The sequence below is a fragment of the Streptomyces sp. NPDC101490 genome (assembly GCF_044767145.1).
Classification (GTDB): domain Bacteria; phylum Actinomycetota; class Actinomycetes; order Streptomycetales; family Streptomycetaceae; genus Streptomyces.
Window position 1 is genome coordinate 145,867 of sequence record NZ_JBIWNI010000001.1, and the last position, 114,202, is coordinate 260,068.

A 114,202-nucleotide genomic window follows, 5' to 3' on the forward strand; every position below is an offset into this window, starting at 1 on the left:
CCGCGCCCCCCCCCGCCGCCCGCCGCCCCCCCCCCCCCCCCCCCCCGCCGCGGGGGCCCCCCCCCCCCGGGCGGCGCGGCGGCGGGGGCGGGCGCCGCCCCCCCCCCCCCCCGGGGGAGGAGCGGGTCAGCGCACCTGGCCGAGGAGATCGTGCAGAGTGTTCCCGGCCGACTCCACGAGCCCGGCCACGTCCTCGGGGGCGGGCGCACCGGCCGTTCCCGATCGCTCCGGAACGGCCCCGGCGGACCTGGCCGAGTGCCCGGCGGACTTCTTCTCGGACTCCCGCGTGGACTTCTTCTCGGACTTCTCCGCCGCCGGGACGGCCACCGGTTGCGGTTCCGGTTCCGGCAGCGCCGGGCAGACCGCGTCCACCTCGCCGTCGTCCTCGGCGCGCGGGACCCTCCCGTCGGCGAGGTAGGCCGCCAGATGCCCGTCCAGGCACGTGTTCCCGCCGAGCGTCACCCCGTGGTTCTCACCGCCCTCCTCGACGACCAGGCTGGAGCCGCGCAGCAGCCGGTGCAGCGCGACCCCGCCCTCGTACGGCGTCGCCGCGTCCTCCGTGGCCTGGAGGACGAGGACCGGCGGGATCCGGTCGTTGCCGACGTCCGGCGGGGTCAGCGACGGCACCGGCCAGAACGCGCACGGCGCGTTGTACCAGGCGTTGTTCCAGGTGGAGAAGGGGGCCTTGGCGTACGCGTCCCAGGTGTCCTTGCGCCAGACGTTCCAGTCCCGGGGCCAGCCCGCGTCCCGGCACTGCACGGCCGTGTACACCGAGTAGCCGTTGTCGGAGGCCGCGTCGGCCTCCCCGAACCGCTCGTACGCCTCCTTCAGCGGCACCGCGTCCCCGTCGTTGACGTACGCGGCGAACGCCCGCGCGAGGCGGGGCCAGTAGCCGTTGTTGTACCCGCCCGGCAGGAAGGTGTCCTCCAGCTCGCCCGGTCCGACCTTCCCGCCCGCCGGGGCGTCGCGCAGGGCGTCGCGCATCCGGTACCAGGCCGCCTCGACCGCCGCCGGGTCGGTGCCGAGCCGGTACGTGGAGTCGTACCGGGCGATCCACGCCATGAACGCCTTGTGGCGCGCGTCGAAGGCGAAGTCCTGCGCGAGGTTGTCCTCGTACCAGACGCCGTGCGGGTTCACGACGGAGTCCAGCGCCATGCGCCGCACCCGGTCCGGGTGGAGCCGGGCGTACACGGCGCCCAGATAGGTACCGTACGAGTACCCGAGGTAGTTGATCCTCGGCGCGCCCAGCGCCCGGCGGATGACGTCCATGTCCTTCGCCGCGCTCACCGTGTCGATGTACGGCAGCACGTCCGCGTACTTCTCGCCGCAGGCCTTCGCGAAGGAGCGGGCCCGCTCGACCTGGACCCGCTCCTCCTCGGCGCCGCGGGGCACGGAGGCCGGGCGGACCGGTGCGAAGTGACCGGGCTCGCAGTCGAGCGCGGGCTCGCTCCTGCCGACCCCGCGCGGGTCGAAGCCGATCACGTCGTACTCCGCCGCCACCTTCGGCGGCAGCGCCGCCGCCACATGACCGGCCAGGGCCCGCCCGCTGCCGCCGGGTCCGCCGGGGTTCACGAGCAGCGGCCCCTGGAAGGTCTTCGCGGTGTGCGGCACCCGGGTGAGGGCGAGCGTGATCGTCCGGCCCGCCGGGTCGTCGTGGTCGAGGGGCGCCCTGAGGGTGGCGCACTGGAGCTTCGGGTACGCCTTGGTGGCGCAGTCCGTCCAGGTGAGCGGGGGGACCGGCCGGGGAGACGGCTCGGCGGCGCCCGCCGGGACGGCCGGCAGCACGGTGACCGTCCCGGCGACCAGCGCTCCCGCGGCGATCAGCATTCCTGCGCGTGGGGTCATAGGGCGTCCGTGCCCCGAACGGACCGGGACAGGACCCGCCGGAGCCAGAGTTGACCCGAACGGAGGGTGATCCGACGGCGTGTCAGAGAGGGGGGCAGCGCCGGGCGGGAGGGGCCCGGCGCTCCGGCGCCGGGCTCGACGGCCGGTGCGGGGGTGCGGGGGTGCCGGGGCCGGTGGGCCGATGGGCAGACAGGTCGGTCAGAGGAGTGTGAGCTGCTCGGGCGCCGCCGCCGACTCCGGCTCCTCCGGTACGGGGATCCGGCGGGCCGTGCCCCGGTGCGCGGGCCCGATCCCGAACTCGGCCGCCAGTTCGTGCACCTGACGGGTGATCCGGCGCTGGTACCACGTCGGCGCGTAGGCCCCGTCCCCGTACATCCGCTCGTACTGTCCCACCAGACCGGGGTGGTGCTCCCGCAGCCAGTGGACGAACCACTCGCGGGCGCCGGGGCGCAGGTGCAGCACCAGCGGGGTGACCGAGCTGGCTCCGGCCTCGGCGACGGCACGGACGGTGGCGCGCAGCTGCTCGGGCCGGTCGCCGAGGAAGGGGATGACGGGCGCCATCAGGACCCCGCAGTCGATGCCGTGCGCGCTGAGCGTGCGGACGACGTCGAGCCGGGCCTGGGGTGAGGGGGTACCGGGTTCGACCGTGCGCCACAGCTCGCGGTCGGTGAAGCCGACGGAGACGGAGATGCCGACCTCGGTGACCCGGGCCGCCTCGGTGAGCAGTTCCAGGTCGCGGAGGATCAGCGTGCCCTTGGTGAGCACGGAGAACGGATTGGCGCGGTCGCGCAGCGCCGTGAGGATGCCGGGCATCAGCCGGTACCGGCCTTCGGCGCGCTGGTAGCAGTCCACGTTGGTGCCCATCGCGATGTGCGCCCCGTGCCAGCGGGCGGAGGCGAGCTGGCGGGCGAGCACCTCGGGCGCGTTGACCTTGACGACGATCTGGGTGTCGAAGCCGATCCCGGTGTCGAGGTCCAGGTAGCCGTGGCTCTTGCGGGCGAAGCAGTACACGCACGCGTGTGTGCAGCCCCGGTACGGGTTGACCGTCCATTCGAACGGCATCCGGGAGGCGCCGGGGACCCGGTTGAGGATCGAGCGGGCCCGTACCTCGTGGAAGGTGATGCCCCGGAACTCCGGCGTGTCGAAGGTTCTGGTGGTGACCGCGTCCGTGCCGAACAGGGCGGTGTCGGTGGGAGCGGCGGGGTCGTCGCCCAGATTGTCCCAGCGCATGGACGCCTCCTCGGTGGTTCTTCCTCGGCTCCGCCATGGGTGCGGCTCGACCGTTCGGCCAGAATAGAACATCTGTTCCCATGATCACCGCAACCCGGATTTCGCGCCCCGGAGCGGGCGTGGTTCGCTAGGGCCTGTCCGACCATTCCCGTCGTCGCCCGCAGGGCGTCACGCGGCAGGCGGGAATCGTCGGACGGGCCCTGGGCCCGCACCCCCGAGGAACCACAAGCTGGAGGAAGTCAATGGCGCAGGTCGAGGCCACCACCGAACGGATCGTCGCGGCGGACGCGGAGACGGTGTTCGACGCGCTGGCCGACTACAGCGGCACGCGCGCGAAGCTGCTCCCCGAGCACTTCAGCGAGTACGAGGTCCGCGAGGGCGGTGACGGCGAGGGCACCCTCGTCCACTGGAAGCTCCAGGCCACCAGCAAGCGCGTCCGCGACTGCCTCCTGGAGGTCACCGAGCCCACCGAGGGGCAGCTGGCCGAGAAGGACCGCAACTCCTCCATGGTCACCACCTGGACGGTCACCCCCGCCGGTGAGGGCAGGTCGCGTGTGGTCGTCAGCACCGTCTGGAACGGCGCGGGCGGCGTCGGAGGCTTCTTCGAGCGCACCTTCGCGCCCAAGGGCCTGGGCCGGATCTACGACGCGGTCCTCGCGAAGCTGGCCGCCGAAGTCGAGAAGTGACGTGCCGGAGCGGAGAAGTAACGCCCCGGGCGTTCACTGATTCGAGTGCATCGTCCGCGTCCCCCGTACCGGCGCCCCGTGCGCCGGGGGGCGCGGACCCTCTCGTAAACGCGCTGATGAGCGCCCCAAGTACGCCGTAGGCCACGGTCGTTCGGGGCCCGGAGGGCCACCGGACCCCCACCCCCGTCGACTTGCTCCCCCTTCGCGGCCGATGCGAAGAATGGCGCGGCGCGCACGCCGTCCTGACGCGGCGCGGCCGCCGTCCCATGGCGGCGCGGACGCCGTCACGAGGGGAGCAGTACGTGGGTGCGATCACCATGGCCGAGGACGTCCGGGGCGGCGGGCCGCCCGTGACCGGCGGACCGCCCACCGACTCCGTCCCACCGCCCGGCCCGGTACCGCTCGACCCCCGCCGGGTCCGGCTCGTCTTCTGCGGCCTCATGCTCGCGCTGCTCCTCGCCGCGCTCGAACAGATGATCGTCGCCACCGCCCTGCCGAAGATCGTCGGCGAACTCCAGGGCCTGGACCGGATGTCCTGGGCGATCACCGTCTACCTCCTGACGTCGACCATCGGTCTGCCCGTCTACGGCAAGCTCGGCGACCTCCTCGGCCGCAAGGGCGTCTTCCTCTTCGCCATCGTCGTCTTCGTCATCGGCTCGGGTCTCGCGGGCTGGTCCCGCAGCATGGATCAGCTCATCGCCTTCCGGGCCGTCCAGGGCATCGGCGCGGGCGGCCTCATGATCGGCGTCCAGGCGATCATCGCCGACATCGTGCCCGCCAGGGAGCGCGGCCGGTACATGGGTCTCATCGGCGCCGCCTTCGGCGTCGCCTCCGTCGCCGGGCCGCTGCTCGGCGGCTTCTTCACCGACCACGTCTCCTGGCGCTGGTGCTTCTACTTCAACGTCCCCTTCGGGCTCGTCACCCTCGCCGTCGTCGCCGTCGTCCTCAAACTTCCCAAGCCCGCCGCGCGGGCCCGACTCGACGTGCTCGGCGCCCTGCTCCTGGCCGTCGCCTCCACCTGTCTGGTCCTGCTCACCAGCTGGGGCGGCACCGAGTACGCCTGGGGCTCCCGGGTCGTCATCGGTCTCGCCTGCGGGGCCGCGGGAGCCGCCCTGCTCTTCCTGGTGGTCGAGCACTTCGCACCGGAACCGCTGATCCCGCTCCGGCTGTTCCGCGACTCCGTCTTCACCGTCACCGCGCTCGTCGGGGCCGTCATCGGCATCGCGCTCTTCGGCGCCGCCAGCTACCTGCCGAGCTTCCTCCAGATGGTCGAGGGTGCCAGCGCGACCGAGTCGGGCCTGCTGATGCTGCCCCTCATGGGCGGCATCGTCGTCTCCTCCGTCGTCTCCGGCCGGCTCGTCAGCCGTACCGGCCGCTACCGCGTCTACCCGGTGGCCGGCGGAGCCGTCTCCGTCCTCGGCATGTGGCTGCTGTCCCGCATGGACGTCGGAACCCCGCGCCTGGAGTACAGCCTGTCCCAGGCCGTCCTCGGACTCGGCATCGGCCTCGTCATGCCGGTACTCGTCCTCGCCGTGCAGAACTCGGTGCGGCCCACCGACCTCGGCACCGCCACCAGCGCCCACACGTACTTCCGGCAGATCGGCGGCAGCGTCGGCGCCGCCGTCTTCGGCACCCTCTTCGCCTCCCGGCTCGACGACGCCCTCGGCGACCGCCTCGCCGGACTCGGCTCCGGCGGCGCCACCCTGCCGCCCGCCGAGGCGATCACCCCACAGACGGTGCACACCCTGCCGCCCGCCCTCCGGGACGCCTACGTCCAGGCGTACGCCGACGCGATGCCGCGCATCTTCCTCTACCTCGTGCCGGTCCTCGTGGTCGGCCTCGTCCTCGCCTTCCTTCTCAAGGAGAAACCGCTGGTGTCCCACCACAGCCCCACCACCGAGGCCACCGGAGCCGACGCCCCCGGCACCACCCGGGCCGTCCCGCATGCCCGGTACGCCCCCGCCGCCGCCCCGCTGACCTCGGGCTTTCCCGTCTGCGGCACCGTCCAGCACCACGACGGAAGCCGGGTCCCCCGGGCCGCCCTCACCCTCATCGACGTGCAGGGCCGTCAGGTCGGCCGCGGTGCCAGCGGCGAGGACGGGCGGTACGCGCTGAGCGCCCCCGGCAGCGGCGCGTACGTCCTCATCGCGGCGGCGGGCGGACACCAGCCGCAGGCCGTCTCGGTCACCGTCGGCGAACGCCCGGTCGAACTCGACGTCGTCCTCGGCGGCGCCGGACGCCTCGCGGGCAGCGTCGTCACCGCCGACGGAACGCCCGTCCGGGACGCCGCCGTCACCCTCACCGACGTACGCGGCGAGGTCGTCGCCTCCACCCGCAGCGGACACGAGGGCGGCTACGTCATCACCGAACTGGTCGCGGGCGAGTACACCCTCGCCGCCAGCGCCCCCGCCTTCCGGCCCGCCGCGCTCCCGGTGAGCGTCCAGGCCTCCCGCGAGACCCGCCAGGACATCGAGCTCGCGGGCGGCGCCGTGCTGCGCGGCACCGTCCGGGCAGGAGGCGGACGCCCGGTCGAGGACGCCCGGGTCACCCTGCTCGACGCGGCGGGCAACGTCGTCGACACCCTCACCACCGGCGCCGACGGAACCTTCCGGTTCGTGGACCTGTCCTCCGGCGAGTACACCGTCATCGCCGCCGGGTACCCGCCCGTCGCCACCGTCCTCCAGATGGCCGGCGGCGGACGCACCGAACGCGACCTCCAGCTCGGCCACCAGGACTGACCCGCTCGTTCCCGCCCGCGCGGGGCCGTGGACGGGCCGAGCCCCGGCCCGTCCACCATGAGGCGGACGGGCCGGGGCTCGGACGAGCGGGCGGTCACGGGATCAGCCGAGGGCCCGCATGCCCCTCCAGTCGACGGAGAGCACCGTCTTGGCGGGCGCGTTGGTGTTGGTGGTGGACGGGTAGTACAGCTTCATGTGGCCGGTGTCGCCGAAGCGCGCCCAGATGTCGGGGACGCCGTCCTTGTTGACATCGGGGATGCCGATCGCGGACAGGACGTTGGCCTCGGTCCACGTCGTGCCGAACGGGACGTCACCGTTGAGCGAGTTGACCGCCTGCTTGATCGAATCCAGGTTGACGCTGCCGGTGCCGCCCGTACCGGGCTTGCCGTGGCGGACGTACATGTTGCCGTTGTCCAGGTTGCGCCACAGCAGGTCGGGCGTGCTGTCCTTGTTCATGTCCGCGATGTTGACGATGTCACGGCGGGCCCACGCGGTGCCCTCCATCAGCGTCGCGGTCTGGAAGGTGGCGCCGGTGTAGCCGGACAGTACCCAGAACGCCGGCCCGGCCCGCAGGGCCAGATCGGGCAGCTTGTCGCCGGTGAGGTCGCCGACCGCCTTCAGCTGCGTCCAGGTCGACGGAGCGGGGGCGTTGGACGGCAGACGGATCTCCAGCCGGTGGTCCACGTTGAAGCTGCCGTAGCCGTCGCCCGGGTACAGCCAGAACTTCTTGTCCGGGGTGACCGCGAACATGTCCGTCGAACCGTCGCCCGGGTACGTGTCGTCGTAGTGCGCGATCAGCGCCGCGGTGCCCTCGGCGTTGATCCAGTGGTTCGGCGGGTCGACCTTCTTGCCCTTGGTCACGTACGAGGCGGCGAGGCAGCTGTACAGCTCACCACCGGTGCCGGGGACCTTCGGATCGGCGGGGGCGCCCACACAGTTCTTCAGTTTGCCGTCCGGGTAGAGGACGAGCAGGTCGGCGATGTCGTCGCCACCGGTGTCCATCGGACCGTCGGCCTGGTCGCGCGGCGGCAGGTAGAAGCCGTAGCTGCCGCGCAGACTCTCATTGCCGTGGACGTCGTAGGCGTACACGTTCAGGACGTTCGGCCCCGCGTGCCTGGGCAGCAGGCTCGGGAGGGTGACCTTGCCGCCCGACGGGGGCGGTGACTGGACGAGGGTCTCGCCCTCGAAGGCGTACATGAACTTGGTGGCGCCGCTGGCGGTGAAGGTGAAGTCACCGGGGGTGCCGAACTTGACCTTGGCCCAGGTCTTGCCGTCGGGTGTGGCCTCCAGGAACACGGTGCTGCTGATGTCCGGCTGCGGCGGGGCGGTCGGGTCCACGGTGATCCGGCAGGGCTCGGTGCCGTTCGGGAAGAACGTGGACTGGTCGAAGGGGTCCTCGGACCGCACGTCCCACGAGAACAGCGTGTTGGCCGTGATGTTCTTCAGGAGCGGGTCGTCCGCCTGGATGATCATCTGGCCGTAGCCGTTGCCGTCCGCGGTGGCCACGTGTTCGGACTTGGTGGTCGCGCCGGACTTCCAGAAACGGAACCGCAGCTTCGGGACGGTGCCGTCCGGGTCGGTGGCCTTGGCCTTCAGGGTGATGGCCGTCCGGCCGATGGCGACGCTGTTCGTCGGCCCCGGCACGCATGCGCCGCCCGGGGAGGAGGTGCCGACAGTGGGCTGGTTCGGCGGCCGGTTGTACTGGCCCTCCAGCACCGCGGAGCTCGCGAGGAACTTGCGCCAGGTCTGCGTGTCGGTCTCCGTGCTGGCGCGCATGCCGAGGGTGACGCTGCTGTACTCGGCGGTCACGGCGTGCTGGACTCCCGACAGCACGTTGAACGCCGCGTAGTCGTCGGGGCAACTGCTCGACCAGCCGTGGGCGAAGGGCTTGGTGTCCACCTTCTTCGTCCAACCGGGCTGGGCCTTCCAGGTCGTACCGGTGGAGATGGAGCCGGTCAGCCAGAGCTCGAAGTTCCGGTCGGTGCAGGACCAGGAGTGATTGTTCTTGACCTTGAAGGTGGCCCAGTCGAACTTCGCGTCCTTGTACTTCGTCGAGGAGAACCCCATCTTCCAGAAAGAGCGACCGAGTCCACCCGTCTCGCTCTCATAGCCGACACGGGCGTCCGAGGTGCCGGAGGAGAAGTTGGTGCCGTTCCAGAAGCTGGAGGTCGGGTACTTCCGGTACGCGGTCGTCCAGCCGCCCTTGGGGCTTTCGAGCGGCGGGTCGATGAAGACCGGGTATGCGGTGTCAGGGTGGCCGAGGAGCCCGGTCCGGCTCATGCCCAGGTTCAGGACGGCCGTACCGGTGCCGGCCCCGTCGAGTGCGACCGGGAGCGGCGCGGAGCGGGCGCCCGGCTCGATGCCCGAGAGGCCCGACAGCTTCAGCACGTCGGCGGGTTCCGCGACCGAGGTGCGCAGAGGGGTGCCCGGCGGCAGCTCCGGGTCCTGGCCGCTGGAGTCCCAGGCGAAGGGGGTCGGGATGCTGCCGACCTCCCTGCCGGCCTTGTCCAGAACCTGGATCCGGCTGGCCTTCGCGTCCTGCTCGAAGACCGCGGTCTTCGAGCGCAGGCCGTACGAGACGGTCGCGAGGTCCTTGTTCCGTGCGGCCTCGGGGGTCTTGACGATCAGGAGCTGGCCGAAGCCGCCCTCCTCACGCGCGACCAGCAGCAGGTCCACACCGGGAAGGACCTCGGAGTAGAGGGCGCGAGGGCCGTTGAGCACCGGCTCCGGAAGGGGGCCGGGCCAGGTGTAGGCGATGGTGTGGCCGTCGAGGTCGGCCTCGGCGAGGACGGTCGCGTCGCCCGGACCTTCCGCGAGCGGCATGCGGACGTACGAACGGTCGGCGCGGTCCGCACCGGAGGTGCCCCCGGAGAAGCGGACCGGGATGGCCGCGTTGACCGGACGGACCGACAGGGCGCCGGACTTGTCGTCGCGGCGCAGGGTGTTGTCGATGGGCGCCCAGTCGCCCCGCGCGTTCTTCGCGCGCTGGGGCAGCGCGTGGATCTGGGTGCGCATCTTGCCATTGGGCAGCGCCCATATCTGCTCGGTGGCGGTGGTCGCCGCGTCGACGAGCACCTCCTTGCCGGTCCGCTTGGCCTCGGCCGCCGCGGCGGCCTCGTCCCTCGGCCCGGTCGAGGTCTTCTGGGCCTTCGCGGGCGAGGACTTGGCGGTCGGAGGAGGCTCGCTCGGCTGCCACCAGGGCAGCAGAGCAGCGGTGAGTGCGGCCAGGACGAGGCCGAGAGTGAGGGTCAGCCGTGTGCGGGTGCGCACGAACGGACTGAGAAGACGAGGCGGCGCGGGCACGGCGGCTACTCCCGTGGGACCAGAGGGATGTACGGACAGCACAGAAAGCCCCGACGGACGGATCCGCAGGGCATAAGGCGCGCACACGATCACACGTTCAGCACCGGGCGTCCATATCTGAAGAATTTATGAAGACGTTACGTGCGTGGGTGCTATGCCTCGGAACAGGACTAGTTTGCCTAGAGTTGACCTAATCCAGGGCTTTCTTTGATCGTAAATAGCCGCAGTGCCTGGTATGTCCGCAAAGATCATTGCTGTAGGTATCTGTTTGCAACTGCACCGTGGTGAATCTCACTGGCGGGTCGCCCGGACCATCTCGACGATCTTGAAAACAGTGCGCACATGTCAGAGAGTGCGCACGCACGCGCCTGATCACAGGTGCGTGCTTCTTGGTGTTTCCGCACCTTCTCTGTTGTCTTGTTCGTCTGGGTGGGAGTCGACGCGTGATGCGTGCTTCAGAACCACTGTCCTGGGTGGGGCGCAACCGCCTCTCCATGACAGAGCCACAAAGACGGCGCCGTCGGCGAAGCCGCACGGCGACCGTCCTCCTGATGTCATCGATATTGACGGTGACCAGCCTGGGGTCCCAGGCGCTCGCGGTCCCCGGCGACGGCATGAGCCGTGAGCGGACGGCCTCCGAGGTCGATCTGCCGGACATCCCGGAGAGCACCGCGCTCGCCGACGACACCAGCGGTGACAAGGCGCTGACCCTCGGGGACGAGCAGCCGATCGAGCCCTATGTCCCCACGTCCGTCGCCCCGTGGAAGGAGGACGCGGGCAAGGCGTTGCTCACCGCGGCCACCGCGCCCGGCACCACCGTCCCCGTGGTCAACGAGACCACGGCGGCAGGGCTTCCTGTCGCGATCGGCGTACCGGCCGACGGGAATGCGGAGGCCATCGACGGTGACTGGCGGGTCGCGGTCAAGTCGACCACGACGTCGGAGGAGACCGGCGTCCCCGGCATGATCCTGGAGGTCGTCCCCCCGGCGGATGCCGATCGGGCCGCGAAGGTCACCATCGACGTCGACACCAGCGGCTTCGCCGACCGCTACGGCCCCCAGGCCACCGAGCGCTTCGGCCTGGTCCTGCTGCCGAGCTGTGTCATCGACTCCCCCGACACCGGTGACTGCGCCCCGGACGCGGGCGTGGAGACGATGTCCGGCAGGAGCGACGTCTCCGAGGGCATCGAGCGACTGCGCTCCACGGTCACCGAGGTCCCGGCCGCCGAGGCCCCCACCAAGGTCAAGCTGGCGAAGAGCGCGCCCACTCGCACGATCCTGTCCGGCTCGGTGCCGGTCGGGAACCTGCTCCCGGACGCCGCCGCCTCGAAGGTCTCCGGAGCCTCGGCCCGGCAGACCGCACTCCAGGCCGCCGACACCTCCGGCCGCCAGGTCATCGGCGCGATGGACACCGGCGCCTCGTCGAGCGGTGACTTCACCGCCTCGCCGCTGCTGTCCGCCGGCTCCTGGGCCGCGGGCTCGTCCAACGGCGCCTTCACCTACAGCTACCAGGTGCAGGTCCCGGAGGCCGCCGGCGGCCTGACGCCGAAGGTCGGCTTGGGCTACTCCTCGCAGACCGTCGACGGCCGCACCTCGGCGACGAACAACCAGGCCTCCTGGATCGGTGACGGCTGGGACTACAACCCCGGCTCCATCAGCCGTACGTACGTCAACTGCCGCCAGGACTCGAAGAAGCCCGGGTCCAACAACAAGGACCACAAGACGGCCGACCTGTGCTGGGGTTCGGAGAACGCCACCCTGTCCCTGGGCGGCATGACCACCGAGCTTGTCTGGGACGACACCAAGGGGCCGAAGGGCTCCGACGGGAAGCCCGAGGGAGCCTGGTTCACCGCCAACGGTGACGGCTCGAAGATCGAGCGGCTCAAGGACACGTCCAAGGACCCGCGCTCGGACATGAAGGACGCGGACGGCGAGTACTGGGTCGTCACCACTAAGGACGGCACGAAGTACCATTTCGGCCTGAACAAGCTCCCGGGCTGGTCGGACAACGGCGCCGCCGCCGACGACCCGTACACCGACTCCGTCCTCGCGGTCCCGGTCTACGGCAACCACGTGGGGGAGCCCTGCTACAAGGGCTCGACGACCACCGAATGGAAGAACTCCTCCTGCAACCAGGCATGGCAGTGGAACCTCGACTACGTCGAGGACGTCCACGGCAACGCCATGTCGTTCTGGTGGGAGCGCGAAGAGAACTACTACGCGAAGAACTTCTACTTCAAGGGCCCGGTCAAGTACCACCGCGGCGGCAGCCTCTCGCACATCGATTACGGCCAGACCAAGGGCACCGTCTTCAGCGCCACCGCCCCCGGCCGTGTCGACTTCAAGACCGCGGAGCGCTGCTACGCCAAGGGCACGCTGATCTGCAGCCCGGAGAACTTCACGTCGACCGACCCGGGCAAGTACCGCATCTGGTACGACACCCCCGCCGACCTGAGGTGCCAGGCGGTCACCTCGACCCACAAGAGGAAGTGCTGGAACGCTGGTCCGACCTTCTGGACCACCAAGCGTCTCGACAAGATCATCACCGAGACCCAGCGCCGCACCGACACCACCGGGCGCCAGGTCGTCGACGAGTACCAGCTCAAGCAGAGCTTCCCCATCCTCAAGACCGGTGTGAACACGGCCCTGTGGCTGGAGTCCATCCAGCGCACCGGCTTCGCCCGCGACGGCTCGACGACCGCCTCGGCCAAGCTCAACCCGGTCCGGTTCGAGTCCAACGAGGAGGCGATGCCGAACCGCGTCCTGCGGCGTCAGACGACCGGGGAGAAGAAGGGGGATCCGGCCAAGGAGGAGACGCGCCCCGGCTTCTCCAGGCTCCGCATCGCCCGTGTCGTCAACGAGTACGGCGGCGAGACCGTCGTCACGTACAAGGTGCCGACCTGGGGCAACGCGGCGGACGGCTGCGCCAGCAAGCTGGGCCTGCCCACCAAGACGGACAAGGCCGAGCTCAAGGCCAACACCCGGCTGTGCTACCCGACGTACTGGCACCCGGACCCCGAGGTCGAGGACATCGACTGGTTCCACAAGTACCCGGTCGACTCGATCGAGGAGCTGCCGAACGTCGAGGGCTCGTACTCCACGCTGACCTCGTACGACTACAAGAACGCCGGCTGGAAGCTCGCCGAGGCGGAGTTCAGCAAGAAGGCCACGCGCACGTACTCGCAGTTCGCGGGCTTCGAGCAGACGACCGTCGTCACCGGTGAGCGGAAGGCCGCCGCCGACAACGGCGAGGGCTCCAACCCGGGCGAGGACACGCCGGGCGTCGAAGGCCCGAAGACCAAGGCGGTCACCCGCTTCTACCGGGGCATGGGCGACACCGTCCCGGTGAAGGACATCGCGGGGAACACCCTCATCCACAACGGAGCCACGGTCTACGACCGTGAGGCGTTCGCCGGCCGGATCTCCGAGGAGTTCAGCTACTCCAACGCGACCGATGCCGACGGCAGCTGGCTCACCCGCAGCCTCACCGTGCCCGAGGTCACCGAGCTTGCCAGCCGCGACCGCGGCGACGGCCTTGACTCGCTGAAGGCCTGGCGCGTCACCGAGCCCGAGGAGGTCGCGTACACCAAGTCGTCGGGCACGGGCGACGACAAGCGCACCCTGCGGAGCGTCCGTACCAAGACGGACTTCGAGTCCACGCACGGACTGCCCACCCAGGTCGAGTCCTTCGGCGACACCGAGAAGGCCGGCGACGAGTCCTGCACCAAGCTGGAGTACCTGCACAACACCAGTCGGAACATCATCGGTCTGACCAAGCAGGTCCTGGTCTCGCCGACGTTGTGCGCGGACGCGAACTGGACGGACCTCTCGACGCTCTCCGGCGGCCGGACCTCCTACGACAACACGGCCTACGGCACTGCTCTCGCCGACACCACCCGAGGGCTGGCCACCGAGACGTGGTCCATCAACGGTGACAGCACCGGATGGCGTAGCGGCGGCACCTCGACCTTCGACTCCCTGGGCCGGGTCACCAAGCAGACCGACCCGGACAAGAAGGAGTACAAGACCACCTTTGATCCGGCCGAGGGCCAGGTCTTCAAGGTCACCCACACCAATCCGCTGGGCCACTCCCAGATCCAGGAGGTGGAGCCGGGTCGCGGGACCGCCCTGAAGACGACCGACGCCAACAACCACGTCAGCGAGGCGAAGTACGACCCGCTGGGCCGTCTCGTCGAGGCGTGGTCTCCCGGCCGGACCCCGGCGTCGAACGCGGTCCCGGACTTCAAGGCCGAGTACGTCACCCCGGGCGACCAGCCCGACCCGAACGACCCGGACGGCGGAAAGCTCCGCAAGCCCCCGTACATCACGACGTACAGCCGTGGCTACGAGGACCGGGTGGAGAAGTCCGTCACGATCTACGACGGTCTGGGCCGTGAGCGCCAGTCGCAGGAGGAGGCGGACGGCGGCGGCCGTCTGATCACCGACACCCTGTACAACCGGGCCGGTGAGGTCTACCAGACCAACAACGCCTACCTCAATGAGGAGGCCCCGAGCGGGGAACTGTTCACCCCGCGTGCCGACACCACGGTCCCCAACATCACCCGCTACAAGTACGACGGCCTCGGCCGGGTGCTCGAGGAGATGCCGGTCCTCAAGGTGGCGGTCCCCGGAACCACCGAGGCCATCTCCCAGGAGGTGCCCGCGAAGGCGACCCGTTACGAGTACGGGTCCGACTGGTCGAAGGTGACCCACCCGCAGGGCGTCTCGTCCTACCGGGTCTACACCGACGCCCTCGGCCGCACCACTCGAACGGACACCTTCAACCCGGCCGCCCCCGGCGGCTTCACGTCCACGGGCTACACGTACGACAGCCGTGGACAGATGACGAAGGCGACCAGCTCGACCGATCCGACCCACCCGTGGGAGTGGACGTTCGACTCGCGCGGCCGGGTGGAGACCGCGACCGACCCGGACACCGGCGTCACGAAGATGACGTACGACCACCGCGACCGGCCGCTGACGACGACCAACGCGCGGAACCAGACGGTCTGGAACGCGTACGACGAGCTGTCCCGGCCCAAGGAGCAGCGGATCGGCGGCTCCAGCGGCGCGCTGCTCGCCGGGTTCACGTACGACACCGTCGCCGGGGGCAAGGGCATGCCCGCCTCCGCCACCCGTTACACGGATGGTCTGGCGTACACCCAGAAGGTCAACGGTTACACGAAGGACTACCAGCCGACCTCGACGACGCTGTCCCTTCCCTCGTCGCTGGCCACCACGTGGGGCATCCCCGCGGACTACCGGTACGACTACAAGTTCTCCGACAACGGCATGCTGGAGGAAGCGACCCTTCCCAAGGCCGGCAAGTTCGACGCGGAGAAGCTGGTCATCCGTTACAACAAGGAGGGCAACCCGCTCTCCGTGTCCGGCAAGGACTGGTACGGATCCGAGACCGTCTATTCGCCCTATGGTCAGGTCCTGCGCTCGACCCTGGGCGCGGTGCCGTACCGGGTGTGGGCCCAGAACTCGTTCGACGAGTCCACCGGTGAGCTCCAGAACCAGATGGTCTACCGGGAGCAGACCGGCGGCGCCGGTCCGGTCGCGGGCAACCTGGTCTCCAAGCGTGAGTACGCATACGACCCGGCCGGAAATGTCACGGGCATCCGTGAGCACGCCACCGGGATCGAGGAGCGCCAGTGCTTCACGTACGACCCGCTGGGTCAGCTGAAGACAGCCTGGACCTCGAAGAACCAGGACAACTGCGCCACCCCGAAGAAGGCGGACGGCACGCTCGACGTCGCCGCGGGCAAGGACAACTCCGGCTACTGGCAGGAGTACGAGTATGACCTGCTCGGCAACCGCACCAAGCTGGTCGAGAAGGACCTGACCGGCGCCACGGCCAAGGACGCGACCACCACGTACCAGTACGGTGTGGGCACGGCCAAGAGTCAGCCGCACACGCTCACCAAGGTGTCGAAGACCTACACCACCCCCGCGGGTGCGCAGATCAAGGCCGAGGCCGAGCGCATCTACGAGGTGACGGGCGAGACGAAGACCATCACCTCGCTGGAGAACGGTGACAAGCAGAGCCTGAGCTGGACCCCGGACGGCAAGGTCGACCGGATCACCGGTGCGGGCACCGGCGGCAAGACTCCCTACGTGGGCCTGGCCGACAAGTGCATCGACCTCAAGAGCGGTGTGGTGGCTGCCTCGCAGCCGATCCAGCTGTACAGCTGCAACACCACCCAGGCGCAGAGCTGGAAGTTCACGCCCACCCCGGGCCCGGCGACGAAACCGCAGAAAAACCCCAACAGGGGCACGCTGTCGGTGTACGACGACTGGTGCCTTCAGCCGGCCGCCGACACGATCGGGTCTGCGCTCCAGATCCAGAAGTGCGGCACCGATGCTGCTGCGACGACGGCGCAGGAGCTGGAGCGCACCGCCACCGGTCAGCTGATGCATATCGTGTCCGAGCGGTGCTTGGCGGTCCAGGGCGCGAACTCGGCCAACGGAACGGCGATCGTCCTGGCCACGTGCGACGGAGCCTCCGCCGCGCAGCTCTGGGCGCCGCAGAACGACACCCGTCACATCTACGGTCCCGGCGGCGACCGTCTGCTCACCATCAAGGGCAAGACGGCCACCCTGAACCTGGGTGACACGGAGGTCACCGTCCAGCAGGGTGGTGTCCTGGTCAACTCGCAGCGCACCTACGCCAGCCCCGGCGGCGCGGTCATGCGCCACGCCAACGGCACGGGAGGGGACCAGCTGGTCGCCCTGACCACTGACCACCAGGGGTCCACCTACTCCGAGGTCGTCCTCGGTGGTGGGATGGACGTGCGGATCCGCAAGCAGGACGCCTTCGGCAACCAGCGCGGCACGAGCACGATCGGTGTCAACCAGCAGTCCCACACCGGGTTCCTCGGCAAGACCAGGGACGACTCCTCCGGATTCACACTGCTGGGCGCGCGTCTCTACGACCCGGTGGTCGGACGCTTCCTCTCCGCCGACCCGCTGATGGACCTGAACGATCCCCAGCAGGCCAACGGATACGTCTACGCGCACAACAACCCCGTCACCCACGCGGACCCGACCGGACTGGCGATCACCCTGACCGCCTCGGAGAAGGCGGCGGCCCTCGCGGGCGCGGGCCTGTCCGCGGCGCAGGTCGCGCAGGCGCAGGCCACCATGGGCAAGTCCCTGACCTCGGTGATCCTCGGTGCGGCGTGGAGCGTGCTGAGTGACTTCATCGGTCTCAGCGACGCCATGGCCTGCTTCGGTGGTGACATGTGGTCCTGCGGCAGCATGATCGTCGGGGCTATCCCGTGGACCAAGCTGGGCAAGATCCCGTCCGTCCTGAAGGCGGTCAGCCGCACGATCGACGCCATCCAGGCGTTCAAGAAGGCGAAGGCGGCGGCCGAGGTCGTCCTGAAGGCCGCGAAGGCGGCCGAGGCATCAGCCTTGAAGGCCAAGAAGGCCGCCATCGAGAAGGCGAAGAAGGAGGCCGCGCAAAGGGCCAAGAAGAAGGCGGCCGAGGCCGAGAAACGAAAGGCGGACGCGGCGGCAGCCGCGAAGAAGAAGACCGGCAACCCGGTCCAGAAGCAGGCCCAGGCCAAGGCGGCACCGAAGGCTTCGACGGTGGCGAGCGCCAGCAAGGGCAAGGGTGGCGGTGGCGGCGGCAAGAGCGGTGGTACCAAAGCCAGCACGTCGAAGCCCGGTGGCTCGTCGGGCGCCTCGTCCCGCAGCAGCGGCGGTTCCAGCGGCGGTTCCTGCAAGACAGACAGCAACAGCTTCGTGCCCGGCACGAAGGTACTGATGGCCGACGGATCCGCCAAGGCCATCGAGGACGTCAAGGCGGGTGACAAGGTCGTCGCCACCGATCCGAAGACCGGGGAGACCCGGATCGAGACGGTCACGGCGGAGATCAAGGGCAAGGGCCTCAAGCGCCTGGTCAAGGTCACCATCGACACGGACGGCCCGAAGGGAACGAAGACCGCCGAGGTCACCGCAACCGATGGCCACCCCTTCTGGGTCGCCGAGCTGGGGCAGTGGATCGACGCCACAGATCTGGAGTCGGGCAACTGGCTTCGTACCGGCGCGGGCACCCTGGTCCAGATCACCGAGGTCCAGCGCTGGACGGCCCAGGACGAGACGGTCCACAACCTGACGGTATCGGACACGCACACGTACTATGTGCTGGGGGCAGCGACTCCTGTTCTTGTCCATAACTGCGGAGAGCAGATATCCGACCTAGCCCTCGGTACGTCGGATCATGGACTCGAGGAATTCGCGAACGACAACGGGTATACCCACTTCATGAAGGAAACGCTTGAGAATGCTCTTGCGAATGTCAACGACGTGTTGAACTATCATGACGAGGCCCACGTTCACGTGCGTCTTGACGGGTTCAAGTTGCATAGCGGGAAGCAGGGTACTCCTGTAGAGTTGTTCGACGATGCGGTCACGCAGGGGCAAGGTGACAACTGGTTCACCACGCAGAGAGAGATGGCGACCCTGGAGCGGGCCTTTAGGGTGGGGAATCTCGCTACGAGTCGGCTTACTTTCTATATGGGGGGTAAGGACATCACGAGTGAAATCCTGGCAGGTTCTAAGTTTCTAGGAGGTTCCTAGTGGCTTTGGTCGCAGCGTGGGACCGGGTGTTTCGGGCATGGCATTTCTCGGTCAGCTATAATCGGATCCTGCTTCGCAGTCTCAGTGAAGAAACTTCTCCGGCGAGAGTGGACGTTCTTTTCTCCAACGTTTACTTTCTTCAGATTCCGACGAAGTTCTCGCGTCTTGAGATCCGTAAAGGTGAGGGCCGTGAACCGTCGCGCGTAGAGGTCCCTGTGGGCACTCGTGGAGAGTGGTTCGACATTAACTCTGGTGAAGGGTATGTCTATGCCACGCATTGTCAGTGGCATGAGGATGAAGGCAACTCGATGACCCCATCTCGCTTTGGGCCGCTGAAGAGAACGGACTGAAGCGAGTGAACCGCGATTGAGTGATTCGGATCGTGGTTTACTAGAATGCCCGACCGGATTATTCCGGTCGGGCATTCTTTAATAGGGGTTCCCTCCGGTGAAGGCCTTGATCTATATCAAGCCCCGCCCGACGCCCTCCGCAGCGTGCTGATGCACGACCCGATCGCCTCCTGGAGTGCCTCCAGGCGCTGGAGCATGTCGGCTTCGTAGATCTCTTCCTCCAGGACCTCGTCCAGGGTCAGTTCCTCGAAGACCTTCGTCGCCTTCTGCAGGCTGTTGTAGAACTTCGTGCGCCGTTCCTGGACCCGCAGCGCCGGGTCCTCCTCCACCGCCTTGGCGACCAGGCCCTTCACCGTGTCGTAGGCCTCGCCGGCCCACTCGCCCGTCTCCTCCGAGTCGTCCAGCTCGTCGAGGAGCGACAGGTGCCGTTCCGCCTCGGCGCGCAGTTCCGGCGGCGCCGCCACGGTCTGGCCTGCGGGCGTCCTGATCTGGCCGTTCTCCACGATCTGGCGGACGTAACCGATCCGGTCCGCCGCCTTCGCCTCGCTCGCCACCGCCTTCTTCAGGTCGTCGGTCCGGGCGAACGCCCTGGCCATCTCCGTCTGGAGCGCCGGGTCCTCCTTCATCCGGTCGAGCAGCGCCCCGCGCGCCGCCTCCGCCGTCCCAGGGTCCGCCAGGATCGCCGCCCGCAGGGCCGTCGGGTTCTCCGCGACCTCCAGCGCCTTCGTCGGCCGGATGCCCTCCGCCTCCGCCGCCGCGCTGATCGCCTGGCCGCGCACCGAGGAGGCGCTGTTGCGGGAGGCGTAGTACTTGAGCCAGACGTCCGCGTCCGGCAGGTCGATGTCCTCGCCCGGGACCAGCACCTCGAACTGCGGGACCAGGCCGTCGTCCGCCGCCATGTCCCAGGCCCGGTAGTGGCGCATCACCCGCTCCGGCGAGCAGCCCGCCAGCTCCGCGAACGCCTTCGCGGAGACCTTCGCCCGGGCCGTGCCCTCGGCGGGCTGGCCGCCGGGCCGGACGCTGCGCGCCACCTTGAGGGCGAAGGCCCAGCCGCCCGTGCGCGCGTACACGCCGAAGTCGTGGGCGTCCCTGACGACGACGGGGTCCACGTCGGCCGCCGCCGGAGCCTCCTCCTCGTCGGATTCGGCCATGGTGTCGGGCTCGACGGCGGGAGCCACCGCCACCGTCCCGGTCTCCGTGGCCGCGTCCGGCTGCTGCACCCAGAAGCCTCCCGGCTCCACCGGCGCCTCCACCACGGGAGGCTCGGCGGTGGCGGGCGCGGGGACGACGGGGGAGGTGGAGGTGTCGGACGGGGCGGGGGCGATGGTCACCGAGGGCACTCCGGAAGGTCGGTTGGGAGAACTGCGGCCGACAGCCTATACGCACCTCTTGGCGATGATTCGCCCGATTCTGGACATTCGGGCATCGGGTCGCCGGAATATCGTTTTGCGCTCCGGACGGCCGTCCCGCAAGATGCGGTCATGACCTACGGAATCGAGTCCCACCCCGCGCGATGAGCGCCCCCGACGAGCGCGAGACGCTCGCCACCTCCCTGTACGCCCATGTCCTCGCCCTGCGGGCCGCCGCTCCCGACGCACCCCTGCCCCCGGGCGGCCTGCCCCTTCCCCGAGGCGCCCGCCCGCCGCGAGACGGAGCCCCCGGCCCGCGCGCGGGAGGCCTGGCCGGCCGTCACCACCCTCGTACGGTCCGCCCTCGCGGACGCCGACCCCGTCAGGGCCGCCCTGGCGCTGGAACGTGAGCTCAGCGCCGCCGGAATCCGAGACCGGCACGTGTACGCGGCTGTCGCCGCCCTGCCGCCTCCCCGAAGAAGCCCGCGACCGGGCCCGCGCGCTCGCCCGTGCCCTGACCCGTACCGGCACCACTGTCACCGCCGTCGCCGCCGGGCTCGGTCTCCTCGTCCCGCTCGGGGAACCCGAGGACGTGCCGTACCTGCGCGCCCTCGGCCTCCTCGAAGGGCTCGGCGACCGGGCCGCCAGGGCCCTCGCCCCGTTGGACCGGAAGGCCGCCGCAGTGGCCTGGCTCGTGCGCGAGCGGAGTGACGTCCTCAGGCCGCTCGTGGACGCCCTCGTCCGGGGCGACGAGCGGACCGCGCGGGCCCTGCTCACCGGTCTGTCCACCACACCACGGGACCTCGGCCGACGGCAGGCCCGGTACATCGCCGAAGCCGTGGGCCTGACCGCGCTCCTGCGGGACGGACCCGGGCTCCTCGTCCCCGCGTTCGGTCTCCTCGCTCGCATGAGCGAGGGACCGGAGGCCGAGATCCGTGCGTACGACGAGGCCGTCGCCCTGTACGAGACGGTGGCCGACCGCGCCCGCGAGCTGCCGCCGCTCCTCGGACACCGGGCCCGGCTCGTCACCCTCGTCCAGGAACTGGACAGCGGGGACGCCCGGCTCCTGCCCTGGCCGCCGGGCCGCCGCAGGGCCGTGCTCACCGCCCTCCTGGCGGCCGTCGGGGAACCGGAGAACCTCTCGGACCCGGCAGCCTCGGCGGACCGGCGGCGCGCCGAGTGGGTCCACCGCACGGCCCGTCACCTCGCCGCCGTGACCACGGCGGTGGAGGCCGGAGGCCGTCGCGCGGGTGCGGCCGGTGTTCCCCCCACCTCCCGGCTGCGGATCGAGGTGGCCGTCGGCGACCTCGGGGAGCCGACCGGAGTCGAGACCCGGCTGCTCGTCGACGGACGTCCCCTCGTGCCCTCGGTCTTCGGGTCGGGAGTGGGAGAACCGCCCGAGACGGTGCTCCTGAACGGCGCCCTGCGCGCCGGACCCGAGCCCACGGAAGTGCGGCTCGCCGAGGCGATCTGCACCGAGGGCTGCTGCGGAGCGCTCTACGTCACCGTCCGCAGGGACGGCCCCCACGTCGTCTGGGACGGCTGGCGGCGGCCGGGCGCCCCGCCGGGACTTCCCCACGCGCCCGCGTACCGCTTCGACGCCGACGCGTACGACCGTGAGGTCAGCCGCGCCGAGCGGGACCTCGGCTGGGCGTGGCCCGCCCGCCGCACCGCCTGGCTGATCGCGGAGGGGCTGCGGGAACGGCCCGGGATCCTCGCCCGGTGGGGGCTGCGCCGGGGATGGATCTCCACCGACTTCCACCGGCCGGACGTCACCGTGATCACCTTCCTCGGACCGCCGCTCCGCCCGGACGGCACACCCGACGCGGAGGCCGCGCCCCGGGAGTTCCTCCGGCACCTTCCGGACGACGGCCGCCCGCCTCGGGACCGCGCGGCGGAGGCCTTGCGCCGCCTGGCCGAGAAGGATCCCAGGCGGCATCCGGAACCGGGGGAGTGATCTGTACCGCCGTCCCGGTGAGCGCCAGAGGTCCACTCCAACGATGGTTATCCACAGGGGTGGTGGGGCCGCCGGGCGGCGCGTACGGTGCCAGACATGAAGATCCTCATCAGCGCCGACATGGAGGGCGCGACCGGTGTGACCTGGCCCGCCGACGTGCTGCCCGGCACGCCCCAGTGGGAGCGGTGCCGCACCATGTTCACCTCCGATGTGAACGCGGCGGTGCTCGGCTTCTTCGACGGGGGCGCCGACGAGGTCCTCGTCAACGAAGCCCACTGGACCATGCGGAACCTGCTCCTGGAGCAGCTCGACGGGCGCGCCGAGATGCTCACCGGACGGCACAAGTCGCTGTCCATGGTCGAGGGCGTGCAGCACGGGGACGTCGACGGCATCGCGTTCGTCGGCTACCACACCGGGGCGGGCGCCGAGGGCGTCCTCGCCCACACCTACCTCGCCAACTCCCTCACCGGCGTCTGGCTCAACGGCGAGCGCGCGAGCGAGGGCCTGCTCAACGCGCACGTGGTCGCGGAGTACGGGGTCCCCGTCGTCCTCGTCACCGGCGACGACCTCACCTGTGAGGACGCCCTCGGATACGCCCCGGAGGCCCCCAAGGTCGCCGTCAAGGACTACGTCTCGCGGTACGCGGCGGTCTGCCGGACCCCGGCCAGGACCGCCGCCGACATCCGGGCCGCCGCCAGGACCGGGACGGCGCTCGCCGCGCGCCACGAACCGGTCGTCGGCGGCCCCTTCACCATGGAGCTGGAGTTCGACGCCGAGCACCTGGGTGCCGCCGCCACGGTGGTTCCCGGCGTGGCCCGGAGCGGCGAGCGCCGTGTCTCGTACACCAGCGGGACGATGTACGAGGCAATTCGCACGTTCAAGGCGGTCACGACCATCGTCTCGGCCGCGGTGGAGGAGCAGTATGGCTGAGGAGGTCCGGGGACCGGACACGACGGCGCTCGACGAGGTGGTCACCTTCACCTCCGAGCTGATCCGCGTCGACACCACCAACCGGGGCGGCGGCGACTGCCGGGAACGGCCGGCGGCCGAGTACGTCGCCGAGCGGCTCGCCGCCGCCGGAATCGAACCGGTGCTCCTGGAACGCACCCCGGGCCGCGCCAACGTCGTGGCCCGCATCCCCGGCACCGACCCCTCGGCCGACGCGCTCCTCGTCCACGGCCACCTCGACGTGGTCCCCGCCGACCCCGCCGAATGGACCGTCCACCCCTTCTCCGGGGAGGTCCGCGACGGAGTCGTCTGGGGCCGCGGCGCCGTCGACATGAAGAACATGGACGCGATGGTCCTGGCCGTCGTCCGCTCCTGGGCGCGCCAGGGCGTCCGGCCGCGCCGGGACATCGTCCTCGCCTACACCGCCGACGAGGAGGCCAGTGCCGAGGACGGTTCCGGGTTCCTCGCCGACCGGCACGCCCACCTCTTCGAGGGCTGCACCGAGGGCATCAGCGAATCCGGCGCGTACAGCTTCCACCCCCAGCCGGGCACCACCCTCTACCCGATCGCGGCGGGGGAGCGGGGCACCGCCTGGCTCAAGCTGACCGCCCACGGCAGGGCGGGACACGGCTCGAAGGTGAACACGGCCAACGCCGTCACCCGGCTCGCCGAGGCCGTCGCCCGGATCGGCGCGCACACCTGGCCGGTCCGCCTCACCACCACGGTCCGCGCCGCCCTCACCGAACTCGCCGGGCTGTACGGCATCGAGGTGGACACCGGGGCCCCCGACCTCGATGTGGACCTGCTCCTCGACAAGCTCGGCCCGGCCGCCGCCCTCGTCGAGCCGACCGTCCGCAACAGCGCCAACCCGACGATGCTCTCCGCCGGGTACAAGGTGAACGTCATCCCCGGACAGGCCGTCGCGTACGTCGACGGGCGGACGCTGCCGGGCACCGACGAGGAGTTCGCCGCCACCATGGACCTGCTCACCGGACCGCACGTCCAGTGGGAGTTCCACCACCGCGAGATCGCCCTCGAAGCCCCCGTCGACTCGCCGACCTTCGCGAAGCTCCGCGCCGCCGTCGAGCGCTTCGACCCCGCCGGGCACGTCCTGCCGTTCACCATGTCCGGCGGCACCGACGCCAAGCAGTTCTCCCGGCTCGGCATCACCGGCTACGGCTTCTCGCCGCTCCGGCTGCCCCCCGACCTGGACTACGGGGCCCTCTTCCACGGCGTCGACGAACGCGTCCCCGTGGACGCCCTGCACTTTGGCGTACGGGTCCTCGACCACTACCTCAGGTCCGCCTAGGGCGGGTTTCGGAAGGCACACCTGCCTGGCGATGCCTGGCACGCACGGTCGCCGCGTTGCCGGGATCGCACGCACCGGACGCCGCCAGGCCCGCCCTCCGGGCAGACGGCGCTCCTTTCGAAACCCGCCCCAGGGCCGTGACCGCCCGCACAGAGAATCCGACAGGGGGAGACCGCATGACCACGACCACCGCCGCCTACGGGACCTGGCCGTCGCCCGTCGACGCCGGGCTGACCGCCGCGCACGACGGACGTCCCGACCATCTCGGGGCCGTCGGCGACGAACTGTGGTGGACCGAGCCCCGCCCCACCGAGGAGGGCCGCCGCGCCCTCGTGCGACGGCGCGCCGACGGCACCGAGGAGAGCGTGCTGCCCGCCCCGTGGAACGTGCGCAGCCGGGTCCTCGAGTACGGGGGTCTGCCCTGGGCGGCGGCCGACCGGCCCGTCGGCGGACCGCTCGTCGTCTTCTGTCACCTCCCCGACCAGCGGCTGTACGTCCACGAGCCCGACGCCGCTCCCGGCGGCGCGCCCCGGCCGCTGACGCCGGTCTCCCCGGTCGGTGAGGGGCTGCGCTGGGCGGACCCGGTGATCCACCAGGACCGGGGCGAGGTGTGGTGCGTCCTGGAGGAGTACACGGGCCCCGCGCCGGCCGATGTGCGCCGGGTGCTCGTCGCCGTCCCGCTCGACGGCTCGGCCGCCGAGGACCGGGCGGCCGTGCGGGAACTGTCCGACGGGCGGCACCGGTTCGTGACCGGGCCCCGGCTCTCGCCGGACGGCCGCCGGGCCGCCTGGATCGCCTGGGACCACCCCCGGATGCCCTGGGACGGCACCGAGGTCCTGCTCGCCGAGGTCGGACCCGACGGGACCTTCCGGGACGCCAGGACCGTCGCGGGCGGGACCGCCGAGTCGATCCCGCAGGTCGGCTGGGACACGGCCGGCCGACTGCTCCTCGTCAGCGACCGCACCGGCTGGTGGAACCTCTACCGGGCGGACGTCGGCGCGGACGGCGGGCTCGACGGACAGACCGCCCTCTGTCCCCGCGCGGAGGAGTTCGGCGGGGCGCTGTGGCGGACCGGACTCACCTGGTTCACCCCCCTGGAGAACGGCCTGATCGCGGTCGTCCACGGCAAGGGCACCACCGCGCTCGGCATCCTCGACCCCGAGCGGGGCACCCTCGCCGACGCGGCGGGCCCCTGGACCGACTGGGCGCCGACGCTCACCGCGCACGGCACCCGGGTGGTCGGCGTCGCCGCCGGGCCGCGCACCTCCTACGAGATCGTCGAACTCGACACCCGCACCGGCCGTGCCCGGGTGGTCGGCGCCCGGCACACCGACGCCGTCGATCCCGCCCACTACACCGCACCCCGGCTCCGCACCTTCCCCGGCCCCGGCGGGCGGGAGATCCACGCCCACGTCCACCCGCCCCACCACCCCGGCTTCACCGGACCCGAGGGCGAACTGCCGCCCTATGTGATCCGGGCACACGGCGGACCCACCGGCCACGCCCCGCTCGTCCTCGACCTGGAGGTCACCTACTTCACCTCCCGGGGCATCGGCGTCGCCGTCGTCGACTACGGCGGCTCCACCGGATACGGCAGGGAGTACCGGGAGCGGCTCCGCGAGCAGTGGGGCGTCGTGGACGTCGAGGACTGCGCCGCCGTCGCCACCGCCCTCGCCGCCGAGGGCACCGCCGACCCGGACCGGCTCGCCGTGCGCGGCGGCAGCGCGGGCGGCTTCACGACCGCCGCCTCGCTCGCCACCACCGACGTGTACGCCTGCGGCACGATCGTCTACCCCGTCCTCGACCTGCGGGCCTGGGCCACCGGCGAGACCCACGACTTTGAATCCCGCTACCTCGAAGGGCTGGTCGGGCCGCTCGACGAGATGCCCGCGCGCTACAAGGAGCGCTCCCCGATCGAGCACGTCGACCGGATCACCGTGCCGTTCCTGCTGCTCCAGGGCCTGGCCGACGTCATCTGTCCGCCCGCGCAGGCCGAGCGCTTCCTCGCCCGCGCGGCGGGCCGGGGCGTGCCGCACGCCTACCTCTCCTTCGAGGGCGAGGGCCACGGCTTCCGGGGGGCGGACACCATGGTCCGCGCGCTGGAGGCCGAACTGTCCCTGTACGTGAGGACCTTCGGTGTCGAGAGGGACGACGTGCCCGAGCTGGAGTACCGGACGTGACGCCGCCGGACACCGAGGTCGGTGCGGGTGCGGGTGCGGGTGCCGGGCCCTTGGTCCGGCCGTCGAGGCTGCGGTCCGGGTCGCGCGTGGCGGTCGTCGCCCCGAGCGGGCCCGTCTCCGAGGAACGGCTGCGTGCGGGACTCGACATCCTGCGCGGCTGGGACCTGGAACCGGTGGTCGCCCCGCACGTCCTGGACGTCCACCCCGTCCTCGGACACCTGGCGGGTTCCGACCGGGACCGGGCCCGCGACCTGACCGAGGCCTGGTGCGACCCCTCGGTGGAGGCGGTGATCTGCGCGCGCGGCGGATACGGGGCCCAGCGCATGGTGGACCTCGTCGACTGGCGGGCGGTCCGGGCCGCCGGGCCCAAGGTCTTCGTCGGCTACAGCGACGTCACCGCCCTGCACGAGGCCTTCGCCGTCCGCACCGGGCAGGTCACCCTGCACGGCCCGATGGTCGCCGCCGGTACCTTCCTCACCGACCCGCGCACCCGGGAGTCGCTGCGGGCCACCCTGTTCGAGCCCGAGACGGTACGGACCCTCGGGCTGGACACCGCGCGGGCCCTGGCACCGGGCCGGGCCCGGGGCGTGACGCTCGGCGGCTGCGTCAGCCTCCTCGCGTCCGACCTGGGCACCCCGCACGGCCGGGCCTCGGCGCGCGGCGGGCTGCTGTTTCTGGAGGACGTGGGGGAGGAGCCGTACCGGCTCGACCGCGTTCTCACCCAGCTGCTGCGCTCCGGCTGGCTCGACGGGGTCGCGGGCATCGGCCTGGGCTCCTGGGCCGAGTGCGGCCCGTACGAGGAGGTACGGGCGGTGCTCGCCGACCGGCTCGGCGCGCTCGGGGTGCCGGTCGTGGAGGAGATGGGCTTCGGCCACGGCGAGACGGCCCTGACCGTGCCCCTCGGGGTGCCGGGAGTGCTCGACGCGGAGGAGGGGACGCTCACCCTCGACGTACCGGCCCTGAGCTGAGCCGGACCGGGCCTTGCGCGGGGGCGGGTGCGGGCGGACTTGGGCCGAGCCTCGAGCCGGACCGAGCCGGACCGAGCCGGACCGAGCCGGACCGAGCCGGACCGAGCCGGACTGGGGCGGACTGGGGCGGACCGGCTTGGACTGGGTCGGACCGAGCCGGGTCGCACTGGGATCGGGCTGGACCGGGTCGGGCCGAGTCAGGGTGGTGTCGGGTCCGAGTCCGGCTCGAACCCGACACCGGCCGGATGGCGGCCGGTCCCGGACCTGCCCGGGAGGCGACCGCACCGGGCCTCCCCGGGTCTCATCGGGCCGCACCGGGATCGGGCCGGACGGACGCCGGGTTTCCGGTGCTGTGCCCCGGCCGGGGACCCTGCCACGACCCCGGCTGCTGGGCCTGGCTCCCGGCTCCGTCCAGGCCCGATACCGGCCCGGTGGCCCGGCGCGCGGGTTACAGCACCGCGTACGCCGGGCGCACGATCTCGTCGATGATGCGGCGGCGCTCCGGGAGCGGCAGGAACGCGGCGTCGAGGGCGGCGACCGTGAACTCCTCGAAGACCTCGGGGCCGTACCCGAAGGCGTCCACCATGTGCTGGAACTCCTCGCTCATGGTGGTGCCGGAGACGAGCCGGTTGTCCGTGTTGAGCGTGATCCGGAAGCCGAGTCGGCGCAGCTCGTCGATCGGGTGGGAGGCGTAGTCCTTGGCCGCGCCCGTCTGGAGGTTCGACGTCGGGCACACCTCCAGGGCGATGCGGTTGTCACGGACGTACGAGGCCAGGCGGCCCAGGGTGCCGTCCTCGGCGATGTCGTCGGTGATCCGCACGCCGTGGCCGATCCGCTCCGTGCCGCAGACCTGCACGGCCTCCTGGATCGACTCCGCGCCGACGGCCTCGCCCGCGTGGATCGTGAAGTGGCAGTTCTCGCGCTTCAGGTGCTGGAACGCGGGGAGGTGCCGGGCGGGCGGGTTGCCGATCTCGCCGCCCGCGATGTCGAACCCGGCCACGCCGTTGTCGCGGTGCGCGACGGTGAGCCGGGCTATCTCCAGGGACCGGTCCGTGTGGCGCATCCCGGTGAGCAGGGTGCGGACGGTGATCCGCTGCCCGGCGCGGCGCTCGCCCTCGCGGAAACCGTCGTTGACCGCCTCGACGACCTCGTCCAGGGTGAGGCCCGCTTCGAGGTGCTGCTCGGGGGCGTAGCGGATCTCGGCGTAGACGACGCCGTCCGCCGCCAGGTCCTCGGCGGACTCGGCCGCGATGCGTGTGAGCGCCTCGCGGGTCTGCATGACCGCGCAGGTGTGGGCGAAGGTCTCCAGGTAGCGCTCCAGCGAACCGGAGTCGGCGGCGTCCCGGAACCAGACGGCGAGCGCGGCCGGGTCCTCGGTCGGCAGCGCGGTGTAGCCGCACTCCCGGGCCAGCTCGACGATGGTCGCGGGGCGCAGCCCGCCGTCGAGGTGATCGTGGAGGACGGCCTTGGGGGCCCGGCGGATCCACTCGGCGACGGCGGTGGCAGCGGGCGTGGCAGGGTTGTCAGACAAGTGCATGGCCGGGAAGTGTACGCCACGGGACCCGGACACGCTGAGGCCCCCTGGGTGAGCGGATGGGGAGATGGCTGGGACCGGGGCGAGGAAGGGGCCGGGCGGGTGCGTTCCGCAGGGCTGGGCCTGTGTGTTGCGGCGGGCGGGGCCGACTTCCTTCTGGGCCTCGGGCCTCTGGCCTCGGACCTCGGGCCTCGGGCCTCGGGCCCGTGATCCCGGACCGGCTCGCGCGAAGGCGCTCGCTCCGGCGTGCCCGTGCTCGGAGGTCTGCCTTCCCGTCCTGCGGGGCCCGGCCTTCCCGGGCCTCGTGGTCAGTGGGACTGGAGGACCGGCAGCGTCGGGGCGCCCGTCGGCAGCATGTGCTTCGCGGCCATCACCGGGGTGTCGCCGACCCGGACGATCTGGGTCACGAGCACGGCGGGCGTGTCCGCCGGGCGCCGCAACTGCTCCCCGCGCCGCCGCCCCAGCAGCGTCGCGGTGATCCCGCTGTGCGCGCCGAGCGCCGTCTCGCGCGAGGCTCCGAGCAGCACGGACAGCATCGAGACCGCAGGTCGGTGCCTGGTGGTCCGGCCGTCCGCCGTACCGGCTCCGGTCCTGCCGCCGCTCGCCGTGCCGAGACCGCGCCCCGCGCCGGAGCCCGTACCGCCACCCGTACCGGCGCGCGCGTCCCCCGGCGTCCCGCCGCCGTCCGGTCCGCCGTCGGTCCGTCCGCCGCCCGCGCCCGCCTCCGCCGCCCGCAGGGCGCGTGCGAACTCCGGGTGCACCTGGTCGAGCAGTTCGTCGGGGGCCGCCCATTCGTGGCTCAGGGCCGCTGCCGTGCCCTCCCCGGTCAGCAGCGACTCCCAGAACCGCAGCTCGGCCCCGGCGGGGGCGAGCAGGTGCTGGGTGGTGAAGTCCGTGGGCTCCTCGATCGTCCGCAGCAGGGCCCGTACGCGCAGCGGCGTCCCCGCCCCGATCAGCTCCTCCAGGGGCTGGATCTGCTCGAAGCCGCGCCGGGGCGGCCGGTCGTTGACCGTGCGGCCCACCCCGCGCCGGACGCTCAGCAGGCCGTCCTCCTGGAGCAGCAGCAGGGCCTCGCGCAGTGCCGGGCGGCTCACGCCCAGCTCGGCGGCGAGCTTCGGCTCGGAGGGGAGTGTCGAGCCCGGCGGGTAGGTGCCGTCGTGGACGGCGTCCGCGATCCGCTCGTAGAGGGCCACCACCGGGCGCCGCCGGTGTCCACTGACCGCCACAGCCGCTCCTCGCAATCGTCGCCGGCCCTCGTTCCGCCGGTGCCGGGCACCACCGTAGTCGGCCCGCGTTGTCTGACAAGTCACCCGTACGGCCCTGTTCACCATCACGGTGAGGCGCCGTCCGGCCCATTCTGGTCCCACGGCTGTGGCCGGGTACGACCGACGGCACGACGGAGGAGAGGGCCGGACATGAGTCCCAAGGAGACGTCACGGACATCGGGCGGGGGCAGGTCCAGGTTCGCCGAGTCCTTCACCCCGGGCCGGATCGTGATGATCGTCGTCGCGATCCTCACCCTCGTCTTCATCTTCGAGAACACCCGGGAGGTGAAGATCCGGCTGCTCATCCCCGAGGTCACGATGCCGCTGTACGGAGCCCTGCTGCTGGCCGCGCTGCTGGGCGCGGCCTGCGGCTACTACTTCGCGGCCCGGAGGCGCAAGTGAGACGGCGGGCCGTCGTGGGCGCGGGGGCGGTCCTCGCGCTGGCGGCCGTCGCCGTCAGTTCGGCGGAGGAGACCGCCGCGTCCTGGGAGGAGGCCGGGGAGAGGCCGGTGCCGGACTTCCTCGGGCGGGGCCTGTGGCGGGTCTTCACCCGCCTCGACCGCCGTACCCGGCTCGACGTCCACGACGTGAGCGGGCGGGACCGGCGGGTGCTCTGGCCGCCGAACTGGCGGGTGTGCACGCAGTACCCGGCGGCCGGAACGATTCTGGACCGGCGGACCACGGTGATGATCGGAGTCGTACGCAAGGGGGAGACCTGCCCGGCCCGGGTACGGACCGCCCGCCGCTGAGGGGGCCCGGTGCCCGGCGTCCGTACGCCTCGGGACGAGGTCGTCCGGTCGGAGGCCCGGCCCGGCCCAGACCGGTCGGCGGCCCGGCCCAGACCGGTCCGTGACCCTGTCCGGCCCGGACCAATCGAAGACCTGGCCCGGCAGTAGTGGCGACGGCCCGCTTCAGCTTCGGCCACCGAACCGCTCAGGCTCCCCGGTGGTCGGCACCGTTACCAGTCCCGCCCCGCCCGCCACGGACCGCGCCCTCTGCCGCGTACTGCTCCCGCCCGCCACGGAGCCCCGCGTTCCGGGCCCCGCGCTCCATCGTTCCCCCACCCCGCCCGCGAGCCGCTCCGTGCCCGTACCCCTACCCTGGCCCCATGTCCGATGATCCTGGCCGGTTCCTCGTCGCGGGGCCCCGCGTGGGGCTGCGGGAGTTCACCCCGGCGGACGCGGCGGAGTTCACCGCCCGCGCCCGGGAGAGCCGGGAGCTGCACCGCCCGTGGCTGTTCCCGCCGTGCACGGCAGAGGCGTACGTCCCGTACGCGAGCGCCCTCGTCGAGGACCCGGCGCGCGCCGGGTTCCTGGTGTGCGAGCGGGACGCGGACGACGGCATCGCGGGGTTCCTGAACGTCAACAACATCGTCCGGGGCGCCTTCCGCAGCGGCGCCCTCGGTTACGGCGCCTTCGCGCACGCCGCCGGGCGCGGACTGTTCACCGAGGCCCTCGGACTGTTCCTCGGGTACGCCTTTGGGACCCTGGACCTGCACCGCCTCGAAGCGAACATCCAGCCGGGCAACACCGCGTCACGCGCGCTCGTCCGCCGCGCGGGCTTCCGCCTCGAAGGGTTCTCCCCGGCGATGCTGTTCATCGACGGGTCCTGGCGCGACCACGAACGCTGGGCGATCACCGCCCCGGAGGACCCGGCCGGGCCACCGGCCTGACGGAAGCCCTGCCCGAGAGCGCGTCATCGGCACGGGACCCCGGCGCGGGCCAAGGAGCCCCCCGCGTGCCCCTCGGCGTCGAACCCCGACGGCAGCGACTCCCGGAAGGGGACCCCGGCGCGAGCACCCCTCCGCACAGGACCAGCGCCCCTCCGCGCAGGACCAGCGCCCCTCCGCCCAGGACTCCGGCGAACGCGCCCTGAGGAACCGCGTGAACGCCCCCTCGCGGAACGCGGGCGAACACACCTCCACGACGACCCCGCCCCGCGCCCTCAGCGCTTGCGGTTGATCTTCATCGTGTCGAGGTCGGTCACGGTCGAGCGCAGCCCCTTGTACCCGTGGCCCAGCTCCTTCAGCGCGGTCTCCACGCGGTCCTCCGCGAGCGCGCCCGCCATCTCGTCGCCGTCCTCCGCGTCGGAGACCACGACCAGACGGTACGAGAAGTGCTTCAGCGTCCGGTCGTAGGCCAGCGAGCCCTCCTCCGTGAACCGCATCGCGGTCAGCCCGTGCCGCTCGGACTCGGCGAGCAGCCGGACGCGGCTCTCCTCCGACAGACCGTCGAAGGTGCCGCGCACGATGACCCGGTAGGTGTGCTGCGTGCCCATTCCTCGTACTCCCTGTGCCCTGGTGCCCGGCCTCGGGGCGGCCGGCCGACCGTCCACCGTACGACGGGCCGCGCCCGGCCCGCCCGGAATTTCCGGACGCCCCCGCGCTCCCGGCCTTGCCGAAGCCCGATGTCGAGAGCCCCTGGTCAGGACGGGCTCCGACGTGTTCCATGGGTCAATGACGACCGTACGACGTGCCGTGCTGACGCTGCCCGCGGCCCCGTTGGGCCCGGACAACCCCCTTCCCGCACTGCGGGCCCCCGCCGGAGCCGGGGCCCACGCGGTCGACGCGGGAACCCTCGCGGAACTCCCGCGCGACATGGCCCGGGGCATAGGGCGGGCGCCCCTGCGGAGCCTGCTGCCCACCCCCGTGCGCGACGGCTACGGCCGCGACCGCACCCCCACGGACATCGACACGATCGTGATCGAGAACGACCACCTCAGAGCGACCGTCCTGCCCGGACTCGGCGGGCGCCTGTACTCCCTCCACCACAAGCCCACGGGCCGCGAACTCCTCTACCGCAACCCGGTGTTCCAGCCCGCGGCCTTCGCGCTCAACGGGGCCTGGTTCTCTGGCGGAGTCGAGTGGAACATCGGCGCCACCGGCCACACCACCCTGTCCTGCTCGCCCCTCCACGCGGCCGTCGTGCGCGCGCCCGACGGCGGGCCGATGCTCCGCCTCTGGGAGTGGGAACGCCTGCGTGACCTGCCGTTCCAGGTGGACCTGTGGCTCCCGGAGGACTCCGGCTTCCTGTACGCCGGAGTCCGGGTCCGCAACCCCCACGAGCGCACCGCACCCGTCTACTGGTGGTCGAACACCGCCGTGCCCGAGGACCGCCGCGTCCTGGCCCCCGCCACGACCGCCTGGCACCACGGCTACGAGCGCGGACTGCGGGCCGTACCCGTGCCGGTCACCGAGGACGGCACCGACCGCTCCCACCCGACGCGCAGCCACCACGCCGCCGACTGGTTCTACGACCTGCCGGAGGAACGGCGCCGCTGGATCGCCGCCCTCGACGCGGACGGCACCGGACTCGTCCAGACCTCCACGGACGCGCTGCGCGGCCGCAAGCTCTTCGTCTGGGGGACCGAGCGCGGCGGGCGGCGCTGGCAGGAGTGGCTGACGGAACCCGGCACGCCCGGATACGCGGAGATCCAGGCCGGTCTGGCCCGCACCCAGCTGGAACACCTGGAACTCCCGGGCGGCGAGGAGTTCAGCTGGCTGGAGGCGTACGGCCCGCTCGCCGCCGACCCCGCCACCGCACTCGGCGACGACTGGACCGCCGCCCGCGCCGAGGTGGAGGACCGGCTGGCCGGGGCGCTGCCGAGAGCCGCGGTCGAGGCCGCGTACACCGCCTGGCGGGAGGGTGCCGCCGACACCGAGCCGGACGAGGTCCTCGCCGCAGGTTCGGGCTGGGGAGCCCTCGAAGTCCTGCGCGGGGAATACGCGTTGCCCGGCACGCCGTTCCCCGAATCGACCCTCGGGCCGGACCAGCACCCCTGGCGCGAGCTGCTCCGCACCGGAGTCCTGCCGTCCCCGCTGCCGGGCGCCGCCCCGGGCGCGCCGCTCGTCGCCGCGCCCTGGCGGGACATGCTGGAGACCGCCCCGGCCGACCCCGCCACCGAGTACCACCTCGGGATCGCCCAGTGGCACGCCGACGACCGGGCCCAGGCGGTACGGAGCTGGGAACGGGGCCTGAAGGAGGCCGGTGCGCGCTGGCCGCTGCTCCGCTGCCTGGCCGTCGCCGACGAGGAGGACGGGCACCGCGAGCGGGCGGCCGAGCGCTTCGAGGAGGCCTACGCGGACCTGGACGCCACCAGGACGGCAGCCTCCGGGGGTTCGGACGGGGCAGCGGCGGAGTCGGCGGAGGCGGGGGAGTCCGGGGAGTCCGGGGAGTACGCGGACGGTGAGCGGCTCGCCGCCGCGCTCGGCCGGGAGGCGGTGGAGGCCCTGCTGGCCGTCGGCGCGGTGGACCGGGCCCGGTCCCTCTGGGAGCGGCTGCCCGAACGCGCCCGGTGCGCCGGGGCCCTGCGGTTCCTCGAAGCGCGTCTCCTGCTCGCCGAGGGCCGCGCGGAGCAGGCCCGCGCGGTCTTCGACGCGGGCTTCGAGGTCGCCGACCTGCGCGAGGGGGCCGAGGCCATCGGTGAGGTGTGGGCCCGGCTCACCGACGAACCCCTGCCGCACGCCTACGAGTTCAGGATGCGGCCGATCTGATCGAGGCGGGTGCGGGGGTGGTGGCCGCGCCGGAAGGAAAGGTGGTGCGGGCGACGGGGCGGGGACGGCCGGGGCGACGCGGGAGTACCGGTGCGGGCATCCGCGCTCCCGGCACGGGGGCCCCGATTCGCCGGGGGGCCGGCGGCGCCTGTCTCCGCGAGACCTTCCCGCCGCCCCCGGCGCCGGGGTCCGGCCGCCGCCCCCGCCCTCCTCACGGCACCCGGCACAGGACCTCCCCGTGCGGGACCAGGAACCAGGCGTCCTCCCGGGTGCCCCACTCCCGCCAGGCGTCCGCGATCGACTCCAGCGCGCCGGCCGTCGTGTGGCCGCCGGAGACCGCCAGGTCCGCGTAGACCGAGCCCGTCGTACGGTCCGCCCACAGGCCGCTCCACCAGGAGCGCTCCTCGGGCGTGGCGAAGCACCAGGTCGCGGCCGTCGTCGTGACATCGGTGAAACCGGCCTCCCGCGCCCAGGAGAACAGGCGCCGTCCCGCGTCCGGTTCGCCGCCGTTGGCGCGGGCGACGCGCCGGTACAGGTCCCGCCAGTCGTCGAGGGCGGGCGGCTCGGGATACCAGGCGAAGGCCCCGTAGTCGCTGTCGCGGGCCGCGACGACACCACCGGGACGGCAGACCCGGCGCATCTCGCGCAGCGCCCGCACCGGGTCGCCGACGTGCTGGAGCACCTGGTGGGCGTGGACCACGTCGAACGAGTCGTCGGGGAAGTCCAGCGCGTGGACGTCGGCGACCGTGAACTCGACGTTCCTCAGGCCGCGTTCCTCCGCCACGCCACGGGCCTTCGCCAGGACGTCCCCGGCCGCGTCCACGGCCGTCACCCGGCCGGGCGCGACCAGCGCCGCCAGGTCGGCGGTGATGGTGCCGGGGCCGCAGCCCACGTCCAGGACGTCGAGCCCCGCGCGCAGCTCGGGCAGCAGATAGGCGGCGGAGTTGGCGGCGGTCCGCCAGGTGTGCGAGCGCAGGACCGACTCGTGGTGGCCGTGGGTGTAGACGGCGGTCTCGCGGGCGGAGGCATGCGTCATGGAAGCGACTCCCTCGGTGTGGGTGCGTGCCGTCACCGTACGCGCGCATGTCGTATTGTGAGATATGCGTCTTGAGATATGGACACTGGTGAGGCTGGCTCACTCGGACAGTGCCTTCAGGTAGCGGAGTTCGTCGAGCAGCACACCGCCCGTCTCCTCCCGGACGGTCACCCCGTCGGGCCGCCACCCCGCCGCCTCGTAGAACCGGCGCGCACGCGCGTTGCCCGCCAGGACCCACAGCGCCGCCGTGCGGTACCCCTCCCGTGCCAGTGCTCGAGTCGACGCCCCGAGCAGCGCGCGGCCGACACCCGTGCCCCACACCTCCGGCAGGGCGTACAGCGCCGCGAGTTCGGCCGTGCTCCCGGGTGCGAAGCCCTCGCCCCGCCAGGCCCGGAAACAGCTGAAGGCGACCGTCCGCCCTCCCGCGCCGCTCGCGACCAGGACCCGGGGCCGGTCCGGGGCCGTGAGGCGGGCCCGCCACAGGGCGGTCCGCTCGTCCACGTCCAGGGAGGCCAGGTACGGGCCGGGGAGCAGTTCGCGGTAGGCGGCCCGCCAGGACAGGACGTGCACGGCGGCCACGCCCGCCGCGTCCCCGGGAAGCGCCTCGCGGACCACCGCCGGGACGGACGATCGCGCCCGTACGTCCATCGTGTCCACGGGTGCGGGTGAAGGTGCGGGTGAAGGCGCGGGCGGGTCCGCGTCCCCGGGGGCAGGCGCCTGTGCCGGTCTCGTCATGCCGCATTGTCGACCCGCGCGGGCCGACAAGTCTCCGGGATTCCGCGAGGCCGCGACCGGGGACGGGGTCGGGGGTCGGGCGGGCCCCGTCCGTCCCCTCCGTCCCGGTCTGCCGGACCCGCGTGTGACAGCCGCGTGAACAGACCGTCCCGGGCGCCCCCGCGCCCCTAGGATCGGGCCGCGCCGCCGCCCGGCGGGCCGTCGCTTCCCGTGCCGAGGAGTCCCGTGCCGCACCCGCCCGTGCCCGCCCGCCGCACCCTGCTCACCCTGCTCGCGGCCGGTCCGGCGGCCTCCGCGCTCGGCGGGCTCGCCACGGCTCCCGCCCGCGCCGCGTCCGGCACGACCGCCACCCCCGGCCCCACCGTGCCGGGTCCCACCGTCCCCGGCATCGTCAAAGCGCTCCCGGACGAGCACTTCACCGTCCGGGGCACCAACGCCGAGGCGCGGTTCGACGCCTTCGGCGACACCGGGTTCCTCACTCCCCACGACCGCTTCTTCGTCCGCAACCACACCACCACCCCGGTCCTGGACGCCGCCGACTGGCGCCTCACCCTCTGGGGCGACGGACTGCACGGCCGGGACCCGGTCCACTTCACCTACGGGCAGCTCCGCGACCTGCCCTCCGTCACCCGTACGGCCCTGATCGAGTGCGCCGGGAACGGCCGCAGCCTCTACACGAGCCAGCAGGGCGAGCCGGTCACCGGTACCTCCTGGACCCTCGGCGCCGTCGGGGCCGCCCGCTGGCGCGGTGTCCGTCTCTCCGACGTGCTCCACCGGGCCGGGATCGCCCGCGACGCCGTCGCCCTCCAGCCGCGCGGCCTGGACGCCCCGTACGTCTCCGGCGGCATCGACTACGGACGGGTCCGCCGCCCGCTGCCGGTCGCCAAGGCCTTCGACGACGTGATCCTCGCGTACGAGATGAACGGCGAGCCCCTGCCGTACGACCACGGGTACCCCGTCCGGCTCGTCGTGCCCTCCTGGGTCGGCATCGCCTCGATCAAGTGGCTGGGTGACATCGAGGTGTCCACCCGCCCGCTGACCTCGCCCTGGTCCACCGACTGGTACCGGCTGTTCGGCCCCGCCCATCCGGAGGGCGGCAGCGAGCCCATCGGCCGCCAGACCCTCAAGTCCGCCTTCCAACTGCCCTTCGGAGCCACCCTGGAGGCCGGTCGACCGCACCGGCTCACCGGCCGCGCCTGGTCCGCGCTGGCGCCCGTCCGGTCCGTCGAGGTCTCCACCGACGGCGGCGCCCGCTGGCGGCCCGCCCGGCTCCTCGACACCCCCCGGCGCGGCGGCTGGGTCCGCTGGTCGGCCCCCTGGCGCCCGCACCGCACCGGGCCCGTCACCCTGCTCTCCCGCACCACCGACACCGCGGGCAACACCCAGCCCGAGCGGGCCGTCCACAACACCCAGGGGTACCTCTTCAACGCGGTCGTACGGCACCCGGTCACCGTCGCCTGACCCGCCTGACCCGCCTGACCCGCCTGACCCGCCTGACCCGCCTGACCGGCCCGGACCGCGCCCCGGGCCGTTCCTCCGGGCGCCGCCCGCCCGTCGCCCGATACGCCCCCAGGAACGGCGAGAACAGGAGAACCTTCGTATAAAGGGCATGGGGGTGCCGTCCCGGCGCCCCGGTGCGCCCAGGAGGTACGGGACATGAGGGAGACGGCTCCGGACGGTCGCGGCCCGGTGCGCCACGGCCCTCCCGGCCCCGACAGCGGACTGCCCGTCCTGCCGGGACTCGCCGGTCTCCTCGCCGCCGCCGCGGACCGCACCGCCCCCGAGCCCCCCGGCGGCGGACCCGTCCTGCGTGAGGCCGCCTCCGGCTACTGGTGGCGCCGGGGCCTGCGCACCCACCCCGAGGACGTGGTGGCCGCCCCCGGCGCCCCCGCCCTGCTGCTCGCCCTGCTCGCCGCGCACGGCGGCGACGTACTGCTGCCCCGGCCCTGTCCCGCCTGGTGGACCCCGCAGGCCCGCCTCCTGGGCCGCCCCGCCTACCACGTGCCGACACCCGCCGAGTGCGGTGGCGTCCCCGATCCGTACGCCCTCCTGGAGACCGTCCGGCGGGTCCGGGCGGAGGGCGGTACGCCGCGCGTCCTGCTGCTCTCCGTCGCCGACGACCCCACCGGCACCGTCGCACCGCCCGAGATCGTCCGCGAGGCGTGCGAGGCCGCCGTCGCCGAGGGCCTCCACGTCATCAGCGACGAGACCTGGCGCGACACCCTCCACCACCCCGGGGACGACGTGTTCCTCAGCCCGGCCGAGATGTGCCCCGGCGAGGTCACCGTCCTCGCCGACCTCGCGGGCGCGCTCACCCCCGCCGCCTGGCCCTGCGGCGTCGCCCGCTTCCCGCCCGTGGGCCAGGCCCGCGCCGACCGCTGGAGCGACCACAGGGCCCGCGTCCTGGACGTCCTCACCGTCCTCGGAGCCGTCGTCCCCGGGCCGGTGGCCCCCGCCGCCGCGCACGCCCTCGACGAGCCCGAGGACGTCACCGTACGGGCCGGCCGCGCCGCCACGGTCCACGGGAGCCTCGCCGCCGCGGCGCACCGCGCGGTCCTCGCGGCGGGCGCCCTCGCCCGGCCCCCGAGGGCCGGGCGTCACCTCTACGCCGACCTCGGGCCGCTGCGCGCCGGGCTCGCGGACCGGGGCGTCACCGACTCCCTGGAACTGGAGGACCACCTCACCGCCCGGCTGGGCGCCCCCGCCACCGGCGGCCAGCGCCTCGGCGACGAACTCGGCGCCCTGCGCGTCCGGTTCGGCACCGGCATGTTCCTGGGGGCGACGGCGGAGGAGCGCTCCGGGACGCTCACGGCGGACGACCCGGTGAGCCTCCCGCACGTCGCCCGGAGACTGGCGGAGTTCGGCGCGGCCCTGGAGGAACTCGGATGACCCGCCCCACGGACACCCCGCCCTCGGTCCGCCGCCGGACCCGTACGTCCGGCGTCGCCCCGACGGCTGGAACCACCGCCCTCACCGTCCCCGCCCGGGCCAGGGCCGCCACTACGGCCCCGGCGCCCGCCCCGTCCGCCACCCTCCCAGGCCCCGGCCCCGGCCGCCCGCACGGCCGTACGCCCGGCGCCCGGCCGGGACCCGTACTCCCGGCCCCGCCCCGCCCGCCGCCCGTACGGGCCCGGCCCGTACCCCAGGCGACGAGCGGCCCCGTACGCCCGGTGGTCGCACCCCCGAGCACCAGGGCGTGTTTCGAAAGTCCCGCCTGCCTGGCGACGCCCGGCACGCACGCTCGCCGCGTTGTCGGGATCACCCCGATACATCCAGTATCGGGGCGACCCTCCGCCTTGCGATCGCACGCACCGGACGCCGCCAGGCCTGCCCTCCGGGCAGACGACGCTCCTTTCGAAACACGCCCTAGCCCCCTCCACCCCGCGCGGAACGGAGCCCGCAGATGACCGAACGCACGGCCGACCCCGCGCGGGCCCCCCGGACCCCGCACCACCCCGGCCCGGACGTCGGGGCCGGGCTCCAGCCCCTGGGGCGGCTCCGGGCGGACTGGCCCCGCAGCTTCGCCGACCGGCTCACCGCCCCCCTCCCCGGTGTCCGGGCCCTCGCCCGGCTGGCCAGGGAGGGATCCGTGCGGCCCCGCGCCGAAGCACTCAGGGACATCCCCCTGCTCCCCTTCGAACCGGGCCCGCTGCCGCTCGCCGGGCCCGACACCCTCGCCGTCACCTGGGCGGGCCACGCGAGCTGGGTGCTGCGCGTCGGCGGCCTCACCGTCCTCACCGACCCCGTCTGGTCCCGCCGCATCTTCGGCACCCCCGCCCGGCTCACCCCGGTCGGCGTCCGCTGGGAGGACCTGCCGCCCGTCGACGCCGTGGTCATCAGCCACAACCACTTCGACCACCTCGACGCCCCGACCCTGAAACGGCTGCCCCGCGACACCCCGCTGTTCGTCCCCGCCGGGCTCGGCCGCTGGTTCGTCCGCCGCCGGTTCACCCGGGTCACCGAACTCGACTGGTGGGAGGCGGCCGAACTCGACGGCGTCCGCTTCGACTTCGTCCCCGCCCACCACTGGTCCAAGCGCACCCTCCTGGACACCTGCCGCTCGCTGTGGGGCGGCTGGGTGCTCACCGACGCGGCCGGCCGCCGGGTCCACTTCGCCGGGGACACCGGCTACGGCCACTGGTTCGCCGAGATCGGCGGCCGCTACCCCGGCATCGAGCTGGCACTGCTCCCGATCGGCGCCTACGACCCCCGCTGGTGGCTCAGCGACGTCCACACCGACCCCGAGGAGGCGGTCCGCGCCCATCAGGACCTGGGCGCCCGCCGGATGGCCCCGATGCACTGGGCCACCTTCGTGCTGTCGTGCGAGCCCGTCCTCGAACCACTCGCCCGGGTCAGGGCCGCCTGGGACAGGGCCGGGCTGCCCCGCGAGGACCTGTGGGACCTGCCGGTCGGCGGCTCACGCGTGCTCGCCCCCTGAAGCCCCCGCCCCCGGCGCCCCGCCCGCGCCCCCGTCCGTCCCGCGCTTCGGCCCCCGTACCCGCCGCCACAGCGCGGGCCCCGCGCTGATCAGCAGCGTCAGACCCACCGCCGCGACGACCCCCTGCCACGGCTCGGGGAAGAGCGAACCGCCCAGGACGCCGATCAGCTGGTACGTCGCCGCCCAGGCCAGGCACGCCGCCACGTCCCCGCGCACGAACCGCCGCAGCGGCATCTCCGACAGCAGACAGGCCAGCATGACGGGGATGCGCCCGGCCGGTACGAGCCGGGACAGGACCAGGACGGACACCTGACGCGTCTCCAGCCGCTCCCGCGCGTGGGCGAGCCGCTCCGGCGTCACCCGGCCGCGCAGGGCCTCCAGCCAGCGCGAGCCGTTGCGGGAGCGGACCCCGCGCTGTCCGAGCCAGTACAGGGCCGTGTCGCCGAGGCAGGCGGCGACCGCGGACACGAGGAAGACGAAGAGCAGGGAGAACGGTGAACCCTGGTGGAAGGCCACCACCGCCGCCGAACTGACCAGGGCGCCCGTCGGCACGACCGGGACCAGCGCGCCGAGCGCCACCAGCAGGAACAGCGAGGGGTACCCCACCGCCTGCGCGGTCGACTCCGGCGGCAGCTCCCGTACGACCGCCGCGATCCGGGTGAATCCGTCGATCACCGGGCGACCTCCGGCCGCACCCGCTCGCCGTGGCCGAGCAGATGGACCGCCACCCGGGGCGCGAGCCGTGCCGCGTGCCGGACGAACTCGTCGCCCGGCGAGTGGAACTCGTGCGGCCGCACTCCCTCCAGGCCGATCGGCCAGTACGTGCCGTAGTGCACCGGTACCGCCGCCGCCGGGGACAGCGCCGCCAGCGCCTGCGCGGCACGGCCCGCGTCCAGATGCCCGTGCCCCAGGTACGGGCCCCAGCCGCCGACCGGCAGCAGGGCCACGTCCACCGGTCCGACCGCCTCGGCCATGCCGTCGAAGAGCCCGGTGTCCCCGGCGAAGTACGTCCGCGCCTCGCCCTCGACGACGTATCCGAGCGCGGGAGCGCGGTGCGGCCCCACCGGCAGCCGCCGTCCGTCGTGGCGCGCGGGCACCGCCCGTACCGTCACCCCCTCCACCGTCACGGTGTCGCCCGGCCCCACCTCGGCGAGGCGCAGCCCGTGCCCGTCGAGCCTGCGCAGTCCCGGCACGGCGGCCGGGGCGCCGCGCGGCACGATCAGCAGGGTGCCGGGCGCGAGCCGGGCCAGCGACGGCAGGTGCAGGTGGTCGGCGTGCAGGTGCGAGACGAGGACGGCCTCGGCGCGGGTCGCCTCGGGCGGGGGCGCGGCCCCGCGCCGCCGCCGCAGATGCGCGAGCCGCCGGGCGAACAGCGGATCGGTGAGGAAACGGACCCCGGAGTCCTCGACCGTGCAGGTCGCGTGACCCCACCAGGTGACCTCCACCGGCATGCCGCCCTCCGTCCTCCGGGGGCCGGGCCGCCGTTCACGATGTCCGGCGCCGTTCCGTACCTCCGTAACGAGGGTAAATGTCCGGGGAGGGCGCCGGAGGATGTTCGACCGTCCCGGACCGCAGTAGGGTCGGGCCATGGACGACGTTCGGGTGGCGGCGATCGCCAGTCTCACCCCGCTCGAAGAACTGGACAGCGAGCCCTTCCTTGTCGACACGCGCGCCCAGCACGCGATGTGTGCCCGATGGGCGCACGACAAGGGGTACGTGGTCGCCCGCCGGTTGCTGTTCTACGGCATCCGGCCCGACCACGCGGAGCTGTGGGCGGACGTGGAGGCGGGGGCGGTCGACCTCTTCGTCGCCGCCAGCGAGCGGGTCCTCGCCCGCGCGGTGACCTCCGTGTCCGGATTCCGTGCCGAGTGCGAGCGCAGAGGCGTGCGCGTGGAGACCGTCTCGCCCGACGAACCGGCCTACGACGCGGCGGCGAAGGCCGGGGTGCACCGGCGGCTCTCCATGCCGACGGCCGGGTACGACGGCGTCTGACCGGGTCCGACCTGACACACCAGACGCCCCGCCCGTGCTCTCTTTCCGCCGTCGCCCGTGGGCGTTGTGCCACGCTTGGGGCAGGTAACGGGCGAAAGGCGAGGCCGGCGTGGGTGACGGGCGATGGGGCGGCGCCGCGCGCTGGCGGGCCGCGGGCCGCGCGCTGGCACGGGTGGTCGTGGTCTGGGCGGTGTCCACGCTCACGATGCTCGTGCTCGCCGGGGTCCTCCCGGACTTCCAGCTCCAGTCCGCCGACGGCGACAGCCTCACCCGGACGGCGCTCACCGCCGCCGCGGCGGCCGGTGCCTTCGGCCTCCTCGGCGCGCTGGTGTGGCCGCTGCTCGTCCGGGCGCTGCTGCTCGTCCCGGCGCTCGTCCTCGGCCTCCTCGTCTTCTTCCTGAACGGTTCGCTGCTGCTCGTAGCGCTCTGGCTGATCCCCGACGGGCGCGGCGCCGCCAACCCCGAGACGGCCGTCGTGGTCGCCGCCGTCATGTCCGCCGTGGCCTCCGCCACCTCCACCGCCCTCGCCGTCCGGGACGACGACGCCTACCGCCGCCGCCTCTACCGGCTGACCGGCCGCACCCGGCCCCGGGCGCCGGGGGACGCGCCGGAGCACGCTCCCGGCACGGTCTTCCTCCAGCTCGACGGCGTCGGCCACCGCGTCCTGCGCCGGGCCGTCGCCGACGGCCTGATGCCGACCGTCGCGGGGCTCCTCGACGCCGGACACCGGCTCACCCCCTGGCGCACCGACTGGTCGAGCCAGACCGGCGCCAGCCAGCTCGGCATCCTGCACGGCTCCAACGAGGACGTGCCCGCCTTCCGCTGGTACGAGAAGGACACCGGCCGCCTCATGGTGTCGAACCGGCCCTCCTCCGCCGTCGAGCTCCAGCGCCGCGCGGTGCGCCGCACCGGGGACGGCGGGCTCCTCACCTTCGACGGGGCGTCCCGGGGCAACCTCTTCAGCGGCGGGGCCGACCAGCTCGCGCTCGTCCTGTCGATGGCGGGGCGGCGCGGGCCCCGCAACCGTTCGCGCGCGGGCTACTTCGCGTACTTCTCCGACCCCGCGAACGCCGTCCGCACGGCCGGATCCTTCGTCACCGAATACCTGCGCGAGACGGTCCAGTCGACCCGGGCGCTGCTGCGCCGCGACACCCCGAGGGTCTCGCGGGGCGGCACCTACCCCTTCGTCCGCGCCTTCGCGACGGTCCTGGAACGGGACGTGGTGGTCTCGGCCGTGATGGGGGACATGCTCGCGGGGCGGACCGCCGTCTACGCCGACCTGGTGGCCTACGACGAGGTGGCGCACCACTCGGGTCCGCACGGCCGGGACACCGACCAGGTGCTCCGCCGTCTCGACCGCTCGGTCGGACTGATCGTCACGGTCGCCGAGCACGCCCCGCGCCCGTACCGGATCGTGCTCCTCTCCGACCACGGGCAGAGCCCGGGGGAGACCTTCGAGGGGGCGTACGGGCTGACGCTGAAGGACCTGGTGCGCGCCGGGTGCGGGCTGCCGGTGCCGCGCCGGGTGCGCAGGACCCGCAGCGGCTCGGAGGCACGGGACGCGGCCAGGGACGCGCTGCGGCTCGCGCTCCACCGGCCGGTGGACGAGACCGGGGAGTCGGCGCGGGAGCTGCCCGCCCGGCCCTCGGATCCGGTGGTCCTGGCCTCGGGGAACCTCGGGCTGATCTCCTTCCCCGACGTGCCGCACCGGATGACCCGGGAGGAGATCGAGCTGCGCCACCCGGCGCTGCTGCGGACCCTCGCGCACCATCCGGGCATCGGGTTCGTGCTGGTGGCGAGCGCCGAGCACGGTTCGGTGGTGCTTGCGGGGGACGGCACGGAGGTGCCGGTCGCGGAGCTCGACGACACCGGGCCGCTGGCCGTCTTCGGGCCGGGCGCGGCGGACGCGGTGCGGCGGACCGACGGCTTCCCGCACGTCGCGGACGTGATGGTGAACTCGATGCACGACCCGGTGACGGGGGCGGTGCACGCCTTCGAGGAGCAGATCGGTTCGCACGGCGGGCTCGGCGGCGAGCAGACGCGGCCGTTCCTCCTGTCGCCGCCGGAGCTGTCGGCGCCGGTGGGTCCGGGGGAGGAGCTGGCCGGTGCCGAGCAGGTGCACCGGGTGCTGCGGCGCTGGCTGAGGGAGTGCGAGGGCCCGCAGGTGCCGGTGGAGGATCCGCCGTCCACGGGCGGATCGGAATCACTTCTTCCGGTTGAGGGGCCGGTCGCGCAGGACAAAAAGCACTGATTTGGATGCCTGTTCGCCGCTACCGGACGATGGTCCGGAATGCACGACGGAAGGCGCACCACCCGATGAGCACGGCCACCACGCCACCCCGGAGCGGACCGGCGGACCCCACGGCAGCGGGCGCCCCCGGCGCCGACGGAGGCGACTCCCGGCACGCCCGGCGCTTCGGGCTCCCCGTCGCCACCGCCCTGGTCATGGGCAACATCATCGGCGGCGGCATCTTCCTGCTGCCCGCGTCCGTCGCCCGCTACGGCACGATCAGCCTCGTCGCCTTCGGTGTCCTCACCCTCGGCGCCATCGCCCTCGCCCTGGTCTTCGGCCGTCTCGCCCACCGCCACCCGAAGACCGGCGGACCCTACGTCTACGCCCGCGAGGCCTTCGGCGACTTCGCCGGATTCCTCACCGCCTGGTCGTACTGGATCACCACCTGGGTCTCCAACGCGGCCCTCGCCGTCGCCGCCGTCGGCTACCTCGACGTGCTGCTGCCCGTACACGGCTCGACCACCGCCACCATCGGCGCCGCGCTGCTCATCCAGTGGCTCCCCGCCCTCGCCAACCTGGCGGGCACCCGCTACGTCGGCGCCGTGCAGGTCGTCGCCACCGTCCTCAAGTTCGTGCCGCTGCTCCTCGTCGCGATCGGCGGCCTCTTCGCCTTCGACAGCGCCAACCTCGGCCCCTTCCACGCGGAGGGCGGCAGCGCCCTCGGCGCGGTCTCCGCCTCCGCCGCGATCCTGCTCTTCAGCTACCTCGGCGTGGAGTCCGCCGCCGTCAGCGCGGGCGAGGTCCGCGACCCGCGCCGGAACGTCGGCCGCGCCACCGTCCTGGGCACGCTCGCCGCCGCGCTGCTCTACCTCCTCACCACCCTGTCCGTCTTCGGCACCGTCCCGCACGAGCGGCTCGTCTCCTCGACCGCCCCCTTCACGGACTCCGTCAACCTGATGTTCGGCGGCTCCTGGGGTGGTACGGCCGTCGCGTGCATGGCCCTCGTCTCCATGCTCGGCGCGCTCAACGGCTGGACCCTGCTCAGCGCCCAGACCCCGTACGCGGCGGCCCGCGACGGACTCTTCCCGAAGGCCTTCACCCGCAAGCGGCGCGGAGTGCCCACGGTCGGCGTCGCCGTCACCGTCGTCCTCGCCTCGCTGCTGACCGTCTACAACTACACCTCGGGCAACCCGCGCGTCTTCGAGACCCTGGTCCTCGTCACCACCTTCACCGCGACCGTCCCGTATCTGCTCTCCGCCGCCGCACAGCTCTACTTCCTTCTCTCCGGCCGCCCCGACCGGGTGAACCGCGCCCGCCTCGTCCGCGACACCCTCCTCGCCCTGACCGCCTTCGGCTTCTCCCTCTGGCTGGTCGCGGGCTCCGGCCACGCCGCCGTCTACCAGGGCGTCCTGTTCCTCTTCGCGGGCGTCCCGGTGTACGCCTGGATGTCGGCCCGCCGACAGCGGGCGGCAGCCTCGTCCCCGGCGGACCGCACCTGACGCCGGGGGCACGGGCCCCGGCCCGGAAGGCCCGCCCGGAAGCACACCCCTCGGCGTCACCCGGCCACACGGGTGAGGGCCCCGATTCACTGGATCGGGTGAATTAAGTGCCCTGGGCGTAGCCCGACCGGGCGGATCTGCGGTCCCGGATGTCGGGGTTCCGGTTCCACGGGGAAATACGCATCTCCATGAGCCCCGCGTTCGGACCGCCCGCCGCGCCCGCCACCCCGGCGGGCCTCCGGACACGTCCGGCGCACCGCGGCGGGCACCGCTGGATCGCCCTGTTCCTCGTCCTCGCCGCGCTCCTCGGCACCGGAGCCGCCACGCCCACCGGCGGCGCCGAGGCCCGCCCCGCGACCGCCGCACCGGCGTCCGACCCGGGCACCGAGACCTACGAGCCCGCCGCCCCCGCGACCGGACTGCCGCCGCGCCCGCGACGGCACGCCACGGGCCTGCCCTCCGGCCGGCCCCTGCTCCGGCACCTCGGCGGACGGCGGCCCCACCGGGCCCCGGGCCCCGCCCCCGTACCCGGCCCGCGCGGCGAAGCGCCCCGGTGCGTGGTGATGCGCTGCTGAGAGACCCGGTCTCCAGCGGCATCCCCATCCCCCCGCACCACGAGGAGCTCCGTCATGCCCGTCGACCCCTTCGCCGTCCTCCAGGCACTGCTCCGCGCCGAGGCCTCCCGCTCCCGGCGCGCCGACCGTCTGGCGCCCGAACCCGCCGCCCCGGCCCCGGAGCCCGCCCCGGCGCCCGAGCCGTCCACACACCGGGACGATCCCACCCGCTGACCCGCACGGCACCCGACCGCCCCCGCACCGACCGACGCGGGCCCGGTGACATCCGATTTGCGTACTGGTGGACGGACGTATGAGGCTGTTCCGATGACCTCGACCGACCGGAACACCAGCCCCGATCGGTCCGCCGGACCCGGCTCCGGCCCGCCCGGCACCCCACCGGACGGGCCCCGCCCCGCGCTCCCGCGCCACGCCGCCGACCGGCTCCTCGCCTTCGCCCGCCACCCCTACCTCGACCGCCCCGACCCCTCGTACCGCGTCCGCCGCTGGCCCGACCTGATCGCGCTCTGCTTCGCCACGGTCTTCCTCTGGTCGAGCCTCACCCCCTCCCTGGTGCCCCGCCCCTGGTACCTCCAGGGCCTCGTCGGCGGCATCACCGCCACCATCGGATACGCCCTGGGCTCCGCCCTCGCCTGGCTCGTCCGGGCCCTGGTGTCCCGACGACCACCCGAACGCTTCCGCGCCCGCTGCTGGCAGGCGTACTGGCTGCTCAGCCCGCTGCTCACGCTCTGGCTCATCTCCGAGAGCGCCCGGATGCAGCGCCAGCTCCGGACCCTCCAGGGCCTGCCGCCCGCCCTCACCTGGCACACCCCGATGATCGCGCTCATCGCGCTCGGCCTGCTCCTCCTCGCGCTCCTCGTCGCCCGCTCCGTCCGGCTCGCCGCCGCCACCCTCATACGGCAGCTCGGCAGGCTCCTGCCCCGGCCCGTGGCCTTCGGCGTGGGCGCGGTCGTCTCCGCCCTCCTGGTCCTCGTCGGCGTCCGCGACGTCGTCTTCCACCGGGGAGTCGTCGACATCGCCGACCGCGTCTCCGCCGCCACCAACGGCGACACCAAGGAGGGCGTCCACCGGCCCCGCTCCCACCACGTCTCCGGCGGGCCGGGCTCCCTCCTCCGCTGGGCGGACCTCGGCTACCAGGGCCGTAACTTCACCGGCTCCGTCCCCACCCGGGACGCCCTCACCGCCTGGACCGGACGGCCCGCCCGCGACCCCGTCCGGGTCTACGTGCCCTCCGCGCTGCCCGCCGCCTTCGAGGACGACCGCCCGTTCGCGGCACAGGCACGGCTCGCCGTCCGCGAACTCGACCGCACCGGAGCCTTCGACCGCGCGGTCCTCGCCGTCGCGGGCACCACCGGCACCGGCTGGGTCGACCCGAACGTCGCCGAATCCCTGGAGTACATGTACGGCGGCGACACCGCGATCGTCGCCGTCCAGTACTCGTACCTGCCCAGCTGGCTCTCCTTCCTCGTCGACAAGGAGAAGGCGGGCCAGGCCACCCGCGCCCTCCTCGACGCCGTGCGCGCCCGGCTCGACACGCTCCCCGCCGACCACCGTCCCCGCCTCGTCGTCACCGGCGAGAGCCTCGGCGCCTACGCCGTCGAAGCCTCCTTCGACAGCGCCGACGACCTCCTCGCCTCCACCGACGGGGCCCTCCTCCTGGGCACCCCGAACTTCTCCCCGATCTCCCGGGAGATCCGCCGCGACCGCGACCCGGGCAGCCCCGTCTGGCGCCCCCAGTACCGGGACGGGCGCCACATCCGCTTCGCCCAGTTCCCGCAGACCGACCTCGCCCGCCCCGACGCCCGCTGGGAACAGCCCCGGGCCGTCTACCTCCAGAACGCCTCCGACCCCGTCGTCTGGTGGTCGCCCGACCTCCTCCTGAGCCGCCCCGACTGGCTCCGGCCGCCCCTCGGCCCCGACATCACCCCCGAGATCCGCTGGTTCCCCTTCGTCACCTTCTGGCAAACCTCCGTCGACATGGCCGTCTCGTACGGGGTCGACGCTCCGCACGGACACCGCTACGGCGCGGGCTCCGTCGACGGCTGGGCCGCCGTCCTCCCGCCCCCCGGCTGGACCGCCGCCGACACCGCCCGGCTCCGCGCCCACATCGGCCACCGCCCGGCCGCGTACTGACCGGCCCCGGTCACACCGCATTACCTCGCACGTAATCGACCAGCCCCGCGCCGCCCGGCATGCTCAGGGACACCGGAACCCGGGCGGCGCACTCCGCTCGGGCTCCGGGACCACCACCAGCACGAACGTCCCCCATGGAGGGTGATCCGCCATGTCCCAGGCCCTGCTCGCCGGTCTCGCCCGCACCAACCGCCCCCAGACCGCGGTGCGCCGTGTCCTCGCTCTCGACGCCGTCGTCACCGGCGCCAACGGCATCGCCTACGCCGTCGCCTCCGGCCCCCTCGGGGAGCTCCTCGGCGTCGACCCGGGGCTCCTCCTCGGACTCGGCCTCTTCCTCACCGCGTTCGCCGCCGGGGTCGCCCTGCTCGCCACCCGCCCGCAGCCCCCGGCGACAGCCGTGAAGCTGGTCGTCGACGCCAACGTCCTCTGGGCCGTCCTGAGCGTCGTCGCCCTCTTCGCCTGGCTGGAGCCGACCACGGCCGGCCTCTTCTGGACCCCGGTACAGGCGCTCACCGTCGCCGGATTCGCCGCGCTCCAGTGGATCGCCCTGCGGGCCGTCGCCGCCGGACGCTAGGCCTCCTCCTCCCGGCGTCCGTCGGTGCCATTGGTGCCATTGGTGTCGGCGGGTTCGTCGAACGGTGGCAGCGACCGCAGATACGCGACCGTCGCCGGGTCGGCCGGGAGGAACGTCTCGATGGCCAGCTCGGCGACCGTCACGTCCAGCGGGGTGTTGAACGTCGAGATCGACGACACGAACGACAGCACCCGCCCGTCGTGCTCGATGCGCAACGGCAGCGCGAAGTACGGGTACGGGTCCGCGGCGCCGCCGTCACCCGCCGCGCCGCCGTCCGTACCCGAGGGCACGGGATACGCCGCCACCTCCGCGTACAGCGCGCGCAGCGACTCCGAACGGGCCAGCCCGATCTGACGCTCCATCTGGGCCAGCAGATGACCCCGCCACTCCGGCAGGTTCCTGACCCGGGGCGCCAGCCCCTCCGGGTGCAGGGTGATCCGCATCGCGTTCAGCGGCGGGGTGAGGAGATGCTCCGGCAGCCCGTCGAGCAGCATCCCGATGCCCCGGTTGGCCGCCACCACCGTGTACGAACCGTCCACCACCAGCGCCGGATACGGCTCGTACCCCCGCAGCAGCCGCTCGATGCCCTCCCGGAGCGTCTCCAGACGCGGGGCGTCGAGCGGCGACTGCGTGTACCGGGGCGCGTAACCGGCGGCGAGGAGCAGCGCGTTCCGGTCCCGCACCGGCACCTCCAGGTGCTCGGCGAGCCGCAGCACCATCTCCTCGCTCGGGCGCGACCTGCCCGTCTCCACGAACGAGATGTGCCGCGCCGAGGATTCCGCGCGCAGCGCCAGCTCCAGCTGGCTCAGCCGCCGCTGCTCCCGCCACCCCCGCAGGAGCGGTCCCACCCCCGCCACCGTGTCGCTCACGACCGTCGTCATGGCCAGACGGTATCCCAGAGGCACGCCCGGGTACGTTCCCCCGGGGACCGCTGTCCGTCACCCGTACCGCCCGACCGGAGGGAGCACCGCCGTGCCCACACAGCCGCTGTCGCAGAAGGAGATCGAGGACCGCCTGCGGGAGCTCCCCGGCTGGTCCGCCGGAGACGACCGCCTCACCCGCTCCTACCGTCTCGCCGACCACTTCGCGGCCACCGCGCTCGTCGTCCATGTGGCCCAGATCCAGCAGGAACTGGACCACCACTCCGACCTGACCCTCGGCTACAACACCGTCCTGCTCTCCGTGCACACCCACTCCGTGGGCGGCTTCGTCACCGAGAAGGACTTCACCCTCGCCGAACGCGTCGAGCGGATCGCCCCCGGCCACGGCGCCCACTGACCCGGCGGCCCGCCCCGGCGGCCCCGCCCCCTCGACGGGACGGCGCTCGCCCTCCCGGGCCGGGGCCGGGACCGGCACGGCGGACGGCCCCGGGGCTCCCCGCCCCGGGGCCGTCCGCCGCCGATCCGTGCCGCGACGGCGGCTCGGGACGCCGTTCAGGAACCGCTTCCGCCCCACACCCCGTCGGCGAACCCCGTGAACGAGCGCGGCTCGCGGCCGAGGACCCGCTGCACCCCGTCCGTCACCGAGGCGTTGTGGCCGTCGAGCAGCGACGCGAACAGGGCGGCCACCCACTCGGCCTCCGGCGCGGGAAGCCCGAAGCCCGTCAGGAGTTTCGCGTACGCCTCCCCGGACACCGCCTCGTAGACCACCGGACGGCCCGAGGCGCGGGAGATCTCCGCCGCCACCTCGGCGAAGTCCACCGCCCGGGGCCCCGTCAGGTCATGCGCCCGCCCCGCGTGGGCGTCGTCCGTCAGGGTCTCCACGACGACGTCCGCGAGGTCGTCCGCGTCGATGAACGGCTCGGCCGTGTCCCCCGCCGGGAAGACCAGCGTGCCCGCCGCCACCCCCTCCGCGAGCAACCCCGCGGAGAAGTTCTGCGCGAAGAACGCGGCCCGCACGACGGCCAGTTCCACCCCCTCGGCGGCGTTCCGCAGGGCCTCCTCGGCCACCGCCGCCTCCGGCTCGCCCCGCCCCGACAGCAGGGTGATCCGCCGGACCCCGCCCTCCACGGCCAGCCGCCCGAAGGTCGCCATGGCCTCCGCCGCGCCCGGCGCGGCCAGGTCCGGGTAGTAGGCCACGTACGCGGAGTCCGCGCCCCGCAGCGCCGCCGCCCAGGTCTCCGGGTCCTCCCAGTCGAACGGGGTGGGGCCGCGCCGGGCCCCGGCCCGGACGGTGTGCCCGCGCGCCGCGAGCCGCTCGGCGACCCGCCGTCCCGTCTTGCCGGTGGCGCTCGTCACGAGCACGATCCGAGTGTCCTCAGTGCTCCGCGCGTCCTGTGCGCCCTGAGACTCCCGCGAGCCCTGTGCGTGAAGCGTGCCCTGCATGTCCTGTGTGTCCTGCGCGTTCCGCGTGTCCTGCGTGTCCTGCGTGTCCTGCGTGTTCCGCGTGTCGTCCGTCTGCTTCGTCATGGCTCAAGACTTCCGCCCACGGCCCGCGCCGCCCATGCTCCGTCGTCTCGCCCCCCTGCGTCTGCGTCTCACCGGACCGCTCGCCTACCCTTGCGACCCATGGACGCACTCGCCGGACTCCTCGACGGCCCCCGTGCCAGGGGCGCCTTCCTGCTCCGCATGGTCATGGAGCCGCCGTGGTCCGTGCGCGTCGAGGACGGCGCACCGATCTGTCTGATGTGCGTCACCGAAGGCGAGGCGTGGATCGTCCCCCGCACCGGCGACCCGGTCCTGCTGCGGCCCGGCGACCTCGCCGTCGTCCGGGGACCGGAGCCGTACACCGTCGCGGACACCCCCGACGCACCGCCCCGCGCCCTCATCGGCCCCGACGGGGCCTGCACCACCCTCACCGGGGAGCCGCTCGCCGAGTCGATGCGGCTCGGCGTCCGGACCTGGGGCAACGCTCCCGACGGGCGGACCACCGTCCTCGTCGGCACCTACCGGATGGACGGCGAGGTCGGCCGTCGTCTCCTCGACGCCCTGCCGGACCTCGCGCACCTGCCCGCCGACGGATGGCGGTGCCCCCTGATGCCCTTCCTCGACGAGGAGATCGCCCGCGACGAACCCGGCCAGAGCGTGGTCCTCGACCGGGTCCTCGACCTGCTGCTCATCGCCGGGGTCAGGGCCTGGTTCTCCCGGCCCGGCGCCGAGGCGCCCGCCTGGTACCGGGCGATGGGCGACCCGGTGGTCGGCCGGGCGCTGCGGCTGCTCCAGGACGACCCGGCCCACCCGTGGACCGTGGCCTCGCTCGCTGCGAAGGCGGACGTGTCCCGGGCGGCGCTCGCCCGTCGCTTCACGGCCCTCGTCGGCGAGCCCCCGATGGCGTACCTCACCGGCTGGCGGCTCGCGCTCGCCGCCGATCTGCTGCGCGAGACGGACGCCACGGTCGAGTCCGTGGCCCGGCAGGTCGGCTACAGCGGCGCCTTCGCCCTCAGCGCCGCCTTCAAACGGGTCCGGGGGATCAGCCCGCAGGAGCACCGCACCGGACCGTGACCTCGCGGAACCCGGGGAACGATTTGCCGTACCGGCAACATTTCTCGCGGATTCGGCCGGTCCGGCGCACCCTGGTCCCATGAGTCAGCAGAGCGCGTCCCACCACGACCAGCAGCCCGGCCACGACCACCGGTCCGGCCACGGACACCGGCACGGCAAGGGCCACGGCCACGGGCACGGTCCCCACGACAGCACCCACCTGGACTGGAACGAACTGGCGCCCGCCCTGGAGCGTCAGGCCGAGATCGCGGGCCCCGCCTACGCGGAGGCCGCCGCCTGGCTGGGCACGCTCGCCCCGGTGCCCGGCGTCCGCCGCGTCCTCGACGTCGGCAGCGGCCCCGGCGTCATCACCGCCCTGCTCGCGGAGGCCTTCCCGCTGGCCGAGACGGTCGCCGTCGACGGATCCCCGGAACTCCTCGCCCGCGCCCTGCGGCACGCCGGGGCGCGCGGTCTCGGCGACCGGGTCTCCACCCTGCACGCCGAACTCCCCGAGGGCATCGCCGGTCTCGGGCGGGCCGACCTGATCTGGGCGGGCAACTCCCTGCACCACCTCGGCGACCAGCGGGCCGCGCTCGCCGAGTTCGCCGGGCTGCTCGAACCGGGCGGTCTGATGGTCCTCGTCGAGGGCGGTCTGCCCACCCGCCACCTGCCCCGGCACATCGGCATCGGACGCCCCGGTCTCGAAGCGCGTCTCGACGCCGTCCACGCCGACTGGTTCGGCGAGATGCGCGCCGGGCTCCCCGACAGCAAAGACGAGCCGGACGACTGGCGCGCCCTGCTCGCCGGTGCCGGACTCACGCCCTCGGGCACCCGTACGTTCCTCACCGACGTCCCGGCGCCGGTCGCCCCGGTCGTACGGGACATGGCCGTGATGCACTACGAGCGGCTCAGGGAAGGGATCGGCACCGGTCTCGACGCCGACGACCGGGCGACCCTGGACCGGCTCCTCGACCCCGCCGACGCGCTCTCCCTCCACCGGCGCACGGACCTCTTCCATCTGACGGCCCGTACGGTCCACACCGCCCGCAAGGGCTGACGGACCGGCCTTCCGGCCCTCCGGTCAGGACACCGGCTCCAGCCGCCACCACTGGAACGGGGAGTCGGTGTCCTCCCACTGGCGCACCTCGGCGCCCGGCTCCGTGGAACCGTCGGCGACCTCCAGGAACAGCCCGCTGACGAAACTCACCAGGGCCACCGTGCCGGGCGACTGGAGGTCCTGCTCGATGATCCACTCCTGGGCGCCGAAGTTGTTCGCCCGCCACTGCTGGACGCGGGCCCCGTTCTCCGTGGACGCGTTCGCCACGTCGAGGCGCTTGCCGCCCGCCGCGTTGACCAGGTGGTGCAGTCCGCCGCCGCCCGGGACCGGCGCGATGTGCCACCGCTGCCCGGCCGTCCCGTCGTCGGCGGCCTGCAGGACCTTGGCCCCGCTGCGCGTCGAGCCCTCGAACACCTCCAGGAGCAGCCCGCTGCCCACGTTCCGCACCCGGTAGAGACCCTCCGACACGGGCCCCGGCGTACCGCTCACCGTTCCGACTCCTCATGTTCCGTTCCGCACGTCCGACGGGTCGCCGTGCCCCGGCCCGCGCCGGGACCTCACGCCCCGTCACCGACCTTAGGCGCCGGGTACGACAACGCCGCCGCCCACCGCGGCCCGACCGGTGCGGGCAGCGGGCGGCGGCGTCGTCGTCGCTCGGCGCGTACGGCTACCGGCCCCGTACGCGTCGCGGGCGCCGCACCGCGGACACGGCGCGGCGCCGCAGGGGCGGCTCCTTCAGGCGCCGACGTTGAACTCGGCCGGGTCCGGGCCCAGCCGGCGCGACTCGTCGAGCGCGGAGATCGCGGCCAGGTCCTCGGCGTCCAGCTCGAAGCCGAAGACGTCGATGTTCTCCCGGATGCGCGCCGGGGTGACCGACTTCGGGATCACCACGTTGCCCAGCTGGAGGTGCCAGCGCAGCACCACCTGCGCCGGGGAGCGGCCGTGCTTGCGGCCGATCGCGACGATCGCCGGAACCTCCAGGAGGCCCTTGCCCGAGCCGAGCGGCGACCACGCCTCGGTCGCGATGCCGTACCGGGCGTGCACCTCGCGCGACCCGGCCTGCGGAAGCTGCGGGTGCAGCTCGATCTGGTTGACGGCGGGCACCACCGACGTCTCGCCGATCAGCCGCTCCAGGTGCTCCGGGAGGAAGTTCGAGACGCCGATCGCCCTGGCGCGCCCGTCCGCGTGGATCTTCTCGAGCGCGCGGTACGTGTCGACGTACGCGTCCTTCGCGGGCGTCGGCCAGTGGATCAGGTACAGGTCGACGTGGTCGAGCCCGAGCTTGTCCAGGGAGGTGTCGAAGGCCTTCAGGGTCGCGTCGTAGCCCTGGTCGCTGTTCCACACCTTGGTGGTCACGAACAGGTCCTCGCGGGCGATCCCGGAGGCGGCGACGGCCCGGCCGGTGCCCTCCTCGTTCCCGTAGACGGCGGCGGTGTCGATCGAACGGTAACCGGCCTCCAGGGCGGTCGCGACGGCCGTCTCGGCCTCGTCGTCCGGCACCTGCCAGACACCGAAGCCCAGCTGCGGCATCCGGACGCCGTTGTTCAGGGTGACCGGGGGAACCTTGCTGTCCGTGCTCACGTGGGAGGGGTCCTTACGTTGTCGCTGGCCGTGGTGGGCGTACGTCCGCCACGGCGGGTACGGGGTACTCCCCACGACAACGATCACGGGCCGCCCCGCATTCCGGTCCCCCCGGAAACCGCCTCCGCCGGGCCGGGCTCAGCCGTACAGCGCCTCGACCTCGGCCGCGTACGCCCGCTCGATCGCCTTGCGCTTCAGCTTCAGGGACGGGGTGAGCAGCCCGTGCTCCTCGCTGAACGGATGCGCGAGGATACGGAAGGTGCGGATCGACTCCGCCTGCGAGACCAGCGTGTTCGCGGCCACCACGCCCCGCCGGATCTCCCTCTCCAGGGACGTGTCCCGGACCAGCTCGGCCGGTCCGAGCGGTGCCCGCCCCCGCATCGCCAGCCAGTGCTCCACCGCCTCCCGGTCGAGCGTCACCAGGGCGGCGACGTACGGCCGGTCGTCGCCGACCACGATGCACTGGGCGATCAGCGGATGCGCCCGCACGCGCTCCTCAAGGGCTGCCGGGGCGACGCTCTTGCCGCCGGACGTCACCAGGATCTCCTTCTTGCGGCCGGTGAGCGTCAGATACCCCTCCGCGTCGAGGGATCCCAGATCGCCGGTGGCCAGCCAGCCGTCGCTGAGGACGGCGGCCGTCTCCTCCGGGGCGTTGAGGTAGCCCGAGAAGACCTGCCCGCCGTGCACCCACACCTCACCGTCCTCCGCGATGTGCACCGTCGTCCCCGGTACCGGCTGCCCGACCGTGCCGTACCGGACGCGCCCCGGCGGGTTCGCGGTGGCGGCGGCCGACGACTCGGTCAGCCCGTACCCCTCGTACACCGTGATCCCCGCCCCGGCGAAGAAGAGCCCCTGCCCCCGGTCCATGGCGGAACCGCCCGACATGGCGTGCCGGAGCCGCCCGCCGAGCGCCGCGCGGACCTTCCCGTACACCGTCCGCTCGAAGAACTGGTGCTGGACGCGCAAGGCCGCCGAAGGCCCGGGGCCGGTCCCGAAAGCCCGCTGCTCCAGCGCCTCCGCGTAGCCGACCGCCACCTCGACGGCCTTGTCGAACGGGCCCAGCCTGCCCTCCCGCTCCGCCTTGCGCCGCGCCCCCTGGAAGACCTTCTCGAAGACGTACGGCACGGCGAGCACGAAACTCGGCCGGAACGCCGCCAGGTCCGGCAGCAGTGCGTCCGCCGCCATCACCGGCTGGTGCCCCAGCTTCACCCCGCTGCGGACCGCCGCCACTTCCACCATCCGCCCGAAGACGTGCGCGAGCGGCAGGAACAGCAGCGTCGACGCGGGCTCGCCGGGCCGGGACCGGAACACCGGCTCCCACCGGCCCACCAGCATGTCCGTCTCGAACATGAAGTTGGCGTGGGTGAGGACACAGCCCTTCGGACGGCCGGTCGTCCCCGAGGTGTAGACGACCGTCGCCACCGTCTCCGGAGTCACCGCCCGCCGGTGCCGGTGCACCACCTCCTCGTCGATGCCCGCGCCCGCCGCCGTCAGCTCGCCCACCGCGCCCGCGTCCAGCTGCCACAGCCGCCGGAGCAGGGGCAGCCGGTCGATCACCGAACCGACCGTCATCGCGTGGTCCTCGTGCTCCACCACACAGGCCGTGGCCCCGGAGTCGTACAGCGTCCAGAGGACCTGCTCGGCGGAGGACGTCGGATACACCGGTACGGGCTGCGCGCCCACCGTCCACAGCGCGAAGTCGAACAGCGTCCACTCGTAGCGGGTACGGGCCATCAGCGCGACCCGGTCGCCGAACCGCACGCCCTCCGCGATCAGTCCCTTCGCCAGCCCCAGGACCTCGTCCCGGAACCGCGCCGCCGTCACGTCGTGCCAGGCGCCGTCCGGGCCCTTCCGGCCCAGCACGACCCGGCCGGGTTCGTCGTCGCCCCGCTCGAACACGGGGTCCGCCAGACCACCGGTCGCAGGGGCCGCCTCGACGGGCGGCACGGTGAACTCGCGCACTGCTCCTCCTCGACGGCTCCATGGCCGGCTCGGTGGCTGGAAACGTCCTGTTGACGCGCTCCGTACGGCGGGGCGACCGTACCCCACCCGACTGCCCGGCGGGAGGGCCTTCACCAAGCCGGGACATTCCCCGTTCGTACAGGTCAGAATGGGTGGGGGAGGGAAGCGGCCGGGACGGAGGGGCCGTCGCGTACCGGACGGTACGGACCTCGGCCGGGAATCTCCACGGAATCTGTACGGACCGCGCACGCGACCCACCGCAGGCCGATGATCGCCCCTCCGGGGAGCGGCGCGGCCGACTTTCCACCCGGCCTGACCAGCCCCAGCTCCGAAACCCCGCCGCGGCTCAAGCCCCGGCCGCCCCGCTCCACCGGGCGCCCGCTCACCCGGCCCTACTCGTTCTCCCTCCGCGCCACCGGCCGCCCGTTCACCCCGGTCGGTGCAGGCGGTCGCCACCCGCCAGGATCGCCTCCGCCAGGGCGTCCGCCGCCTCCCGCACCGTCCCGCCCCGGCCGCTCCCGCGCAGCACGAACCCCACCTCGCCGAGGTCCGGCAGCCCCGCGCGGGCCGGGACCGGCACCAGACCCGGCGGCACCATGCCCCGCGTGTGCACCATCACGCCGAGTCCCGCGCGGGCCGCCGCCACGTTGGCGCTCAGGCTGGAACTCGTACACGCGATCCGCCACGCCCGGCCCCCCGCCTCCAGCGCCTCCAGAGCGCGCGCCCGGGTGATCCCCGGCGGCGGATACAGGATCAGCGGCACCGGGCGGTCCGGATCGAGCCGCAGCCCCGGCGCCCCGATCCAGATCAGCGCGTCCTCCCACACCAGCCGCCCGCCGCTCTCCGCACCGCGCCGCTTCGCCAGGATGAGATCGAGCCGGCCGGCCGCGAGCCGGGCCTGCAGCGTCCCGGACAGCTCGACCGTCAACTCCAGGTCGACCTCGGGGTGTTCGCGCCGGAACGACTCCAGGATCTCCGGCAGCCGGGTCGTCACGAAGTCCTCGGAGGCCCCGAACCGCAGCCGTCCGCGCAGCCGGGTCCCGCCGAAGAACGCCGCCGCCCGCTCGTGCGCCTGGAGGATCGTCCGCGCGAAGCCGAGCATCGCCTCGCCGTCCTCGGTCAGCGCCACCCGGTGCGTGTCCCGGACGAACAAGGGCCGTCCGGTCGCCGCCTCGAGGCGCCGCACGTGCTGGCTGACGGTCGACTGCCGCAGCCCGAGACGGCCCGCGGCCCGGGTGAAGCTCAGCGTCTGGGCCACGGCGAGGAAGGTGCGCAGCTGAGTGGGCTCGTACACGGGACGACCGTACCGGGCTCATCGCGCATCGTGATGACAGTCAGAGAGCCGTACGGGATTCCCGATCACCGCCGGATGGATCAGGATGGGGAGGCGTGCCCCCTCTCGGGAGACCGGGGCGCGCGGCGGGGGCCCCGGGGGCAAGGCGCGTGGGTCCTCTCCGCGCCGGGGTACGCGCGCCCGGTGGGACGAGGGCACGACGAGGACCTGCCGGGGCCGGGGACGCGCACCACACCACGACCCCGGGCCCGCGGCGCGAGGGGCGGGTGTCCGCCCCGCAGAACCACAGGACCACGGGCGCCGGACCACCCCCGTGGACAGGAACGGGGACACCGGTCCCGCCGCAGCACGACCCACGACCGCGCAGCACAAGAGCAGTGGAGCCCATGACCGACCACACGCCCGGCCCGACCTCCCGCCGTGTCCCCTCGCTCCGGCTGCCGTCCTGGCTGCCCGTCGACGGATACGTCCTCGCCCTGCTCGGCACGGTCGGCCTCGCCGCGCTCCTGCCCGCCTCGGGCACCACCGCCGATGTCGTCGGGGGCACCGCGACCGGTGCGGTGGCCCTCCTGTTCTTCCTCTACGGCGCCCGGCTCTCCACCCGCGAGGCCCTCGACGGACTGCGGCACTGGCGGCTCCACCTCACCGTCCTCGCCGCCACCTTCGTCCTCTTCCCGCTGCTCGGGCTCGCCGCGCGGGGCCTCGTCCCCGGCGTCCTCACGCCCCAGCTCTACGGGGGTTTCCTCTTCCTCTGCCTGGTGCCGTCCACCATCCAGTCCTCCATCGCCTTCACGTCGATCGCCCGGGGCAACGTGCCCGCCGCGATCTGCGCGGGCTCCTTCTCCTCCCTCGCGGGCATCGCCCTGACCCCGCTGCTCGCGGCGGCGCTCCTCGGCGGCGGCATGGGCGGCCTCTCCGCCGACGGGCTGCTGAGGATCGTGCTCCAGCTGCTCGTCCCCTTCCTGGCGGGCCAGGTCCTGCGCCGCTGGGTCGGCGGCTTCCTCGTCCGGAACAAGAAGGTCCTGGGGCTGGTGGACCGGGGTTCGATACTGCTGGTCGTCTACACCGCCTTCAGCCAGGGCATGGTCGCCGGGATCTGGCACCTGGTGACCCCGGCGCGGCTCGGTCTGCTGCTGGTCGCCGAGGCCGTCCTGCTGGCGGTGATGCTGACGGTGACCTGGTACGGCTCCGGCCGCCTCGGCTTCGGCCGGGCCGACCGGATCGCGATCCAGTTCGCGGGCTCGAAGAAGAGCCTGGCGGCCGGGCTGCCGATGGCCAGCGTCCTCTTCGGCGCGCAGGCGTCGCTGGCGGTGCTCCCGCTGATGCTCTTCCACCAGATGCAGCTGATGGTCTGCGCGGTCATCGCCCGCCGCCGCTCCGCAGACCCGGACGAGTCGGGAACGGGCTCTCCGGCCACGGACGCTCCGGGCACCGACACCGACACCGATACCGACACCGACACCGACGCCCCGGACGCGGCCGTCCCCGCCGCAGCCGCGAGCGCGGACGGCCCGGCGGTCACGAACGCGCACGCGGCGGGGGCACCGGCACGGTGAGCGCGGGCCGGGGACGACGGCGGACGCCCCGCGAGCACGGCACGGGCACCCCGGAGAGCGCGAACAGGCTCCGGGCGCCCGCCCGTCACGTGAGTGCCCCGGCGGGCCGGACCCCAGGGGCCGCGGCCCTGGAGCGGGAAGCCCTCCGGGAGGGAATCCGGCCGTTCCGGCACGACACCCCCGCGAGGCCTCGGCGGACTCCGCACGAGAAGGTCCGAGGGCTCTCCGCCGACGCCCCGGCGGCCCGGTCCACGTCGGCGCCCCGGGGGCCCGGCCGCCGCCGACGCCCCGGCGGCCAGGCCGCCGTAGGCCGGATCACACCCACGCCCGCCCCGGAATGATCAACAGGGCCGCTACGGTGCTCCCATGCCCGCACTCGATCCCGCCCGTACCGCGCTCGTCCTGGTCGACCTGATGGAGCGCGTCGTCGCGCTGCCGCTGGCCCCCCGACCCGGCACCGACGTCCTCGCCGCCGCCACCCGGCTCGCCGACTCCTTCCGCGCGGCGGGCGCCCCCGTCGTCCACATCCGGGTCGAGCGCCCGAACGCGGACGCCGCCGCCCAGCCGTCCGGCAGCGGGCTGGTCCCCGGTCTCGTCCACGACGGCGAGCCCGTCGTCGTCAAGCGCACCCTCGGCGGCTTCCACACCACCGGACTCCACGAACTGCTCACCGGCCTCGGGGCCACCACCCTCGTCCTCGGCGGCATCGCCACCAACCTGGGCGTCGAGTCCACCGCCCGCGCCGCCGCCGACCTCGGCTACGACCTGGTCTTCGCCGAGGACGCCATGTCCGCGCTCACCGCCGACGAGCACCGGGCCTCCGTGGACCTCGACTTCCCCCGCCTCGGCACGGTCGCCGCCGTCTCCGCGATCAGCCTGGACGGCGCCCGGTGACCCCGGTCCCGATACGGTACGGGGCCCGCCCCTGCTCCCTCGTCGTCTGCCGAGGCTGCTGCTGCGGCGACGCCCGCAAGAACCCCGGCACCGACCACACGGGGCAGCTGGCCCGCCTGCGGGAGGCCGCCGCGGCCTCCGGCGGCCGACTGGTGGTCCGTACGAGCGACTGTCTCGGCCCCTGCGCCCAGGCCAACATCGTCGTCGTGCAGCCCTCCACCGAGGGCAGGCGGCGCGGCGGGCGGGCCGCCTGGATCGCCTTCGCGCTGGACGACGACGCCCTCGACGACATCCTCGCCTGGACGGCGGCGGGCGGCCCCGGACTCGCGCCGCCCCCGGAGACCCTCGCCCTCCAGATGATCGACCCGCCGAAGAACTGACCCCGCCGAGGACCGTCCGGGTGACCGGGCCCCCCAGGGGCCCTTGTCACGGTCGGCCAAGCGTTACGGGGGAATCTTGGTGGTTTACGTCACCCGTTACCCATGAGTCTCTGGCAAGACTGGAGAATCCTGCCGGACGATCGAAACACCGAGGGGGTCCCGGGTATGACGGGCACTCGCATTGCCGCGCTCGGGCACTACCAGCCCGCCAAGGTGCTCACCAACCACGACCTCGCCGAGTTGGTCGACACCGACGACGCGTGGATCACGAGCCGGGTCGGCATCCGCACCCGACACATGGCCGGTCCCGACGAACCCGTCGACGAACTCGCCGCGCACGCGGCGGGCAAGGCCCTGGCCACGGCCGGGCTCACCCCGGACGATATCGACCTGGTCCTCGTGGCCACGTCCACGGCGATCGACCGCTCGCCGAACACGGCGGCCCGGGTCGCCGCCCGCCTGGGCATGACCTCGCCCGCGACCATGGACCTGAACGTGGTCTGTGCCGGGTTCACCCACGCCCTGGCCACCGCCGATCACGCGGTACGGGCCGGTGGCGCCCGGCGCGTGCTGGTGATCGGCGCCGACAAGATGACCGACGTCACCGACTGGACGGACCGCACCACCTGCGTCCTCGTCGGCGACGGCGCGGGCGCCGCGATCGTCGAGGCGACCGAGGACACCGGAGACCCGGCCGGGACCGTCGCGGGCATCGGCCCCGTCCTGTGGGGTTCCGTCCCCGAGATGGGCCACGCCGTCCGGATCGAGGGCAGCCCGCCGCGCTTCGCCCAGGAGGGGCAGAGCGTGTACCGCTGGGCCACCCAGCAGCTCCCGGCGCTGGCCCGGCGGGCCTGCGAGCGGTCCGGTGTCACCCCGGAGGAGCTCGCGGGAGTGGTCCTGCACCAGGCCAACCTGCGGATCATCGAGCCGCTCGCGGCGAAGATCGGCGCGGTGAACGCGATCGTCGCCCGGGACGTCGTCGACTCCGGCAACACCTCGGCCGCCTCGATCCCGCTGGCCCTGTCCAAGCTCGTCGAGCGCGGCGAACTCCCCTCCGGGGCGCCGGTCCTCCTCTTCGGCTTCGGCGGGAACCTGTCGTACGCGGGCCAGGTCGTCCGGATCCCCTGACGCACGGCGGCCCGGGGCCGCCCGCCGACCGCACGGAGGCCGTACGACGGGGGAGCCCGTCGTACGGCCTCCGGCGCGTCCCCTCCCGGCGCTCCCCGGCCGTCCGGGCGCCTGCTCCGTTCGGCGGCGCCCGGTGGCGGGCGGCCGGTGGCGGACCTAGCTTCGGTCGCGGTGAGGGTCGTCGTTCCGGCCGGGGAATCGCTCTCCGCGCCAGGCCCTCCCGTGATCTGGAGGACCGCCATGCGCGCGATACGTGCCGCTTCCGCCGCCCTGCTGGGCGCCGCCGTGGTGGCCGTGACGGCGCCGACCGCCCCGGCGGACGACGGCAACCACGGCATCACGTCGTTCGGCTTCTCCGCGACCCCCGCGACGGTCGCCCCGGGCGGCACCGTCACCCTCACGACCGACGGCTGCGAAGTCCCTTCGGTGACCGTCACCTCCGGCATCTTCGAGACCGTCACCCTCACCGAGGGCCGTACGGGCACCGCGACCGTCGACGTCGACGCCACGGCGGGCACCGAGTACGAGATCACCTTCGACTGCAAGGGCGAGCGCGGCACCACCAAGGTCACCGTCGCGCACGGGGAATCCGGTGAGCACCGGCCCGAGCACGAATCCGGTGAGCACCGGCCCGAGCACGACGCAGGGATGCCGCCGGGGGCGCACAAGGGAGTGAAGGCCGGTTACGGCACCGGCACCGCCACCGCGTCGGAGGGCCTCGGCACCACCGAGGTCGTCATCGGCGTCCTGCTCATCGCCGGTGCGCTCGGCGCCGCGATCACCCTCACCCGCCGTCGCGCCTGACGAACGGACCCGGGGGGCCCACACGGCCCCTCCGCCCCGGTGCGACGAGGTCCGGGACGGAGGGGCGCCACGACACGGACACACCGACGACAAGGCGCCAGGAGGAGGACGCACGTGGGGCGGTGGGACGGCACAGGGCACGAGGGCCGCCCGCCGGACACGGCCGGGGACCGCCCGGGAGCCCCGGGCCGCCGGACGCTCCCGGCCCTGCCGGGACCGGGGGGCAGGCACAGCGCCTGGGGCCTCGTCGCGGTGGTCCTCCTGGTCGGCGTCCATCTGGTGCGCGGCGGTACCGAGGAGCTCCGGGCCGACGGCCCCCCGCAGCCGGTCGCGGTGGCCGCGCCCGAGGGACCCGGCACGACGGCCCTGGCCGCGCGGGTCTCCGCACCGGGCCCGCTGCCCGGGTCGCAGCCCGTCAGGGTCCGGGTGCCGGCCGTGGGCGTCGACGCACCGGTCACCGGGGTGGGCCTGGACGCGGACGGCTGGATCGAGGCCCCGCCGCCCGAGGACGACCGGCTCGCCGGATGGTTCACCGGGGCGGTCACGCCGGGGGAGCGGGGCACGGCCGTCGTCGTCGGCCATGTGGACACCCCGAACGGCCGGGCCGTCTTCTACGACCTCGGCGCCCTCCGGAAGGGCCACCGCGTGGAGATCACCCGCCGCGACGGCCGGACGGCCGTCTTCACGGTGTACGGGGCGGAGGTCGTCCCGAAGGACGCCTTCCCCGCGGCACGGGTCTACGGCGACACGGGAGCCCCGGAGCTACGCCTGATCACCTGCGGCGGCCGGTTCACCGAGGGGACCGGCTACGCGGGCAACGTCGTCGTCTCGGCCCGTCTCACCGGCCTCCGCTGACCCGTCCACCGGACCCCGCTGACCTGACGGACTCCGCGCCGCGACTGGCCCCCCGCCCGCCCTCTCGCCAGGGTGACGTCAGGGGGACCGGCGTCGGGGGGCGCCGGACTCTCCCCTCTCTGCCCACAGTCGGACAAAGGGGGCGGCCTGCCGTCTGACCACGGGAAACGCGGGTGAAAGTCACCGTGAACCCCTGATACGGTTGCGTTGTCGCCGAGGGGGAAGCCCTGGTGCGGCAGACACCTTGTCCGGGTGGCGGAATGGCAGACGCGCTAGCTTGAGGTGCTAGTGCCCTTTATCGGGCGTGGGGGTTCAAGTCCCCCCTCGGACACCGAAGGAGAAATGCCGGTCGATCTCGAATCGACCGGCATTTCTTGTATTTCCCTGAGGGGAGGCCGTCGTCGCGGGGATTGCTCCGTGCCGGGGCGGGCCGTTGCCCGTCAGGGTTTTGTCGCGAGCACCAGTCGGCACCGGGGGCTTCCGTCCTCCCGGCGGCCCAGGGGTTCCAGGGGGAGCAGGGTGACCTCGAAGCCCGTCTCCCCCAGCCGGGTAAGGACGTCCGCGAGGCGGAAGGTGCGGTAGTACATGACGAACCGTGGCCGGCGGACCGTGTTGCGCAGGCGCATCGCCGTGTCGAAGGCCCACAGGGTCCAGTAGGGGCGGGAGCCGACCCTGGGCGGGGCCGGGAGCGGGAAGGCGAAGGTGCCACCGGGTCGCAGCGAGGCGTGGACCTGGGCGAACAGGGTGCGCTGGGCGTCCGGCAGGAAGTGGCCGAAGGCGCCGAAGCTGACCGCCAGGTCGAAGGCGGGGGCGAACGGCAGCGCCAGGGCGTCGGCGCGGACCAGGGTGGCGGCCGGGTGCGCGAGGCGGGCCCGGTCCAGCATCCCCGTACTGAAGTCGACCCCCGTGATCCGGCCCGCGCAGACCGAGCGGAGGACGTCGAGGCCGGCCCCCGTGCCGCAGCAGACGTCGAGCCCCGTACCGAAGGGGCCGAGGGGCTCCAGGGCGTCGGCGACGGCGCTCAGGACCCGGTCGGAGGTGCGGAACGGGGTCGCGTCGAACTTCTCCGCGAGGAGGTCGTAGCCGTGCTCGACCGACGAGAGGGCCTGCACGGCCAGTTCGCTGAGGCTGGGTCCCTGCGGGGTGAACATGACCCCGACCCTATGCCGTCCCGGTCCGCGCGCGTCAGAGCGCGCTGCGCACGGCGGGCGCCGTCCAGGACGGTGCGGTGCCCGTCAGCTGGCAGACCAGCAGGTAGAGCGGGATCGGCGGGGTGTAGGGCGAGGTTCCGTCGGGGTGGTGGACCAGGCGCGGCCCCCGGTCGGGGATCTCGGCGCCGGGGGCGTAGCAGGCGGGCAGCGGCCAGGCCAGTTCCAGATCGGAGCCGGACGGGACGAGCCACCACCACCAGTCGGAGTCCGCGTAGACGCAGCCCTTGGCGGGGAGCCGGGAGAGGATCTTGAAGCCGAAGCGGGCGGGGACGCCGACGGCGTCGCGGCCCAGACCGGTGCTGAGCCCGGCGGGAACGGTGAGGCGGGTGGCGCCCACTTCGCGGGGCAGGGCGGCGGGGGAGAGGCGGGGCTCCGGCACGCGGTGGGCGGGAGACCTGGAGGACCCGCCGTCGGAGGCGGACCTGAAGGACAGGCGGTCGGCGGGGGATCGGAAGGCTCCGGGGAGCAGCGGCATCATGCGGGTGGCCATGGACCTCAGCACGGTTCCCCCATGCCGTGGGCGAGCTCCGCCCAGACGACCTGTGCAGTGCCGTGTCCGGTGCGCTCGGCGCCCCAGGCGGTGCACAGGGCGTCCACGATGAGGAGGCCGCGTCCGCGCTCGTCCTCGCCGCAGTCGCGTATCCGGGGGCCCGCCGGGCCGCCCTCGTCGCGCACGGCTATCCGGAGCGTCTCCTCGCCCTCGCGGAGTTCGCAGATCACCCGGTCGCTCGCGGTGTGCACCACGGCGTTGGTGATCAGTTCGGAGACGACCAGGGCGACCGTGTCGCGTATGCCGGGGCCGCAGCCCCAGAGGATCAGCCGCTCCTCGGCGAGTCTGCGGGCCCGTGCGACGGAGGCGGTGAGGGCCGGGAGCTCGAAGGCGAAGCGTCGGACGGTATCGGCCTGCTGCTGCGGGCGCTGGGCCATGACTCGGGGACTCATCAGACCTGAAGGCTGCGCGTTACCAGAGGCCACGACCGGTTCCTCACGACAGTGGGCAGGACTTGCCGTACGGCGCGGTCGCGGTGACGCGGGGGCGTACGACGACAGCGTGTACTGGTTCACCGGATCACTGTCCTCCTGACTCGGACACTTGGCAAGTGGCACTCTGGAAATTGCAGAGTGCCGTGTTCTCTCTGGCCCGGCTTCGTGGCACACTCGTCGAAACAGTGCGTCGGGGAGGTCTGAGAGTGAGCGAGCCGCGGTCCGCCCCCACAGTGGGACAGGTCGTTCTCGGCAAGCGCCTGCAGGATCTGCGGGAGCGTGCCGGCCTGAAGAGGGAAGAGGCGGCGAAGGTCCTCCGGGTCGCCCCGGCCACCGTCCGGCGGATGGAGACCGCCGAGGTCGCACTGAAGATCCCGTACGTGCAGCTCCTCCTGAAGGAGTACGGGATCACGGACTCCGAGGCGGAGGGCTTCATCGCTCTCGCGGAGGAGGCCAACCTCCCCGGCTGGTGGCAGCGGTTCCACGACGTGCTGCCCGGCTGGTTCTCCATGTACGTCAGCCTGGAGGGGGCCGCCAGCCTCATCCGGGCCTACGAGCCCCAGTTCGTCCCCGGCCTGCTCCAGACCGACGACTACGCCCGCGCCATTCTGCGCAGCGGAGCGGTCGGCGGCGGCAGTGACGCCGACAGGGAAGAGGACACCGAGCGGCACGTGGCCCTGCGGATGGAACGTCAGTCCCTGCTGACCAGGGAGGACGCCCCGAAGTTCTGGGTCATCATGGACGAGACGGTGTTCCGCCGACCGGTCGGCGACGGGCCCCAAGTGATGCGCGACCAGCTCGATCGGCTGCTCGAAGCGTCCGAGCTGCCGAACGTCACCCTGCAGATCGCGGAGTTCGCGTCCGGACACCATCCCGGTACGTACGGACCGTTCGTCCTCTTCCGCTTCGCCATGCCGGAACTCCCGGACATGGTCTACAGCGAGTACCTGACCGGCGCCGTCTACCTCGACGCGCGCCCCGAGGTGGCATCCCACCTGGAGGTCATGGACCGCATGGCGGCGCAGGCCGCGACTGCACAACGCACGAAGGAGATTCTCCGGAATCTCCGCAAGGAGCTGTGAATGGATCGCGTGTACAGCGGTATGCCCGCCGCCGAGCTCGGTGCCGAGGGCTGGCACAAGCCCTGGAGCGGCGGGAACGGGGGCAACTGCGTCGAAGCCATGAAACTGGCCGACGGCAGAGTCGCCGTGCGACAGTCCGCAGACCCTGAAGGACCCGCGCTCATCTACACCCATGGGGAGATCGCCGCATTCATCCAGGGGGCCAAATCAGGTCAGGCTGATTTTCTCCTCACCTGAGCCCTTCCGTCCCGCCCGCTTCGTCGCGTAACTCTTTCTGTAGCGCCACCCGATCGTCCCGACCAGGAGAGCCGATGACCCAGGACCCCGCATCCGTACGGATCGACACCAGTACGCCGCATCCGGCACGCATGTACGACTGGTTCCTGGGCGGCAAGGACAACTACCCGGTCGACGAGGCGATGGCACGCCAGCTGCTCACCGTCGACGCCCGGGGCCGGGACATGGCCCGGGTCAACCGGGCCTTCATGCACCGCGCCATACGCTGGCTCAGCGCCCACGGCGTCCGGCAGTACCTGGACATCGGCACGGGCATCCCCACCGAGCCGAACCTGCACCAGATCGCGCAGCAGGCGGCACGGGACTCCCGCATCGTCTACTGCGACAACGACCCGATCGTGCTCGCGCACGCGGCCGCCCTGCTGCGCTCGACCCCGGAAGGGGCCACCGAGTACATCCAGGCGGACGCCCGCGACCCGGAGATCATCCTCGAAAGGGCCGGAAAGGTCCTTGACTTCGATCAGCCCATCGCACTTTCGATGCTGGCCCTGCTGCACTTCGTCGGGGACGAGGACGGCGCGTACGACCTGGTCCGCAAGCTGGTCGACCAGCTCGCGCCGGGCAGCTATCTGGTGCTCTCGCACGTCACCGGGGACTTCAACCCCGAGGGCGCGGCGAAGGCCGCCGCCATGTACAAGGCGCGCGGACTGACCCTGCGGCCCCGCTCGCGCGACGAGCTGGCCGCGTTCTTCGACGGCCTGGAGTTCGTCGAGCCCGGGGTCTCGCTCACCGCCGAATGGCACCCGGAGCTGGGCGAGCCCGTCCCGGTCCCGGGCGAGGAGCCGATCCCGGGGTGGGCCGGAGTGGCCCGCAAGCCCTGATCGACGGGCCCTGACCGACGGACCACTGATCGACGGGCCCTGGCCCGGGGACCCCGGTCCCCGGACCCCGGCCCACGGGCTCCGGCCCCCGGGCCCTGATCGACCGGCCCGGATCCGAAGGGTCCCGGCCGCCCGGCCGGAGACCCGCTCACAGGAACGGCGCGTACGCGGGCCCGTGGACCGGTCGAGGTCCACGGGCCTCTGTACGTCACGGGCCCGTCAGCCGCGCGGCGGCACCAGGGTCACCAGGAAGCTCCGCGCCCCGCTCACGTTCCCGGCGGCGTCGATCGCCCGGTACTCGATCCTGTGCGTGCCGTAGTCCGGGGTGGCGTCGTCCCACGGGACCGCCCGGCTCCGGCCCAGCTTCCCGTACACGAGATCGTCGATGACCGTCCCACCGGGCGTGAACCGGAAGGGCGCGTCCGCGTCCGTCGGCCAGCCGTAGTACGTGTACCAGCCGTCGCCGTCCACCCGGAACTGGCTCACCACCGCGCCCGCCCGGTCGTCCCGCCCGGTCAGGCGCATGGTGAACGGGCCGTCGTGGACGTACTCCACGGGCCGTCCGGGCCGCCGGACCGTCCGCAGGGGCTCGGACAGCTCGTACGAGACGGTGGCGGGCCGGGCGTCCACCGTCCAGGTCAGCACCTCGCCGGTGCCCGCGATCCGGGCCGTCAGGGTGTGGGTGCCGGCGGAGACCCGGAGCGCGCCCAGGTCCAGGTCACGGTCGCCGGCGCCGGTCGTGACGGGACGGCCGTCGAGCCGCCAGCGGACCACGGGCGCGCGGTCCACCGGATGGGTGGTGTCCGCGTGGACGACGGCACGGGCCCCCACCGGGGCGTCGGTCGGCGTGTGCCCGGTGAACCGGGGCGCGGTGTCGTCCCGCCCCGTGGTGACGCCGGGGTCCACCGTCCAGCCGACCGTGCGGGTCAGCGCGGCGGAGGCGCGGACGGCCGGGTCGCGGACGAACGGCGTCGGATCGGTGACCGTCGCCGTGAGGGTGTGCGGACCGGGCGCGAGCCGCAGTGCCCGCAGGTCCACGGTGCGGGCGCCGCGCGTGGGCAGGACGCGCCCGTCGAGGCGCCAGGTGACGGAGAGCGCGCCGCCGACGGGGTGCAGGGTGTCGACCCAGACGGTCCGGTCCGCGCCGACCGGCGCCGTGTTCGGGGTGTGGTCCTGGACCAGGTTCACCTTCGCGGAGATCGCCCGGACCATGACCTCCCGCTCCACCTGGTCGAAGGCGTAGCCGAGGGTCTTCATCAGGGAGTGCCTGCTGGGCCGCCAGACGCCCCCGGTGCTGTAGAGACCGCCCTCGTGGCGGCCGATGACCCCGCCGGACTCGCTCTCGTCGCCGAGCCACCGCCACCACTTGGCGCGCCGCTCCCGCATCTCCCGCTCGGTCAGCAGGGTGTGGTGGGCGGAGTCGGGCTCGGGGCCGGTGTACGTCCCGCCGGGCACCCCGCGCCCGTAGTAGTCGTACTCGTCCTGGAGGCCGCCGAGCGAGTGCCCGAGCTCGTGCGGGGTGATGAGGGAGGAGAGCGCGTTGCCGCCGGACGCGGTGGCGTAGCCGCCGCCCGCGCCGCCGTAGGTGGAGCTGTTGGCGAGCGCGACGATCTGCCGGTTGGCGCTCCGCGTCCCGGTGACGAGGTCGGCGAGGGCGCCCGCCGCGCGTCCGTCGACGGTGAGCAGCCGCTGCACGCTGCCGGGGTTGCAGCCGCCCCAGAAGCCCATGCCGAGGACGGTGTCGCGGGCGGGGGCGTCCAGACCCGGATCGCAGTCCACGCCCGACTCGGCCGAAGGGGACTCCACCGCCCACACGTTGATGTACGAACGGTAGGAGGCGAACGGCTCGATGGACCACAGGGTGTTGAGGTGCCGCTCCAGGTCCGCCCGGAACCGGGGCATCTCGGCGGCGGTGTAACCGTCGCCCAGGAACACCAGGTTGAACCGCCGGTCGGTCGGTCCGGTGGTCTGCACGGGCACGACGACCGGCCCGTCTGCCGCCGTCGGCGTCCGCGCTGCCGCGGGCACGGTTCCCACCAGACCGGCGGCCAGCAGGCAGACCGACAGCAGCCGGGCCACCTCCCGCCGTACTCCACTGCGCTGTGAGGTCATGGGGCGCGAGCCTAGGCCGCGCCCCCCGACTCGTAAAGATGTTCTTCGTCCGTGGGCGCGTTCTTCGGTCGTACGACTCCGCGACGCGCCCGGGACGAACCGGAGACGTCTCAGGGGCGCAGGTACCCCAGGCCCTCGTGGGCCGCCGTGTAGCCCTCGACCAGGCGGCGGGCCACTGTGACCGAGTCGACCAGCGGATGCAGCGCGAACGCCTTCACCGCCGTCGCCCGCGAACCGCTCTCCGCCGCCGCGAGCACCTCCCGCTCCACCGCCTTCACCGCCGTCACCAGGCCGACCGCGTGGTACGGCAGCGGGGACACCGACACCGGGTGCGCGCCGTTCGCGTCGACGAAGCAGGGCACCTCGATCACGGCGTCCGCGTCGAGCGCGGCGAGCGTCGAGCCGTTGCGCACATTGAGGATCAGGGTGGCCCGCTCGCCCCGCGCGATGGCCCGCATGAGGGCGAGCGCCACCTTCTCGTAGCCGCCCGACTCCAGGTCCTCCTCGTCGCGTTCGCCGATCCCCGCGGACTCCCGGTTGGCCGCCATGTAGGTGGCCTCCCGGTCGGCGAGCGTACGGTGCCAGGCGGCCAGGGCCGCCGTGTCCGGCTTCTCCATCTCGGCGTAGAAACCGGCCTGTTGGTCGCGGAGGTAGGCGCCCCGGGTGCGCTCGGCGGCCCGGTAGGCCCGTACGGCCTCCCGGTTGAAGTAGTAGTAGTGCAGGTACTCGTTGGGCACGGCGCCGAGCGAGCGCAGCCACTCCGGGCCGAACAGCCTGCCCTCCTCGAAGGAGCCGAGCGCCTCCTCGTCGGCGAGGAGCCTCGGCAGCTCGTCCCGGCCGTCGATCCGCAGCCCCCGCAGCCAGCCCAGGTGGTTGAGGCCCACGTAGTCGATCGACGCGCGGTCCGGGTCGGCGCCGAGGACCCGGGCGACCCGGCGGCCCAGACCCACCGGGGAGTCGCAGATGCCGACGACCCGGTCGCCGAGGACCCGCGACATCGCCTCCGTCACCAGACCGGCCGGGTTGGTGAAGTTGATGACCCAGGCGTCGGGGGCCAGCGCCGCGATCCGGTGGGCGATCCGCACGGCCACCGGGACCGTCCGCAGTCCGTACGCGATCCCGCCCGCGCCGACCGTCTCCTGCCCGAGCACCCCCTCGGCGAGCGCGATCCGCTCGTCGGCCGCCCGGCCCTCCAGACCGCCCACCCGGATCGCGGAGAACACGAAGTCGGCCCCGCGCAGGGCCTCGTCGAGATCCGTCGTGGCCGTGACCACCGGCGCGTCCGGCACCCCCTCGCCCTGCTCCGCGAGGACCCGGGCGACGGCGGAGAGCCGCCCCCCGTCCAGGTCGTACAGGGTGACCCGGGTGACCCGCCCCTCGGCGTGGTCGCCGAGCAGGGCGCCGTACACCAGCGGCACCCGGAATCCGCCGCCTCCGAGAATCGTCAGTTTCATGCCCGTACGCTACTCGGACGGGCCCCGTGAGCAGCGGGAGCGGAGCCCGGCGTCCACGCCGCCGTCCACATGCCGGGCAGCCGCCGGGGTGCCCGGTGGGCGACAATGGCGGCATGTCCCGACGCAAGACCCGCCCCCGTACCTCCCCGGCCCGCGCCTCCCGGGCCGCCGCGCCCGCCGTGACGGCGGACTCGCCCTGCCCCTGCGGCCTCGACGCCGTCTACGGCACCTGCTGCGGCCGTTTCCACGCCGGTACGGCGGGTACGGCGCCCACCGCCGAACTGCTGATGCGCTCCCGCTACAGCGCCTTCGTCGTGCGCGACGAGCCCTATCTCCTGCGCACCTGGGCGCCCGGGACCAGGCCCGACGGGGTGGACTTCGACCCGGGGCTCCGCTGGACGGGCCTGGAGGTCGAGTCCGTCGCCCACGGCACGCCCTTCCACCAGGAGGGCACCGTCACCTTCACGGCGCGGTACGTCCACGGTGGCGAGGCGGGCGAGATGCGGGAGCGGAGCCGTTTCGCCCGGCACGAGGGTGCCTGGGTGTACGTGGACGGTGACGTCACGGAGTAGGGCCGGGAGGCGGGCCGGGCCTTCCGGCGGCTCGCGGGGGAGCCGGTGCGCTGCCGGGGACGTACCGCCGGGGCCCGGTGGGCGGCTGCCGGACGGTCCTGTGCCCGGGCGGCCCGGAACGTCCGGCCGCCCGGATGTCCAGCGGCCCGGATGTTCAGCGGACGGCCGCCGGTGCCTCCGAGCGGGCGCCCGGGAGGCCGTTCGCCAGGTCCTGGGCGATGACCTTCTTGGTGATGGCGTCCGTGGCCCTGCGCAGCTCGGGCCCGCTGGGCCGGCCGCTCTCCCGCTCCACCAGGGCGGCGAGCCAGTCGCCCCAGGCACGGGTGATGACCTCCGCCTCCCGCTGCCCCGCCGGGGTGTGCGAGAGCAGGTTGCCGTCGCGGGTCAGGAAGCCCTCGTCGACCATCCGGTCGAAGACCGGGAGCAGCACCTCGGGTGGCACCCGCCGCCCGGCCGAGACCAGACCCAGGCTGGCGTGCCCGACGGTCCGGGTGAACAGCTCGACCTGCATGACCGCCCAGGCGCCCGCCGTGTCCAGGCGGGTGTCGGAGGTGGTGACGATCCGCCGGGCCGTGTCGAGGTCGGTGCGGCGCAGGATGCGGCCGACGGTCAGTTCCAGGAGCTTCGCCGAGTCGCCCGAGGTGGTGGGGGAGGCGAAGCCCTCGCCCATGTCGGGCGCGGCGGCCCGCGCCGAGTCCCGGAGCGTCACCTGCTTGAGGAAGAGCGCGACCACGAAGCCGAGGGCGGCGACCGGCACGGTCCAGAGGAAGACGGTGTGCAGGGTGTCGGCGTAGGCGCGCACGATCGGTTCCGCGACCTGCGGGGGCAGCGCGTGGAGCCCCGCCGGGCTCTGGGCGGCGCGGGCCACGTCGGCCGGGTTCAGCCCCAGGCCTCCGGCGACCGCCGAGGCCTCGCCGACCCCGGCCGCCAGGTTCGGCTTGAGGGAGTTGGCGTAGATCGTGCCGAAGACGGCGGTGCCGAAGCAGCTGCCGAGGGTGCGGAAGAAGGTGACGCCCGAGGTGGCGGTGCCGAGGTCGGCGTAGTCGACGGTGTTCTGCACGGCGATCGTGAGCACCTGCATGCACAGGCCGATGCCGATGCCGAGGACGAACATGTAGAGCGACGCCAGCCAGGCGCTGGTGCCCGGGTTCATGAGGGAGAGCAGATAGAGCCCGACGCCCATCACCAGCGAGCCGAGGATCGGGAAGATCCGGTAGTGGCCGGTCTTGCTGACCACGTTGCCGCTGAACACCGAGGCGATGAGCAGGCCGAGGACCATGGGCAGGGTGCGGATGCCGGAGACGGTCGCCGAGTCCCCGTCCACGTACTGGAGATAGGTCGGCAGGAAGGTCATCGCGCCGAGCATGGCGAAGCCGACGATGAAGCTGAGCACGGAGCAGACCGTGAAGACCGGGTTCCCGAACAGTCGCATGGGCAGCATGGGTTCGTCCGCCCGGGTCTCCACCCAGCAGAACAGGGCGAGTGCGACGAGCCCGCCCGCGAAGAGGCCGATGATGACCGCGGAGCCCCAGGCGTACTCGTTCCCGCCCCAACTGGTCCCCAGGATCAGGGCGCTGGAGCCCACGGAGACCAGCGCGATGCCCGCGTAGTCGATGACGGGTCTGCTCGCGGAGCGCACCGACGGGATGGTCCGGGCGGCGGCGACGACCACGAGGATCGCGATGGGCACGTTGACGTAGAAGGCCCAGCGCCAGGTGAGGTGGTCGGTGAACAGGCCGCCGAGGAGCGGTCCGATGACGGTGGAGATGCCGAACACGGCGCCGATCGCGCCCTGGTACTTGCCGCGTTCGCGCAGCGGGATGACATCGGCGATCAGTGCCATCGACGTGACCATCAGACCGCCCGCGCCGATGCCCTGGAGTCCGCGCCAGGCGATCAGCAGCGTCATGTTCGTGGCGAGTCCGCAGAGGAACGAGCCGGTGATGAAGACGACCGCCGAGATCTGGAAGATCACCTTGCGGCCGAAGAGGTCGCCGAACTTGCCCACCAGGACGGTGGCGACGGTCTCGGCCAGCAGGTACGCGGTGACCACCCAGGACATGTGGGCGGCGCCGCCGAGATCGGAGACGATCGTCGGCAGCGCCGTGCCGACGATCGTCTGGTCGAGGGCCGCGAGGAACACGCCCAGCATGATCGTGCCGAAGACGATGTTCCGGCGGCGGCCGTCGAGCACGGGTGGCTCGGTGGCGACCGGGGGCGCGGGTGCTGCGTCGCTGGTGGTGGTCACCCTCGCAGCGTCACACCGGCTCCGGGCGCGTGCCTCCGGGGGACGGCCGAACGGGCGGATCCCGCCGGGCCGTCAGGGGGTCACGGGGAGCTGCGGATGGTGTTTCGCGAGGACCTTGTTGGCGCGGGCGAGCACGGACAGGGCGTGCTCGCGGTCGGCCATGTCCTCGGCGCACAGCGGCGCCCGGAACCGGTACGCCTCACGGGCCGCGCAGTCCGCGTCGACCTCCGCCTGAAGGACGTGCAGCGGCAGGCAGGAGCCGATCAGGGCGGCCACGCGGTCGGGGATCGGAACGGGAACGAGGCGCGAGGGCGAGGTGATCACGGGTCAGTCCTAGTCGGTCCGGGGAGGGTACGGAAGGGGTCTGCCCTCCATACGTACCGGATCGCCGTACGCGTTCCGGCACGGTGACGTCCCGGTGCGGTGACGGGCCGGGCGCTCTTCGGGGGGCCGCCACGGGGAGAGGGCGGCGGACGTGGCCCCGGCGGACCGCGCGGGAGCCGGGGTTCCCGCAGGTGCGGGGGCGGACGGCGGAGACCGGATTGCGCACGGTTCCTGCGTATCGAGCGTACGTTCGTCGAACGGGCTGCCGGAAAGGGTGGATTGGGCCCGGCTTGCCACAAACGGAATGTGAAGCATCTCACGCACCGGATTTGTGTCTTCCGGGTGTGGAGGGATAGAGGAGGGGTCGACATCCTCAGGACACGTGAGCATCCGGTGTCCACGGAGCGCGGGCCGGTTCGGCCGTCATGGGGGCGGACCCGTCCGATGCCGCCCGGGAAGCGGGGTCCGTCCGTGCGACCCGAGGGCACGGAACCCGTCCGGCGCCCTCAGGAGGCGGGCCCCGTCCGGTCGTCCTGTCCCAGGATCTCCGCCAGGTCGTACGACAGCGGTTCCTCCAGCTGTCCGTATCCACAGGACTCCGGGGCGCGGTCCGGGCGCCAGCGCTTGAACTGGACGGTGTGCCGGAAGCGGTCGCCCTCCATGTGGTCGTATCCCACCTCGCAGACCCGCTCCGGCCGCAGGGCCACCCATGACAGGTCCTTCTTCCCCGACCAGCGGCTCGGCGCACCCGGCAGCCGCGCCCCTTCGTGCGCCGCCCCGTCCGCCCACGCCGCCCATGGATGCCCGTCCGGCGGGTCCATCCGCAGCGGCTCCAGCTCCTCGACCAGCTCGGCGCGCCGGGCGGCGGTGAAGGCCGCGCACACGCCGACGTGCTGGAGGGCGCCCCGGTCGTCGTGGAGGCCGAGCAGGAGCGAGCCGACCACGGGGCCGCTCTTGTGGAAGCGGTAGCCCGCCACCACGACATCGGCCGTCCGCTCGTGCTTGATCTTGTACATCACCCGGGCGTCCGGCCGGTACGGCAGGTCCAGCGGCTTGGCGATCACGCCGTCCAGGCCCGCGCCCTCGTACCGCTCGAACCAGCGCGCGGCCAGCCCGGCGTCCAGGGTCGCGGGAGCGAGGTGCACGGGCGCGGAGGCCCCGGCGAGCGCCGCTTCGAGCGCGGCCCTCCGCTCCACCAGCGGAGCGTCGAGCAGGGAGGAGTCCCCGAGTGCCAGCAGGTCGAAGGCGACGAAGCGGGCGGGGGTGCTCGCCGCCAGTGTCCGGACCCGGGAGTCGGCCGGATGGATGCGCTCGCTCAGCCGCTCGAAGTCCAGCCGTCCGTCGTGGTCCACGACGATCTCGCCGTCGACCACGCACCGCTCCGGCAGCCGGGTCGTGAACGCCTCGACCAGTTCCGGGAAGTAGCGGGTGAGCGGCTTGCCCGTACGGCTGCCGATGACGATCTCGGGCCCGTCCCGGTGCACGATCGCGCGGAAGCCGTCCCACTTCGCCTCGTACTGCATCCCCGGCGGAACGCGCTTCACGGACTTCGCGAGCATCGGTTTCACGGGCGGCATCACCGGAAGATCCATAGGTCGATTGTCCGGTATGCGGGACTTGTTGGCGAGCCCTAGGCTGGCCCGCATGGCAGGCAAGGCGGCAGCGGTGGAACTGGAAGTCGGCGGCCGGACCGTACGCGTGTCCCACCCGGACAAGGTGTACTTCCCCGAACCCGGCTACACCAAGCTGGACATGGCCGGCTACTACCTGGCCGTCGGTGAGGGCATCACCCGCGCCCTGCGCGACCGCCCCACCACCCTGGAGCGCTACCCCGACGGAGTGACCGGCGAGTCCTTCTTCCAGAAGCGCGCCCCGAAGTACCTGCCCGACTGGATCCCGACCGCCCACATCAGCTTCCCCAGCGGCCGGTCCGCCGACGAGATGTGTCCCACCGAGCCCGCCGCCGTGCTCTGGGCCGCCAACCTCGGCGCGGTCACCTTCCACCCCTGGCCGGTACGGCGGGACGACGTCGACCACCCGGACGAACTCCGCATCGACCTGGACCCGCAGCCCGGCACCGACTACGCCGACGCCGTCCGCGCCGCCCACGAACTGCGCGCGGTCCTCGACGAGCACGGACTGCGCGGCTGGCCGAAGACCTCCGGCGGCCGGGGGCTGCACGTCTTCGTGCCGATCCTGCCCTGCTGGACCTTCACCCAGGTGCGGCGCGCGGCCATCGCCTGCGGGCGGGAACTGGAGCGGCGGATGCCGGACCGGGTGACCACGAAGTGGTGGAAGGAGGAGCGCGGCGAGCGGATCTTCGTCGACTACAACCAGACGGCCCGGGACCGCACGATCGCCTCCGCCTACTCCGTACGCCCCCGCCCGCACGCCCCGGTGTCCGCGCCGCTGCGCTGGGAGGAGATCGACGACGCCGTGCCGAGGGACTTCGACATCAGGACGATGCCGGTGCGTTACGCCGAACTGGGCGACGTGCACGCCGACATGGACGACGAGCGGTTCACCCTGGACTCCCTGCTCGAACTGGCCCGCCGGGACGAGGCCGAGCACGGGCTCGGCGATCTGCCGTACCCGCCGGAGTACCCGAAGATGCCGGGCGAGCCGAAGCGGGTGCAGCCCAGCCGGGCGAAGAAGGAGCCCCCGGGGGAGGAGTGAGCGGCGGGGGGTGGCTCAGGGCGGGACGGCGACTCAGGGGCGGGTCGGTGTCCGCCGGTGCGGCCGGTCGTTCCGGGCGGGGTGGGCTTCGGTCTGTCGGGGGGCGGTGGCCCCGAACGGCGCTTTGGACGGGCCATGAAACAACACGAACGGTCGTGCTAATGTTTTCACCCCAGGTCGACCGAGGAGATCCGGCATGTACCCGATGGCCCCGCTCATCCGCCCCGCCCTCCACGCCATGGCCCGGATCGCCCCGGGTCCCGCCGGACGGCTCGCCTTCCACCTCTTCGTCCGCCCCCTCGGCCGGGCGAAGCTCCGCCCGGCCGAACAGGCGCTCCGCACCGCCGCCCGCACCGAGCGGCTCCGGGTGCGCGGCGGGGAAGTCGTCACCTACGCCTGGGGCGACGGACGGCGGCCCGTCCTGCTCGTGCACGGCTGGTCCTCGCGCGCCTCACGCCTGACCCCCTTCGCCGAGGCGCTGCTCGCCCGCGGCTACAGCCCGGTCGCCTTCGACGCGCCCGGCCACGGCGAGTCCCCCGGACGCGCGAGCAACATCGTCGAGTACCGTGCGGTCATCCGTGAACTCCACGCACGGCACGGCGACTTCCACGCCGTCGTCGCCCACTCCTTCGGTGTCCTCGCCGCCCTCTTCGCCCTGCGCGACGGCATCCGCACCGGCCGGTTCGTCGGGCTCGGTGGCGTCGGCTCCTTCGACCTGCTCCTCGCGGGCTTCCGGACCGGCCTCGGACTGGACGACCGGGTCGTCCGGTGCATGAGGGAGTACGTCGAACAGCGGCTCGTTCCCGGGGAACCCGGTGTCTGGGACCGCTTCGGAGCCGACCACGACCCCGGTGCGCTCGACGCGCCCGTCCTGCTCTTCCACGACGAGGACGACGACATGGTGCCCCTCGTCCAGGCCCGGAGTCTCGCGCGCGCCCACGGCGACCGGGCGCGGCTCGTCGTCACCCGGGGACTCGGCCACCGCCGCATCCTGACGGACCCGGACGTACTGGCCGAGGCGATGGACTTCCTGGCGGCCGCCCCCGCCGGGGAACCGTCGGGGGAGCGCGTGACGACGGGCTGAGGCCCCTCCGTGAAGCGTGGCTCGGTCCTGCCCGGGGCGGCCCGACCGGACGGCTGTTGCCTCCCTCTGAGTGCTCTGAGTGCTCTGAGTGCTCTGAGTGCTCCGAGGGTTCTGGGGCGAGTGGCGGTGGCGCCCGGTCCGCGTACCGGGCGGGCGCTACTCCCCGGACGCGGGCCGGTCGGTGGCGAGGGCCTCCCGGCCCTGTGGTGTGGCCTCGGCGCCCAGCCGGGCCTCGATCCCCCGTTCGGCGCGGGCGTACGCACGGGGATCGCCCAGCAGCACGGACCGCGCGTTGGCCGCCTCCATCAGGGCGATCACCTCGAAGGCCACCTGCTCCGCGTCCAGTTCGGCCGTGAAGTCCCCGGCCGCGCGCGCCTCGGACAGGGCCGTCTCCACATAGGCGTCCCAGTCGCCGCGCGCGCGGGCCACCGCGTCGTGTACCGGCCCCGTACGGGCGTCGAACTCGGCCGACACCGCGTAGAAGAAGCAGCCGCCCGCGAAGACCCGTTCCGAGGAGTACGTCAGCCAGTTCCGGCACAGTCCACGCACCCGGCCCGCACCCGGCGGCACGTCCCGCAGGGGAGCGACGACCCGGTCGGCGAAGACCGCGACGGCGGCGCGGACCGTGGCGAGCTGGAGTTCCTCCTTGGAGCCGAAGAGGGCGAAGACACCGCTCTTGCTGAGCTCCAGTTCGGTCGCGATCCGCCCCAGGGACAGCCCTTCGAGCCCCTCGACCGAGGCGATGTCCATCGTCCGGCCCAGCACCAGGCGCCGGGTCTGGTTCCCGCGCTCGACGCGCCCGTCGGTTCTGGTCCCGGGGCCGTTCCCGGTGCTGCCGCTCATCCGCCCATGGTACTGAACGCACGACCGTGCGGACATGTCGGCGGGGTGCGGGCGCCCCGCTATCCGGCCCGTTCCCCCGGGTCGCGCCGCTCCGCCGGGGTCAGCAGCAGCACCTCCAGGGCGCGGGCGCACGACCGTGCCTGCGCCAGGTACCAGTCGAGCCGTGCGTCGGTGATCAGCTCCGGTGTCGCCCGCACCGCGAGCGCGAACCGGGCCTGTCCGGTCCGCTCCAGGACCGGCACGGCGACCGTCCGCACCCCGAGGGCCGACTCCCCGTCGTTGAGCGCGTACCCCGCCTCCCGTACGCGGGCCAACTCGGCCGCGAGCGCGGGGGGTTCGACGATGGTCCGTTCGGTGAAGGCGTGCAGCGGCGGCAGTGAACGCGGCCCGGCCTCACCCGCCCGGGGCCAGGCCAGCAGCACCTTCCCCAGCGCCGTCGAGTGCAGCGGCCGGCGCAGCCCCACCTTCGGGGTCACCGAACCGCCCGCGACGATGATCACGTGCGGTCCGCTGCGCAGCGCCAGGTCCGCTGTGGCGCCGGTCCGTTCGGCCAGGTCGGACAGCTCGGGCGCGGCCAGGTGGAGCCCCCGCTGGTGATAGGCGAGCCGCCCCAGCTCGGTCATCGCGGGCCCGAGCCGGTACCGGGCCGTACGGGCGTCCTGCTCCAGGAAGCCCGCACCCAGCAGGGTCCGGGCGAGCCGGTGCGCCGTGGAGGTGGAGAGCCCGAGCCGCCGCGCGAGGTCGGAAGCGCTGAGATCGGGCCCGTTGTCGTGGAAACAGTGCAGCACGTCCAGTGCGCGGCGGACCGCCTGGGCGCCCGCCGGGGGTCGGGCGATGCCGGCCTCGGTCGTCATAGGGTTCGCTCCCCGTGGGTGATCGGGTCCCCACGCTCCCACATGGCGGGAGCCGAATCAGGGGCCCCGTGAGGTCGGAAACACTCCGTTCATACGCAATCCCACATCGTGGGAGCCGAGTTGTCGTCGGCGGAACATCCGTGGCAAGGTTCCGGCCAAGCCACCACAGCGACACCGAGCCGGAGGGAGCAGGCCAGCCATGAACGGACACCGCACCGCGCACCGCGCGTCCACCGCCTCTCCCGCGCCGCTCGGGCTCACCCGCCGCCGCCACATAGACCTGGCGCGCGTCGCGGGGGCCGGCTGTCGCTGACAGCCGCTTCGCCGAGCCGCCGGTCGTCGGCACGGTTCCCCCGGGCATGACCCGCGCCCGAACCGGACCCCTGCGCCGGACCGCCTTCCCGCACCGAGCCGTCCTCCTCCGGACCGCCCTCCCGCGCCGTGCCACCCGCCGAGGCCCCGGCACTCGCTGACCGGCACGTCACCGGAGGACCGCGCGCCCCACCCGGCTCACCCGTCTCGCCGCCCTTCCCTGCCACCGCCTCCGCCGCGCACCCCGGACCGCACACCCTCCGGGACCGTTGCCGACCGGGTGCCGGGTGCCGGGTGCCGGGTGCCGGGTGCCGGGGGCCCGGGGTCGTCGTGGCGGAGGCCGTCGTGCCGGGACCTCGTACAACGGCCCCGTCCCACCCGACTCCTTCCCGAACCCGAACCCACTCCGCCCCACCCCGCCCCACCCACTCCGCCCCACCCCGTCCCACCCACTCCGTACTCCGTCCCCGCGCCCCGTGGCCCTGCCCGAAGCCCGTCGCGCGCGGTCGCCGCCGTTCCGTCCCCTCTGGGAGCCCGCCATGCCGCACACCCCCGTTCCCGACACGCTCTGGTTCACCCGCTGCCCCGTCCCCACCGCCACCGGTGTCGCCGCCGACCGGGGATGGCTGGCCGGGGAGTTCGCCCCCGACGGCATCGCGGTGCGCTCGCTCCAGGACACCGACCCCGGCGCCGACCGCGCCACCCACTTCACCCACGCCCTGCCCGGACTCTTCCGCGAGGGCGGCAACGTGCCCGCGCTGTGGGCCCGTTCACGCGGCGAGCGCACCCGGCTGGTCGGCCTCACCTGGATCGAGGAACGCCAGGTGGTGCTCGTCGCCCCCGGCTCCCCGGTGCGCGGCGGTGCCGCCCTGCGCGGTCTCCGGCTCGCGCTGCCCCGGCACTCCGTCCCCATCGACTTCTGGCGGGCCATGGCCCTGCGCGGCTTCGAGGGCGTCCTCGCCTCCGCCGGGTACGGACTCGACGACGCCGTCCTGGTCGACGTACCCGCCGAAGGACACCGGGGCCAGTGGGCCGCGGAACTCGACGCGCTGCGCCGGGGCGAGGTCGACGCCGTCTACGTGAAGGGCGCCCTCGCCGTCGAGGCGGCCCGCCGCGCCGGGGCCGAGGTCGCCGTGGAACTGGACGCGCTCCCCGACCCGGCCCACCGCGTCAACAACGGCACTCCGCGCCCCCTCACCGTGCACCAGGACCTCCTGGACGAGCACCCCGACCTGGTCGCCCGCTTCCTCGCGGTCCTGCTCCGCGCCGCCGACTGGGCCGCGGGCGAACCCGCCGAGGTCGCCCGCATCCTGGGCGCCGAGACCGGCGCGGGGGCCGCAGGCGTCGCCGGTGCCTACCGGCCCGGCACCCACCGCACCCTCCACCCGGACCTGTCCGCCACCCGGCTCGAACTGCTCGCCCGCCAGGAGGAGGCCCTGCGCGCCCACGGCTTCCTGGCCGGACCGGTGGACGTACGGACCTGGGCCGACCCGGAGCCGCTGCGCCGCGCCCGACTGCTCGTGCCCACGGCACCGCCCGCCGCACCGGACCCGCAGCCGGTGTCGTGACGTCCCGGGGCACGGCCGACCGGTGCTCCGCGTCCGGTCCCGGACGCGTCCGGGACCGCCGAGACTCCGCCCCCGCAACCGCCCGCCGCCCCCGCCCCCACCCCTCCCCGTGTCTCCCCGACCCCCGAAGGACGACCGTCATGCGCCCACTCGCCCCGCCGCTCGCCGCGCTCGCGGCCCTCGTCGCCCTCTCCACCCTCACCGCCTGCGGCGGGGACTCCGCCACGGACCGGGCCTCGGGCCCGGGTGGCGGGGCGGAGGGAGAGAAGGGAACGATCACCGTCCGCATCCCCGACCCCGGCAACGCGGGTGTCCTCGCCCTGGGCAAGAAGGACGGCAGCCTCGGCAGGGCACTCGCCGCCGTCGGTGCCGAGGTCGCGTGGACCGGCAGCGCCGGACCCTTCGCCCCCGCGGCCCAGGCGATGAACGCCGACCAGCTCGACATCGCCACCGGCTCCATCACCTCCGGCGTCACCTCGCTCTCCCAGAGCCCCGGCTTCGCCTTCTTCACCGCCACGGACCCCGATCCCGTCGGCGAGGGCATCCTCGTCCGCTCCGGCTCGGACATCACCTCCGTCCGTGACCTGGTCGGCCGGAAGGTCGCCGTCAACAAGGGCGGCACCGGCGAGTACCTGCTCCTCAAGGCCCTCGCGAAGGCGGGCGTGCCCGCCGACCGGGTCGAGCGGGTGTACCTCCGCCCCGACCAGACGGCGGCCGTCTTCAACGCGGGCCAGGTCGACGCCTGGGCCGTCTGGTCGACCTACGCCGTCGCCGAACTCGGCACGGGCAAGGCCAGGTTCGTCGCCGACGGAACCGCCATCGGCTCCGACAACTACAGCCTCAACGCGGTCCGTTCGGGCTTCGCCAAGGACCACCCCGAGGTCGTCCGGGCGCTCTACGCGTATCTGCACGAGAACAGCGCCAAGGAGAAGAAGGACCCGGCCGCGTACCTCAACGTCTTCACCGACGCCGGACCCACCGCCGTCAACGGCAAGGCCAAGGAGATCCAGATCGACTTCACCGCCAAGGGCGGCACGGTCGACCCGATCGGCCCCGAGGACATCGAGCGCTTCGAGACCGTCGCCCGGTTCTACGCCGACCAGAAGGTCACACCGAACAAGGTCGACATCGCCTCCCACCTGCTCGACGTCGAGAAGCTGTCATGACCGCCGTGACCGGCCCCCACCCCGCCGGGACGGCGAAGACCCCCGCCCCGCCCGGGGAAGCCGCCCCCTCCCAGGTGACCGGCCCGCCCCGGGAGACCCCCGTCCCCCAGGAGCCCACCGCCCGGACCGGACCGCAGCCCGTCCCCGCGACCGACCCCGAGCGGCGCCCCAGGCCCGATCCCGACCCGGAGCCGCGCCCCGATCCCGTGTCTGATCCCCTGCCCATTCCCGCGCCCATTCCCGCGCCCATTCCCGCGCCCATTCCCGCGCCCATTCCCCTGCCCGACGTCGAGTCGCAGCCCGAGCCCGAGCCCGACCCGGAACCGCGGCCCGAGCCCGCATCCCGTACCGGGTCCCCGCCCGCAGCCGATCCCACCGCCGGGCTCGTGGTGCCCCGCCCCCAGATCCACCGCCCCCGTTCCCGTACGTACGCGCTCGTCGTCCGTGCGCTCGGACCGTTCGCCCTGCTCGGGCTCTGGTGGGGCGCCTCCGCCACCGGTCTCCTCACCCCCGACGTCCTCGCCTCGCCCGCCCAGGTCCTCGACGCGGTGGGGGAGTTGTGGGGCAACGGCCAGCTGACCGACGCCCTGTCCACCTCCCTCACCCGTTCCGGCCTCGGACTCCTCATCGGACTGACCGCCGGACTCGTCCTCGGCATCACCACCGGCTTCACCCGGCTCGGCGACGAACTCCTCGACTCCTCCCTCCAGACCCTCCGCACCATCCCCTTCCTCTCCCTCGTCCCGCTCTTCATGGTCTGGTTCGGCATCAACGAGACCGCGAAGATCCTGCTCATCGCGGTCGCCACCACCTTCCCGATGTACGTCTCCGCCAGCGGCGGCGTCCGGGGCACCGACCGCAAACTCGTCGAGGCCATGCGGAGCTTCGGGCTCGGCCGCCTCGCGATCGTCCGGCAGGTCGTCCTGCCCGGGGCGCTGCCCTCGCTCCTCGCCGGACTGCGGCTCTCGATGACGCTCAGCGTCATCGCGCTCATCGCCGCCGAGGAGATCAACGCCACCGAGGGCATCGGCTATCTGATGTCCCAGGCCCAGAGCTACGCCCGCACCGACATCCTCGCCGTCTGCATCCTCGTCTACGGTCTGCTCGGCCTGGTCGCCGACGTCCTCGTCCGTGGCCTGGAGCGGGTCCTCATGCCCTGGCGCACGGCGGGCCCCGGAGGAGGAACCCGATGACCACGACCCCGCCCGCGACCGGGACCACCGCCGTACGGGTCAGCGGACTGCGCCGGGTGTTCGGCACCCGGCCGGTCCTCGACGGCCTCGATCTGACCCTGGAACGGGGTGAGTTCGTCGCCCTGCTGGGGGCCAGCGGCAGCGGCAAGACGACACTGCTGCGCATCCTGGGCGCCCTCGACGGCGCCGACGGAGGGGAGGCCCTCGTCCCCGCCGCCCGCACCATCGTCTTCCAGGAACCCCGGCTCATCCCCTCCAAGAAGGTCCTCGCCAATGTGACCGTCGGCCTGCCGCGCGGGGCCGCCACCCGGGCGACCGGTCTGCGAGCCCTCGCCGAGGTCGGCCTCGAACCGCACGCCGACGCCTGGCCCGCCACCCTCTCCGGCGGCGAGGCCCAGCGGGTCGCGCTGGCCCGCGCCCTCGTCCGGGAACCCGAACTCCTCCTCCTGGACGAGCCGTTCGCGGCGCTCGACGCGCTGACCCGGCTCCGCATGCAGGATCTGGTGGAGGAGCTCCGCCGTATCCACCGGCCCGCCGTGCTGCTCGTCACCCATGACGTCGACGAGGCCGTCCGGCTCGCCGACCGGGTCGCCGTCCTGCGCGACGGACGGCTCGTCACCGACGAGCGGGTGACCGTGGCCCGCCCCCGTGACCCCGGCGACCCGGCCTCCGTCGCCCTGCGCCGCCGCCTCCTCGCCGACCTCGGCGTGCACCCGTCCGAGGCCCCCGTCCCCCGAGTCGGCACCGGCGCGTACCCGTCCGAGGCCCCCGTTCCCCAAGTCGGCACCGGCGCGTACCCGTCCGAGAACCCCGGGCCCCGAGCCGACCCCCGTACGACCCCTTCCGAAGCCCCCCGTCCCCTCCCCGCCCCCGTCTCTCCCGAAGGAGCGTCCGCATGACCGTCGTCATCGGTGTCCACCGCAGCAACCCGTCCCTCTACCACCTGTCCCGGCTCGGCTACGCCGAGGAGGAGCTGGCCGCCCTCGGCGAGACCGTGACCTGGCACCCGTACACCGACGGAGTCCGCACCGGCGCCCATCTCGCCGACGGCACCATCGACTTCGGCGGCACCGGCTCGACCCCGCCGGTCACCGCGCAGGCCGCCGGGCACGACATCGTCTACACCGCCGTCTCCGCACCCCGCCCCGACCACGGCGCGCTGCTCGTCACCGAGGACAGCCCGGTCCGTGCCGTCGCCGACCTCAGGGGCGGCACCGTCCACCTCGCCGTGGGCTCCTGGCAGACCCACCTCGTGGCCAAGGCACTGGACGACGAGGGCCTCTCGTACGCCACCGACATCACCCCGGTGCGCGGCGGCGCCGACAGCGAGGAACTGCTGCGTGCCGGGGCGATCACCGCCTGGGTGGCGCAGGGTGCCGAGCTGGCCGCCGCCCGCCGCCGGGGCGGGCTGCGTACCCTCGTCCGTACCGGCGAGGTCATCAGCGACCGGTCCGTGTTCTTCACCCGGCGTGACCTGGCCGAGGGGCGGCCCGAGGTGGTGGAGGCGCTCACCCGGGCGCTGCGGCGGGCCGACGAGTGGGCCGCCGCGCATCCGCGCGAGGCCGCCGAGATCGCCGCCGCCGACCAGGGCGGCTCGGCCGACGACTGGGAGACCGCGCTGCGGGCGCTGCCCTGGACGATCGAGGAGGTCACCGAGGAGTTCGTCGCCGAGCAGCAGCGGGCGGCGGACGTCTTCCACCGCGCCGGATTCATCGACCGTGCCGTCACCGTCGCCGACGCCCTGCCCCGGAAGGCCTGAACCATGGCCTCCCCGGCACCCGAAGTCCTCTGGTACGTCATCCCGCGCGAAGGCGCCTATCCGTGGGAGCCGGCGGGCCGCCGCCCCGTCGACCTCCGCTATCTCCAGCAGCTCGCCGGAACCGTCGAACGCCTCGGCTACACGGGCGCGTTGCTCGCGACCGACCTCTACGACGTGTGGCCGCTCGGCTCGGCGCTCGCCGCCTCCACCAGCACCCGGTTCAAGCCGCTGCTGGCCGTCCACCCCGGACTGATCTCACCGACGCTGCTCGCCAAGATGGCACTGAGCTTCGACAACCTCTTCGGGGGGCGGCTGCGGTTCAACGTGGTCAACGGGTCGACCGCCGCCCTGCGCGAGTACGGGCTGCACGTCGAGCACGACGAGCGGTACGCGCTGAGCGCCGAGTACTGGTCGATCGTGAAGCGGCTCACGGCGGGCGAGGTCTTCGACCACAAGGGCCGCTTCTACGACCTCCGGGGCGCGGGCGCCTCCTTCCGCGACCTGCGCCCCGTCCAGGAGACGCACGTCCCGCTCTGGTTCGGCGGCTCCTCGGCGGCGGGCATCGAGATGGCCGCCGAACACGTCGACGTCTACCTCACCTGGGGCGAGCCGCCGCACCTGCTCAAGGAGAAGCTCGACCACGTACGGGCCAGGGCCGCCGCGCACGGGCGGACCCTCCGCATCGGGCTGCGGCTCCACCTCATCGTCCGGGACACCGAGGACGCGGCCTGGGCCGCCGCCGACCGGCTCCTGGACGTCACCAGCGAGGAGACGTACGCCCGGCAGCTCGGCGGGCACACGGGCGAGGACGGGGTGGGCTGGCAGCGCCAGTTCCGCCAGCACGGCGGGAAGGTGCCCGCGCGGGCACGGGAGCTGGAGACCCATCCGAACCTGTGGCCCGGGATGAGCCTCTTCCGGCCCGGACCCGGAACGGCGGTCGTGGGCTCCGCGGCCCAGGTGGTGGAGCGGCTCAAGGAGTACCAGGAGCTGGGGGTGGACACGTTCATCCTGTCGGGCAACCCGCTCCTGGAGGAGGCGTACCGGGTCGCCGAGACGATTCTCCCCGCGCTGGGTATCCGCCATTGATCGAACGTTGATGGCGTGTTTACGGTCCTGGGGCAGCCTGTCGGTCATGCAGATGATGGAGACCGACGTGCTGACCGTCCCCGCCCCCGACCTCTCGTGGCGTGAGAACGCCCTGTGTGCCCAGGCGGGCCCGGAGTTCTTCTTCCCGGCCCCCGGTTCGTCGACGCGCGAGGCGAAGCAGCTGTGCGGGGCGTGCGAGGGCCGGATCGCGTGCCTGGAGTACGCCCTGACCCACGACGAGCGGTTCGGGGTGTGGGGCGGACTGTCCGAGAAGGAGCGCGGACGGCTCAAGCGGCTGAGCCGCTGAGGCCGTCCGGGTCCCGCGTCCCCGAGGGGATCAGCCGGCCGCGCGGGCGGCCATCCGGGCCTTGCGGGCCGCGAGCTTCACGTCGAACTTGCTGGCCTCGGCGTCCAGACCGTCCATGTAGAGGCCCAGTTCCTCCTGGGCGCGCAGCCCGTCGGGGCCGAGGCCGTCGATCTGGAGGACCTTGAGGAAGCGCAGGACGGGCTGGAGGACGTCGTCGTGGTGGATGCGCGTGTTGTAGATCTCGCCGATCGCCATCTGGGCCGCCGCGCGCTCGAAGCCCGGGATGCCGTGTCCGGGCATCCGGAAGTCGACCACGACGTCCCGTACGGCCTGCATCGTCAGGTCCGGGGCGATCTCGAAGGCCGCGCCCAGCAGGTTGCGGTAGAAGACCATGTGCAGGTTCTCGTCTGTGGCGATGCGGGCCAGCATCCGGTCGCACACCGGGTCGCCGGACTGGTGGCCGGTGTTGCGGTGCGAGATGCGGGTGGCCAGCTCCTGGAAGGCGACGTACGCCACGGAGTGCAGCATCGAGTGCCGGTTGTCGGACTCGAAGCCCTCGCTCATGTGGGACATCCGGAACTGCTCCAGCTTGTCCGGGTCGACGGCGCGCGAGGCCAGCAGGTAGTCGCGCATCACGATGCCGTGACGGCCCTCCTCGGCGGTCCAGCGGTGCACCCAGGTGCCCCAGGCGCCGTCGCGGCCGAAGAGGCTGGCGATCTCGTGGTGGTAGCTCGGGAGGTTGTCCTCGGTGAGCAGGTTGACGACGAGGGCGATCCGGCCGATGTCGGTGACCTTGGACTGGGACGGCTCCCAGGCATCGCCGTCCTCGAAGAACCCGGGGAAGTTCCGGCCGTCGGACCACGGCACGTACTCGTGCGGCATCCAGTCCTTGGTGACCTTGAGGTGCCGGTTCAGCTCCTTCTCCACGACCTCCTCCAGCGCGTAGAGCAGCCGCGCGTCGGTCCACCCGTTCGAGGTGCCGAGAGGGGGAGAGGTGAGCGTCACGGGAACTCCTGGGGACGGAGAAGGGCATACGGGCGTACCTACGGGTTCGTAGGTTACGAGACCGTAGGTTAAGGCTCCATAAGGCGTCGGCCAAGCCCGTCCAGGGCGATGTCCGATTACGTTCCGTTATGTGTGCTGCTCGGACGGGCTCCGGAGACGCAGGTCACGTACCCGGGGGTGTCCTCCGCTCGGCCGGTCGGCTACGGAGCGCAGGCCGCCGACCCCGAAAGGGGGCGCCAGGAAGGCGGGACTCTCGAATCCCGCCCCAGCGGCCTCGGGCCGTGGCGCCCCCGGTCTCGGGGCGGAGGGTCGGCGGCGCCCGGCCTCAGCGCGTGGACGAGGGCACGCGGTGACTCCCCCTGACCTCCTCGGCGGTCGTCGGGCGCAGTTCCCCGTCGAGCAGCAGCCAGCGCGTGATGCCCAGCGACTCCAGGAACGTCACGTCGTGGCTCGCCACGACCAGCGCCCCCTCGTAGGCGTCGAGCGCCGCCGTCAGTTTCCGTACCGACGCCATGTCCAGGTTGTTCGTCGGCTCGTCCAGCATCAGCAGTTGCGGGGCGGGTTCCGCGAGCAGCAGCGCCGCAAGCGTCGCCCGGAACCGCTCACCGCCCGAGAGGGTGCCGACGGGCTGGTCGGCGCGGGAGCCCCGGAAGAGGAATCGGGCGAGCCGCGCCCGGATCATGTTCCCGGTGGCCCCGGGAGCGAACCGGGCCACGTTCTCCACGATGCTCAGACCGTCGTCGAGGAGATCGAGCCGCTGCGGCAGGAAGCGCAGCGGCACCCGCACCTCCCGCTCGCCGGACAGCGGCTCCAGCTCCCCGGCGATCGTCCGCAGCAGCGTCGTCTTCCCGGCGCCGTTGCGGCCGACCAGGGCGATCCGCTCCGGACCGCGCAGCTCGAACGAGCCCGCCACCCGTGCCCCGTAACGGAGTTCGAGGTCCCGCAGGTACAGCACCTCGCGGCCCGGCGGCACCGAGGTGCGGGGCAGCTCGACGCGGATCTCGTCGTCGTCGCGCACCGCCTCCACGGCGGCATCGAGCCGCTCCCGTGCCCCGGAGAGCCGCTCGGCGTGCAGCGCGCGGTGCTTGCCCGCCGAGACCTGCGCCTCGCTCTTCCGGTTGTTCGCCACGACCTTCGGGACGACCTTGTTCTCGAAGCTCTTCTGCGCGTACCGCCTGCGGCGCGCCAGCTTCACCTGGGAGTCGCCCAGTTCGCGCTTCTGGCGCTGTACGTCGGCCTCGGCGACCCGCACCATCCGCTCCGCCGCCTCCTGTTCGGCGGCGAGCGCGGTCTCGTAGTCGGACCAGGCCCCGCCGTACCAGGTGACGGAACCGTCGCGGAGGTCGGCGATCTGGTCGACGCGCTCCAGGAGTTCACGGTCGTGACTGACCACGACCAGGACCCCGGACCAGTGCTCCACGGCCTCGTACAGCCGGGCGCGGGCGTGCCGGTCCAGATTGTTCGTCGGCTCGTCGAGCAGCAGCACGTCGGGCCGGGCGAGCAGCAGCGCGGCCAGGCGCAGGAGGACGGATTCGCCGCCGGAGACCTCGCCCACCGTCCGGTCGAGACCCACGGAGCCGAGGCCGAGCTGGTCCAGGGTGGCGCGGGCGCGTTCCTCCACGTCCCAGTCGTCGGCGAGCACGGTGAAGTGCTCCTCCGCAGGGTCGCCCGACTCGATGGCGTGCAGCGCGGCCCGCTTGGCGTCGATGCCGAGGATCTCGTCCACCCGGCGGGAGGTGTCGAGCACCAGGTTCTGCGGGAGGTGTCCCAGCTCCCCGGTGATCCGGACCGTGCCGGACGCCGGGCTCAGCTCGCCCGCGAGCAGCCTGAGGAGCGTGGACTTGCCGGAGCCGTTGAGCCCGACGAGCCCGGTGCGGCCGGGGCCGACCGAGAGGCGGAAGTCGTCGAACACCTCGGTGCCGTCCGGCCAGGAGAAGGAGAGGGAGCGGCAGCTGATGAAGGTGGGGTGATGTGTCACAAGGGTCTCCGGATGCGTGAGCGCAGGGGCGTGCGAGGGCGACGCGTGGAGACACCGGGGCGCGGGCAGTCGTCAGGAACGGCTCGTACGCCGAGGGCGGGCACGGCACGCACGGCACAGGGGCACGCGCGGCACGGTGTCTCGCAACCTCAGACGAGCAACGTCCTTCTCCGATCGGACGACGACTGGTTCGTTCACGACCGTAGGACCGCCGTCCGGGAGGGGCAACCGATTTACCGGACGGGGAGCGGCCCGGTGGGGGAGCGGGGGCCCGAGGCGCCCTCGGAGGGGTACGCGTACGGAGAGCGGGGCCGGGCGCGGGGAGCAGCGGGGCTCGGAGCGCCTTCCACCAGGAGCGGTCGGCGGGCCCGGAGGGGTTTCCCGCCAGGCGCGGGCGGCGGGGCCCGGACGGCATCCCGCCGGGCACGGGACGGAAAGCAAGGGCGGGGAGAAGCCTCCCCTCAGAGCTGTGGGCCGGGGCCCGGCGTCACGGCCGGTCGCGGAGCAGCTCCGCCAGGTCCTGGTCCCAGTCGAGGTACTGGTGCTCACGGCCCGGAGGCACCAGGTGCTCCGAGCGCTCCAGGAAGAGCCGCAGCTCGGAGGTCCGCACATGGACCATGGCGACCCCTTCGGGGGCGTGGAACTCGACCACCGTGCGGTCGTACCCGTACGGACGCAGCCGTACGTCCCCGACGCCGGCGGGCCGCTCCACCCCCTGGACGAGCAGCTCCCGGGCGAACGCCCAGGAGACCTCGACGCCCTCCAGGGTCGCCGGGGGCGGAAAGGCCATGCTCACGGCGTACGGGTCCTCGCGGTCGTACCGCAGAGTGGCGGGAACGGTCTCCATACGAGGAGCGGACGCGACCAGCCGGGCCTGGACGGCCTGCTCGATGACGGCGGACAAGACCGGCTCCTCTCACACGGCTGCGGATCCTGTGCGTCTCCCCGACACCAGGCCACCTGACACCTGGAAGGACGTGCGGCATGGCCGGAACGTGCACTGTGGACCCACGTGAGCTGCGTCACCGGGGGTGCGGCGGCGCGTGTCAGCCTTGTCCGGGAGCCCCGTCGCCGCGCTCCGCGCAGGGCCCGGAGCCGTCACAGTACGGCTGGTTTCCGGAGGTTCCACAGCCGCACAGCATCACCCGCGTCTCATGACGCTCGCCGGACGGCCCGTCCACGAGTAGATCCCCGCGCAGTACGACCTGGCCGGATTTCGTCCGGCGCACGGTGGTGGGGGAGTCCGGCCGCTCGACGGAGCCGTCCGCCGGGCGGTACTGGAGCGCCCCCGAGGGACAGCGGCGCACCACCTCGGCCACGCGCCCCGGATCGGCGCCGTCCGGCAGCACCCACGGGCGCCGGGAGAGGTCGAAGACCTCGGGCAGCCCGTGGACGCACTCGGCCGCGTGCAGACAGCGCCGGGGCTCGAAGGTGACGGTGACGCCCTCGCCCTCGTACTCCTTGATCTTCGGCTTCTCGGCGGGCGCGGGCCCGCCCGTGCGGTCGGTCATGCCACCAGCCTAGGAACGCCCGGCGGGGCACGCACCCTGGACGGCGGACCGCCCGGGGCACTAGCTTCCGGCGCCATGACGTCCATGGGAAAGACGAGACGAACGATGTCGGTGGGGCTGACCGGGGCGGCGCTCGCGCTGACCCTGGCGGTCCCGGCGCGGGCCGGGGCGACCCCCACGGCCGCGACCGGCGCCGACACCGCCGCGACGGCCGCGACCGCCGTGACGAGCGGCTGGCGCCTGACACCGACCGGGACCGACGCCCGCTTCCGGGGGCTCGCCGCGGTCGACCGCTCGACCGCCTGGGCCGCCGGGTCCAAGGGCACGGTCCTGCGCACCACCGACGGCGGCCGCAGCTGGCGGAACGTCTCACCGCCGGGCGCGGACGGGCTGGAGTTCCGCGACGTGGAGGCGTTCGACGCCCGCCGGGCCGTCGTGCTCGCCATCGGGGAGGGCGAGGCCTCCCGGGTCCTGCGCACCGAGGACGGCGGCGCCACCTGGACCGAGTCCTTCCGGAACACCGATCCGCGTGCCTTCTACGACTGCATGACCTTCTTCGACCCCCGGCACGGTCTCGCCATGAGCGACCCGGTCGACGGCAAGTACCGCATCCTCTCCACCCGTGACGGCGGCCGTTCCTGGCACGTCCTGCCCAGCGGGGGAATGCCGGACGCCCTGCCCGGGGAGGCGGGGTTCGCGGCCGGCGGCCAGTGCCTGGTCTCGGCGGGCCCCCGGGACGTGTGGCTCGCCACCGGCGGCGCGGCCACCGCCCGCGTCCTGCACTCCGCCGACCGTGGGCTGACCTGGAAGGCCACCGTCTCGCCGATCCCCGCCGGGGACCCGGCCCGAGGGGTCTTCGGGCTCGCCTTCCGTGACCGGACGCACGGCCTCGCCGTCGGCGGCGACTACCGCAAGGACCAGCCGTCCCCGCGGGCCGCCGCCGTCACCGGTGACGGCGGCCGGAACTGGCGTCCCTCCGCCACACCGCCGCCCGCCTACCGCTCGGGCGTCGCCTGGCTCCCGTACGGGAAGGCGGCGGCCCTCGCCGTCGGCCCCACCGGCACGGATCTGACCACCGACGGCGGCCGCACGTGGCGGACGGTCGACACCGGTTCGTACGACACGGTCGACTGCACCCGCGACGGGACCTGCTGGGCCTCCGGCGAACGCGGCCGGATCGCGGTGGCGGGCCGTGCCGCCCGGCCGACGCACGACGGACACCACTGACGACGGCGACGGTCACCACTGACGAAGGCGACGGGCACCGGAGCGGCGGCTCGGGGCGGGCGGGGGACAGCCGTACCGGACCGCCGGACCGTCGCACGGGGTTTCGCCCCGTGTTTCGGCCCGGGTTTCGCCCCGGGGTTCGGCCCGGCCGTCGCTCCCGACGGGCGGCGCCGGGACGGCTCCTGGGGCTACGAGGGCAACTCCTCGCGGTACGCGACCAGTTCGGCGGCCGTCTTCGTCGCGTAGAACTCCGTGATCCGGTAGGCGCAGACACCCCCGGTGCTGAACGGGTCGCCCGCCGCGATCTCCTCGATCCGCGCGCGGTCGACCCCGGCGGCCAGGATGATGCCGCCGTCGCGCGGGTTCTTCCGCCCCGAAGCGACGAACACGCCCGCTGCGTACTGCTCGTCGAGCCAGGCGACGTGCGCGTCGAGGAAGGCGTCGACCCGCTCGACGGGCGCTGTGTAGGTCAATTCCAGTACGAACATGATCGCCAGGCTACCCGCCGCCCACCGGACGGCGGGTCGCTTTCCGGTACGGGGCCGACCTGGTGGACCGCCCCGCCGGACCACCCCGGCATAGGGTGGCCCGCATCATGACGATCATCGAGATTCCGGTGGGCTGGCCCGCCGACGAGACCTCCGCCCGAGCCGTCCAGGAGGAGCTGCGCACCCGTCTCGTCCGCACGGAGGACGGCCCGGCGGCCGGTACGGGCCACGTCACCGGTCTCGACGTGGCCTACGACGACGGGCGTGACCTCGTCGTCGCCGCCGCCGTCGTGCTGGACGCGCGGACCCTGGAGGTGGTCGAGGAGGCCACCGCCGTCGGCCGGGTCTCCTTCCCCTACGTCCCCGGACTGCTCGCCTTCCGGGAGATCCCCACCGTGCTCGCCGCCCTGGACCGGCTCACCGCCGACCCGGGACTGCTCGTCTGCGACGGATACGGCATCGCCCACCCCCGCCGCTTCGGCCTCGCCAGCCACCTCGGCGTGCTCACCGGCCGCCCGTCCCTCGGCGTCGCCAAGAACCCCTTCACCTTCACCTGTGAGCAGCCGGGGCCCGCGCGCGGCGACTCCGCCCCGCTCCTGGCCGACGGCGAGGAGGTCGGCCGCGCCCTGCGCACCCGGACCGGGGTGAAGCCCGTGTTCGTCTCCGAGGGCCACCGGATCTCCCTCGCGAACGCCTGCGCCCAGACCCTCCACCTCACCCCGCGCTACCGCCTCCCCGAGACCACCCGCCACGCCGACGCGCTCTGCCGCCGGGCCCTGAAGGACGCGCTCGCGGAGGGGTGAGAGCTGGTACGACTGAGTACCCGTACGGATACCGCTCCGTGACCCGGCGGCGGCAGAGTGAGGGCCATGACGACTTCCCTCTCCGCCCCGCCGCGCACCACCGGACGCGTCCTGAACCTGGCCCTCGCGGGCGCCGTACTGCTCGCCCTCGGCTGGCTCTGCGCCATCGCGTACGTGCTCCTCGTCTGGGCCGTCGCGTGATCGGGCGCTTCCGCTGTCTGGTGCTCGACTGTCCCGACGCCCATGAACTCGCCGACTTCTACCGGCGGTTGGTCGGCGGCGAGGTGGAGGGCCCCGATCCCCGGTGGGCCGTCGGAGACGGTTCCGTGGTCCTGCGGGGCGAGACGGGGCCGGTGCTCGCCTTCCAGAGCGTGGCCGACCACCGGCCGCCCGTCTGGGGCGCCCCCGAGCAGCAGTTCCTGCTCGACGTGCTGGTGGACGACCTGTCCGCCGCCCATGAGGCGGTCCTCACGCTCGGAGCCGTACCCCTCGACGGCGGAGGCGGCGACCCGGCCCGCCGCGTCTACGCCGACCCTGCGGGACACCCCTTCCGGCTCGTACGTCCCTGAGCGGGCGTTCCGTCCCGGGCGGACCTGGGGCCTGTCTGACAATTCCCTCAATTCCCTTCGTCGCCCTCAGGGCGGCCGCGAGGCCACCGGCCCGTTGCCCCGCGATCGCGTCGCCGCGCGAGCCCGGCCCGGTGCGCGTCCGGCGACCGCCCCGCCGCCCTCGGCAGGCCCGGCCCTTCCTCCGTGCGGGCCGGCTCGACGGCACCGGCGCTCAGACCGCTCAGCCCCGGTGCGCCACCCGGAAGCGGATGCCCGTGGCGCGCAGCCGGGCGATGAGGGCGTCGCCCATCGCCGTCGCCGTGGTCACCTGGCCCGCCGTCCTCGGCAGCGGGTCGAAGGCCAGGCAGAGGGCCGACTCGGCCAGCATCTTCGCCGTCTCGTCATAGCCCGGGTCGCCGCCCGACACCTCGGTGAGGACCCGGCGCCCGCCGCCCTCGCCGACGAACCGCACCGAGAACCAGCTGCGCGCCCGCCGTTCCGCCGAAGGACCCTTGCCACCCGGATAACGATCCATCAGCCAGTCACGGACGAGCGGGAGTTGGGCCGCAGTCACACCCGCACCGACGAACGCGGTACCCCCGAGGGCCATCGGCAGGGTCTTCACGGAGGCGTAGTGCCGGTAGCGGAAGTCCGGCCCGTACCGGTCGAGCGCGCGGGCCGAGCGGGCCACGACCTGCGGATCGAGCGTCGGCAGCGGCAGCGCCCAGGTACCGGTCTCCGGGCTGAACCGGGGGCCGCCCAGCGGTGCCCGCGCCCGCCGCCCGACCAGCCGGGGCTCGTACAGGCGCCGTTGCCGCGCGGCCCGCAGGATCTCCCGGCCCCGGCCGAAGGAGGTGAGGGCGGAGGCGAAGGTGCCGCCGGAGAAGGCGGCCCCGGCGCGGACGAAGCCGTCCACACGCAGCGGCACGCCCTCCGGGAGCTGCTGGACGGTGAAGAGGACCCCGAGGTCGTGCGGGACGGAGTCGAAACCGCAGGCGTGCACGAGACGGGCGCCGGTCTCCCGGGCGCGCGCGTCGTGCCGTACGTAGGTCAGGTCGACGAACTCGGGCTCGCCGGTGAGGTCCACACAGTCCGTGCCCGCCTCCGCGCAGGCGGCCACGAGTCCGTCGCCGTACCGCACGTAGGGGCCGACCGTGGTGGCCACCACCCGCGTGGAACCGGCGAGTTCGCGCAGCGACTCCGGGTCGGCGCAGTCCGCGACCAGCAGCGGCAGTTCCGCGAGGTGCGGCCGGCCGACGGCGAGCCGGTCCCGCAGCGCCCTCAGCCGGTCGGGGGCGCGCCCGGCGAGCGCCCAGCGGCACCAGGCCGGGGCGTGGTCGGCCAGGTACTCCGCGGTGAGTTCGCCCACGAAGCCGGTCGCGCCGAAGAGGACCACGTCGTACGGCCTCGTTCCGGCCCCGCCCGCCAGGTCCGCCGCTGTCTCCATCGAGCACCTCGTCCCGTGCGCCCCGCGCCGCCCCCCGGCGCGATGGTCGTCGGCGGAGGATAGCGGACCCCGGGGCCGCGCCCCACCGTGTCGCGCCCCCTTCCCGCCCCCCGGGAATTTCCAGGCGCCCGCTCGGCCGGGGGGCTTGTGCCGAATGGAACACGTTCCTAGCATCTCCGGTGTTACATCATTGGTGTCACACATGCCTGGGGGCTCGATGAGTACGACGCACACCGCCGGGAACGGCCCGCTCACCGGGGTCCGCGTGGTCGAACTCGCGGGCATCGGCCCCGGCCCCTTCGCCGCGATGCTCCTGGCCGACCTCGGCGCCGACGTCGTCCGGGTGGACCGTCCCGGCGGCCCCGGTCTCGGCATCGACCCCGCCCGCGACCTCACCAACCGCAACAAGCGCTCCGTCCTCGTCGACCTCAAGGACGACGGCGGCCCCGCCACCGTCCTCGACCTGGTCGCCCGCGCCGACGTTCTGGTGGAGGGCTACCGCCCCGGCGTCGCCGAACGCCTCGGCGTCGGCCCCGACGTCTGCCTCGCCCGCAACCCGCGCCTGGTCTACGGGCGCATGACCGGCTGGGGCCAGGACGGCCCGCTCGCCACCACCGCGGGCCATGACATCGGCTACATCGCGGTCACCGGCGCCCTCGGCATGATCGGCCCCGACCCCGAAGGGCCGCCCACCGTGCCCGCCAACCTCGTCGGCGACTACGCGGGCGGCTCCCTCTACCTGGTCATCGGCATCCTCGCCGCCCTCCGGCACGCCCGGGAGCACGGCGCGGGCCAGGTCGTGGACGCGGCCATCGTGGACGGCACCGCCCACCTCACCACCATGATCCACGGGATGCTCGCCGCGGGCGGCTGGCAGGACCGCAGGGGCGTCAACCTCCTCGACGGCGGCTGCCCCTTCTACGGCGTCTACCCGACCTCCGACGGCGGTCACATGGCGGTCGGAGCCCTGGAGGAGCGGTTCTACGAGGAGTTCACCCGGCTCCTCGGCCTCGACGGGGAGAGCGCCGCCGCCCGCCGCGACCCGGCCCGCTGGCCCGCACTCCGCGAAGCCGTCGCGGCGCGCTTCCGGAGCCGTACTCGGGAGGAGTGGACCGCCGTCTTCGACGGCGGCGACGCCTGTGTCGCCCCGGTCCTCTCCCTGCGCGAGGCCCCCGCCCACCCGCACCTCGCCGCCCGGGGCACCTTCACCGAACGCGACGGCATCCCCCAGCCCGCGCCCGCCCCCCGCTTCTCCGTCACCCCCGGCACCCTCCGCACCGGCCCCGCCCTGCCCGGCGCCGACACCGCCGAGGTCGCCCGCGACTGGGCCGTGCCCGCCCTCGACCGCCCGAACCGCACCCAGGAGTCCGAAGCATGAAGCGCCAGCTCTACACCGAGGACCACGAGGCCTACCGCGACGTCGTCCGCGCCTTCCTGCGCAAGGAGGTGCTGCCCCACTACGAGCAGTGGGAGAAGGACGGCATCGTCTCCCGCGAGGTCTGGCTCGCCGCCGGACGCCAGGGCCTCCTCGGCACCGCCGTCGACGAGGAGTACGGGGGCGGCGGCGAGCCCGACTTCCGCTACGCCGCCGTCCTCGCCGAGGAGTTCACCCGGGCCGGCACCCCCGGCCTCGCCATCGGCCTGCACAACGACATCATCGGCCCCTATCTGACCTCGCTCGGCACCGAGGAACAGAAGCGCCGCTGGCTCCCCGGCTTCTGCTCCGGTGAGACCGTCACCGCCATCGCCATGACGGAACCCGGCGCCGGATCGGACCTCCAGGGCATCCGCACCACCGCCGAGGACCGGGGCGACCACTGGCTCCTCAACGGCTCCAAGACCTTCATCTCCAACGGCATCCTCGCCGACCTGGTGATCGTCGTCGCCCGCACCACCCCGGAGGGCGGCGCGCACGGGCTCTCCCTCCTCGTCGTCGAGCGCGGCGCCGAGGGCTTCGCGCGCGGCCGGAACCTCGACAAGATCGGCCAGAAGTCCCAGGACACCGCCGAACTCTTCTTCGAGGACGTCCGCGTCCCCAAGGAGAACCTGCTCGGCGAGCTCAACGGCGCCTTCGTCCACCTGATGACCAACCTCGCCCAGGAACGGATGGCCATCGCCGTCGCGGGCATCGCCGCCGCCGAACACCTCCTGGAGATCACCACCACCTACGTCAAGGAGCGCGAGGCCTTCGGCCGCCCCCTCTCCCGGCTCCAGCACATCCGCTTCGAGATCGCCGAGATGGCCACCGAGTGCGCCGTCACCCGCACCTTCGTCGACCGCTGCATCGAGGAGCACGCCGACCCGGACGGCGCGGGACTCGACGCCGTCCACGCCTCCATGGCCAAGTGGTGGGCGACCGAACTCCAGAAGCGGGTCGCCGACCGCTGTCTGCAACTGCACGGCGGATACGGCTACATGAGCGAATTCCCGGTCGCCCGCGCCTACACCGACGGCCGCATCCAGACCATCTACGGCGGTACCACGGAGATCATGAAGGAGATCATCGGCCGTTCCCTCCTCGGCTGACCTCCGCCGTTCCCTCCTCGGCGGACTCCACCGCTCCCTCCGGGCCGACCTCCCCGTTCCCCCTCGGCCGCCCTCCCCTCCTCCCGCCCCTCCCGACGGACTCCACCCTCATCGTGAAAGGCTTTCCGTGAGCACCGAAGCGTACGTGTACGACGCGATCCGCACCCCGCGCGGACGCGGCAAGGCCGGCGGCTCCCTGCACGGCACCAAGCCCATCGACCTGGTCGTCGGTCTCCTCCGGGAGATCCAGGCCCGCAACCCCGGCCTCGACCCCGCCGCGATCGACGACATCGTCCTCGGGGTCGTCAGCCCCGTCGGCGACCAGGGCTCCGACATCGCCAGGATCGCCGCCATCGCCGCCGGTCTCCCCGACACCGTCGCGGGCGTCCAGGAGAACCGCTTCTGCGCCTCCGGTCTCGAAGCCGTCAACATGGCCGCCATGAAGATCCGCTCCGGCTGGGAGGACCTCGTCCTCGCCGGTGGCGTCGAGTCCATGTCCCGGGTGCCGATGGCCTCCGACGGCGGCGCCTGGTTCGCCGACCCGATGACCAGCCTGGAGACCGGCTTCGTCCCCCAGGGCATCGGCGCCGACCTCATCGCCACCGTCGAGGGCTTCACCCGCCGCGACGTCGACGAGTACGCGGCCCTCTCCCAGGAGCGCGCCGCCACCGCCTGGAAGGACGGCCGCTTCGCCCGCTCCGTCGTCCCCGTCGTCGACCGCGCCGGACTCGTCGTCCTCGACCACGACGAGCACGCCCGCCCCGGCACCACCGCCGACTCCCTGGCCCGGCTCAAGCCCTCCTTCGCCGACATCGGCGACCTCGGCGGCTTCGACGCCGTCGCGCTGCAGAAGTACCACTGGATCGAGGCGATCGACCACGTCCACCACGCCGGGAACTCCTCCGGCATCGTCGACGGCGCCTCCCTCGTCGCCATCGGCTCCCGGGAGGCGGGCGAGCGCGGCGGCCTCACCCCGCGCGCCCGGATCGTCTCCGCCGCCGTCTCCGGCTCCGAGCCGACCATCATGCTCACCGGTCCCGCCCCGGCCACCCGCAAGGCCCTCGCCAAGGCCGGCCTCACCATCGACGACATCGACCTGATCGAGATCAACGAGGCCTTCGCCGCCGTCGTCCTCCGCTTCGCCAAGGACATGGGCATCGGCCTGGACCGGATCAACGTCAACGGCGGCGCCATCGCCCTCGGCCACCCGCTCGGCGCCACCGGCGCGATGATCCTCGGCACCCTCGTCGACGAACTGGAGCGACAGGACAAGCGCTACGGCCTGGCCACCCTCTGCGTCGGCGGCGGCATGGGCATCGCCACCGTCGTCGAGCGCGTCTGACCGTCCCGTCCGCACCCCACCAACGGAGAACCGACAGCCATGAGCGAGAGCACCACCATCCGCTGGGAGCAGGACGAGACCGGGATCGTCACCCTCGTCCTCGACGACCCGAACCAGTCCGCCAACACCATGAACCAGGCCTTCCGCGCCTCGATCACCGCGACCGCCGACCGCGTCGAGGCCGAGAAGGACTCCATCCGGGGCATCATCTACACCTCCGCCAAGAAGACCTTCTTCGCGGGCGGCGACCTCAAGGACATGGTCCAGGCGGGCCCCGAGCACGCCCGCGACATCTTCGAGGGCGCCCTGGCCATGAAGAACGCGCTGCGCCGCATCGAGACCCTCGGCAAGCCGGTCGTCGCCGCGATCAACGGCGCCGCGCTCGGCGGCGGCTACGAGATCGCCCTCGCCTCCCACCACCGGATCGCCCTCGAAACGCCCGGCTCCAAGATCGGCCTGCCCGAGGTCACCCTCGGCCTCCTGCCCGGCGGTGGCGGCGTCACCCGCACCGTACGCCTCATGGGCATCACCGACGCCCTCCTCAAGGTGCTGCTCCAGGGCACCCAGTACCCCCCGAGGCGCGCCCTCGACAACGGCCTCGTCCACGAGACCGCCGCCACCCCCGAGGAGATGATGGCCAAGGCCATCGCCTTCATCGACGAGCACCCCGAGTCCCACCAGCCCTGGGACGTCCCCGGGTACCGCATCCCCGGCGGCACCCCCTCGCACCCGAGGTTCGCCGCCAACCTCCCCGCCTTCCCGGCGAACCTGCGCAAGCAGCTGAACGGCGCGCCCTACCCGGCGCCGCGCGCCATCATGGCCGCCGCCGTCGAGGGCTCCCAGGTCGACTTCGAGACCGCGAGCACGATCGAGAGCCGCTACTTCACCGAACTGGTCACCGGCCGGACCGCGAAGAACATGATCCAGGCGTTCTTCTTCGACCTCCAGGCCGTGAACTCCGGCGCCAGCCGCCCGAAGGGTGTCGAGCGCCGCCAGGTCCGCAGGGTCGCCGTCCTCGGCGCGGGCATGATGGGCGCGGGCATCGCGTACTCCTGCGCCCGCGCGGGCATCGAGGTCGTCCTCAAGGACGTCTCCGCCGAGTCCGCCGCCCGGGGCAAGGCCTACTCGGAGAAGCTCTGCGCCAAGGCCGTCGCCCGGGGCCGTACCACCCGGGAGAAGGCCGACGCCCTCCTCGCCCGGATCACCCCGACGGCGGATGCGGCCGACCTCGCGGGCTGCGACGCCGTCATCGAGGCGGTCTTCGAGGACACCGCCCTCAAGCACAAGGTCTTCCAGGAGGTCCAGGACGTCGTCGCGCCCGACGCGCTGCTCTGCTCCAACACCTCGACCCTGCCGATCTCGGACCTCGCCGGGGGCGTGGAGCGCCGGGCCGACTTCATCGGACTGCACTTCTTCTCACCCGTCGACAAGATGCCGCTCGTCGAGATCATCAGGGGCGCGGAGACCGGCGACGAGGCGCTGGCCCGCGCCTTCGACCTGGTCCGGCAGATCAACAAGACCCCGATCGTCGTCAACGACTCGCGCGGCTTCTTCACCTCCCGGGTCATCGGCCACTTCATCAACGAGGGCGTCGCCATGGTCGGCGAGGGCATCGAGCCCGCCTCGGTCGAGCAGGCGGCCGCCCAGGCCGGATACCCGGCCAAGGTCCTCTCCCTGATGGACGAGCTGACCCTCACCCTGCCCCGCAAGATCCGCAACGAGACCAGGCGCGCGATCGAGGAGGAGGGCGGCACCTGGGTCACCCACCCCGGCGAGGCCGTCATCGACCGGATGGTCGACGAGTTCGGCCGCCCGGGACGCAGCGGCGGCGCCGGGTTCTACGAGTACGGCGAGGACGGCGCGCGCGGGCGGCTCTGGCCGGGTCTGCGCGAGCACTTCACCCGGCCGGGACACACGATCCCGTTCCGCGACATGCAGGAGCGGATGCTGTTCGCCGAGGCCCTGGACACCGTCCGGCTCCTGGAGGAGGGCGTCCTCACCTCGGTCGCCGACGCCAACATCGGTTCCATCATGGGCATCGGCTTCCCGGCGTGGACCGGTGGCGTGCTCCAGTACGTCAACGGGTACGAGGGCGGGGCGGCGGGCTTCGTCGCCCGCGCCCGCGAGCTGGCGGAGACGTACGGCGAGCGATTCGCCCCGCCCGCCCTCCTGGTGGAGAAGGCCGAGCGCGGCGAGGTCTTCAGGGACGCCTGACCGGGCCGGGGCGCGGGCCGTACGCTCCGGAGCCGGACAGTCCCCGGTGTCCGGCTCCGGGAGGGCGGGAGCCGTATCGGACTCCCCCCGGAGCCCAGCGCTCCTCGGGGGTCCCAGCGGCTCCTGGGCTCAGGGGCTCCTGAAGGCCGTCCTCAGCTCCTCGCTCAGCGAGCGCTGGAACGCCGTCACCAGGGCCTGGACCACCATCGGCTGCATGTGCGCGGAGAGCGACTTCATCGCGGTCAGGTGGTCCGGGTCCGCGCCGCTCTCCCGGTACGGGCCCCACACCTGGTCCTGGAAGAGCCGGGCCAGCTCCTGGGCGGCCTCCCGCGCGTGCGCGAGCAGGACCGTACGGGAGGCCAGGATCGTCTCGTGCTCGATGGGCACGTCCAGCAGCTCCACCCCGAGCCGCAGCAGCGACCCGTCGAGCCGGAAGGTGTCGGCCTGCGGGGTCCGGTCGAGCACCCCCATCGCGGCCAGCCGGTCCACGTCCCGCTCGGTCAGCGCCCGCCCGGCGCGCCGCTCCAGCTCGCGCCGGGTGATGGACTCGGCGGACTCGGGAGCCCAGGACGCCACGAGCGCCCGGTGGACCGCCAGGTCCCGGGCGCTCAGATCGGGCGGCAGCTGCTCCAGGTACCGCTCGATCGCGGCCAGCGTCATGCCCTGCCGCCGCAGCTCCTCGATGAGCGCGAGCCGGGCCAGGTGCTCCGGTCCGTAGTGCCCGACCCGCCGCGCTCCGATGACCGGCGGCGGCAGCAGCCCCCGGGTGCCGTAGAACCGCACGGTCCGTACCGTGACCCCGGCGCGCGCGGCCAGCTCGTCGACGGTGTGGCGCGGTACATCCTCCAGGTCCGTCCCGACGTCCATCCGAGGTGCCCCGCTTCCCGTGCAGGCGACCCGCCGGCCGGGCTCGCTTGGACAGTATCGCTGTCTCACCAACACGGTAGAAGAGGCCGGACCGGATGTTCCGGTCCGGGGGACCGGTGCCAGGGGGAAGCGTGCGGCGCGTGGTGGTCCGCGCGCCCGGGGGCCGGCACGTCGCCGGAGCCGGGTGGTTCCGCCCCGGGGGCCCGGTCGTCCTCCGGCCGGCGGGACACCCTTTAGAATCGGCGGCCGACCGCATGGGGGCCGCAGGCAGGGGGAGCAGATGTACGCGCAGCTCAGGGAGAAGGCCGACGCACTGGCCCGGGTCCTGTGGCGGGAGCACACCGTCTACCGGGAGCGGGGCGGCGGGGTGGTCATACGGGGCGAGCACGTCGGGCGCTGGATCAGCCTCGCGCCCACCGGGGGCAAGGACCGGGCGCTGCTGCGCGCCGGGCGGCTCCTCGACGGCGGCACCACCGCGCCCGCGCGGACCGAGGTCGTGGTCGACCTGACGATGGGGACGACGGAACTGGCGGCCGTCTGCCGACGGCTGCTCGCCGAGGTGGCGGCGGCGGCCGAGCCCGCCACGACGCCGCGCGGCCGGGCGGGGAAGGCCCCCGAGGGCCCGGCGAAGGAGCGGCGGAAAGCGAAGCGGGAGCAGAAGGGGAAGAAGGGGAAGAAGGGGAAGAAGGAGAAGGGCGGCGCGGGCCGGACGGCCCGCGCCCCCCGGCCCCGAAAGGAGCGGCACACCGGCGCGGGCTCCTGGTTCGTGCTGCTCTGTGTCGCCGGAGTGCTCGGCGTCTGGCTCTACAGCCTCTTCGGCGGACGCGGGTACTGAGCCGCCCCGGAGCAGGGCCCGAGGAGCCGCCCCACGGGCCGGGTCCGGTCAGTACCCCAGCACCGGGTAGTGGTCCGAGAGGTCGGTGTAGGTGTACCGGGTGCCCCAGCTGGACACGGTCCACGGGGCGCTCTTCTCCGGGACCACCTGGTTGGTCCACCCCGCCGGGCGGGCGTTCCCGGCCCGGTACAGGACGAAGTCGAGGTCCTCGCGCGGGTCGTTCGGGTAGCGCTCGGCGGCGATGGAGTTCAGCGCGGTGTCGAAGGAGTACGGGTGGCCGGTGCGGGCGTCCGCGCCCACCAGGCCCGCGTCGGCGAGCATCGTGCCGTACTCGGGGGTGTGCGAGTCGACGTTCATGTCCCCGGCGACGACGACCTGCTCGTCCGCCGGGATGTTCTTGGCGTCGAGGAAGGCGTCGAGGGCCTTGAACTGGCGGCTGCGCGTCCGGGCGGCCTCACCGGCCGAGCAGCCGGGGTCGGTGGACTGGGCGTGGGTGCCGACGACGTGGACGCGGGTGCCGTTCACGTCCAGGACGGCGTAGGCGAAGCCCTTGTTGGACCACCAGTCGGCGCCGCAGGCGTCCTTGTAGACGTACTGCTCCTTGCGGACGACCGGCCACTTGCTGAGGATCGTGACCCCGCCGTCCTCGGGGGTGGCGGCGGCGTAGGAGCCGCCGGTGGCGTCCCAGCCGCTCTTGCTCCGGCCGACGACCGGGGTCTGGTACGGGTACCGGTCGGCGGCGTTCGCCTTGAGGGCGTCCGAGGCGGAGTTGTCGAAGGCCTCCTGGAGGACGACGACGTCCTGCCCCTGGAAGAAGGAGGCGGCGGGGATCGCCTCGGCCCGGTGGTCCTGGCCCCAGTTCGGATAGAGGTTCTTGGAGAAGAGGAACGTGTTGTAGGTGAGCACCTTGAGCCGCGGGGGCCCGTCGGCGGCCGGGGCGGCGGTGGCGGCCGGAGCGGTGGCGGCCAGGGCCGCGGCGGCGAGCACGAGGGAAAGGGCGGCGCCGGGGGTGCGGCGGAGCGCGGCGAACGACACGTGAACTCCCGTGGAGGCATGGGGGGTTGAGTGCTGGCGCCGCACATACAACCAGCCGTGGTTACCTTCCGGTAGCCTTTGGGTGCCGGGAATCTGGCCGTGCTCGCACGAGTGCGCCAATTCTCTGGCCAGAGTCGGAATTGTCCCCTTTTGAACCAGGTAGAATGCGCGCATGACCCTCGCGAACTCGCAGATCTTCAAGACGGACCTCGGTCCGCTCAACCCCGTCTGGGCCGAGCTGATCCTCGGCCTGGTGGTGTTCGGAATCACCTTCCTGATCCTGGCGAAGGGCATCCTGCCGAAGATCAAGCGCACGCTCGACGAGCGTGAGGACGCCATCGACGGCGGCAGCGAGCGCGCCGACGACCTGCGCGCCGAGGCCACCCAGGTCCGTGAGCAGTACGAGGCCGAGCTGGCCGAGGCGCGCCACGAGGCCGCCCGCATCCGCTCCAAGGCCGTCGAGGAGGGCTCGGCCGCCATCGCCGCCGCCCGCGCCGAGGGCAACGCCGAGCGCGAGACCATCCTCGCCGCCGGCGGAGCGCAGATCGCCGCCGAGCGCGCCGCCGCCGAGCGCGAGCTCACCGCCGACGTGGACGCCTGGGCGCACGCCCTCGCCACCCGTATCGTCGGCGAGCCGGTCGGCGCCGACCGCGTCTGATCCGTCCGTCCCCGAAGGGGCCGCCGCCCAGGGCCACCAGCGCCCGGGTGACGGCCCCTTCGTCATGCCTGCCCGCCCTGGACACGACCCGAGAGGATGCCGGACGTGAGGAACGACCCCGTGGAACGAGCCGGACACGACGAGCGGACCCCGGCGGGTGGCGCCCCCACCCTGACGGCCGGCCACCGGACCCCGGCGGCCGACCCCGCGCCCCCGCCCGTCGGCGGAGTGCTCTGGAGCGTCGCCGGAGACGTCCGGGCCCTGATGATGCTGCCCGCCGCCCTCGCCCTCCAGGTCGCCCACCCCGCGATAGGCGCGGGCGTCGACGACCACTCCGTCTTCCGCACCGACCCCTGGGGCCGGGGCGAGCGCTCCCTGAGCTCCGTCCAGCTGTGGATATACGGAGGCGAGGACGCCGCGCGGGAAGGGCGCCGCCTGCGCAGACTGCACCGCGACATCCAGGGCACCGACACCCGGGGACGCCGCTACCACGCCCTCACCCCGGCCCACTACTCCTGGGTGCACGCCACCGGCTTCCCCGTCTACACCCGGGGCCTCGGCCTCCTCACCCGCCCCCTCACCCCCGCCCAGGAACGGCAGCTGTACGCCGAGTGGCTCCAGGTCGGCCGGATCCTCGGCATCCACGACCGGGACATGCCCCAGACGATCGAGGCGTTCTGGCCGTACTACCGCAAGGTCCTCGCCGAGGAACTGGAAGCCACCGTCGTCGTCCGCGAACTGCTCGACCCCGACCTGCCGGTACCCGCCCCCGACCGGGGCCCGCTGCCGCTCAGGCTCGCCCTGCGCCTGCTCTGGCCCGTGCTGCGCCGCCCCTTCCTGCGGCTGCGCGCCTTCCTCACCGTGGGCCTGATGCCGCCGGACGCCCGGCGGGCCATCGGCCTGGACTGGACCGACGCCCAGGAACGGACCCTGCGCCGGGTCGCCCGCGTCGTCCGGGCCGTCGTCCCCGTGCTGCCGGAGCGGCTGCGCTATCTGCCGCAGGCCCGGAAGGCACGCGAGGCCGCCCGCCGCGCGACGCGCTGACGGACGGCCCCGGACGGGTGCGGCGGCTCAGTGCCCGCCGCGCTCCCCGGACTCGTGCACGGAGTTCGTCGCCGCGATCTTCTTCCACGACTTCGGCTGTACCGGCTTCGGCGCCGATGCGCGCGCGGCCGGACCACCGGCCACGGGCTCCCCGGCGGGAGCGGACAGACCGACCGCCGCCGCCGTCGGGGCGGACGGCTTCGACGGCTGGTACAGCCAGGTGTCGAAGAGCGCGGCCAGCGGCTTCCCCGAGACCTGCTCCGCGTACCGGACGAAGTCCGCCACGCGCGCGTTGCCGTACGCGAACCTCTGCGGCCAGCCCTTCAGGATCGTGAAGAAGTCCTCGTCGCCGATCTCGTTGCGCAGCGCCTGGAGCGCCAGCGCACCCCGGTCGTAGACGGCGATGTGGAACTGGTCGTCCGGACCCGGGTCACCCGGCTTCACCGTCCAGAACGGGTCCTGCGCCGTCCGCGTGGCGTACACGTAGTCCGCCAGCTCCTGCGCCGTGCCCTCGCCCTCCTTCTCCGACCACAGCCACTGGCCGTACCGGGCGAAGCCCTCGTTGACCCAGATGTCCTTCCACCCGTGGACGGACACGCTGTCGCCGTACCACTGGTGCGCCAGCTCGTGCACGACCACCGATACGTTCGCGCCGTTGGCGAACTGCCGAGGACTGTAGAACGGGCGGGTCTGCGTCTCCAGCGCGAAACCGCTCGTCACGTTCGGCACGTATCCGCCGAGCGCGTTGAACGGGTACGGCCCGAAGACCGACTCCAGCCACTCCGCGACCTCGGTCGTCCGCTCGACCGAGGCGCGCGCCGCGCCCGCGTTGTCGCCGAGGTCCTTGCTGTACGCGTTGAGCACGGGCAGACCGTTCGCCGTCCGGTCCGTCGTGATGTCGAACTTCCCGACGGCGAGCGTGGCCAGATAGGTCGCCTGCGGCTTGTTGGAACGCCAGTTGAACCTGGTCCAGCCGAGGCGCGAGGACTGCGACTGGAGGACGCCGTTGCTGATGGCCTGGGTGCCGTCCGGCACCGCGACCGACACGTCGAAGGTGGCCTTGTCCAGCGGATGGTCGTTGGACGGGAACCACCAGGCGGCCGAATCCGGCTCCTGCGCTGCGACCCCGCCGTCGGGCGTACGGGCCCAGGCGGTCCAGCCGTCGATCTTCACCTCGGACGGCTTGCCCGCGTACCGGACGACGATCGAGACCTGCCGGTTCTTCTCCAGCGGAGCCGCCGGGGTGACCTCCAGCTCATGCGAGCCCGAGGTGGCGAACCGCGCCACCCGCCCGTTCACCCGGACCTCGCTCACCCTCAGACCCAGATCGAGGTTGAACCGGGACAGGTTCTGCTTGGTCGTGGCCAGGATCGTCGCCGTGCCCTCCAGGAGGTCCGTGGCCGGCTGGTACGTCAGACGCAGGTCGTAGTGCGAGACGTCGTAGCCGCCGTTCCCGCTGGCCGGGTAGTAGGAGTCGCCGATGCCCGGCGCCCCGGGAGTGAAGTCGGCCGCCGATGCCGGGATCGCCAGCAGCAGGGAGGCCGCGAGGGCGCTCGGAACGATGATTCTGCGGTGCACAGGTGCTCCCCAAGTCATAAGAAACGTAAGACGCGCGGGTGGTCGTCGGTCCTTAGTTCGGACACTATTCAGCGCTCCGACGCACCGTCACGTCCAGAGGACCCCCTGTCACACGATCGCCATTCGGCCGACACGAACCCCACCGGCCACGGCACGACCCCGAATCGACCCTGATTCCCTCCGGCACCCTTTTGCGCGGGAGTCGACCGGGGTACGTTCCCGCCCATGCCGATGCGAACGCGGAGAACCCGCGGAGCCCGACCGCCGTACGGAACCCTCGTGGCCGCGGCGACCGCCGCCCTGCTCGCGACCCTGGTCACCCCCGCGGGCGCGCGGGCGGAACCGGCAGCGCCCGCCCCGGCGACCGCGGTGAAGGAGTCCCGCCCGGTCCACTCGTACGCCGACGCCGTCCGCGAGTCCGTCTGGGTCGACACCGGACTCGACGGCGACGCCGACGGACGCGCCGACCGGGTCGCCGTCGACATCGTCCGCCCCCGGGAGACCGCCGCCACCGGCCGCAAGGTCCCGGTCATCATGGACGCCAGCCCGTACTACGCCTGCTGCGGACGCGGCAACGAAGGCCAGAAGAAGACCTACGACGCCGACGGGAAACCCGTCCAGTTCCCGCTCTACTACGACAACTACTTCGTCCCGCGCGGCTACGCCTTCGTCGCCGTCGACCTCGCCGGAACCAGCCGCTCCGACGGCTGCGACGACGTCGGCGGACGCTCCGACGTCCAGTCGGCCAGAGCCGTCGTCGACTGGCTCAACGGACGCGCCCGCGGCTACACCTCCCGCACCGGCGACACCCGCTCCCGCGCCACCACCTGGAGCACCGGGAACGTCGGCATGATCGGCAAGAGCTGGGACGGCACCGTCGCCAACGGAGTCGCCGCCACCGGCGTCGAGGGCCTGAAGACCATCGTCCCCATCGGCGCCATCTCCTCCTGGTACGACTACTTCCACTCCCAGGGCGCCCCCCTCTACAACGCCAACCCGAGCTGGCTCTCCGCGTACGTCAACAGCCCCGAGGCACAGAGCCGGTGCGGCGCCGTCCAGGACCGGATCACCGCGGGCACCCCCTACAGCGGCGACCGCACCCCCGCCTGGACCGAGCGCGACTACGTACGGAACGCCGCCAAGGTCAGGGCCAGCGTCTTCGTCGTCCACGGACAGCAGGACCTCAACGTCCGCGCCGGACAGTTCGGCCAGTGGTGGGACGCCCTCGCCGCCCAGGGCGTCGAACGGAAGATCTGGCTCTCCCAGACCGGCCACGTCGACCCCTTCGACTTCCGGCGCGCCGACTGGGTCCGCACCCTGCACCGCTGGTTCGACCACCACCTCCTCGGCTACGACAACGGCATCGACCGCGAACCCGTCGCCGACATCGAACGCGCCCCGGACGTCTGGACCACCGACCGGCAGTGGCCCCCGCGCACCACCGCGACCACCACCCTGCGGCCCGCCCCCGGGGAGCCCGCCGGACCCGGCCGCCTCGGCCGCGCCCCCGCCGCCCCCGGCGCCACCAGCACCTTCACCGACGACCCCGGTCTCGGCGAGCTCGACTGGGCCGCGCGGATCGACACCGCGACCCCCGAGAAGGCCGGGTTCGTCACCCGTCCCCTCTCCCGCGACCTGCGCGTCTCCGGTTCCTCGAAGGTCACCGTCACGGTCACCCCGACCACCGCCACCGCGCACCTCTCCGCCGTCCTCGTCGACCTCGGCCCCGCCACCATCCGTGACTACAACGCACCCGGCGAAGGCATCACCACCCTCACCGGACGCAGCTGCTGGGGCGCGAGCACCCCCGGCGACAGCGCCTGCTTCAAGGACACGGCCGCCCGCACCACGGACGTCGGACAGACCGTCGTCAGCCGGGGCTGGGCCGACCTCGGCACCTGGGCCGACCCGGGCAGGGGACGCCCGCTGACCCCCGGCCGGGCGTACACCCTCACCCTCGACCTTGCCGCCACCGACCACGTCGTCCCCGCGGGCCACCGCCTCGCCCTGATCGTCGGCGGCACCGACCGGGACCTCCTGGACCCGCCGTCCAGCACACCGACCCTGACCCTCGACCTCAGCCGCACCCGGGCGGAGATCCCGCTGGTCGGCGGCGCCGGGGCCTTCACCCGCGCCACCACGGGACCCCACCCGGCCCCGGCCGCCCCCTCCCTCGGCGCGACCCCGGCACCGCGCGGCACCACCCCGCCGGCCGCCGTCGCCGGGCCGCGCCTGCCCGCCCCCGGAGCCGCCCGATGACCTCTCGCACGACGGCCCCGCGCCCGAAGGGCCGGGGCCCCCGGCGGGCCCTCGCCCTCGCGGCCGGGGCCGCCGCCCTCGCCCTGCCCCTCGTGACCGTCCCCGCGAAGGCGGCGGACAGCACCCCCGCGAAGCCGCTGCCACGCACCGGATTCGAGACCAGCGGGGGCGCCCGGTGGACCACCGGGACCGAGGAACGGGACTTCCTCACGGCCGTCGCCCGGGTACGCGACCGGGTGACGCTGCGGACCGTCGGCACCACCGCGCAGGGCCGCCCGCTCCGCCTCGTCTCCGTCGGCACCGGCCGCACCACCGTGCTGCTCGTCTGCAGCCAGCACGGCGACGAACCGGCCGGGCGCGAGGCCTGCCTCGGCACCGTCCGCGACCTGGCCTTCGGCCAGGACCCGAAGACCCGCCGCTTCCTCGCCCGCACCACCCTCCTCGTCCTGCCCACGGCGAACCCCGACGGCCGGGAGGCCGACACCCGGGGCAACGGCGACGGGATCGACATCAACCGCGACCACCTCGCCCTGCGGACCGCCGAGGCGCGGGCGGTCGCCGCCGTACTGCGCGACCGGCGGCCCGAACTCGTCTACGACCTGCACGAGTACGGCGCCACCCCCCGCTACTACGACAAGGACCTGCTCGCCCTCTGGCCCCGCAGCCTCGACACCGACCCGCGCGTCCACGACGAGTCGAACACCCTCTCCGAGCAGTACGTACGGCCGCTGACGGCGCTCGCGGGCCACAGCACAGGGATCTACGGCATCTGGACCGACCCGCTGACCGGGAAACCGGTCAAACAGGTCGCGGGCGACGGACAGGAACGCATCCTGCGGAACACCGCGGGCATCAAGCACTCCGTCGGCCTCCTCGTCGAGACCCGGGTGGACGCCTTCGACGAGGACGAGCAGCACGACCCCTCCCTCAACCACAGCCGCCGCGTCGCCACCCAACGCGCCGCCCTGGAGGGTGCCTTCGCCTACGTCAAGGAGCGGAACGTACCGCTCGCGGTGGCCACCACGGCCGCCCGCGGCGCCGGATTCGCCGACCGGGGCCCGGTCTACCTCGGCGGCGCCGACAACGACCCGGCGGAGCCCGACGAGATCCTCGCCGACCCGCCGTGCGGCTACCGGCTCGACGCCGCCCAGTACGCGCGGGTGGGCGACGAACTCGCCCTGCACGGCGTCACCGTACGGCCCGAGGGAGCCGGAGCGTTCGTTCCGCTCCGCCAGTCCCGCCGGGCCCTCGTCCCCCTCCTCCTCGACGCCCGCGCCACCTACCACCTCGTCGGCGGGACCCCCGTGGAGAAGTGCTGACCAGAGGCTGAGCCCCAGACCTCGTACGCGCCGCCGATCCCGCGCGTACGAGGTCCGGGGCCGGTCACGGGTACGGATCCGGTCCCCGGTCACGCGTACGGGACCGGGCCCACGGGAGCCGGGAGCCGCGCCGCCGCCTCAGACTGCCTCCACCAGGGCCGCCGCACGCTCCGCGCAGCCCCAGGCGACCGTCACCCCCGCACCCCCGTGCCCGTAGTGGTGGACCAGACGCCCGCCACCCGGCAGGGACACCGCTTCGATCCGGACCCCGCCCACCCGCGTCGGCCGCAGGCCCACCCGGTGCCCGAGCACCCGGGCCCCCGCGATCTCCGGGCGGACCCGGGCACAGCGGGCCACGATCGCCGCGGCCGTCGCCGGGTCGGGCACCAGCCGCTCGTCGCCCTCCTCGGCGGTCCCGCCCAGCACCAGCCGCCCCGGCTGCGGGAAGAAGTACGTCGTACCGGTCGCCTCCGTCTTCGCCGAGGTGAACCACTCCTCGATCCCCGGGTTCTCCACCAGGACCAACTGACCCCGCACGGGCCGCAGCGCCGGATCGGGCACCAGCTCGCGCGCCGCCGTCCCCGTGCAGTTCACCACCACCCGCGCCCGCGCGGCCGGTTCCTCGAAACCGGTCACCGCACGGAGCTCGAAGAGCCCGCCCGCCGCCTCCAACCGGCG

96 protein-coding genes and 1 tRNA gene (1 of these 97 cut by a window edge) are annotated in these 114,202 nt (G+C 73.3%); 60 read left to right on the forward strand and 37 right to left on the reverse strand.

All coding sequences use genetic code 11. From position 1 onward, the window contains the following. Positions 1–126: 126 nt before the first annotated feature. Together ACIRQY_RS00655 and ACIRQY_RS00660 are read right to left on the reverse strand one after the other, a co-directional pair. Positions 127–1,845: an alpha/beta hydrolase gene (locus ACIRQY_RS00655; RefSeq protein WP_403921158.1), complete on the reverse strand. Its 1,719-nt coding sequence runs from the start codon at positions 1,843–1,845 to the stop codon at positions 127–129. Between the two features lie 198 nt (positions 1,846–2,043). After that, positions 2,044–3,075 carry an Rv2578c family radical SAM protein gene (locus ACIRQY_RS00660; RefSeq protein WP_403921160.1) on the reverse strand — a complete coding sequence of 344 codons (1,032 nt, stop codon included), beginning with the start codon at positions 3,073–3,075 and terminating at the stop codon, positions 2,044–2,046. A gap of 242 nt (positions 3,076–3,317) precedes the next feature. Here ACIRQY_RS00660 and ACIRQY_RS00665 point away from each other — a divergent pair, with 242 nt between their 5' ends. Both ACIRQY_RS00665 and ACIRQY_RS00670 read left to right on the forward strand, forming a co-directional pair. Beyond that, positions 3,318–3,761 carry an SRPBCC family protein gene (locus ACIRQY_RS00665; protein ID WP_403921163.1) on the forward strand — a complete coding sequence of 148 codons (444 nt, stop codon included), beginning with the start codon at positions 3,318–3,320 and terminating at the stop codon, positions 3,759–3,761. Positions 3,762–4,078: 317 nt separating this feature from the next. Continuing rightward, on the forward strand, positions 4,079–6,499 hold the full coding sequence (locus ACIRQY_RS00670) for an MFS transporter (RefSeq protein ID WP_403922246.1): 2,421 nt from the start codon (positions 4,079–4,081) through the stop codon (positions 6,497–6,499). Between the two features lie 102 nt (positions 6,500–6,601). On the opposite strand, the gene ACIRQY_RS00675 is transcribed toward ACIRQY_RS00670, so the two are convergent. Beyond that, positions 6,602–9,769 (reverse strand): hypothetical protein, encoded by a 3,168-nt coding sequence (locus tag ACIRQY_RS00675; RefSeq protein ID WP_403921166.1) that lies wholly within the window; start codon positions 9,767–9,769, stop codon positions 6,602–6,604. A 584-nt stretch (positions 9,770–10,353) separates the two neighbouring features. Here ACIRQY_RS00675 and ACIRQY_RS00680 point away from each other — a divergent pair. Beyond that, complete coding sequence (locus tag ACIRQY_RS00680; RefSeq protein ID WP_403921169.1) at positions 10,354–18,390, forward strand: ricin-type beta-trefoil lectin domain protein; 8,037 nt, start codon at positions 10,354–10,356, stop codon at positions 18,388–18,390. Next, positions 18,390–18,740: a hypothetical protein gene (locus ACIRQY_RS00685; protein WP_403921172.1), complete on the forward strand. Its 351-nt coding sequence runs from the start codon at positions 18,390–18,392 to the stop codon at positions 18,738–18,740. The genes ACIRQY_RS00680 and ACIRQY_RS00685 overlap by 1 nt, the downstream gene beginning before the upstream one ends. A gap of 116 nt (positions 18,741–18,856) precedes the next feature. Here ACIRQY_RS00685 and ACIRQY_RS00690 read toward each other — a convergent pair whose 3' ends face one another. After that, the gene (locus ACIRQY_RS00690; RefSeq protein ID WP_403921175.1) at positions 18,857–20,071 is read right to left on the reverse strand and encodes a hypothetical protein; all 1,215 of its coding nucleotides are present in this window, start codon (positions 20,069–20,071) and stop codon (positions 18,857–18,859) included. A gap of 424 nt (positions 20,072–20,495) precedes the next feature. Here ACIRQY_RS00690 and ACIRQY_RS00695 point away from each other — a divergent pair, with 424 nt between their 5' ends. From ACIRQY_RS00695 to ACIRQY_RS00715, 5 genes are all read left to right on the forward strand, one after another. Continuing rightward, on the forward strand, positions 20,496–22,046 hold the full coding sequence (locus ACIRQY_RS00695) for a hypothetical protein (protein WP_403921178.1): 1,551 nt from the start codon (positions 20,496–20,498) through the stop codon (positions 22,044–22,046). Positions 22,047–22,142: 96 nt separating this feature from the next. Further along, positions 22,143–22,976, forward strand: a complete 834-nt coding sequence (locus ACIRQY_RS00700; protein WP_351780209.1) for a M55 family metallopeptidase — start codon at positions 22,143–22,145, stop codon at positions 22,974–22,976. Further along, on the forward strand, positions 22,969–24,303 hold the full coding sequence (locus ACIRQY_RS00705; protein WP_403921181.1) for a M20/M25/M40 family metallo-hydrolase: 1,335 nt from the start codon (positions 22,969–22,971) through the stop codon (positions 24,301–24,303). The genes ACIRQY_RS00700 and ACIRQY_RS00705 overlap by 8 nt, the downstream gene beginning before the upstream one ends. A gap of 176 nt (positions 24,304–24,479) precedes the next feature. Further along, positions 24,480–26,483, forward strand: a complete 2,004-nt coding sequence (locus ACIRQY_RS00710) for a S9 family peptidase (RefSeq protein WP_403921185.1) — start codon at positions 24,480–24,482, stop codon at positions 26,481–26,483. After that, positions 26,480–27,451 (forward strand): LD-carboxypeptidase, encoded by a 972-nt coding sequence (locus tag ACIRQY_RS00715; RefSeq protein ID WP_403921188.1) that lies wholly within the window; start codon positions 26,480–26,482, stop codon positions 27,449–27,451. Before ACIRQY_RS00710 ends, ACIRQY_RS00715 begins: the two co-directional genes overlap by 4 nt. Before the next feature lie 448 nt (positions 27,452–27,899). Here ACIRQY_RS00715 and ACIRQY_RS00720 read toward each other — a convergent pair whose 3' ends face one another. Beyond that, positions 27,900–28,988 (reverse strand): adenosine deaminase, encoded by a 1,089-nt coding sequence (locus tag ACIRQY_RS00720; protein WP_403921191.1) that lies wholly within the window; start codon positions 28,986–28,988, stop codon positions 27,900–27,902. Positions 28,989–29,293: 305 nt separating this feature from the next. Continuing rightward, complete coding sequence (locus tag ACIRQY_RS00725) at positions 29,294–30,211, reverse strand: GntR family transcriptional regulator (protein WP_403921193.1); 918 nt, start codon at positions 30,209–30,211, stop codon at positions 29,294–29,296. Positions 30,212–30,400: 189 nt separating this feature from the next. Here ACIRQY_RS00725 and ACIRQY_RS00730 point away from each other — a divergent pair, with 189 nt between their 5' ends. From ACIRQY_RS00730 to ACIRQY_RS00740, 3 genes are all read left to right on the forward strand, one after another. After that, positions 30,401–30,652 (forward strand): DUF1049 domain-containing protein, encoded by a 252-nt coding sequence (locus tag ACIRQY_RS00730; protein ID WP_351780195.1) that lies wholly within the window; start codon positions 30,401–30,403, stop codon positions 30,650–30,652. Then, positions 30,649–30,999 (forward strand): hypothetical protein, encoded by a 351-nt coding sequence (locus ACIRQY_RS00735; protein WP_403921197.1) that lies wholly within the window; start codon positions 30,649–30,651, stop codon positions 30,997–30,999. Before ACIRQY_RS00730 ends, ACIRQY_RS00735 begins: the two co-directional genes overlap by 4 nt. 359 nt (positions 31,000–31,358) lie before the next feature. Beyond that, positions 31,359–31,922, forward strand: coding sequence for a GNAT family N-acetyltransferase (locus ACIRQY_RS00740; RefSeq protein WP_403921200.1), 564 nt, complete (start codon positions 31,359–31,361; stop codon positions 31,920–31,922). Positions 31,923–32,194: 272 nt separating this feature from the next. Here ACIRQY_RS00740 and ACIRQY_RS00745 read toward each other — a convergent pair whose 3' ends face one another. Further along, on the reverse strand, positions 32,195–32,527 hold the full coding sequence (locus tag ACIRQY_RS00745) for a DUF6204 family protein (RefSeq protein ID WP_351780188.1): 333 nt from the start codon (positions 32,525–32,527) through the stop codon (positions 32,195–32,197). 178 nt (positions 32,528–32,705) lie between these two features. Here ACIRQY_RS00745 and ACIRQY_RS00750 point away from each other — a divergent pair, with 178 nt between their 5' ends. Further along, positions 32,706–34,742 carry a DUF5107 domain-containing protein gene (locus ACIRQY_RS00750; RefSeq protein ID WP_403921203.1) on the forward strand — a complete coding sequence of 679 codons (2,037 nt, stop codon included), beginning with the start codon at positions 32,706–32,708 and terminating at the stop codon, positions 34,740–34,742. Positions 34,743–34,953: 211 nt separating this feature from the next. On the opposite strand, the gene ACIRQY_RS00755 is transcribed toward ACIRQY_RS00750, so the two are convergent. Both ACIRQY_RS00755 and ACIRQY_RS00760 read right to left on the reverse strand, forming a co-directional pair. Next, a complete protein-coding gene (locus tag ACIRQY_RS00755; protein WP_403921206.1) occupies positions 34,954–35,778 on the reverse strand; it encodes a methyltransferase domain-containing protein in 825 nt (274 codons plus the stop codon). A gap of 99 nt (positions 35,779–35,877) precedes the next feature. After that, positions 35,878–36,426 carry a GNAT family N-acetyltransferase gene (locus ACIRQY_RS00760; protein WP_403922248.1) on the reverse strand — a complete coding sequence of 183 codons (549 nt, stop codon included), beginning with the start codon at positions 36,424–36,426 and terminating at the stop codon, positions 35,878–35,880. 312 nt (positions 36,427–36,738) lie between these two features. Here ACIRQY_RS00760 and ACIRQY_RS00765 point away from each other — a divergent pair, with 312 nt between their 5' ends. The 3 genes from ACIRQY_RS00765 to ACIRQY_RS00775 all read left to right on the forward strand — a co-directional run bounded on the left by ACIRQY_RS00765 (position 36,739) and on the right by ACIRQY_RS00775 (position 40,951). Then, the gene (locus tag ACIRQY_RS00765; protein WP_403921209.1) at positions 36,739–37,974 is read left to right on the forward strand and encodes a sulfite oxidase; all 1,236 of its coding nucleotides are present in this window, start codon (positions 36,739–36,741) and stop codon (positions 37,972–37,974) included. A 195-nt stretch (positions 37,975–38,169) separates the two neighbouring features. Then, entirely contained in the window at positions 38,170–39,402 is a 1,233-nt protein-coding gene (locus tag ACIRQY_RS00770) for an aminotransferase class I/II-fold pyridoxal phosphate-dependent enzyme (protein WP_403921212.1), read from the forward strand. A gap of 514 nt (positions 39,403–39,916) precedes the next feature. After that, complete coding sequence (locus tag ACIRQY_RS00775; protein WP_403921215.1) at positions 39,917–40,951, forward strand: MBL fold metallo-hydrolase; 1,035 nt, start codon at positions 39,917–39,919, stop codon at positions 40,949–40,951. Here ACIRQY_RS00775 and ACIRQY_RS00780 read toward each other — a convergent pair. Further along, a complete protein-coding gene (locus tag ACIRQY_RS00780; protein ID WP_403921218.1) occupies positions 40,931–41,626 on the reverse strand; it encodes a DedA family protein in 696 nt (231 codons plus the stop codon). The genes ACIRQY_RS00775 and ACIRQY_RS00780 overlap by 21 nt on opposite strands. Further along, entirely contained in the window at positions 41,623–42,402 is a 780-nt protein-coding gene (locus ACIRQY_RS00785) for an MBL fold metallo-hydrolase (protein WP_403921222.1), read from the reverse strand. The genes ACIRQY_RS00780 and ACIRQY_RS00785 overlap by 4 nt, the downstream gene beginning before the upstream one ends. 136 nt (positions 42,403–42,538) lie before the next feature. On the opposite strand from ACIRQY_RS00785, the gene ACIRQY_RS00790 reads away from it, so the two are divergent. The 7 genes from ACIRQY_RS00790 to ACIRQY_RS00820 all read left to right on the forward strand — a co-directional run bounded on the left by ACIRQY_RS00790 (position 42,539) and on the right by ACIRQY_RS00820 (position 49,957). After that, positions 42,539–42,943 (forward strand): recombinase family protein, encoded by a 405-nt coding sequence (locus ACIRQY_RS00790; RefSeq protein ID WP_351780163.1) that lies wholly within the window; start codon positions 42,539–42,541, stop codon positions 42,941–42,943. A gap of 109 nt (positions 42,944–43,052) precedes the next feature. After that, positions 43,053–45,194, forward strand: coding sequence for a phage holin family protein (locus tag ACIRQY_RS00795; protein WP_403921225.1), 2,142 nt, complete (start codon positions 43,053–43,055; stop codon positions 45,192–45,194). A gap of 65 nt (positions 45,195–45,259) precedes the next feature. After that, positions 45,260–46,675, forward strand: coding sequence for an amino acid permease (locus ACIRQY_RS00800; RefSeq protein WP_403921228.1), 1,416 nt, complete (start codon positions 45,260–45,262; stop codon positions 46,673–46,675). 188 nt (positions 46,676–46,863) lie between these two features. Then, positions 46,864–47,250, forward strand: coding sequence for a hypothetical protein (locus ACIRQY_RS00805; protein ID WP_403921231.1), 387 nt, complete (start codon positions 46,864–46,866; stop codon positions 47,248–47,250). A gap of 54 nt (positions 47,251–47,304) precedes the next feature. Further along, positions 47,305–47,463, forward strand: coding sequence for a hypothetical protein (locus ACIRQY_RS00810; RefSeq protein WP_351780152.1), 159 nt, complete (start codon positions 47,305–47,307; stop codon positions 47,461–47,463). Between the two features lie 93 nt (positions 47,464–47,556). Then, a complete protein-coding gene (locus tag ACIRQY_RS00815) occupies positions 47,557–49,383 on the forward strand; it encodes an alpha/beta hydrolase (RefSeq protein ID WP_403921234.1) in 1,827 nt (608 codons plus the stop codon). 151 nt (positions 49,384–49,534) lie between these two features. Continuing rightward, positions 49,535–49,957: a hypothetical protein gene (locus ACIRQY_RS00820; protein ID WP_351780146.1), complete on the forward strand. Its 423-nt coding sequence runs from the start codon at positions 49,535–49,537 to the stop codon at positions 49,955–49,957. Here the strand turns inward: ACIRQY_RS00820 and ACIRQY_RS00825 are convergent. Next, a complete protein-coding gene (locus tag ACIRQY_RS00825; protein ID WP_403921237.1) occupies positions 49,954–50,838 on the reverse strand; it encodes a helix-turn-helix domain-containing protein in 885 nt (294 codons plus the stop codon). The genes ACIRQY_RS00820 and ACIRQY_RS00825 overlap by 4 nt on opposite strands. 91 nt (positions 50,839–50,929) lie before the next feature. On the opposite strand from ACIRQY_RS00825, the gene ACIRQY_RS00830 reads away from it, so the two are divergent. Next, the gene (locus ACIRQY_RS00830; protein ID WP_403921241.1) at positions 50,930–51,235 is read left to right on the forward strand and encodes a 4a-hydroxytetrahydrobiopterin dehydratase; all 306 of its coding nucleotides are present in this window, start codon (positions 50,930–50,932) and stop codon (positions 51,233–51,235) included. A gap of 155 nt (positions 51,236–51,390) precedes the next feature. Here the strand turns inward: ACIRQY_RS00830 and ACIRQY_RS00835 are convergent, their stop codons facing one another. Beyond that, positions 51,391–52,281 carry an NmrA family transcriptional regulator gene (locus ACIRQY_RS00835; RefSeq protein ID WP_403922250.1) on the reverse strand — a complete coding sequence of 297 codons (891 nt, stop codon included), beginning with the start codon at positions 52,279–52,281 and terminating at the stop codon, positions 51,391–51,393. A gap of 183 nt (positions 52,282–52,464) precedes the next feature. Here ACIRQY_RS00835 and ACIRQY_RS00840 point away from each other — a divergent pair, with 183 nt between their 5' ends. Both ACIRQY_RS00840 and ACIRQY_RS00845 read left to right on the forward strand, forming a co-directional pair. Continuing rightward, a complete protein-coding gene (locus ACIRQY_RS00840) occupies positions 52,465–53,397 on the forward strand; it encodes an AraC family transcriptional regulator (RefSeq protein ID WP_351780134.1) in 933 nt (310 codons plus the stop codon). 79 nt (positions 53,398–53,476) lie between these two features. Then, on the forward strand, positions 53,477–54,433 hold the full coding sequence (locus ACIRQY_RS00845) for a class I SAM-dependent methyltransferase (RefSeq protein WP_403921244.1): 957 nt from the start codon (positions 53,477–53,479) through the stop codon (positions 54,431–54,433). A gap of 24 nt (positions 54,434–54,457) precedes the next feature. On the opposite strand, the gene ACIRQY_RS00850 is transcribed toward ACIRQY_RS00845, so the two are convergent. The 4 genes from ACIRQY_RS00850 to ACIRQY_RS00865 form a co-directional block, all read right to left on the reverse strand. Beyond that, a complete protein-coding gene (locus ACIRQY_RS00850) occupies positions 54,458–54,922 on the reverse strand; it encodes an RICIN domain-containing protein (RefSeq protein ID WP_403921247.1) in 465 nt (154 codons plus the stop codon). Between the two features lie 246 nt (positions 54,923–55,168). Then, positions 55,169–55,963: an aldo/keto reductase gene (locus ACIRQY_RS00855; RefSeq protein ID WP_403922252.1), complete on the reverse strand. Its 795-nt coding sequence runs from the start codon at positions 55,961–55,963 to the stop codon at positions 55,169–55,171. A gap of 189 nt (positions 55,964–56,152) precedes the next feature. Continuing rightward, positions 56,153–57,976, reverse strand: coding sequence for an AMP-dependent synthetase/ligase (locus ACIRQY_RS00860; RefSeq protein WP_403921249.1), 1,824 nt, complete (start codon positions 57,974–57,976; stop codon positions 56,153–56,155). A gap of 427 nt (positions 57,977–58,403) precedes the next feature. Continuing rightward, positions 58,404–59,270: a LysR substrate-binding domain-containing protein gene (locus tag ACIRQY_RS00865; RefSeq protein WP_403921251.1), complete on the reverse strand. Its 867-nt coding sequence runs from the start codon at positions 59,268–59,270 to the stop codon at positions 58,404–58,406. Between the two features lie 386 nt (positions 59,271–59,656). Between ACIRQY_RS00865 and ACIRQY_RS00870 the strand changes: the two genes are divergently transcribed. From ACIRQY_RS00870 to ACIRQY_RS00900, 7 genes are all read left to right on the forward strand, one after another. Beyond that, positions 59,657–60,826: a bile acid:sodium symporter family protein gene (locus ACIRQY_RS00870; RefSeq protein WP_403921254.1), complete on the forward strand. Its 1,170-nt coding sequence runs from the start codon at positions 59,657–59,659 to the stop codon at positions 60,824–60,826. 366 nt (positions 60,827–61,192) lie between these two features. After that, entirely contained in the window at positions 61,193–61,720 is a 528-nt protein-coding gene (locus ACIRQY_RS00875) for an isochorismatase family protein (protein ID WP_351780115.1), read from the forward strand. Next, the gene (locus ACIRQY_RS00880; RefSeq protein WP_351780112.1) at positions 61,717–62,100 is read left to right on the forward strand and encodes a (2Fe-2S) ferredoxin domain-containing protein; all 384 of its coding nucleotides are present in this window, start codon (positions 61,717–61,719) and stop codon (positions 62,098–62,100) included. Before ACIRQY_RS00875 ends, ACIRQY_RS00880 begins: the two co-directional genes overlap by 4 nt. Before the next feature lie 165 nt (positions 62,101–62,265). Next, the gene (locus tag ACIRQY_RS00885) at positions 62,266–63,228 is read left to right on the forward strand and encodes a beta-ketoacyl-ACP synthase III (protein WP_351780109.1); all 963 of its coding nucleotides are present in this window, start codon (positions 62,266–62,268) and stop codon (positions 63,226–63,228) included. 240 nt (positions 63,229–63,468) lie between these two features. After that, positions 63,469–64,032, forward strand: a complete 564-nt coding sequence (locus ACIRQY_RS00890; RefSeq protein ID WP_403921258.1) for a hypothetical protein — start codon at positions 63,469–63,471, stop codon at positions 64,030–64,032. 207 nt (positions 64,033–64,239) lie between these two features. Continuing rightward, entirely contained in the window at positions 64,240–64,887 is a 648-nt protein-coding gene (locus ACIRQY_RS00895; RefSeq protein ID WP_403922254.1) for a class F sortase, read from the forward strand. Positions 64,888–65,133: 246 nt separating this feature from the next. Beyond that, positions 65,134–65,218: transfer RNA gene (locus ACIRQY_RS00900), tRNA-Leu, on the forward strand. A gap of 109 nt (positions 65,219–65,327) precedes the next feature. On the opposite strand, the gene ACIRQY_RS00905 is transcribed toward ACIRQY_RS00900, so the two are convergent. From ACIRQY_RS00905 to ACIRQY_RS00915, 3 genes are read right to left on the reverse strand one after another with little or no spacing between them, the layout of a single operon-like run. Next, the gene (locus ACIRQY_RS00905) at positions 65,328–66,038 is read right to left on the reverse strand and encodes a class I SAM-dependent methyltransferase (RefSeq protein WP_403921261.1); all 711 of its coding nucleotides are present in this window, start codon (positions 66,036–66,038) and stop codon (positions 65,328–65,330) included. A gap of 34 nt (positions 66,039–66,072) precedes the next feature. Beyond that, entirely contained in the window at positions 66,073–66,588 is a 516-nt protein-coding gene (locus ACIRQY_RS00910) for a hypothetical protein (RefSeq protein WP_351780100.1), read from the reverse strand. 5 nt (positions 66,589–66,593) lie between these two features. Beyond that, the gene (locus ACIRQY_RS00915) at positions 66,594–67,025 is read right to left on the reverse strand and encodes an ATP-binding protein (protein ID WP_351780097.1); all 432 of its coding nucleotides are present in this window, start codon (positions 67,023–67,025) and stop codon (positions 66,594–66,596) included. A gap of 263 nt (positions 67,026–67,288) precedes the next feature. Here ACIRQY_RS00915 and ACIRQY_RS00920 point away from each other — a divergent pair, with 263 nt between their 5' ends. From ACIRQY_RS00920 to ACIRQY_RS00930, 3 genes are all read left to right on the forward strand, one after another. Further along, the gene (locus ACIRQY_RS00920) at positions 67,289–68,164 is read left to right on the forward strand and encodes a helix-turn-helix transcriptional regulator (protein WP_351780094.1); all 876 of its coding nucleotides are present in this window, start codon (positions 67,289–67,291) and stop codon (positions 68,162–68,164) included. Continuing rightward, positions 68,165–68,401 (forward strand): DUF397 domain-containing protein, encoded by a 237-nt coding sequence (locus ACIRQY_RS00925; protein WP_351780091.1) that lies wholly within the window; start codon positions 68,165–68,167, stop codon positions 68,399–68,401. 74 nt (positions 68,402–68,475) lie between these two features. After that, positions 68,476–69,282, forward strand: a complete 807-nt coding sequence (locus ACIRQY_RS00930; RefSeq protein ID WP_351780088.1) for an SAM-dependent methyltransferase — start codon at positions 68,476–68,478, stop codon at positions 69,280–69,282. A 219-nt stretch (positions 69,283–69,501) separates the two neighbouring features. On the opposite strand, the gene ACIRQY_RS00935 is transcribed toward ACIRQY_RS00930, so the two are convergent. Then, positions 69,502–71,394, reverse strand: coding sequence for a M64 family metallopeptidase (locus ACIRQY_RS00935; RefSeq protein ID WP_403921265.1), 1,893 nt, complete (start codon positions 71,392–71,394; stop codon positions 69,502–69,504). 110 nt (positions 71,395–71,504) lie between these two features. After that, positions 71,505–72,848 (reverse strand): 6-phospho-beta-glucosidase, encoded by a 1,344-nt coding sequence (locus ACIRQY_RS00940; protein ID WP_403921268.1) that lies wholly within the window; start codon positions 72,846–72,848, stop codon positions 71,505–71,507. A gap of 113 nt (positions 72,849–72,961) precedes the next feature. Between ACIRQY_RS00940 and ACIRQY_RS00945 the strand changes: the two genes are divergently transcribed. Further along, entirely contained in the window at positions 72,962–73,420 is a 459-nt protein-coding gene (locus tag ACIRQY_RS00945; RefSeq protein WP_403921271.1) for a YchJ family protein, read from the forward strand. Between the two features lie 154 nt (positions 73,421–73,574). On the opposite strand, the gene ACIRQY_RS00950 is transcribed toward ACIRQY_RS00945, so the two are convergent. The 3 genes from ACIRQY_RS00950 to ACIRQY_RS00960 all read right to left on the reverse strand — a co-directional run bounded on the left by ACIRQY_RS00950 (position 73,575) and on the right by ACIRQY_RS00960 (position 77,584). Next, positions 73,575–75,668, reverse strand: a complete 2,094-nt coding sequence (locus ACIRQY_RS00950; protein ID WP_403921273.1) for an MDR family MFS transporter — start codon at positions 75,666–75,668, stop codon at positions 73,575–73,577. A gap of 72 nt (positions 75,669–75,740) precedes the next feature. Beyond that, on the reverse strand, positions 75,741–75,992 hold the full coding sequence (locus tag ACIRQY_RS00955; protein WP_403921276.1) for a hypothetical protein: 252 nt from the start codon (positions 75,990–75,992) through the stop codon (positions 75,741–75,743). Between the two features lie 506 nt (positions 75,993–76,498). Then, on the reverse strand, positions 76,499–77,584 hold the full coding sequence (locus tag ACIRQY_RS00960; protein ID WP_403921279.1) for an ATP-dependent DNA ligase: 1,086 nt from the start codon (positions 77,582–77,584) through the stop codon (positions 76,499–76,501). Between the two features lie 52 nt (positions 77,585–77,636). Here ACIRQY_RS00960 and ligD point away from each other — a divergent pair, with 52 nt between their 5' ends. Then, positions 77,637–78,668 (forward strand): non-homologous end-joining DNA ligase, encoded by a 1,032-nt coding sequence (gene ligD / locus ACIRQY_RS00965; RefSeq protein ID WP_403921282.1) that lies wholly within the window; start codon positions 77,637–77,639, stop codon positions 78,666–78,668. A 196-nt stretch (positions 78,669–78,864) separates the two neighbouring features. Beyond that, complete coding sequence (locus ACIRQY_RS00970; protein ID WP_403921285.1) at positions 78,865–79,752, forward strand: alpha/beta hydrolase; 888 nt, start codon at positions 78,865–78,867, stop codon at positions 79,750–79,752. Positions 79,753–79,908: 156 nt separating this feature from the next. Here the strand turns inward: ACIRQY_RS00970 and ACIRQY_RS00975 are convergent, their stop codons facing one another. Together ACIRQY_RS00975 and ACIRQY_RS00980 are read right to left on the reverse strand one after the other, a co-directional pair. Beyond that, a complete protein-coding gene (locus ACIRQY_RS00975; protein WP_403921287.1) occupies positions 79,909–80,595 on the reverse strand; it encodes a TetR/AcrR family transcriptional regulator in 687 nt (228 codons plus the stop codon). 59 nt (positions 80,596–80,654) lie between these two features. Beyond that, positions 80,655–81,449 (reverse strand): IclR family transcriptional regulator, encoded by a 795-nt coding sequence (locus ACIRQY_RS00980; protein ID WP_384851797.1) that lies wholly within the window; start codon positions 81,447–81,449, stop codon positions 80,655–80,657. Between the two features lie 199 nt (positions 81,450–81,648). Between ACIRQY_RS00980 and ACIRQY_RS00985 the strand changes: the two genes are divergently transcribed. From ACIRQY_RS00985 to ACIRQY_RS01020, 8 genes are all read left to right on the forward strand, one after another. Next, positions 81,649–81,762: a putative leader peptide gene (locus tag ACIRQY_RS00985; RefSeq protein WP_351780059.1), complete on the forward strand. Its 114-nt coding sequence runs from the start codon at positions 81,649–81,651 to the stop codon at positions 81,760–81,762. Between the two features lie 538 nt (positions 81,763–82,300). Beyond that, entirely contained in the window at positions 82,301–83,329 is a 1,029-nt protein-coding gene (locus ACIRQY_RS00990; protein ID WP_403921292.1) for an ABC transporter substrate-binding protein, read from the forward strand. Positions 83,330–83,469: 140 nt separating this feature from the next. Beyond that, entirely contained in the window at positions 83,470–84,495 is a 1,026-nt protein-coding gene (locus tag ACIRQY_RS00995) for an ABC transporter substrate-binding protein (RefSeq protein ID WP_403921294.1), read from the forward strand. Between the two features lie 386 nt (positions 84,496–84,881). Continuing rightward, positions 84,882–85,688 (forward strand): ABC transporter permease, encoded by an 807-nt coding sequence (locus ACIRQY_RS01000; RefSeq protein ID WP_403922256.1) that lies wholly within the window; start codon positions 84,882–84,884, stop codon positions 85,686–85,688. Continuing rightward, positions 85,685–86,587 carry an ATP-binding cassette domain-containing protein gene (locus ACIRQY_RS01005; RefSeq protein WP_403921297.1) on the forward strand — a complete coding sequence of 301 codons (903 nt, stop codon included), beginning with the start codon at positions 85,685–85,687 and terminating at the stop codon, positions 86,585–86,587. Before ACIRQY_RS01000 ends, ACIRQY_RS01005 begins: the two co-directional genes overlap by 4 nt. Then, complete coding sequence (locus tag ACIRQY_RS01010; RefSeq protein ID WP_403921300.1) at positions 86,584–87,447, forward strand: ABC transporter substrate-binding protein; 864 nt, start codon at positions 86,584–86,586, stop codon at positions 87,445–87,447. Before ACIRQY_RS01005 ends, ACIRQY_RS01010 begins: the two co-directional genes overlap by 4 nt. Positions 87,448–87,450: 3 nt before the next feature. Then, positions 87,451–88,533: an LLM class flavin-dependent oxidoreductase gene (locus ACIRQY_RS01015; protein WP_403921303.1), complete on the forward strand. Its 1,083-nt coding sequence runs from the start codon at positions 87,451–87,453 to the stop codon at positions 88,531–88,533. Between the two features lie 46 nt (positions 88,534–88,579). Then, positions 88,580–88,840 carry a WhiB family transcriptional regulator gene (locus tag ACIRQY_RS01020; RefSeq protein ID WP_403921306.1) on the forward strand — a complete coding sequence of 87 codons (261 nt, stop codon included), beginning with the start codon at positions 88,580–88,582 and terminating at the stop codon, positions 88,838–88,840. Between the two features lie 30 nt (positions 88,841–88,870). On the opposite strand, the gene ACIRQY_RS01025 is transcribed toward ACIRQY_RS01020, so the two are convergent. The 4 genes from ACIRQY_RS01025 to ACIRQY_RS01040 all read right to left on the reverse strand — a co-directional run bounded on the left by ACIRQY_RS01025 (position 88,871) and on the right by ACIRQY_RS01040 (position 93,334). Next, positions 88,871–89,845, reverse strand: a complete 975-nt coding sequence (locus tag ACIRQY_RS01025) for an acyl-ACP desaturase (protein WP_351780042.1) — start codon at positions 89,843–89,845, stop codon at positions 88,871–88,873. 325 nt (positions 89,846–90,170) lie between these two features. Continuing rightward, on the reverse strand, positions 90,171–91,823 hold the full coding sequence (locus tag ACIRQY_RS01030; protein ID WP_403921309.1) for an ABC-F family ATP-binding cassette domain-containing protein: 1,653 nt from the start codon (positions 91,821–91,823) through the stop codon (positions 90,171–90,173). A 487-nt stretch (positions 91,824–92,310) separates the two neighbouring features. Continuing rightward, the gene (locus ACIRQY_RS01035) at positions 92,311–92,727 is read right to left on the reverse strand and encodes an SsgA family sporulation/cell division regulator (RefSeq protein ID WP_351780036.1); all 417 of its coding nucleotides are present in this window, start codon (positions 92,725–92,727) and stop codon (positions 92,311–92,313) included. Positions 92,728–92,869: 142 nt separating this feature from the next. Continuing rightward, positions 92,870–93,334: a (4Fe-4S)-binding protein gene (locus ACIRQY_RS01040; RefSeq protein ID WP_351780033.1), complete on the reverse strand. Its 465-nt coding sequence runs from the start codon at positions 93,332–93,334 to the stop codon at positions 92,870–92,872. Between the two features lie 75 nt (positions 93,335–93,409). Here ACIRQY_RS01040 and ACIRQY_RS01045 point away from each other — a divergent pair, with 75 nt between their 5' ends. Next, on the forward strand, positions 93,410–94,561 hold the full coding sequence (locus tag ACIRQY_RS01045; RefSeq protein ID WP_403921313.1) for a WD40/YVTN/BNR-like repeat-containing protein: 1,152 nt from the start codon (positions 93,410–93,412) through the stop codon (positions 94,559–94,561). A 188-nt stretch (positions 94,562–94,749) separates the two neighbouring features. On the opposite strand, the gene ACIRQY_RS01050 is transcribed toward ACIRQY_RS01045, so the two are convergent. Beyond that, the gene (locus ACIRQY_RS01050; RefSeq protein ID WP_403921316.1) at positions 94,750–95,049 is read right to left on the reverse strand and encodes a YciI family protein; all 300 of its coding nucleotides are present in this window, start codon (positions 95,047–95,049) and stop codon (positions 94,750–94,752) included. Positions 95,050–95,156: 107 nt separating this feature from the next. Between ACIRQY_RS01050 and ACIRQY_RS01055 the strand changes: the two genes are divergently transcribed. The 3 genes from ACIRQY_RS01055 (at position 95,157) to ACIRQY_RS01065 (ending at position 96,421) form a co-directional block, all read left to right on the forward strand. Continuing rightward, a complete protein-coding gene (locus ACIRQY_RS01055; RefSeq protein WP_403921319.1) occupies positions 95,157–95,852 on the forward strand; it encodes an endonuclease V in 696 nt (231 codons plus the stop codon). 66 nt (positions 95,853–95,918) lie between these two features. After that, entirely contained in the window at positions 95,919–96,053 is a 135-nt protein-coding gene (gene mmpA / locus ACIRQY_RS01060) for a morphogenic membrane protein MmpA (protein ID WP_351780024.1), read from the forward strand. Further along, complete coding sequence (locus ACIRQY_RS01065; RefSeq protein ID WP_403921322.1) at positions 96,050–96,421, forward strand: VOC family protein; 372 nt, start codon at positions 96,050–96,052, stop codon at positions 96,419–96,421. The genes mmpA and ACIRQY_RS01065 overlap by 4 nt, the downstream gene beginning before the upstream one ends. 220 nt (positions 96,422–96,641) lie before the next feature. Here the strand turns inward: ACIRQY_RS01065 and ACIRQY_RS01070 are convergent, their stop codons facing one another. Then, entirely contained in the window at positions 96,642–97,847 is a 1,206-nt protein-coding gene (locus tag ACIRQY_RS01070; protein WP_403921325.1) for a saccharopine dehydrogenase family protein, read from the reverse strand. Between the two features lie 217 nt (positions 97,848–98,064). Here ACIRQY_RS01070 and ACIRQY_RS01075 point away from each other — a divergent pair, with 217 nt between their 5' ends. From ACIRQY_RS01075 to ACIRQY_RS01090, 4 genes are all read left to right on the forward strand, one after another. After that, positions 98,065–99,225, forward strand: coding sequence for a CaiB/BaiF CoA-transferase family protein (locus tag ACIRQY_RS01075; RefSeq protein ID WP_351780015.1), 1,161 nt, complete (start codon positions 98,065–98,067; stop codon positions 99,223–99,225). Further along, on the forward strand, positions 99,222–100,373 hold the full coding sequence (locus tag ACIRQY_RS01080) for an acyl-CoA dehydrogenase family protein (protein WP_351780013.1): 1,152 nt from the start codon (positions 99,222–99,224) through the stop codon (positions 100,371–100,373). Before ACIRQY_RS01075 ends, ACIRQY_RS01080 begins: the two co-directional genes overlap by 4 nt. 127 nt (positions 100,374–100,500) lie before the next feature. After that, complete coding sequence (locus tag ACIRQY_RS01085; protein ID WP_403921330.1) at positions 100,501–101,715, forward strand: acetyl-CoA C-acetyltransferase; 1,215 nt, start codon at positions 100,501–100,503, stop codon at positions 101,713–101,715. A 39-nt stretch (positions 101,716–101,754) separates the two neighbouring features. After that, the gene (locus tag ACIRQY_RS01090) at positions 101,755–103,929 is read left to right on the forward strand and encodes a 3-hydroxyacyl-CoA dehydrogenase NAD-binding domain-containing protein (protein WP_403921333.1); all 2,175 of its coding nucleotides are present in this window, start codon (positions 101,755–101,757) and stop codon (positions 103,927–103,929) included. A 129-nt stretch (positions 103,930–104,058) separates the two neighbouring features. Here ACIRQY_RS01090 and ACIRQY_RS01095 read toward each other — a convergent pair whose 3' ends face one another. After that, positions 104,059–104,796: a MerR family transcriptional regulator gene (locus tag ACIRQY_RS01095; protein WP_351780005.1), complete on the reverse strand. Its 738-nt coding sequence runs from the start codon at positions 104,794–104,796 to the stop codon at positions 104,059–104,061. 280 nt (positions 104,797–105,076) lie between these two features. Here ACIRQY_RS01095 and ACIRQY_RS01100 point away from each other — a divergent pair, with 280 nt between their 5' ends. After that, positions 105,077–105,631, forward strand: a complete 555-nt coding sequence (locus tag ACIRQY_RS01100; RefSeq protein WP_403921336.1) for a hypothetical protein — start codon at positions 105,077–105,079, stop codon at positions 105,629–105,631. A 48-nt stretch (positions 105,632–105,679) separates the two neighbouring features. Here the strand turns inward: ACIRQY_RS01100 and sph are convergent, their stop codons facing one another. Next, positions 105,680–106,666: a sphingomyelin phosphodiesterase gene (sph, locus tag ACIRQY_RS01105; protein WP_351779999.1), complete on the reverse strand. Its 987-nt coding sequence runs from the start codon at positions 106,664–106,666 to the stop codon at positions 105,680–105,682. Positions 106,667–106,838: 172 nt separating this feature from the next. On the opposite strand from sph, the gene ACIRQY_RS01110 reads away from it, so the two are divergent. Further along, positions 106,839–107,324, forward strand: a complete 486-nt coding sequence (locus ACIRQY_RS01110; RefSeq protein WP_351779996.1) for a hypothetical protein — start codon at positions 106,839–106,841, stop codon at positions 107,322–107,324. Between the two features lie 171 nt (positions 107,325–107,495). Then, positions 107,496–108,368, forward strand: a complete 873-nt coding sequence (locus ACIRQY_RS01115; protein WP_403922258.1) for an oxygenase MpaB family protein — start codon at positions 107,496–107,498, stop codon at positions 108,366–108,368. A 27-nt stretch (positions 108,369–108,395) separates the two neighbouring features. Here ACIRQY_RS01115 and ACIRQY_RS01120 read toward each other — a convergent pair whose 3' ends face one another. Further along, complete coding sequence (locus ACIRQY_RS01120) at positions 108,396–109,946, reverse strand: M1 family metallopeptidase (RefSeq protein ID WP_403921339.1); 1,551 nt, start codon at positions 109,944–109,946, stop codon at positions 108,396–108,398. A 225-nt stretch (positions 109,947–110,171) separates the two neighbouring features. Here ACIRQY_RS01120 and ACIRQY_RS01125 point away from each other — a divergent pair, with 225 nt between their 5' ends. Continuing rightward, on the forward strand, positions 110,172–112,205 hold the full coding sequence (locus ACIRQY_RS01125) for a Xaa-Pro dipeptidyl-peptidase (protein WP_403921342.1): 2,034 nt from the start codon (positions 110,172–110,174) through the stop codon (positions 112,203–112,205). After that, positions 112,202–113,524, forward strand: coding sequence for a M14 family metallocarboxypeptidase (locus tag ACIRQY_RS01130; protein ID WP_403921344.1), 1,323 nt, complete (start codon positions 112,202–112,204; stop codon positions 113,522–113,524). Before ACIRQY_RS01125 ends, ACIRQY_RS01130 begins: the two co-directional genes overlap by 4 nt. Positions 113,525–113,662: 138 nt before the next feature. Here ACIRQY_RS01130 and ACIRQY_RS01135 read toward each other — a convergent pair whose 3' ends face one another. Further along, positions 113,663–114,202, reverse strand: partial view of an FAD-dependent oxidoreductase gene (locus ACIRQY_RS01135; RefSeq protein ID WP_403921347.1) — the 3' portion only. 420 nt of this gene lie beyond the right edge of the window; only the last 540 of its 960 coding nucleotides appear in the window; its start codon lies off the right edge, out of view — the gene reads right to left on this strand; its stop codon occupies positions 113,663–113,665.

Coding starts and splice junctions, on each gene's coding strand:
- ACIRQY_RS00700 (WP_351780209.1), top strand. CDS start 22,143: ATGAAGATCCTCATCAGCGCCGACATGGAGGGCGCGACCGGTGTGACC.
- ACIRQY_RS00760 (WP_403922248.1), bottom strand. CDS start 36,426: ATGGACGTACGGGCGCGATCGTCCGTCCCGGCGGTGGTCCGCGAGGCG.
- ACIRQY_RS00990 (WP_403921292.1), top strand. CDS start 82,301: ATGCCGCACACCCCCGTTCCCGACACGCTCTGGTTCACCCGCTGCCCC.
- ACIRQY_RS00740 (WP_403921200.1), top strand. CDS start 31,359: ATGTCCGATGATCCTGGCCGGTTCCTCGTCGCGGGGCCCCGCGTGGGG.
- ACIRQY_RS00750 (WP_403921203.1), top strand. CDS start 32,706: ATGACGACCGTACGACGTGCCGTGCTGACGCTGCCCGCGGCCCCGTTG.
- ACIRQY_RS01005 (WP_403921297.1), top strand. CDS start 85,685: ATGACCACGACCCCGCCCGCGACCGGGACCACCGCCGTACGGGTCAGC.
- ACIRQY_RS00665 (WP_403921163.1), top strand. CDS start 3,318: ATGGCGCAGGTCGAGGCCACCACCGAACGGATCGTCGCGGCGGACGCG.
- ACIRQY_RS01010 (WP_403921300.1), top strand. CDS start 86,584: ATGACCGTCGTCATCGGTGTCCACCGCAGCAACCCGTCCCTCTACCAC.
- ACIRQY_RS00935 (WP_403921265.1), bottom strand. CDS start 71,394: ATGACCTCACAGCGCAGTGGAGTACGGCGGGAGGTGGCCCGGCTGCTG.
- ACIRQY_RS01100 (WP_403921336.1), top strand. CDS start 105,077: ATGTACGCGCAGCTCAGGGAGAAGGCCGACGCACTGGCCCGGGTCCTG.
- ACIRQY_RS00905 (WP_403921261.1), bottom strand. CDS start 66,038: ATGTTCACCCCGCAGGGACCCAGCCTCAGCGAACTGGCCGTGCAGGCC.
- ACIRQY_RS00970 (WP_403921285.1), top strand. CDS start 78,865: ATGTACCCGATGGCCCCGCTCATCCGCCCCGCCCTCCACGCCATGGCC.
- ACIRQY_RS00910 (WP_351780100.1), bottom strand. CDS start 66,588: ATGGCCACCCGCATGATGCCGCTGCTCCCCGGAGCCTTCCGATCCCCC.
- ACIRQY_RS00975 (WP_403921287.1), bottom strand. CDS start 80,595: ATGAGCGGCAGCACCGGGAACGGCCCCGGGACCAGAACCGACGGGCGC.
- ACIRQY_RS01130 (WP_403921344.1), top strand. CDS start 112,202: ATGACCTCTCGCACGACGGCCCCGCGCCCGAAGGGCCGGGGCCCCCGG.
- ACIRQY_RS01110 (WP_351779996.1), top strand. CDS start 106,839: ATGACCCTCGCGAACTCGCAGATCTTCAAGACGGACCTCGGTCCGCTC.
- ACIRQY_RS01020 (WP_403921306.1), top strand. CDS start 88,580: ATGCAGATGATGGAGACCGACGTGCTGACCGTCCCCGCCCCCGACCTC.
- ACIRQY_RS00820 (WP_351780146.1), top strand. CDS start 49,535: ATGTCCCAGGCCCTGCTCGCCGGTCTCGCCCGCACCAACCGCCCCCAG.
- ACIRQY_RS00940 (WP_403921268.1), bottom strand. CDS start 72,848: ATGAAACTGACGATTCTCGGAGGCGGCGGATTCCGGGTGCCGCTGGTG.
- ACIRQY_RS00730 (WP_351780195.1), top strand. CDS start 30,401: ATGAGTCCCAAGGAGACGTCACGGACATCGGGCGGGGGCAGGTCCAGG.
- ACIRQY_RS00670 (WP_403922246.1), top strand. CDS start 4,079: ATGGCCGAGGACGTCCGGGGCGGCGGGCCGCCCGTGACCGGCGGACCG.
- ACIRQY_RS01080 (WP_351780013.1), top strand. CDS start 99,222: ATGAAGCGCCAGCTCTACACCGAGGACCACGAGGCCTACCGCGACGTC.
- ACIRQY_RS00655 (WP_403921158.1), bottom strand. CDS start 1,845: ATGACCCCACGCGCAGGAATGCTGATCGCCGCGGGAGCGCTGGTCGCC.
- ACIRQY_RS00790 (WP_351780163.1), top strand. CDS start 42,539: ATGGACGACGTTCGGGTGGCGGCGATCGCCAGTCTCACCCCGCTCGAA.
- mmpA (WP_351780024.1), top strand. CDS start 95,919: ATGACGACTTCCCTCTCCGCCCCGCCGCGCACCACCGGACGCGTCCTG.
- ACIRQY_RS00870 (WP_403921254.1), top strand. CDS start 59,657: ATGACCGACCACACGCCCGGCCCGACCTCCCGCCGTGTCCCCTCGCTC.
- ACIRQY_RS00720 (WP_403921191.1), bottom strand. CDS start 28,988: ATGCACTTGTCTGACAACCCTGCCACGCCCGCTGCCACCGCCGTCGCC.
- ACIRQY_RS01040 (WP_351780033.1), bottom strand. CDS start 93,334: ATGACCGACCGCACGGGCGGGCCCGCGCCCGCCGAGAAGCCGAAGATC.
- ACIRQY_RS01045 (WP_403921313.1), top strand. CDS start 93,410: ATGACGTCCATGGGAAAGACGAGACGAACGATGTCGGTGGGGCTGACC.
- ACIRQY_RS01125 (WP_403921342.1), top strand. CDS start 110,172: ATGCCGATGCGAACGCGGAGAACCCGCGGAGCCCGACCGCCGTACGGA.
- ACIRQY_RS00845 (WP_403921244.1), top strand. CDS start 53,477: ATGAGTCAGCAGAGCGCGTCCCACCACGACCAGCAGCCCGGCCACGAC.
- ACIRQY_RS00785 (WP_403921222.1), bottom strand. CDS start 42,402: ATGCCGGTGGAGGTCACCTGGTGGGGTCACGCGACCTGCACGGTCGAG.
- ligD (WP_403921282.1), top strand. CDS start 77,637: ATGGCAGGCAAGGCGGCAGCGGTGGAACTGGAAGTCGGCGGCCGGACC.
- ACIRQY_RS00755 (WP_403921206.1), bottom strand. CDS start 35,778: ATGACGCATGCCTCCGCCCGCGAGACCGCCGTCTACACCCACGGCCAC.
- ACIRQY_RS00855 (WP_403922252.1), bottom strand. CDS start 55,963: ATGCCGCAGCTGGGCTTCGGTGTCTGGCAGGTGCCGGACGACGAGGCC.
- ACIRQY_RS01095 (WP_351780005.1), bottom strand. CDS start 104,796: ATGGACGTCGGGACGGACCTGGAGGATGTACCGCGCCACACCGTCGAC.
- ACIRQY_RS00815 (WP_403921234.1), top strand. CDS start 47,557: ATGACCTCGACCGACCGGAACACCAGCCCCGATCGGTCCGCCGGACCC.
- ACIRQY_RS00745 (WP_351780188.1), bottom strand. CDS start 32,527: ATGGGCACGCAGCACACCTACCGGGTCATCGTGCGCGGCACCTTCGAC.
- ACIRQY_RS00915 (WP_351780097.1), bottom strand. CDS start 67,025: ATGGCCCAGCGCCCGCAGCAGCAGGCCGATACCGTCCGACGCTTCGCC.
- ACIRQY_RS00930 (WP_351780088.1), top strand. CDS start 68,476: ATGACCCAGGACCCCGCATCCGTACGGATCGACACCAGTACGCCGCAT.
- ACIRQY_RS01015 (WP_403921303.1), top strand. CDS start 87,451: ATGGCCTCCCCGGCACCCGAAGTCCTCTGGTACGTCATCCCGCGCGAA.
- ACIRQY_RS00770 (WP_403921212.1), top strand. CDS start 38,170: ATGAGGGAGACGGCTCCGGACGGTCGCGGCCCGGTGCGCCACGGCCCT.
- ACIRQY_RS01050 (WP_403921316.1), bottom strand. CDS start 95,049: ATGTTCGTACTGGAATTGACCTACACAGCGCCCGTCGAGCGGGTCGAC.
- ACIRQY_RS00825 (WP_403921237.1), bottom strand. CDS start 50,838: ATGACGACGGTCGTGAGCGACACGGTGGCGGGGGTGGGACCGCTCCTG.
- ACIRQY_RS00995 (WP_403921294.1), top strand. CDS start 83,470: ATGCGCCCACTCGCCCCGCCGCTCGCCGCGCTCGCGGCCCTCGTCGCC.
- ACIRQY_RS00875 (WP_351780115.1), top strand. CDS start 61,193: ATGCCCGCACTCGATCCCGCCCGTACCGCGCTCGTCCTGGTCGACCTG.
- ACIRQY_RS00805 (WP_403921231.1), top strand. CDS start 46,864: ATGAGCCCCGCGTTCGGACCGCCCGCCGCGCCCGCCACCCCGGCGGGC.
- ACIRQY_RS00775 (WP_403921215.1), top strand. CDS start 39,917: ATGACCGAACGCACGGCCGACCCCGCGCGGGCCCCCCGGACCCCGCAC.
- ACIRQY_RS00885 (WP_351780109.1), top strand. CDS start 62,266: ATGACGGGCACTCGCATTGCCGCGCTCGGGCACTACCAGCCCGCCAAG.
- ACIRQY_RS00925 (WP_351780091.1), top strand. CDS start 68,165: ATGGATCGCGTGTACAGCGGTATGCCCGCCGCCGAGCTCGGTGCCGAG.
- ACIRQY_RS01090 (WP_403921333.1), top strand. CDS start 101,755: ATGAGCGAGAGCACCACCATCCGCTGGGAGCAGGACGAGACCGGGATC.
- ACIRQY_RS00680 (WP_403921169.1), top strand. CDS start 10,354: ATGTCATCGATATTGACGGTGACCAGCCTGGGGTCCCAGGCGCTCGCG.
- ACIRQY_RS00705 (WP_403921181.1), top strand. CDS start 22,969: ATGGCTGAGGAGGTCCGGGGACCGGACACGACGGCGCTCGACGAGGTG.
- ACIRQY_RS00980 (WP_384851797.1), bottom strand. CDS start 81,449: ATGACGACCGAGGCCGGCATCGCCCGACCCCCGGCGGGCGCCCAGGCG.
- ACIRQY_RS00985 (WP_351780059.1), top strand. CDS start 81,649: ATGAACGGACACCGCACCGCGCACCGCGCGTCCACCGCCTCTCCCGCG.
- ACIRQY_RS00960 (WP_403921279.1), bottom strand. CDS start 77,584: ATGGATCTTCCGGTGATGCCGCCCGTGAAACCGATGCTCGCGAAGTCC.
- ACIRQY_RS00710 (WP_403921185.1), top strand. CDS start 24,480: ATGACCACGACCACCGCCGCCTACGGGACCTGGCCGTCGCCCGTCGAC.
- ACIRQY_RS01055 (WP_403921319.1), top strand. CDS start 95,157: ATGACGATCATCGAGATTCCGGTGGGCTGGCCCGCCGACGAGACCTCC.
- ACIRQY_RS00800 (WP_403921228.1), top strand. CDS start 45,260: ATGAGCACGGCCACCACGCCACCCCGGAGCGGACCGGCGGACCCCACG.
- ACIRQY_RS00890 (WP_403921258.1), top strand. CDS start 63,469: ATGCGCGCGATACGTGCCGCTTCCGCCGCCCTGCTGGGCGCCGCCGTG.
- ACIRQY_RS01070 (WP_403921325.1), bottom strand. CDS start 97,847: ATGGAGACAGCGGCGGACCTGGCGGGCGGGGCCGGAACGAGGCCGTAC.
- ACIRQY_RS00660 (WP_403921160.1), bottom strand. CDS start 3,075: ATGCGCTGGGACAATCTGGGCGACGACCCCGCCGCTCCCACCGACACC.
- ACIRQY_RS00810 (WP_351780152.1), top strand. CDS start 47,305: ATGCCCGTCGACCCCTTCGCCGTCCTCCAGGCACTGCTCCGCGCCGAG.
- ACIRQY_RS00835 (WP_403922250.1), bottom strand. CDS start 52,281: ATGCAGGGCACGCTTCACGCACAGGGCTCGCGGGAGTCTCAGGGCGCA.
- ACIRQY_RS01075 (WP_351780015.1), top strand. CDS start 98,065: ATGAGTACGACGCACACCGCCGGGAACGGCCCGCTCACCGGGGTCCGC.
- ACIRQY_RS00840 (WP_351780134.1), top strand. CDS start 52,465: ATGGACGCACTCGCCGGACTCCTCGACGGCCCCCGTGCCAGGGGCGCC.
- ACIRQY_RS00945 (WP_403921271.1), top strand. CDS start 72,962: ATGTCCCGACGCAAGACCCGCCCCCGTACCTCCCCGGCCCGCGCCTCC.